This is a genomic window from Pseudomonadales bacterium, assembly GCA_024234215.1.
GTDB lineage: Bacteria > Pseudomonadota > Gammaproteobacteria > Pseudomonadales > UBA5862 > JACKOQ01.
The window spans coordinates 1-114,586 of record JACKOQ010000006.1; the positions used below are offsets into that span (position 1 = coordinate 1).

General features: G+C 62.7%; 111 protein-coding genes, 1 tRNA gene and 1 other RNA gene. 41 read left to right on the forward strand and 72 right to left on the reverse strand.

The annotated features are described in order from the left end of the window. The 8 genes from H7A13_10650 to H7A13_10685 all read right to left on the reverse strand — a co-directional run. On the reverse strand, positions 1-181 hold a 181-nt coding region (locus H7A13_10650), incomplete at its 3' end, for a hypothetical protein (protein MCP5333794.1). Between the two features lie 15 nt (positions 182-196). After that, entirely contained in the window at positions 197-1,135 is a 939-nt protein-coding gene (locus tag H7A13_10655; protein ID MCP5333795.1) for an AAA family ATPase, read from the reverse strand. Between the two features lie 145 nt (positions 1,136-1,280). Then, the gene (locus H7A13_10660; GenBank protein ID MCP5333796.1) at positions 1,281-2,126 is read right to left on the reverse strand and encodes an AAA family ATPase; all 846 of its coding nucleotides are present in this window, start codon (positions 2,124-2,126) and stop codon (positions 1,281-1,283) included. An 82-nt stretch (positions 2,127-2,208) separates the two neighbouring features. Next, the gene (locus H7A13_10665) at positions 2,209-3,945 is read right to left on the reverse strand and encodes a lipopolysaccharide biosynthesis protein (GenBank protein ID MCP5333797.1); all 1,737 of its coding nucleotides are present in this window, start codon (positions 3,943-3,945) and stop codon (positions 2,209-2,211) included. Between the two features lie 90 nt (positions 3,946-4,035). After that, positions 4,036-5,232, reverse strand: a complete 1,197-nt coding sequence (locus tag H7A13_10670) for a DUF560 domain-containing protein (protein ID MCP5333798.1) — start codon at positions 5,230-5,232, stop codon at positions 4,036-4,038. Further along, a complete protein-coding gene (locus H7A13_10675) occupies positions 5,229-5,741 on the reverse strand; it encodes a polysaccharide biosynthesis/export family protein (GenBank protein ID MCP5333799.1) in 513 nt (170 codons plus the stop codon). The genes H7A13_10670 and H7A13_10675 overlap by 4 nt, the downstream gene beginning before the upstream one ends. A 300-nt stretch (positions 5,742-6,041) precedes the next feature. After that, a complete protein-coding gene (locus H7A13_10680) occupies positions 6,042-6,428 on the reverse strand; it encodes a hypothetical protein (GenBank protein ID MCP5333800.1) in 387 nt (128 codons plus the stop codon). 117 nt (positions 6,429-6,545) lie between these two features. Then, positions 6,546-7,652, reverse strand: a complete 1,107-nt coding sequence (locus H7A13_10685) for a TIGR03790 family protein (protein ID MCP5333801.1) — start codon at positions 7,650-7,652, stop codon at positions 6,546-6,548. Positions 7,653-7,712: 60 nt separating this feature from the next. On the opposite strand from H7A13_10685, the gene H7A13_10690 reads away from it, so the two are divergent. Then, positions 7,713-8,618 carry an EboA domain-containing protein gene (locus H7A13_10690; protein MCP5333802.1) on the forward strand — a complete coding sequence of 302 codons (906 nt, stop codon included), beginning with the start codon at positions 7,713-7,715 and terminating at the stop codon, positions 8,616-8,618. Between the two features lie 7 nt (positions 8,619-8,625). Continuing rightward, entirely contained in the window at positions 8,626-9,822 is a 1,197-nt protein-coding gene (locus H7A13_10695; GenBank protein ID MCP5333803.1) for an MFS transporter, read from the forward strand. 8 nt (positions 9,823-9,830) lie between these two features. Here the strand turns inward: H7A13_10695 and parE are convergent, their stop codons facing one another. From parE to thiC, 5 genes are read right to left on the reverse strand one after another with little or no spacing between them, the layout of a single operon-like run. Then, entirely contained in the window at positions 9,831-11,717 is a 1,887-nt protein-coding gene (gene parE, locus H7A13_10700) for a DNA topoisomerase IV subunit B (protein MCP5333804.1), read from the reverse strand. A 33-nt stretch (positions 11,718-11,750) separates the two neighbouring features. Continuing rightward, on the reverse strand, positions 11,751-12,539 hold the full coding sequence (cpdA, locus tag H7A13_10705) for a 3',5'-cyclic-AMP phosphodiesterase (GenBank protein ID MCP5333805.1): 789 nt from the start codon (positions 12,537-12,539) through the stop codon (positions 11,751-11,753). Positions 12,540-12,542: 3 nt separating this feature from the next. After that, a complete protein-coding gene (locus H7A13_10710) occupies positions 12,543-13,055 on the reverse strand; it encodes a DUF1249 domain-containing protein (protein MCP5333806.1) in 513 nt (170 codons plus the stop codon). Further along, positions 13,007-13,675: an NUDIX domain-containing protein gene (locus H7A13_10715; GenBank protein MCP5333807.1), complete on the reverse strand. Its 669-nt coding sequence runs from the start codon at positions 13,673-13,675 to the stop codon at positions 13,007-13,009. The genes H7A13_10710 and H7A13_10715 overlap by 49 nt, the downstream gene beginning before the upstream one ends. Next, positions 13,672-15,546, reverse strand: a complete 1,875-nt coding sequence (thiC, locus tag H7A13_10720) for a phosphomethylpyrimidine synthase ThiC (protein ID MCP5333808.1) — start codon at positions 15,544-15,546, stop codon at positions 13,672-13,674. The genes H7A13_10715 and thiC overlap by 4 nt, the downstream gene beginning before the upstream one ends. A 145-nt stretch (positions 15,547-15,691) precedes the next feature. On the opposite strand from thiC, the gene H7A13_10725 reads away from it, so the two are divergent. Continuing rightward, positions 15,692-17,053 (forward strand): TolC family outer membrane protein, encoded by a 1,362-nt coding sequence (locus H7A13_10725; protein ID MCP5333809.1) that lies wholly within the window; start codon positions 15,692-15,694, stop codon positions 17,051-17,053. 10 nt (positions 17,054-17,063) lie between these two features. Here H7A13_10725 and waaA read toward each other — a convergent pair whose 3' ends face one another. Both waaA and hldE read right to left on the reverse strand, forming a co-directional pair. After that, a complete protein-coding gene (waaA, locus tag H7A13_10730; protein MCP5333810.1) occupies positions 17,064-18,338 on the reverse strand; it encodes a lipid IV(A) 3-deoxy-D-manno-octulosonic acid transferase in 1,275 nt (424 codons plus the stop codon). A gap of 44 nt (positions 18,339-18,382) precedes the next feature. After that, entirely contained in the window at positions 18,383-19,816 is a 1,434-nt protein-coding gene (hldE, locus tag H7A13_10735) for a bifunctional D-glycero-beta-D-manno-heptose-7-phosphate kinase/D-glycero-beta-D-manno-heptose 1-phosphate adenylyltransferase HldE (protein ID MCP5333811.1), read from the reverse strand. Between the two features lie 98 nt (positions 19,817-19,914). On the opposite strand from hldE, the gene H7A13_10740 reads away from it, so the two are divergent. Then, positions 19,915-20,535, forward strand: a complete 621-nt coding sequence (locus tag H7A13_10740) for a class I SAM-dependent methyltransferase (GenBank protein ID MCP5333812.1) — start codon at positions 19,915-19,917, stop codon at positions 20,533-20,535. On the opposite strand, the gene H7A13_10745 is transcribed toward H7A13_10740, so the two are convergent. Genes H7A13_10745 through H7A13_10755 form a run of 3 tightly spaced genes read right to left on the reverse strand, consistent with a single transcriptional unit; the run spans position 20,482 to position 23,558 of the window. Beyond that, on the reverse strand, positions 20,482-21,561 hold the full coding sequence (locus tag H7A13_10745; GenBank protein ID MCP5333813.1) for a prenyltransferase: 1,080 nt from the start codon (positions 21,559-21,561) through the stop codon (positions 20,482-20,484). The two genes, H7A13_10740 and H7A13_10745, sit on opposite strands and share 54 nt — an antisense overlap. A 4-nt stretch (positions 21,562-21,565) precedes the next feature. Continuing rightward, complete coding sequence (locus tag H7A13_10750) at positions 21,566-22,273, reverse strand: methyltransferase domain-containing protein (protein MCP5333814.1); 708 nt, start codon at positions 22,271-22,273, stop codon at positions 21,566-21,568. Further along, on the reverse strand, positions 22,260-23,558 hold the full coding sequence (locus tag H7A13_10755; GenBank protein ID MCP5333815.1) for a glycosyltransferase family 4 protein: 1,299 nt from the start codon (positions 23,556-23,558) through the stop codon (positions 22,260-22,262). The genes H7A13_10750 and H7A13_10755 overlap by 14 nt, the downstream gene beginning before the upstream one ends. Before the next feature lie 241 nt (positions 23,559-23,799). On the opposite strand from H7A13_10755, the gene H7A13_10760 reads away from it, so the two are divergent. Together H7A13_10760 and H7A13_10765 are read left to right on the forward strand one after the other, a co-directional pair. Then, entirely contained in the window at positions 23,800-24,135 is a 336-nt protein-coding gene (locus H7A13_10760) for a BON domain-containing protein (protein ID MCP5333816.1), read from the forward strand. A 53-nt stretch (positions 24,136-24,188) separates the two neighbouring features. Beyond that, positions 24,189-24,989: an SDR family oxidoreductase gene (locus tag H7A13_10765; protein ID MCP5333817.1), complete on the forward strand. Its 801-nt coding sequence runs from the start codon at positions 24,189-24,191 to the stop codon at positions 24,987-24,989. On the opposite strand, the gene H7A13_10770 is transcribed toward H7A13_10765, so the two are convergent. The 5 genes from H7A13_10770 to H7A13_10790 form a co-directional block, all read right to left on the reverse strand. Beyond that, a complete protein-coding gene (locus H7A13_10770; protein MCP5333818.1) occupies positions 24,974-26,311 on the reverse strand; it encodes a YihY/virulence factor BrkB family protein in 1,338 nt (445 codons plus the stop codon). The two genes, H7A13_10765 and H7A13_10770, sit on opposite strands and share 16 nt — an antisense overlap. A gap of 8 nt (positions 26,312-26,319) precedes the next feature. Beyond that, complete coding sequence (locus tag H7A13_10775; protein MCP5333819.1) at positions 26,320-26,910, reverse strand: 5-formyltetrahydrofolate cyclo-ligase; 591 nt, start codon at positions 26,908-26,910, stop codon at positions 26,320-26,322. A 5-nt stretch (positions 26,911-26,915) separates the two neighbouring features. Then, positions 26,916-27,096: non-coding RNA, 6S RNA (ssrS, locus tag H7A13_10780), on the reverse strand. A gap of 90 nt (positions 27,097-27,186) precedes the next feature. Continuing rightward, positions 27,187-27,492 (reverse strand): cell division protein ZapA, encoded by a 306-nt coding sequence (locus tag H7A13_10785; protein ID MCP5333820.1) that lies wholly within the window; start codon positions 27,490-27,492, stop codon positions 27,187-27,189. Positions 27,493-27,495: 3 nt separating this feature from the next. Next, positions 27,496-27,708 carry a TIGR02449 family protein gene (locus H7A13_10790; protein MCP5333821.1) on the reverse strand — a complete coding sequence of 71 codons (213 nt, stop codon included), beginning with the start codon at positions 27,706-27,708 and terminating at the stop codon, positions 27,496-27,498. A gap of 168 nt (positions 27,709-27,876) precedes the next feature. Here H7A13_10790 and H7A13_10795 point away from each other — a divergent pair, with 168 nt between their 5' ends. Beyond that, positions 27,877-28,398 carry a CreA family protein gene (locus H7A13_10795; protein ID MCP5333822.1) on the forward strand — a complete coding sequence of 174 codons (522 nt, stop codon included), beginning with the start codon at positions 27,877-27,879 and terminating at the stop codon, positions 28,396-28,398. Between the two features lie 8 nt (positions 28,399-28,406). On the opposite strand, the gene H7A13_10800 is transcribed toward H7A13_10795, so the two are convergent. The 10 genes from H7A13_10800 to queA all read right to left on the reverse strand — a co-directional run bounded on the left by H7A13_10800 (position 28,407) and on the right by queA (position 37,539). After that, positions 28,407-29,225 carry a metal ABC transporter permease gene (locus tag H7A13_10800; GenBank protein MCP5333823.1) on the reverse strand — a complete coding sequence of 273 codons (819 nt, stop codon included), beginning with the start codon at positions 29,223-29,225 and terminating at the stop codon, positions 28,407-28,409. Beyond that, a complete protein-coding gene (locus H7A13_10805) occupies positions 29,222-29,986 on the reverse strand; it encodes a metal ABC transporter ATP-binding protein (protein ID MCP5333824.1) in 765 nt (254 codons plus the stop codon). The genes H7A13_10800 and H7A13_10805 overlap by 4 nt, the downstream gene beginning before the upstream one ends. Further along, positions 29,983-30,864 carry a zinc ABC transporter substrate-binding protein gene (locus H7A13_10810; GenBank protein ID MCP5333825.1) on the reverse strand — a complete coding sequence of 294 codons (882 nt, stop codon included), beginning with the start codon at positions 30,862-30,864 and terminating at the stop codon, positions 29,983-29,985. Before H7A13_10810 ends, H7A13_10805 begins: the two co-directional genes overlap by 4 nt. Before the next feature lie 135 nt (positions 30,865-30,999). Next, entirely contained in the window at positions 31,000-31,584 is a 585-nt protein-coding gene (locus H7A13_10815) for a superoxide dismutase [Fe] (GenBank protein ID MCP5333826.1), read from the reverse strand. Between the two features lie 112 nt (positions 31,585-31,696). Then, complete coding sequence (locus H7A13_10820; protein MCP5333827.1) at positions 31,697-32,032, reverse strand: late competence development ComFB family protein; 336 nt, start codon at positions 32,030-32,032, stop codon at positions 31,697-31,699. Between the two features lie 92 nt (positions 32,033-32,124). Beyond that, positions 32,125-33,042 (reverse strand): protein translocase subunit SecF, encoded by a 918-nt coding sequence (gene secF, locus H7A13_10825; GenBank protein ID MCP5333828.1) that lies wholly within the window; start codon positions 33,040-33,042, stop codon positions 32,125-32,127. A gap of 19 nt (positions 33,043-33,061) precedes the next feature. Next, positions 33,062-34,909: a protein translocase subunit SecD gene (gene secD / locus H7A13_10830; GenBank protein MCP5333829.1), complete on the reverse strand. Its 1,848-nt coding sequence runs from the start codon at positions 34,907-34,909 to the stop codon at positions 33,062-33,064. Positions 34,910-34,983: 74 nt separating this feature from the next. Next, positions 34,984-35,316, reverse strand: a complete 333-nt coding sequence (gene yajC, locus H7A13_10835) for a preprotein translocase subunit YajC (protein ID MCP5333830.1) — start codon at positions 35,314-35,316, stop codon at positions 34,984-34,986. 49 nt (positions 35,317-35,365) lie between these two features. Next, positions 35,366-36,472 (reverse strand): tRNA guanosine(34) transglycosylase Tgt, encoded by a 1,107-nt coding sequence (gene tgt, locus H7A13_10840; GenBank protein MCP5333831.1) that lies wholly within the window; start codon positions 36,470-36,472, stop codon positions 35,366-35,368. Between the two features lie 8 nt (positions 36,473-36,480). Next, positions 36,481-37,539, reverse strand: coding sequence for a tRNA preQ1(34) S-adenosylmethionine ribosyltransferase-isomerase QueA (queA, locus tag H7A13_10845; protein ID MCP5333832.1), 1,059 nt, complete (start codon positions 37,537-37,539; stop codon positions 36,481-36,483). An 88-nt stretch (positions 37,540-37,627) separates the two neighbouring features. Here queA and H7A13_10850 point away from each other — a divergent pair. From H7A13_10850 to H7A13_10900, 11 genes are all read left to right on the forward strand, one after another. Beyond that, a tRNA-Leu gene (locus H7A13_10850) sits at positions 37,628-37,714 on the forward strand. A gap of 1,150 nt (positions 37,715-38,864) precedes the next feature. Continuing rightward, entirely contained in the window at positions 38,865-39,158 is a 294-nt protein-coding gene (locus H7A13_10855) for a phage integrase N-terminal SAM-like domain-containing protein (protein MCP5333833.1), read from the forward strand. Between the two features lie 191 nt (positions 39,159-39,349). Beyond that, the gene (locus tag H7A13_10860) at positions 39,350-40,768 is read left to right on the forward strand and encodes a DUF839 domain-containing protein (GenBank protein MCP5333834.1); all 1,419 of its coding nucleotides are present in this window, start codon (positions 39,350-39,352) and stop codon (positions 40,766-40,768) included. Positions 40,769-40,923: 155 nt separating this feature from the next. Continuing rightward, entirely contained in the window at positions 40,924-41,388 is a 465-nt protein-coding gene (locus H7A13_10865; GenBank protein MCP5333835.1) for a peroxiredoxin, read from the forward strand. A 138-nt stretch (positions 41,389-41,526) separates the two neighbouring features. Further along, positions 41,527-42,744, forward strand: coding sequence for an acyl-CoA dehydrogenase family protein (locus tag H7A13_10870; protein ID MCP5333836.1), 1,218 nt, complete (start codon positions 41,527-41,529; stop codon positions 42,742-42,744). 56 nt (positions 42,745-42,800) lie between these two features. Then, a complete protein-coding gene (locus tag H7A13_10875) occupies positions 42,801-43,958 on the forward strand; it encodes an acyl-CoA dehydrogenase family protein (GenBank protein MCP5333837.1) in 1,158 nt (385 codons plus the stop codon). 119 nt (positions 43,959-44,077) lie between these two features. After that, positions 44,078-44,614, forward strand: coding sequence for a formate dehydrogenase subunit gamma (locus H7A13_10880; protein MCP5333838.1), 537 nt, complete (start codon positions 44,078-44,080; stop codon positions 44,612-44,614). Further along, positions 44,611-46,167: a formate dehydrogenase gene (locus H7A13_10885; protein ID MCP5333839.1), complete on the forward strand. Its 1,557-nt coding sequence runs from the start codon at positions 44,611-44,613 to the stop codon at positions 46,165-46,167. The genes H7A13_10880 and H7A13_10885 overlap by 4 nt, the downstream gene beginning before the upstream one ends. Positions 46,168-46,174: 7 nt before the next feature. Beyond that, complete coding sequence (gene fdhF, locus H7A13_10890) at positions 46,175-48,964, forward strand: formate dehydrogenase subunit alpha (protein ID MCP5333840.1); 2,790 nt, start codon at positions 46,175-46,177, stop codon at positions 48,962-48,964. Continuing rightward, positions 48,964-49,821 (forward strand): formate dehydrogenase accessory sulfurtransferase FdhD, encoded by an 858-nt coding sequence (gene fdhD, locus H7A13_10895; protein ID MCP5333841.1) that lies wholly within the window; start codon positions 48,964-48,966, stop codon positions 49,819-49,821. Before fdhF ends, fdhD begins: the two co-directional genes overlap by 1 nt. Continuing rightward, positions 49,818-50,063, forward strand: coding sequence for a formate dehydrogenase subunit delta (locus tag H7A13_10900; GenBank protein MCP5333842.1), 246 nt, complete (start codon positions 49,818-49,820; stop codon positions 50,061-50,063). Before fdhD ends, H7A13_10900 begins: the two co-directional genes overlap by 4 nt. A gap of 6 nt (positions 50,064-50,069) precedes the next feature. Here the strand turns inward: H7A13_10900 and H7A13_10905 are convergent, their stop codons facing one another. Both H7A13_10905 and dusA read right to left on the reverse strand, forming a co-directional pair. Next, positions 50,070-50,537 carry a TerB family tellurite resistance protein gene (locus tag H7A13_10905; protein MCP5333843.1) on the reverse strand — a complete coding sequence of 156 codons (468 nt, stop codon included), beginning with the start codon at positions 50,535-50,537 and terminating at the stop codon, positions 50,070-50,072. 22 nt (positions 50,538-50,559) lie between these two features. Beyond that, complete coding sequence (gene dusA / locus H7A13_10910; protein ID MCP5333844.1) at positions 50,560-51,600, reverse strand: tRNA dihydrouridine(20/20a) synthase DusA; 1,041 nt, start codon at positions 51,598-51,600, stop codon at positions 50,560-50,562. Between the two features lie 177 nt (positions 51,601-51,777). On the opposite strand from dusA, the gene H7A13_10915 reads away from it, so the two are divergent. The 3 genes from H7A13_10915 to H7A13_10925 are packed head-to-tail and all read left to right on the forward strand — an operon-like array spanning position 51,778 to position 54,374. Then, positions 51,778-52,257, forward strand: coding sequence for a peroxiredoxin (locus H7A13_10915; GenBank protein MCP5333845.1), 480 nt, complete (start codon positions 51,778-51,780; stop codon positions 52,255-52,257). A gap of 49 nt (positions 52,258-52,306) precedes the next feature. After that, positions 52,307-53,065, forward strand: a complete 759-nt coding sequence (locus H7A13_10920) for a rhomboid family intramembrane serine protease (GenBank protein ID MCP5333846.1) — start codon at positions 52,307-52,309, stop codon at positions 53,063-53,065. A gap of 19 nt (positions 53,066-53,084) precedes the next feature. Then, positions 53,085-54,374 (forward strand): MFS transporter, encoded by a 1,290-nt coding sequence (locus H7A13_10925; protein ID MCP5333847.1) that lies wholly within the window; start codon positions 53,085-53,087, stop codon positions 54,372-54,374. Between the two features lie 21 nt (positions 54,375-54,395). On the opposite strand, the gene H7A13_10930 is transcribed toward H7A13_10925, so the two are convergent. The 4 genes from H7A13_10930 to rssA form a co-directional block, all read right to left on the reverse strand. Further along, positions 54,396-55,982: a peptide chain release factor 3 gene (locus tag H7A13_10930; GenBank protein ID MCP5333848.1), complete on the reverse strand. Its 1,587-nt coding sequence runs from the start codon at positions 55,980-55,982 to the stop codon at positions 54,396-54,398. 138 nt (positions 55,983-56,120) lie between these two features. Continuing rightward, complete coding sequence (locus H7A13_10935) at positions 56,121-57,827, reverse strand: Kef family K(+) transporter (protein MCP5333849.1); 1,707 nt, start codon at positions 57,825-57,827, stop codon at positions 56,121-56,123. 183 nt (positions 57,828-58,010) lie between these two features. Beyond that, positions 58,011-58,394, reverse strand: coding sequence for a cupin domain-containing protein (locus tag H7A13_10940; GenBank protein MCP5333850.1), 384 nt, complete (start codon positions 58,392-58,394; stop codon positions 58,011-58,013). Positions 58,395-58,413: 19 nt separating this feature from the next. Beyond that, entirely contained in the window at positions 58,414-59,370 is a 957-nt protein-coding gene (rssA, locus tag H7A13_10945; protein MCP5333851.1) for a patatin-like phospholipase RssA, read from the reverse strand. A 79-nt stretch (positions 59,371-59,449) separates the two neighbouring features. On the opposite strand from rssA, the gene H7A13_10950 reads away from it, so the two are divergent. Continuing rightward, a complete protein-coding gene (locus H7A13_10950; protein ID MCP5333852.1) occupies positions 59,450-60,535 on the forward strand; it encodes a lipid A deacylase LpxR family protein in 1,086 nt (361 codons plus the stop codon). Between the two features lie 14 nt (positions 60,536-60,549). Here the strand turns inward: H7A13_10950 and H7A13_10955 are convergent, their stop codons facing one another. Next, positions 60,550-61,653 carry an NADH:flavin oxidoreductase gene (locus H7A13_10955; protein MCP5333853.1) on the reverse strand — a complete coding sequence of 368 codons (1,104 nt, stop codon included), beginning with the start codon at positions 61,651-61,653 and terminating at the stop codon, positions 60,550-60,552. Positions 61,654-61,702: 49 nt separating this feature from the next. Further along, positions 61,703-62,731 (reverse strand): MBL fold metallo-hydrolase, encoded by a 1,029-nt coding sequence (locus tag H7A13_10960; protein MCP5333854.1) that lies wholly within the window; start codon positions 62,729-62,731, stop codon positions 61,703-61,705. Positions 62,732-62,932: 201 nt separating this feature from the next. Between H7A13_10960 and H7A13_10965 the strand changes: the two genes are divergently transcribed. Further along, on the forward strand, positions 62,933-63,598 hold the full coding sequence (locus tag H7A13_10965; protein ID MCP5333855.1) for a flagellar brake protein: 666 nt from the start codon (positions 62,933-62,935) through the stop codon (positions 63,596-63,598). A 26-nt stretch (positions 63,599-63,624) separates the two neighbouring features. Here H7A13_10965 and hemH read toward each other — a convergent pair whose 3' ends face one another. Further along, positions 63,625-64,644, reverse strand: coding sequence for a ferrochelatase (gene hemH / locus H7A13_10970; GenBank protein MCP5333856.1), 1,020 nt, complete (start codon positions 64,642-64,644; stop codon positions 63,625-63,627). A 49-nt stretch (positions 64,645-64,693) separates the two neighbouring features. Beyond that, positions 64,694-65,341 (reverse strand): adenylate kinase, encoded by a 648-nt coding sequence (adk, locus tag H7A13_10975; GenBank protein ID MCP5333857.1) that lies wholly within the window; start codon positions 65,339-65,341, stop codon positions 64,694-64,696. A 316-nt stretch (positions 65,342-65,657) separates the two neighbouring features. On the opposite strand from adk, the gene dnaE reads away from it, so the two are divergent. The 3 genes from dnaE to tilS all read left to right on the forward strand — a co-directional run bounded on the left by dnaE (position 65,658) and on the right by tilS (position 71,540). Then, positions 65,658-69,125 carry a DNA polymerase III subunit alpha gene (gene dnaE, locus H7A13_10980; GenBank protein MCP5333858.1) on the forward strand — a complete coding sequence of 1,156 codons (3,468 nt, stop codon included), beginning with the start codon at positions 65,658-65,660 and terminating at the stop codon, positions 69,123-69,125. A gap of 66 nt (positions 69,126-69,191) precedes the next feature. Then, the gene (locus H7A13_10985; protein ID MCP5333859.1) at positions 69,192-70,148 is read left to right on the forward strand and encodes an acetyl-CoA carboxylase carboxyltransferase subunit alpha; all 957 of its coding nucleotides are present in this window, start codon (positions 69,192-69,194) and stop codon (positions 70,146-70,148) included. A gap of 12 nt (positions 70,149-70,160) precedes the next feature. Further along, entirely contained in the window at positions 70,161-71,540 is a 1,380-nt protein-coding gene (gene tilS / locus H7A13_10990; GenBank protein ID MCP5333860.1) for a tRNA lysidine(34) synthetase TilS, read from the forward strand. 215 nt (positions 71,541-71,755) lie between these two features. Here the strand turns inward: tilS and H7A13_10995 are convergent, their stop codons facing one another. From H7A13_10995 to flhA, 13 genes are all read right to left on the reverse strand, one after another. After that, positions 71,756-72,160 (reverse strand): DUF2802 domain-containing protein, encoded by a 405-nt coding sequence (locus H7A13_10995; GenBank protein ID MCP5333861.1) that lies wholly within the window; start codon positions 72,158-72,160, stop codon positions 71,756-71,758. Between the two features lie 48 nt (positions 72,161-72,208). Beyond that, positions 72,209-72,688 carry a chemotaxis protein CheW gene (locus H7A13_11000; GenBank protein ID MCP5333862.1) on the reverse strand — a complete coding sequence of 160 codons (480 nt, stop codon included), beginning with the start codon at positions 72,686-72,688 and terminating at the stop codon, positions 72,209-72,211. Positions 72,689-72,773: 85 nt separating this feature from the next. Further along, on the reverse strand, positions 72,774-73,574 hold the full coding sequence (locus tag H7A13_11005; protein ID MCP5333863.1) for a ParA family protein: 801 nt from the start codon (positions 73,572-73,574) through the stop codon (positions 72,774-72,776). 40 nt (positions 73,575-73,614) lie between these two features. After that, complete coding sequence (gene motD, locus H7A13_11010; GenBank protein ID MCP5333864.1) at positions 73,615-74,535, reverse strand: flagellar motor protein MotD; 921 nt, start codon at positions 74,533-74,535, stop codon at positions 73,615-73,617. 8 nt (positions 74,536-74,543) lie between these two features. Beyond that, positions 74,544-75,284, reverse strand: coding sequence for a flagellar motor protein (locus H7A13_11015; GenBank protein MCP5333865.1), 741 nt, complete (start codon positions 75,282-75,284; stop codon positions 74,544-74,546). Beyond that, complete coding sequence (locus H7A13_11020) at positions 75,284-76,330, reverse strand: chemotaxis response regulator protein-glutamate methylesterase (protein MCP5333866.1); 1,047 nt, start codon at positions 76,328-76,330, stop codon at positions 75,284-75,286. Before H7A13_11020 ends, H7A13_11015 begins: the two co-directional genes overlap by 1 nt. A 109-nt stretch (positions 76,331-76,439) precedes the next feature. Beyond that, complete coding sequence (locus H7A13_11025) at positions 76,440-78,491, reverse strand: chemotaxis protein CheA (GenBank protein MCP5333867.1); 2,052 nt, start codon at positions 78,489-78,491, stop codon at positions 76,440-76,442. Between the two features lie 11 nt (positions 78,492-78,502). After that, entirely contained in the window at positions 78,503-79,279 is a 777-nt protein-coding gene (locus H7A13_11030) for a protein phosphatase CheZ (GenBank protein MCP5333868.1), read from the reverse strand. 33 nt (positions 79,280-79,312) lie between these two features. After that, entirely contained in the window at positions 79,313-79,699 is a 387-nt protein-coding gene (cheY, locus tag H7A13_11035) for a chemotaxis response regulator CheY (GenBank protein MCP5333869.1), read from the reverse strand. Between the two features lie 189 nt (positions 79,700-79,888). Further along, positions 79,889-80,623 carry an RNA polymerase sigma factor FliA gene (locus H7A13_11040; protein MCP5333870.1) on the reverse strand — a complete coding sequence of 245 codons (735 nt, stop codon included), beginning with the start codon at positions 80,621-80,623 and terminating at the stop codon, positions 79,889-79,891. 3 nt (positions 80,624-80,626) lie between these two features. Next, a complete protein-coding gene (locus H7A13_11045; GenBank protein MCP5333871.1) occupies positions 80,627-81,454 on the reverse strand; it encodes a MinD/ParA family protein in 828 nt (275 codons plus the stop codon). A gap of 46 nt (positions 81,455-81,500) precedes the next feature. Then, the gene (flhF, locus tag H7A13_11050) at positions 81,501-83,000 is read right to left on the reverse strand and encodes a flagellar biosynthesis protein FlhF (protein MCP5333872.1); all 1,500 of its coding nucleotides are present in this window, start codon (positions 82,998-83,000) and stop codon (positions 81,501-81,503) included. Positions 83,001-83,027: 27 nt separating this feature from the next. After that, on the reverse strand, positions 83,028-85,145 hold the full coding sequence (gene flhA / locus H7A13_11055; protein ID MCP5333873.1) for a flagellar biosynthesis protein FlhA: 2,118 nt from the start codon (positions 85,143-85,145) through the stop codon (positions 83,028-83,030). A gap of 229 nt (positions 85,146-85,374) precedes the next feature. On the opposite strand from flhA, the gene H7A13_11060 reads away from it, so the two are divergent. Genes H7A13_11060 through H7A13_11070 form a run of 3 tightly spaced genes read left to right on the forward strand, consistent with a single transcriptional unit; the run spans position 85,375 to position 88,484 of the window. Continuing rightward, positions 85,375-85,722, forward strand: a complete 348-nt coding sequence (locus H7A13_11060) for a hypothetical protein (GenBank protein ID MCP5333874.1) — start codon at positions 85,375-85,377, stop codon at positions 85,720-85,722. Continuing rightward, a complete protein-coding gene (locus H7A13_11065; protein MCP5333875.1) occupies positions 85,703-86,563 on the forward strand; it encodes an HDOD domain-containing protein in 861 nt (286 codons plus the stop codon). Before H7A13_11060 ends, H7A13_11065 begins: the two co-directional genes overlap by 20 nt. Next, positions 86,556-88,484 (forward strand): bifunctional diguanylate cyclase/phosphodiesterase, encoded by a 1,929-nt coding sequence (locus H7A13_11070; GenBank protein ID MCP5333876.1) that lies wholly within the window; start codon positions 86,556-86,558, stop codon positions 88,482-88,484. Before H7A13_11065 ends, H7A13_11070 begins: the two co-directional genes overlap by 8 nt. A gap of 15 nt (positions 88,485-88,499) precedes the next feature. Here the strand turns inward: H7A13_11070 and H7A13_11075 are convergent, their stop codons facing one another. From H7A13_11075 to orn, 4 genes are all read right to left on the reverse strand, one after another. After that, positions 88,500-89,897 (reverse strand): amino acid permease, encoded by a 1,398-nt coding sequence (locus H7A13_11075; GenBank protein MCP5333877.1) that lies wholly within the window; start codon positions 89,895-89,897, stop codon positions 88,500-88,502. A gap of 50 nt (positions 89,898-89,947) precedes the next feature. Beyond that, the gene (locus H7A13_11080; protein MCP5333878.1) at positions 89,948-90,241 is read right to left on the reverse strand and encodes a hypothetical protein; all 294 of its coding nucleotides are present in this window, start codon (positions 90,239-90,241) and stop codon (positions 89,948-89,950) included. Continuing rightward, positions 90,238-90,747: a hypothetical protein gene (locus H7A13_11085; GenBank protein MCP5333879.1), complete on the reverse strand. Its 510-nt coding sequence runs from the start codon at positions 90,745-90,747 to the stop codon at positions 90,238-90,240. The genes H7A13_11080 and H7A13_11085 overlap by 4 nt, the downstream gene beginning before the upstream one ends. A gap of 185 nt (positions 90,748-90,932) precedes the next feature. Next, the gene (gene orn / locus H7A13_11090) at positions 90,933-91,487 is read right to left on the reverse strand and encodes an oligoribonuclease (GenBank protein MCP5333880.1); all 555 of its coding nucleotides are present in this window, start codon (positions 91,485-91,487) and stop codon (positions 90,933-90,935) included. A 153-nt stretch (positions 91,488-91,640) separates the two neighbouring features. On the opposite strand from orn, the gene H7A13_11095 reads away from it, so the two are divergent. From H7A13_11095 to H7A13_11115, 5 genes are all read left to right on the forward strand, one after another. Beyond that, positions 91,641-91,829: a Trm112 family protein gene (locus H7A13_11095; protein ID MCP5333881.1), complete on the forward strand. Its 189-nt coding sequence runs from the start codon at positions 91,641-91,643 to the stop codon at positions 91,827-91,829. Positions 91,830-92,019: 190 nt separating this feature from the next. Beyond that, entirely contained in the window at positions 92,020-93,303 is a 1,284-nt protein-coding gene (locus H7A13_11100) for an MFS transporter (GenBank protein ID MCP5333882.1), read from the forward strand. A 122-nt stretch (positions 93,304-93,425) separates the two neighbouring features. Further along, positions 93,426-94,709, forward strand: a complete 1,284-nt coding sequence (locus tag H7A13_11105) for an MFS transporter (protein MCP5333883.1) — start codon at positions 93,426-93,428, stop codon at positions 94,707-94,709. 199 nt (positions 94,710-94,908) lie between these two features. Then, the gene (locus tag H7A13_11110) at positions 94,909-95,358 is read left to right on the forward strand and encodes a MaoC family dehydratase N-terminal domain-containing protein (GenBank protein MCP5333884.1); all 450 of its coding nucleotides are present in this window, start codon (positions 94,909-94,911) and stop codon (positions 95,356-95,358) included. Next, a complete protein-coding gene (locus tag H7A13_11115) occupies positions 95,351-95,773 on the forward strand; it encodes a dihydroxy-acid dehydratase (GenBank protein MCP5333885.1) in 423 nt (140 codons plus the stop codon). The genes H7A13_11110 and H7A13_11115 overlap by 8 nt, the downstream gene beginning before the upstream one ends. A gap of 98 nt (positions 95,774-95,871) precedes the next feature. On the opposite strand, the gene H7A13_11120 is transcribed toward H7A13_11115, so the two are convergent. The 4 genes from H7A13_11120 to rpe all read right to left on the reverse strand — a co-directional run bounded on the left by H7A13_11120 (position 95,872) and on the right by rpe (position 99,660). Next, positions 95,872-96,327 (reverse strand): flavodoxin family protein, encoded by a 456-nt coding sequence (locus tag H7A13_11120; protein ID MCP5333886.1) that lies wholly within the window; start codon positions 96,325-96,327, stop codon positions 95,872-95,874. A gap of 13 nt (positions 96,328-96,340) precedes the next feature. Further along, on the reverse strand, positions 96,341-97,825 hold the full coding sequence (locus tag H7A13_11125) for an anthranilate synthase component I (protein ID MCP5333887.1): 1,485 nt from the start codon (positions 97,823-97,825) through the stop codon (positions 96,341-96,343). A gap of 179 nt (positions 97,826-98,004) precedes the next feature. Then, positions 98,005-98,811 (reverse strand): NYN domain-containing protein, encoded by an 807-nt coding sequence (locus tag H7A13_11130; GenBank protein ID MCP5333888.1) that lies wholly within the window; start codon positions 98,809-98,811, stop codon positions 98,005-98,007. A gap of 57 nt (positions 98,812-98,868) precedes the next feature. Further along, complete coding sequence (gene rpe, locus H7A13_11135; GenBank protein MCP5333889.1) at positions 98,869-99,660, reverse strand: ribulose-phosphate 3-epimerase; 792 nt, start codon at positions 99,658-99,660, stop codon at positions 98,869-98,871. A gap of 59 nt (positions 99,661-99,719) precedes the next feature. On the opposite strand from rpe, the gene H7A13_11140 reads away from it, so the two are divergent. Beyond that, complete coding sequence (locus tag H7A13_11140) at positions 99,720-100,163, forward strand: hypothetical protein (GenBank protein MCP5333890.1); 444 nt, start codon at positions 99,720-99,722, stop codon at positions 100,161-100,163. Here H7A13_11140 and djlA read toward each other — a convergent pair. The 4 genes from djlA to H7A13_11160 form a co-directional block, all read right to left on the reverse strand. Then, positions 100,147-100,980 (reverse strand): co-chaperone DjlA, encoded by an 834-nt coding sequence (gene djlA, locus H7A13_11145; GenBank protein ID MCP5333891.1) that lies wholly within the window; start codon positions 100,978-100,980, stop codon positions 100,147-100,149. The two genes, H7A13_11140 and djlA, sit on opposite strands and share 17 nt — an antisense overlap. Then, positions 100,977-101,660, reverse strand: a complete 684-nt coding sequence (locus tag H7A13_11150) for a nucleotidyltransferase family protein (protein ID MCP5333892.1) — start codon at positions 101,658-101,660, stop codon at positions 100,977-100,979. The genes djlA and H7A13_11150 overlap by 4 nt, the downstream gene beginning before the upstream one ends. Before the next feature lie 72 nt (positions 101,661-101,732). Continuing rightward, entirely contained in the window at positions 101,733-102,500 is a 768-nt protein-coding gene (locus tag H7A13_11155; protein ID MCP5333893.1) for an enoyl-CoA hydratase/isomerase family protein, read from the reverse strand. Between the two features lie 47 nt (positions 102,501-102,547). Next, complete coding sequence (locus H7A13_11160; protein MCP5333894.1) at positions 102,548-103,654, reverse strand: phosphotransferase; 1,107 nt, start codon at positions 103,652-103,654, stop codon at positions 102,548-102,550. A gap of 114 nt (positions 103,655-103,768) precedes the next feature. Here H7A13_11160 and H7A13_11165 point away from each other — a divergent pair, with 114 nt between their 5' ends. From H7A13_11165 to H7A13_11190, 6 genes are all read left to right on the forward strand, one after another. Beyond that, complete coding sequence (locus H7A13_11165) at positions 103,769-106,129, forward strand: LPS-assembly protein LptD (protein MCP5333895.1); 2,361 nt, start codon at positions 103,769-103,771, stop codon at positions 106,127-106,129. Between the two features lie 143 nt (positions 106,130-106,272). After that, a complete protein-coding gene (locus tag H7A13_11170) occupies positions 106,273-107,514 on the forward strand; it encodes a peptidylprolyl isomerase (protein MCP5333896.1) in 1,242 nt (413 codons plus the stop codon). After that, positions 107,486-108,508 (forward strand): 4-hydroxythreonine-4-phosphate dehydrogenase PdxA, encoded by a 1,023-nt coding sequence (gene pdxA / locus H7A13_11175; protein ID MCP5333897.1) that lies wholly within the window; start codon positions 107,486-107,488, stop codon positions 108,506-108,508. The genes H7A13_11170 and pdxA overlap by 29 nt, the downstream gene beginning before the upstream one ends. Continuing rightward, positions 108,505-109,311, forward strand: coding sequence for a 16S rRNA (adenine(1518)-N(6)/adenine(1519)-N(6))-dimethyltransferase RsmA (rsmA, locus tag H7A13_11180; protein MCP5333898.1), 807 nt, complete (start codon positions 108,505-108,507; stop codon positions 109,309-109,311). The genes pdxA and rsmA overlap by 4 nt, the downstream gene beginning before the upstream one ends. A 7-nt stretch (positions 109,312-109,318) precedes the next feature. Continuing rightward, a complete protein-coding gene (apaG, locus tag H7A13_11185; GenBank protein MCP5333899.1) occupies positions 109,319-109,726 on the forward strand; it encodes a Co2+/Mg2+ efflux protein ApaG in 408 nt (135 codons plus the stop codon). Positions 109,727-109,753: 27 nt separating this feature from the next. Beyond that, positions 109,754-110,584 carry a symmetrical bis(5'-nucleosyl)-tetraphosphatase gene (locus tag H7A13_11190; GenBank protein ID MCP5333900.1) on the forward strand — a complete coding sequence of 277 codons (831 nt, stop codon included), beginning with the start codon at positions 109,754-109,756 and terminating at the stop codon, positions 110,582-110,584. A gap of 325 nt (positions 110,585-110,909) precedes the next feature. Here H7A13_11190 and H7A13_11195 read toward each other — a convergent pair whose 3' ends face one another. From H7A13_11195 to H7A13_11210, 4 genes are all read right to left on the reverse strand, one after another. Further along, entirely contained in the window at positions 110,910-111,359 is a 450-nt protein-coding gene (locus H7A13_11195; protein ID MCP5333901.1) for an OB-fold domain-containing protein, read from the reverse strand. Beyond that, the gene (locus H7A13_11200) at positions 111,359-112,540 is read right to left on the reverse strand and encodes an acetyl-CoA acetyltransferase (GenBank protein ID MCP5333902.1); all 1,182 of its coding nucleotides are present in this window, start codon (positions 112,538-112,540) and stop codon (positions 111,359-111,361) included. Before H7A13_11200 ends, H7A13_11195 begins: the two co-directional genes overlap by 1 nt. Positions 112,541-112,635: 95 nt before the next feature. After that, positions 112,636-113,064 carry an OB-fold domain-containing protein gene (locus H7A13_11205; protein MCP5333903.1) on the reverse strand — a complete coding sequence of 143 codons (429 nt, stop codon included), beginning with the start codon at positions 113,062-113,064 and terminating at the stop codon, positions 112,636-112,638. A 7-nt stretch (positions 113,065-113,071) separates the two neighbouring features. Further along, the gene (locus tag H7A13_11210) at positions 113,072-114,238 is read right to left on the reverse strand and encodes a transporter (GenBank protein ID MCP5333904.1); all 1,167 of its coding nucleotides are present in this window, start codon (positions 114,236-114,238) and stop codon (positions 113,072-113,074) included. Positions 114,239-114,586: the final 348 nt, after the last annotated feature.

Sequence of the window (114,586 nt, forward strand, 5' to 3'; positions counted from 1 at the left end):
AATTGCTCTGCGCCTTGAACAGCGGATAACCCCGATCCATGACGTAGCAGGTCTCCTTGACGGACGAACCTCCCACCTGCGGGTGCTGTACCAGGTAGTCGAACAGCGAGGTGGTGCCACATTTAGGCGCGCCGGCGATGATCAGATTGGGCAGCGGCGGCAAAGGTTCGACGGAGCTCATCAGTACTGCAACCTGTCAGGAATCGATCTTGCCGAACATGTCCCGCAAGCTCTGCTTGTCGAGCTTCGAGCGGATGACACGCCGGCTCGGGGCTTCATCCGCATCTGGCACCACATCGCCCAGCAGCGGCACCGGGTCGGTGAAGATGCCGGTGCGGGCCTTGTCGCCAATCACCTCTTCGAGCAGCTCTGCGTCGATCTGTTGCTGCTGTCCGGCATAGCCATAGACCAGCGCCATGTCGCAGAGGATGTTGATGCGCCGGGGAATGCCCTGGGTGTGACGGTGCAGCAGTTCGATCGCCTCGGGCGTGAACAGCGGCGCGTCGCGGCCGGCGATCTGCAGGCGGGTGGTGACGTAGTGGGCGGTCTCTTCGGCATCGAGCGGCAGCAGTTCGTAGTCGACGGCGACCCGCTGGGCGAACTGGCGCAGCTCCTGCCGCTTGAGCTTCTCTTTAAGCTCCGGCTGGCCGGAGAGGATCATCTGCAGCACCTGGTCCTTGTCGGCATTGATGTTCGACAGCATGCGCAGCTCTTCGAGAATGGCCAGGCTCAGGTTCTGTGCCTCGTCGATGATCAGCAGCGTGCGCCGCCCCTTGGCATATTCGGCAATCAGAAAGTCGGTGAAGATCCGGTAGAGGGTGACCTTGCTGCGGCTGTTGCCGTAGTCGAGCCCAAAGGCGTGCAGTATCCACTGCAGCAGTTGGCCGAATGATTCATGGGTGTTGGTGATCATGCCAACGGTGATGTCGCCGCTCAGCCGGTTGAGCAGGTGGCGAATCAGCGTGGTCTTGCCGCAGCCGACCTCGCCGGTGATGACGGCAAAGCCGGCCTGGTTCTCGATGGCATATTCGAGCAGGGTGAAGGCCATCTGATGCTTGCGGCCGAGATAGAGAAACGACGGATCGGGCAGGATCGAAAAGGGTTTCTCTTTCAGTCCGAAATGGGCTTCGTACATGGTGCTGATTCTGTTTGCGGCCCCGGCGCCTTGGCATCGAGGTACAGGGGTTTCGGGTCGACTTCAACTCAAACAGCAAACAGCCTGCCAGAAATGGCGCATCGCCCTGCTCAGGCGCCGCTGATGGCAGGCCGAATCGGGGCGGTCAACCATGGGCGTAGCCATATCCGCTGCCGTAGGCGGAGCTCTCTTCTCGCGATTTGTTGAGCACGACCCCACAGAGGTTGACGTTCTGCAGCAGCTCGTGCGAGCGCCGCAACTGCAGATCGGTGGTCGCGCCCTCTTCGACCACCAGCAGCGCGGCATCGACATAGGGCGAGAAGGCCAGCACATCGTCGAACTGCAACAGTGGCGGCAGATCGAAGATGATGATCCGGGCCGGGTAGCGGTTTTTGATCTCTTCGACCAGTTCGACCACCTGTGGCGACGAGAGCCGCTCGGATGAGGAGTCGGCCAGGGCTTCATGCCCCGGCAGCACCACCAGCCGCTCGATCGATGGGTTGAACAGCATCTCGCTGAGTGGCTGCCGATGCAGCAGATGGTCGCTGATGCCGGGCATCGGTGCATCGCTGAAAAAGCCGCCGATGGTCGGCCGGCGCAGGTCGAAATCGACCAGCAGCACGGTGTGGTTGACCTCGCGCGCCATGCTGATGGCCAGGTTGATGGCGGTGAGGGTCTTGCCATTGCCTTCGGTCGGACTGGTGACCATCAGCGTGCTCCAGCCGTTGTCGGTCATGCGCCGCAGCACCTGGGTGCGCAGCACCCGGTAGGCGTCGACCGCCGGGTGGGCCGGCAGATGGGCGACGATGCGCCGTTCGACCAGCCGGGCGGAGTCGAGCGGAATCACCCGGGTCTGGGTGTATTCGATCTCGTCCGGGGCCACCGCCACCGGCCGTGATGCATCAGAACGGGCCCGGGGCTGGCCACCACTGCTGCCTGCTCCGGCGCGCTCCTCACGGGCCCGCTCGAGCGCCTCTTTGATCCGTTCCATCTCTTTTACCTGAATAGAAGTTTGGACTGTCACACGGCAAGCCAGCCGGAATCGGCGGCTTCCCCTTCATGAACTCTCGCCGCTAGATCCCCAGCCGCCGCAGGACGCTGAACCAGATGATGTCGAGCGGCATGATGAAGAAATGAATCACCAGCACCAGCACCAGCGCCAGCACCAGCAGCATCACCAGAATCAATCGCCGCTGACGCCGCTGGCTGGCCTGATCGCGCTCGGTCAGGATGTAGGGAATGGTCGCCAGCGGCGAGATGCCCAGCACGTCGTTGACACTGGCGGCCCCGTACAGTGATTGATCAATGTTCTCGCGCATTGCCACAGTGCCGACGCCCGCCGCAGCGGCCAGCATCAGACCGAGAAACAGGATCGCCGGACGATTTGGACTCGCCGGATCTTCAGGCAGCGGCGGCGGCTCGACCAAGGTGAAGCGTTCGCCCTTCTGCTCTTTTTCAAGCGCTTCGGAAAGCTGCGCCTGGACCTGCTTGGCGCTGATGTCGGCGTGATTTTTACGGGCACTGTCAAGCTCGGCCAACAGCTTGCTGTATTGCTGTTGAACCTCAGGCATCTGCTTCATGCGCTGTTCGAGCTCGCCGATCTTGGCCTCGGCCTGCTTTTTCGAGAGTTGCAGCGACTTGAGCTCGCTCTCGGCGGCCTGCAACTGTGCCTGCATCTGGATGTAGACCGGGTTGTCCGGCTTGCTGGCCAGTGCCGCACGCTGGCTCTGCTGGCTGCTGGCGCGGCTCAGCGCACTCTCGGTCTCGGCAATCTGCCGCTCCAGCCGCTTCACATCGGGGTGGTCGGCCGAATAGCGCTCACGCAGACTCTGCAACTCCGCCTGCTGTTGCTGCTGGCGTGCAGCGAGCGATGCAGCAGTTTCGGTTGAGGCAACCTCCTTGCGCAGCGCCTCGATCTCTTTCTTCATCTTGATGATGTCGGGGTGGTCCGGCCCGTAACTGGCCGAACGGCTGACATATTCGGCTTCGAGCGACTTGAGCCGGCTCTCGTTGCCGAGAATCGGCTTGCCTTCGGTTGAGTAGAGCGTGCTGTTGGGGCTCAGTTGCGCCAGTTGGCCCTGCAGGGCGATGCGCCGGTCCTCCTGCACCCGAATGCGCTGATCGAATTCACTCAACTGCTGCTCCGCCCGCTGCATTGCCTGCTGGTTGATCTGCGCCAGTTCAGGCAGCACTTCGCCATACTTACCCTTGAAGCTGCTCAGCTCGTTCTCCAGCTGCGTCACCTGCGCCTGCCATTTTTCCGCTTCGGCGGCCAGAAAACGGGAAGCCTCACGGGTCTGCTGGGTGCGCTGCTTCAGGTTCTCGTTGAGAAACAGCGTGGCCAGTTCGTTGGCCACCCGCTGCGCCAGCTCTGGAGATTTGTTGGAGTAGGCCAATGTGAAGGCGATGGTGGCGGTGGTGGGCTTGCCGCTCTTGGGATCGACCACGTTGGCGCTGACCGGCGTCAGCAGAATGTCTTCACGCATCTGCTCGACCACGGTCGCCAGGGTGTCGCGCTGGCGTTCATCGGCATAGAGATTGTACTTCTGGATGATGCCGCCCAGATTGGCCGTGGTCATCACCTGCTGGCTGATGGCCTGCATCCGCTCGGCCGCGTAGCCGCCGACGGTCGACTTGACCATCTCGGCCGGAATCTCCTGCTGCTCGATCAGAATGGTGCCCGACGAGGTGTAGACCGATGGCAAGGCCAGGGTCACCAGCACCGCGATGACGAACACCACGCCGAACACCGACCACAACAAAACCCTGCGCCGGCGCAGGATGCGCAGATAGTCACTGATTCCAATCATCTGTTCCATGCAGGGTTTGCCTCGGTTCGGTAAGCGTTGTCTTCGATGTTCATTGCGGTGTTGCGATCACCCGGTCAGTCTCATTCCGGTTCAGAGCGGCTTGCCCTGCCCGCTGCTGCCCAGTGGGCTTGGCCAGAGATAGGAGATCGAAACAAAGAGTGCGTTGCTCTCGGCCTCGTCACCCTGGTCGAGAAATCTGTTCTGCCGGTAGCGGTAGTCGAACCGTGCGGTCCAGTTGCGCTCCACCCGCCACTCGATGCCGGGCGCCAGGGTGAGGTAGCGACGGTCATTGCTGCTCAGCGAAACAAGGTCATTGGTTTGCTGAATGTCGAGGTAGTTGGCATTGAAGATCAATCGCGTCCGCTCGTTCCACTCATAACTGGCCGTACCGCCCAGGCGGTCACGCTGAATCAGACTGCCGTCGCCACTTGGATCCGTCGAACGCCCCAAGTTTAAATTCAACCGCCAGCGCTGCCAGGATTTCTCCAGCGCCGCATCGAACTGGGTCCCGGAACTCTCATCCTCGGTCTGCAGACCGAAAAGGGTCCGCTCCGATTTGTCCTTGCGCGCTCCGACCGAGAGCGAACCGGTGAGACTGGGCGAGAAACGCTCCTGCCAACCGAAGCTGACACCCTGCCCACGCGAGATGAAGTCGAAATCGGTGGGGGTGTAGCGGGTGGCAAAGAGTGTACCGGTGAAGGAGCGGTCTTCGCTGACCCGGTATTGCAGCGCGGTCTGCGCCGTGACATAGCGGTAATCGGTCAGACTGCTGCCCACGCGGTCTTCATATTCGACTTCGGAGTAGCTGGCGCCAACCGACCCGACCCAGCGTTCAGCAAAGCTGTGCTCGAAACTGGGCTGCAACAGTTGCCGCGTCACCCGCAGATTGTCATCGACCCGCCCGGTGGTCTCCAGTTCGCTCTGCAGGGTGGTGTCACGGTGCAGGCTGGTCAGCAGCCCGAAACTGTTGCGTTCGCCCTTGTGATCGAGGTTGAGGTCGGCAAACAGGTTTTCGTTGTTCAAACCATCCTGCTGCTGATACTGGTTGGCCTCGGCCTTCAGCTTCAGTGCGGCACTTTCGGTTTCGGTGCGGTAACCGAACAGGCCATTGCCTTGCAGCGTGGTGACGAAATCTTCCTGCGGATCGCTGCTGCGCAGCCGGATGTTGTCATCGAACCCGGTGCGCAACCGCACGCTGGGCTCCTGGTACCAGCCACCCGCCGTGGCGGATCCCGCCGCCAGCAAGGCCCCCGCCGTCAGCAGGGTCGAAAATGTGGCTCGCCTCATGGCACCACGACCACATCACCGGCCTGCAGCAGGATGTTCTGCTGCAACTTCTTGCCCTGCTCCATCTCGGCGTAGTTGAAGCCGACGCTGGTCTGCTCGCCATTGACCCGCCGCAGCACCTGGATGTTCTTGGTGTCGGCAAAGGGGTTCATGCCGCCGGCCATGCTGAGCGCCTGCAACACGTCAACGGCACGGTTGACGGCAAATTCGCCCGGCCGGTTGACCTTGCCGATGACATAGACCTTGTTGCCGAGGTTCTGCTTGAGCGCCACCGTCACCACCGGGTCGGGAATGAATTTGGTGAGCCGTTTTTTGATCTCTTCGCTCACTGCCGGCACGGTCTGGCCGGCGGCACCGATCTCGCCCACCAGCGGAAAGCTCAGGCCGCCATCGGGCCGCACCAGTGCCTCGCGTTGCAACCCATCCTCACGCCAGACCGAGATCTCCAGCACGTCACCCGGCTGGATCAGGTAGGGATCGAGCGCCAGGACCAGCGTCGATGTCGACATCAGCACCACTGCAAGCAGCGCCTTCGCGAGGAGTTCGAATTTTTTTCCGACCTTCACCTTGTGCGCTCCGACTTGTTGTGTCACGAGAGTTCTTCCTTTTCATTCGCTGGGTTATATGAATTTTCGAGCATCTTCATCAGCATGCTCGAATGGTGCGATTATAGGATAAGGCACCAGAAATGCCAGCACACTGCCCCATGGCAGGGCGGTCGCGAATACTGCAGCAGAATGCTGGCAGTTTGATGACACTCTGCACAGCCATGCTGAGGCCGGGGTTTTATAAGCACATATCAGGCCAGTTCAGCCGAAAGAGTCCCGGTAGTGCCGGCCGATCTGCTGAACCCAGCGCTGGCCGACCGGACGACGGTCGAGCCAGCCGCCGATCAGCCACTGCCCGCAACGCTCAAGCAGATTGCCGCCATAGGTGATGATGGCGTGCCGTGGCGACACCACCACATCGATCCGGTCCACGGTCTTGAACACCCGTACCCCTGCTCCGCTCGGCAGCAGAATGGCATCCTGACGACCAAGAAATGCACCACCCGGTGGCAGTTCGAACACCTTGCCGTCCTCTTCGCCGAGCAGAAAAAGCGTTCTGGAGGAGTGGTTGAAAACATCAGCCGAACAACCCAGCGCCAGACCGAGCAGCAGCCCGCCCAGCCAGAGTCGAAATCTTTGCGCTTTCATCAACTTTCCCCACTCTCGACGCGGCCACGCAGGAACGGACAGCCCTGTGCAGCAGTATAGAAAAGGGCGACGAACTCCGTGTCGACAGCGCGACAGAGTGCGCAGCCGATCACATTTTCAGCGTTCACCAAAGGGGCGCGCCAGCGGCTCGCCGATGAAGAGCCCCTGCCCCGGGCTGGCCACGCTCTTCCAGTAGGCTTCGAGCAGGGTTTCACCACGCTGGTAATGGTCGATCAGCACCGCGGGCCTGGGGAATTTTTCGGGAAAGTTGCAGGGTTCGCTCACCGTGCCGTAGCTGCCGGTGGCCCCGGCGCTCAGCCAGGCCAGGGCCGGCATCTGCTTCTGGCCATCGAGCTGGCCGCCGGCGCTGGTCAGGTGGTCGCCGACCGCGCCGGGCAGAAAGCGGTTGCTGTCGAGTTGCCGCACCCAGGCCGTGCCGGTGAAGTAGAAGAGCACATCCTGCTCATGCTCGATCCAGTCGGCCTCGATGCGGCGCGGGCGGATCGGTGGCCGTGCCACCCGAAAGACCTCGCCATAGCCGAGGGCGCGCACGCTGCGCGCACGGTCGGCGGTGACCAGCAGGTAGGCACTGCCGGCAGGATGGCTGCCATCGGCGGCGATGCCGCGGTCGATCAGCCGCTTCACCTCCTCCAGATTGTTGCCGGCCAGCATCATGGCCGGACGCAGACCCAGTTGCCGGTGCGGATCGGTGACGGCGCTGTCGAAGTAGTCGAGCCGGCGGGTCGGCGCGCAGACCACCCCCTCGGGCGGACAGAAAGCCGCATCGAACCCGGCGGCCACGGCGGTGGTGATCGACATGCAGCCGACCCGGTAGGGACGGCTCCAGGTGATGGCATAGGCCTGAATGAAGTCGGGCGTGGCCCGCTCGATCTGGGCGCGAATGGCCGCAAAGGCCTCGGGCGAGAGCCGTGACTTTCCGGCCGGAAAGTTCAGGTGAATCAACTGTCTGGCCTCCAGCTTGCGCGCCTGCTGGTAATACTGCCCCACCTGCACGCTGAGCGGGTCGGCATCGTTCACCAGAATCGCCAGCGTCGTCCGATCGACCCCGCCCTGCGCCCACAGGCTGAGGCCGCAGCCCAGCGCCAGAAGCAGCACACCGAAAAGACGCGCATTCATCTGGAGTGTCGAGTTGCCATCGGTCAAACCCTCTTCGCCAATCGCTCTTATACTAGCCGCTGCTCGGCAACACGCAGACCCACCCATCTCTTTTGGCAGTGAAAACACCCCGATGAACGATCCGGAACTCCTCGAACAGCAGTCGTCATGCTGAATGAAGCGCAATACCGCACGCTGCGCCAAGCCTACAGCGAGTTTGCCACGCCGGCGCAACTGAACTGGCTGGAGCGTCATGAACGGCTGTTGCAGCAGGTGGAGCGGCAGCGTCTGTTCGCCAGCTCACTGGAGCTGTGCGAAGCGGCCTGGCGCGAGCTGGGCGACAGCGAGCCCGGTGCGGTCTATTCGCTGATCCTGCGCGAGCCCCGGCCGACCGAAATACGGCTGGGGCAGTGGTGCCGCGCCGATCTCGCCATTGCGCTGTTGCTGCTGCTCGGTGCGGAGCTGGCGGCGGCACCCCCTGCGCGCTGGTTGACCAAGCTGTTCGAGGCGGCTTCGGAGCCGGTGCGTGGCAGTGGCCTGCGGATGCTGATGCTGGTCGACCCGACCGGTAGCCTGGCGGCATGGAGCATCGATGCGGCACTGCCGGCCCGCTTTGCCCAGCGACAGGCGGCGCTGTTCCGTCACAACCCCTATCCGGCGCTGCATTTTCCTCAACCTGCCTTCAACCAGCTGGTGCTGGCGGCATTGAGTGCCGACGCCAACCTGCTCGATCTGCAGAATCTGGAGCTGCGGCTCGATGCGAGCCTGAGCCTGGCAGTGGTGGAGTGGCTGCAACAGCGGCGCGATGCCGGCGCCAGCCTGCCACCCTCGCTGTGGCTGGCGATTCGTCCGGCCGATCTCGATGCCGCCAGCAGCCGGCTGTTTCAGGCCGCGCTGGGCGACGGCGATGAAGCGCACCGCTTTCATGCCGCACTGGCGCTGAGCCGCAATGGCGAGGTGCCGGAGCCGCTGCTGCGGCTGGCGGCGCAGCGCGAGGATATCGAACCGGTCGCGGCCATCCGGCGCCTGCTGCGCAACCTGAGCCGGCTGGCCGGACCACGCAGCCAGAATTGACCTGCCGATGCACCACTCCCCTGCCCCCACCGTTACCCCGATTCCGCGCGGCGTCTGGCTGCTGGGACTGGTCAGTCTCTGCATGGACCTCTCTTCGGAGCTGATCCACAGCATCCTGCCGCTCTTCATCGTCACCACGCTCGGCGCGTCGCCGATGGTGCTGGGTCTGCTCGAAGGTCTGGCCGAGGCCACCGCCGCCCTGGTCAAGGCGGTCTCGGGCGGCCTGAGCGACTGGCTGGGACGACGCAAGCCGCTGGTGCTGCTCGGTTATGGACTCTCGGCGTTGACCAAACCGCTGTTTCCGCTGGCGGGCTCGATCGGCATGGTGTTCACCGCCCGGCTGCTCGACCGCGTCGGCAAGGGCATTCGCGGCGCGCCACGCGACGCCCTGCTGACCGATCTGACGCCGGCCACGCTGCGCGGCGCTGGCTTTGGTCTGCGGCAATCGCTCGACAGCATCGGCGCCCTGCTCGGTCCGCTGCTGGCGATGGGGCTGCTGGCCTGCTTCACCGACGATGTCAGACTGGTGCTGTGGGTCGCCGTGGTGCCGGCGCTGCTGGCGGTGCTGTTGCTGCTGGCGGTGAAGGAGCCGCCACAGCCTGCCAGCGCGCCAGAACCACCGGTGAAGGATACGGCACCGACCGGTCGCTGGCGTGCCCTGCCCACCGCCTTCTGGGCAGTGACCGGCTTTGCGCTGCTGCTGACGCTGGCCCGCTTCAGCGAGGCCTTTCTGCTGCTGCGCGGCAACAGCCTCGGACTGCCGATCGCCTGGGCACCGGCGGTGATGGTGGCGATGAACCTGGCCTATGTGCTCTCCAGCTACCCGGCCGGGCGGCTCTCGGACCGGATCGGCCGACGGCGGCTGGTGGCGATGGGTTGCCTGCTGCTGCTGGCCGCCGATGCCATGCTGGCGCTGGCCGACGGCTGGTGGCTGCTGTTTGGCGGCGCGCTGCTGTGGGGCATGCACATGGGACTGACCGAGGGGGTACTGTCGGCGATGGTGGCCGACACGGCGCCGGCCGCACTGCGCGGCACTGCCTTCGGGCTGTTCCGGCTGACCACCGGCATCGCGCTGCTGGCCGCCAGCCTGATCGCGGGCGCGCTCTGGGAGTGGGTCGGCCCGGCGGCCACCTTCATGGCTGGCGCGCTCTGCACCGCGCTGGCGCTGCTGGTGCTGCTGCGCCTCCGGGCCGGAGCAGGCTGACTGGCGCGTCAGACCAGCTCCGCGGTGCCACCATGCCGCTCGAGCCAGTGGCGGCGGTCCGACGCGCGCCGTTTGGCGAACAGCATGTCGAGCATCTCGTGTGCCGCCTGTTCGCCGTCGACACCGAGCCGCACCAGCCGCCGGGTGGCCGGTGCCATCGTGGTCTCGCGCAACTGCAGCGGATTCATCTCGCCCAACCCCTTGAAGCGCTGCACATTGGGCTTGCCGCGCCGCTTCTCGGCGCTCAGCCGGTCGAGAATGCCCATCTTTTCGGCCTCATCAAGGGCGTAGTAGACCTCCTTGCCGAGGTCGATGCGGTAGAGCGGCGGCATCGCCACATGGAGGTGTCCGGCACGCACCAGCGCCGGAAAGTGGCGCAGGAACAGCACGGTCAGCAGCGAGGCGATGTGGCGACCATCGGAGTCGGCATCGGCCAGGATGCAGACCTTGCCGTAGCGCAGTCCGCTCAGGTCGTCGGAGCCGGGGTCGATGCCGAGCGCCACGGCGATGTCATGCACCTCCTGCGAGGCGAGAATCTCGCTGCTGTCGACCTCCCAGGTGTTGAGAATCTTGCCGCGCAGCGGCATCACCGCCTGGAACTCCCGGTCGCGCGCCTGCTTCGCCGATCCGCCCGCCGAGTCACCCTCGACCAGAAACAGCTCGCCACGCCCCATCTCCTGGCTGCTGCAATCGGCCAGCTTGCCCGGCAGTGCCGGACCCTGGGTCACCCGCTTGCGCGCCACCTGCCGGCTGGCCTTCAGCCGCCGTTGCGCCTGGCTGATCGCCAGTTCGGCCAGCAGCTCGCCGACCTCGACATGCTGGTTGAGCCAGAGGCTGAAGGCATCCTTGCCGACACCGGAGATGAAGGCGACCGCTTCACGCGAGGAGAGCCGCTCCTTGGTCTGTCCCGAGAACTGCGGTTCACGAAGCCGCGCCGAGAGCAGATAGCTGGCCCGTTCGAACAGGTCATCGGTGGTCAGCTTGAGCCCGCGCGGCAGCAGGTTGCGGAATTCGCAGAACTCGCGCAGCGCCTCGGTCAGGCCGGCGCGCAGCCCGTTGACATGGGTGCCGCCCTGCGGCGTCGGAATCAGGTTGACATAGCTCTCGGCGATCGGCTCGCCCCCCTCCGGCAGCCAGAAGATCGCCCAGTCGACCTGCTCGTCGCGCCCTTCGAAGTGGCCGGTGAAGGGCTGTGGCGGCACGGCGGTCGCGCCCTGGGCACTCTCGAGCAGATAGTCGGCCAGACCGCTGGCATAGCACCATTCGATCTGCTCGCCCTCGGCACGCTCCTCGAAGCGCAATCTGAGGCCGGGACAGAGCACCGCCTTGGCCTTCAGCAGCTGCTTGAGCCGTGGCAGGGCCAGTCTGGGTGAATCGAAGAAGGCCGGATCGGGCAGAAACCGGACCCGGGTGCCGCTGACCCGCCGTGGCGCGCTGCCGACCTCGGTCAGCTCGGTCACCTTCTGTCCCGATTCGAAGCGCATCCGCCACAGCTTGCCGTCGCGCCGCACCTCCACCTCCAGCCAGAGCGACAGCGCATTGACCACCGAAACGCCGACGCCATGCAGACCGCCGGAGAAGCGGTACTGGTCGCCGGAGAACTTGCCGCCGGCATGGAGCCGGGTCAGGATCAGCTCGACCCCGCTCACCCCCTCGACCGGGTGCAGATCGACCGGCATGCCGCGCCCATCGTCATTCACCTCGATCGAGCCATCGGCATGCAGGATCAGCTCGATCAGGGTCGCATGGCCCGCCAGCGCCTCGTCGACGCTGTTGTCGACCACCTCCTGCACCAGATGGTTGGGGCGGCTGGTGTCGGTGTACATGCCCGGGCGCTTGCGCACCGGGTCGAGCCCGGTCAGCACTTCGATGGCGGCGGCGTTGTAGTCACTCATGATCGGATTCGGCCGTGGCAAAGAGAACGGTGATCAATATCCGGAACTGCTGTGGTCGGCGGTGAACAGGCCAGCGGCCACCCGTTCGATGCCGGTCTCGAACCGGCCATCGTCATGCAGTCGCAGCCAGCGCAGGCCGGGCGCCAGGCTGTCGATCGCAAAGTCGTCCGAGTCGGGCCGGAACTGCACGCAGGTCGAGGGCGCCGACAGCAGCCAGAGCGGACCGAACTGCCGGGCCTGCTGCTGATGGATGTGACCACACAGCAGCAGCCTGACCTGCGGATGGTCGGCCAGCAGCGCCAGCAGCCGTGCGCCGTTGTCGATGCCCTGGTCATCGAGCCAGGCGCAGCCGAGCGCGCAGGGCGGATGGTGCACCGCCAGCAGTGTCGGCCGCTGCGGTGCGCTGCACAACGACCGCTCGACGAAGTCGAACTCCGCTTCGGCCAGATGGCCCGCCACCGTCGCCGGCAGCGTCGAGTCGAGCAGCAGCAGCCGCCACGCCCCCAGATCGAGCGACTTCACCAGAGTGCCCGCCGGCGACAGCGCCGCCATCACGTCCGGCAGGTCGTGGTTGCCCGGCAGCCAGACAAAACGCTCGCCGCGACCCTGCACCTGTTCCAGAAAGCGGCGGTAGGCCGCGACGCTGCCATCCTGGCTGTTGTCACCGGTGGCCAGCAGCAGCGCCGGCCTCGGTCGCCCGTCGAGCAGTTGCAGCACCGCAGCCAGACTGGCGTCGGTGTTGATGCCCAGCAGCTCGGCCTCGCGGTCGGCAAAGAGGTGGCTGTCGCTGATCTGCACCAGCTCGACGAAGGTGTCACGCATCGCTCAACCTGCCGGCAGGAACGGCAGTTCGCAGGCGGTGGCCCGCCCCTGTTGCAGACAGAACCGCAGCCACTCACCCAGAAAAAAGTTCAGTTGCCACTTCTCGTCGACCTGATGCATCCGCCGGTTGGGGTAGTCGTGAACCGCCGCGACCGCCCGCTGGTCCATGCAGCGCACCACCTCGGCAAGGCCAGCATCGTGGTAGAGCGACAGCTCCATGCACCAGGGCGCCAGCCACGGCGGGCGCGGCTGGTCATGGTGAATGGTGACGAAGCTGGTGTAACGCGATGGATGGGTGATGACGAAGCGGACCAGCCGCTCCCGCAGCAGCAGCTCACGGTACGTCCGCTGGTGCAGCTCGGGCAGCAGCCTCAGCAGCCGCTGGTAGTTGCTGGCCGCCTGCGCCTGCTGCGCCACCAGATCGACCCGGTAGCGCCGCCTGCCAGCGACCGGCGCTGGTGTCGCGGTCAGCACTGCCACTGCGCACGCACCCGGGCATGGTTCAGTTGCAGCCATTGCAGCGCCACCAAGGTGGCGGCATTGCGGATCAGACCCTGCTCGACCCAGCCATAGGCGGTCTCGCGCGCGACTGCCCGCACCAGAATGTCTTCGGCTTCGTGGTCGACACCATGGATGCCGCCCGCCTGACTGCTGTCGACCCGGCCGCAGAACAGATGCAGCCGCTCGTCGCTGCCACCGGCACTGCTCAGGTAATCGGCGATCGGCAGCAGCTCGAACAGCGTCAGCCCGGCCTCTTCGTGCGCTTCGCGGTGGGCGGTCGCCTCGATTGGCTCATCCGGTTCGGTGATGCCGGCCACCAGTTCGATCAGCCAGGGCGATGCTGCCTGCCGGCGTCGCGCCGGTTCGACATCGTCGGCGAGCAGTGCCGGATCCAGCGCGCCGACCCGGAACTCCTCGATCAGCACCACTTCATCGCGCAGCGGATCATAGGGCAGCAGCGCCACCGCCGGCCGGCGCAGCAGCAGCTCGCGCCGCAGCGGCGGGCTCCAGCCGCCGCCGAACAACCGATGGCGCAACGTGAAGCGCTCGAGGCGAAAAAAGCCCTGATGCAGCAGCTCGCGCCCGAGCAGTTCGACATCATCATGCGAAAACTGCTGCAACACCCTCGACCTCAACCGGTGTTGCCGTAGAGTTCGCCGCCCTGGGCGCGGAATTCGCTGGCCTTCTCGGCCAGACCGCTGTCGATGGCCGCATCCGGACCATCGAGCCCGCGCTCGCGGGCATATTCGCGCACCTGCTGGGTGATCTGCATCGAGCAGAATTTGGGGCCGCACATCGAGCAGAAGTGGGCCACCTTGCCCGACTCCTTCGGCATGGTGGCGTCGTGGTAGGCACAGGCGGTGTCGGGGTCGAGCGCCAGCCTGAACTGGTCCTCCCAGCGGAATTCGAAGCGCGCCTTCGACAGCGTGTCATCCCACAGTTGTGCGCCGGGATGCCCCTTGGCCAGGTCGCCGGCATGGGCGGCGATCCGGTAGGCGATCAGCCCCTGCTTCACATCCTCGCGGTCGGGCAGGCCCAGATGCTCCTTTGGGGTGACATAGCAGAGCATCGCGCAGCCGAACCAGCCGATCATCGCCGCACCGATGCCCGAGGTGATGTGGTCGTAGCCGGGCGCGATGTCGGTGGTCAGCGGCCCCAGCGTGTAGAAGGGCGCCTCGTCGCAGCATTCGAGCTGCTTCTCCATGTTCTCCTTGATCAGTTGCATCGGTACATGGCCGGGCCCCTCGACCATGGTCTGCACGTCATGCCGCCAGGCGATGCGGGTCAGCTCGCCCAGAGTCTCGAGCTCGGCGAACTGGGCGGCGTCGTTGGCATCGGCGATGGAACCGGGACGCAGGCCATCGCCCAGCGAGAAGGAGACATCATAGGCCTTCATAATCTCGCAGATTTCATCGAAGTGGGTGTAGAGAAAGTTCTCCTGGTGGTGGGCGAGGCACCACTTGGCCATGATCGAACCGCCGCGCGAGACGATGCCGGTCAGCCGGTTGGCGGTCAGCGGCACATAGCGCAGCAGCACGCCGGCATGGATGGTGAAGTAGTCCACCCCCTGTTCGGCCTGCTCGATCAGCGTGTCGCGGAAGATCTCCCAACTCAGCTCCTCCGGCTTGCCGTCGACCTTCTCCAGTGCCTGGTAGATCGGCACCGTGCCGATCGGCACCGGCGAGTTGCGGATGATCCACTCGCGGGTCTCATGAATGTGCTTGCCGGTCGAGAGATCCATCACCGTGTCGGCACCCCAGCGGATCGCCCAGACCAGTTTGTCGACCTCCTCGGCGATCGAGGAGGTGACCGCCGAGTTGCCGATGTTGGCATTCACCTTGATCAGAAAGTTGCGGCCGATGACCATCGGCTCCAGTTCCGGATGGTTGATGTTGGCCGGAATGATCGCCCGCCCTCGGGCCACCTCCTGTCGCACGAACTCCGGCGTCACCTCGAGCGGCATCTCGGCGCCGAAGCTGCGGCCACGATGCTGCCGCTGCAACAGGCCCTGCTCGCGCGCCTGCTCCAGATAGAGATTCTCGCGCAGGGCAACGAACTCCATCTCGGGCGTGATGATGCCACGCCGCGCATGGCCGAGCTGGGTGACATTGCTGCCGGTTCGGGCACGGCGCGGCAGCGGTGGCTGCGGGAAGCGCAACTCCGCAGTCTTGAGGTCGTTCTGCCGTTGCCGGGCATAGCGTGAACTGAATGCGGCCAGTGGTTCGCTGTCGCCACGCGCGCTGATCCAGTCGGCCCGCAACGGCGGCAACCCGGCACCGAGATCGATCTGCTGCGTGGTGTCGGTGTAGGGTCCGGAGCTGTCATAGACCCGCAATGGCGGATTCGCCGTCGTGCCGGTGGGCGAAAGCGTGATCTCCCGACAGGGCACGCGCAGGTCGTCGCGGCTGCCGATCCGATATTGCTTGGTCGAGCCAACCAGCGGCCGGGTGCTCTGGGCGGGCAGGCGCATCGCGTCGGATGCCGGGATTTCTCGTGATGAGCTCATGGTCATGGTCCGGGGTCCTGGGCCGGTTACGCTATCCGATGATGCAATCGCTGTCGAGCCGCGCGATGGTCCGGTTTTTTTGATATGCTTAGCAAGCTAACGATCACACTGATAACTCCGATATCCAGCAAGGAAAAAAACAACCATGAAGGTGACGGCAAGAACCGCTCTGCCCACACTGCTGGGCTGCCTGTTGAGCCTCGGACTGCAGGCCGAGAACCTGGCCGAGGTCTATCAGAACGCCATCGACAACGACCACCGGCTGAAGGCGGCGCGCGCCACCTATCAGGCGCAGCATGAGATCGTCTTTCAGGCCCGTGGCGTGCTGGCACCCGACGTCCGGCTCGATGGCAGTGCCACCCGCTCCTATGTCGACAGCCAGGCCAGCGATTACAAGGTGCACATCAATGGCCATGGCTATGGCCTGAAGCTCAACCAGCCGGTGTTCAACCTGCAAGCCTGGTATGGCTACAAGCAGGCCCAGGCGATCGACCTGCGCGCCGCTGCCGACCTGTCGGCCGCCGAGCAGGATCTGATCATCCGCACCGCCGCCGGCTACTTCGACGTGCTGCGCGCCAGCGATGACCTGCGTTCGGCCCAGGCCGAGGAGACCGCAGTCAAGCGTCAGCTCGACCAGGTCAGCGAGCGTTTCAATGTGGGTGTGTCAGCGATCACCGATGTGCAGGAGGCGCAGGCGGCCTATGACCTCACCGTGGTCAACCGCATCAATGCCGAGAACCAGGTCGAGGTCTCCTTCCGGGTGCTCGAAGCCATCACCGGCGTGCGTTACAACCGCCTGTCGACGCTGAGCCCGACCTTCCCGATCGTCCGGCCCGAACCGGCACAGCCCGAACCCTGGATCGATCAGGTGCTGGCCAACAACTACGGGCTGAAGAGCCTCGAGCAGAGCGTCGAGGCCGCCAGGCAGAATGTCCAGGTCAAGCGCGCCGCCCACTATCCGACCGTTTCGCTGTTCGGCCGCTATCAGGATGACTACACCAACAATGCACCTGAACTGGTTGTGGGCACTCAAAGATTCCAGCTCAGGAACACCGATCAGGACACCTTCTCCTACGGCCTGGAACTGAAAATGCCGCTGTTCACCGGCGGGCTGATCTCCTCCCAGGCGCGGCAGGCTGCCTACGAGCATGAGGCCGCCAACGAAAACCTCGAAACCGTTCGCCGCAACCTGACCCAGACCACCCGCATCCTGCACAGCCAGTTGCTGACCGATGTCGAGCGGGTCAAGGCGCGTCAGCAGGCTGTCACCTCGAGCGAGAGTGCGCTGAAGGCAACCGAGGTGGGCTATGAAGTGGGTACGCGGAACATCGTCGAACTGCTGCAGTCGCAACGGATGCTCTACGCCACTCAGCGCGAATATGCCCGCTCACGCTATGACTACGTGGTCCGCTATCTGCAACTGAAGCAGGCGACCGCCCAGCTGGCGCCGACCGACCTGCTCGATCTCAACGCCTGGCTGCAAGCGCCCGGCAGCGTCAAGCCCTGATCAGCTTCGGTCACACCTGCGGCAGGTGGTGCTCCAGCAGCGCCAGCAGCCGCAGGGTGGCACCGCGGTTGCCCTCGACCACTGCACAGCCGGCGCCGCCCATCTGCGTGCGCCGCACCCTATCGGCCAACAGCAGCAGGAGCTGTTCAAGCAGCGCCTGCTGATCCTCGACCACCCGTGCGGCACCGGCCTGCAACAGCAAGGCCCTGGTCTCGTTGAAGTTGAACAGATGCGGACCACTCAACACCGGCCGACCGAGCGCGGCGGGCTCGAGCAGGTTGTGACCTCCCACCGGCACCAGACTGCCGCCGACGAAGGCCAGGTCGGCCAGCGCATACCACAGCTGCAACTCGCCCATGGTGTCGCCCAGCAGCAGCTGGGTGGCAGCGGTGACCCGCGCGCCGCTCGAGCGGCGACACTGCTTGAAGCCCATTTCATCGACCAGCCGGGCGACGGCATCGAAGCGCTGCGGATGGCGCGGCACCAGAATCAGCAGCGTATCGGGCAGTTTCTCCAGCAACTGGCGGTGCACGCTCAGCAGCAGCGGCTCCTCGCCCTCATGGGTGCTGCCGGCCACCCAGACCGGTCGTCCCCCCAGTGACCAGTGCACCCTGAGCCGTTCGGCCTCGCTCACCAGCCGCGGATCGACGGCATGGTCGAACTTGAGGTTGCCGGTCACCACCATCCGCTCGGCCGGCAGACCCAGCTCGACGAAGCGCTCACCATCCTGCCGATGCTGCGCCGCCACCAGTGTCATGCGCTGCATCATCGCGCGGCTCACTCCGCCGATGCGGGCATAGCCCTGCGCCGAGCGCTGCGAGAGCCGGCCGTTGGCAAGAATGGCCGGCACCTGCAACTGCTGCAGACGCGCCAGCAGATTGGGCCACAGCTCGGTCTCCATGAAGATCGCCAGCGCCGGGCGGGCACGACGCAGAAAGGGGTCAAGAAAGATCGGCAGGTCGTAGGGGAGATAACAGTGCTCGACACGATCGCCGAACAGAGTGCGCACCCGCGCCGATCCGGTGGCGGTGGTCGAGGTGATCAGCAACCGACCCTGCGGAAAGCGCTCGAGCAGCGCCTCGACCAGCGGCCGGGCCGCCATGGTTTCGCCAAAGGAGACCGCATGAATCCAGATGCAGGGCTGATCCACCTCGAGCGTGCAACGGCCAAACCGTTCGGCGATGCGCTGCCGGTAACCCGGCTCGGCCCGCGAACGCCAGAGCAGTCGCAGCAGCAGCGCCGGCAGCAGCAGCGCCAGCAGCAGCGTGTAGAGCCCACGCAGCAGCCGTTCGCTCAGGGTCGAGACCGGTTGCGGCAGTTCGGCATCGCTCACTCGGCACCTTGTCGCGCGGCCATCTTTTCGATCATCGCCGTGGTCGAGCAGGCTTCGACGTAGTCGAGCACCCGCACCTCGCCGCCCTGCGCGCGCACGAAGTCGGCGCCGGCAATCTGCTCCGGCCGGTAATCACCGCCCTTCACCAGCAGATCGGGCTTCAGCAACCGGATCAGCCGCTCCGGCGTCTCCTCGCTGAAGGCGACCACCCAGTCGACCGCGGCCAGCGCGCCGAGCACCGCCATCCGCTGTGACAGCGGGTTGATCGGCCGGCCTGTGCCCTTGAGTCGACGCACCGACTCATCGCTGTTGACCGCCACGATCAGACGATCCCCCAGCGCACGGGCCGCAGCGAGATAACTGACGTGACCGGTATGGAGCAGATCGAAACAGCCATTGGTGAAGACCACCCGCTCGCCACGCGCCTGCGCGGCTTCCACCATGGCCTGCAGGGCCGATTCGCTCATCACCCCGCGCGGTGGCGTCTCGGCCGCCGCGTCGGCCCGCAGCAGTTCATCGGCGCTGACGGTGGCGGTACCGAGTTTGCCGACCACCAGGCCGGCGGCACGGTTGGCCAGCACCATGGCCCGTTCGAGCGATTCGCCGCCGCCGAGCGCTGCCGCCAGCACCGCGATCACGGTGTCGCCGGCACCCGTGACATCGTAGACCTCCCGCGCCTGCGCCCTCAGGTTGATCGGATCGCCCTCCCGCGGTACCAGCAGCATTCCCTGCCCGCCACGGGTCACCAGCAGTGCGGTCAGATCGAGCCGCGCCGTCATCGCTCGCGCCTTGCCGATCAGCTCGGCTTCATCGGCGCAGCGCCCGGCCACCTGCTCGAACTCGGCCTGGTTGGGCGTCAGCAGGGTCGCACCACGGTAGCGGTCGAACTCACTCCCCTTGGGGTCGACCAGCACCGGCATCGCCACCGCCCGTGCCGCCTGGATCAGCGGTTGCGGATCGGCCAGCGTCCCCTTGGCATAGTCGGAGAGCAGCAGCACCTGACTGTGTTTGAGCGCCTCGTGCAGTGCCTGCGAAGAGAGCGCTGGCATCGGGTCGAAGCGCTCCTCGAAGTCGAGCCGCAGCAGCTGCTGGTTACGGCTGATCACTCGCAGCTTGGTGATGGTGGGGTGGGCAGCCGAATGCTGAAAGTGACAGCGCACGCCGGCATCGACCAGGATCTGCGTCAACCGCTCACCCATCTCATCGACGCCGACGACGCCGGCCAGCTCGACCGACACACCCAGCGCGGCGAGGTTGCGGGCGACATTGCCGGCACCGCCGGCGCGCTCCTCGATCCGGGTCACCCGCACCACCGGCACCGGCGCCTCGGGGGACACCCGCTGGGTGTCGCCATGCCAGTAGCGGTCGAGCATCAGATCACCCACCACCAGGGCGCGCACATGCTCGAACGGGGGCAGGGAGGCTCTCATGGAGTGGTCGGTCTCACGCAACATCGGTTGGAACGTCCTGGCATAGGCCCAAATGAGCCGCTGCCGTATTATAGGCGCTTTGGTTTTCGGGAATGGTTATGGAACAGGTTGAATTGCCGATCGACATCGACCAGGTCAAGGGCTTTCTGCACCCTGACGAAGGCGCAGCGCTCTACCGGCAGGCGTTGATCGCCAGCCGCCTTGGACCTTGCCTGGAGATCGGCAGCTACTGCGGAAAATCGACCCTCTACCTCGCCGCCGCCTGTCGTCAGACCGACGCGCTGCTCTATGCGATCGATCATCACGGCGGTTCGGAGGAGCATCAACTCGGCGAGGAGTACCACGATCCGGAGCTCTACGACCGCGAAGAGGCGGTGATGGACAGCTTCCGCACCTTTCGCCGCAACCTGCGCCGTGCCGGTCTCGACGCACAGGTGGTACCGATCGTCGCCCCCTCGGCACTGGCAGCTCGCCACTGGAACACGCCGCTCGGCATGGTCTTCATCGATGGTGGCCACAGCCTGGAAGCAGCGCTGACCGATTACCGCTGCTGGGCCGGCCACCTCGTGCCGGGCGGCATTCTCGCCATCCATGACATCTTTCCCGACCCGCGCGATGGCGGTCAGGCCCCCCATCAGATCTATCAGCTTGCGAGCGCCTCGGGGCTATTCGAACAGCTCCCGATGGCCCGCACTCTGGGGCTGCTGCGCCGCCTCTAGCAGATTGACCTCGGTGAAGAGCCGCGCGGCCGGGGTCGCCTCGGCCAGCGCATCGGCGGCCAGCAGCACCGCTCCGGCAGTCCAGGTGGGCTGTTCATCGGGCCAGAGCAGGTCGAGGCTGAACTGGTAGCCAGTCCAGTAGACGCCATTCTCGCAGCGGAACTGGTGCAGCCAGCTGAAGAGTTCGTTGGCCTTGTGCCGCTCGCCCGCCGCCAGCAGCGCCAGCGTCAGCTCGCAGGACTCCGCCACCGTCACCCAGGGTTCGTCGCTGACGCAGCGGCAACCGAGCTCATGTTCGACAAAGCTGCTCCAGCGCGTCTGCAACCGTTGCCGGGCAGCCGCACCGCGCTCCACGCCCCCCAGAATCGGATAGAACCAGTCCATCGAGTAGCGTGTCTTGCTCTGATCGAACCGCTCGGGGTGGTTGCGCAGCGCATCGCCCAGCCGTTCGCGCGCCAGTGACCACTGTGGCCTGGCATGGCCCAGCACCGTGGCGATGTTGAGGGCACACTCCAGGCTCTTGTGCACCGAACTGCAACCGGTGACCAGCGCCTGCGCACGGGGCACTCCTTCGGCATCAATCGCCCAGGGGATGGTGCCACGCCGGCACTGCAGGGCCACCACATGGTCGATGGCCCGCTCGACGGTGCGCCACATGCGGCGCAGAAAGCTCTCGTCGGTGGTGATCAGGTAGTGGTGCCAGACGCCGGTGGCCACATAGGCGGTGAAGTTGCTCTCCTTGCGCGCCTCGGCATCCAGCACCGGCTGGCCCTGCTCATAGCGTGCCCACCAACTGCCATCCTCCAGCTGCCACTGCCGCAGCCAGTCATAGGCCTGCTCCGCCTCCTCCAGATGGCCGGCAATGCTCAGCCCCATGGCGGCTTCGGTGTGATCCCAGGGGTCGAAATGGCCGCCGTGAAACCAGGGAATGGCGCCGTCGCTGCGTTGCACGTCGAGAATGTAATCGATTGACGGACGAAAATAGTCGAGCGGCAGAGCGCCTTTGGAGAGGTATAACTGGGTCACGATCTCATCCCTTCGTGAAGTACATGACGACGCTTTTTCCAATCAACGGGTTGAGCAGGCGCTCGGCGGTTTGGGTCAGCCAAGGCTTTTTCAGCAAATCCCACACCAACAGCTTGTGATACCACTTCACCAGCCAGGAGTGGTCACGTCTTGACCAGAGCAGGCATTGCAGCCACCAGTAGGGGCTGTGCAGCGCATGGGCATGGTGGCGGTCGTAGCAGCTGAATCCAAGCCGTTCGATGTCGGACTGGAGCGCTCCGGCATCAAAGATTCGCACATGCCCACCCTCGACCTCGTGGTAGGCATCGCTCAGCAGCCAGCAGATCTTCTCCGGCCAGAAACGCGGCACACTGGCGACAAAGGTGCCGCCCGGCCGCAGGACTCTGACGATCTCCGCCAGCGCGCCCCGATAGTCGGGAATGTGCTCCAGCACCTCGGAGCATACTACGGTATCGAAACTGCCATCGGCAAAAGGCAGCCGCAGCGCAGTGCCCTGCAGCAGCGCAAGGCGCTTGTTCGGGTTGTCCGGTTCGGCAAAGTCACGGAAACGGCTCTGGCTGGTCTGAAGATCGTTCCAGCCGAGGTCGACCCCCACCGCCAACACCTCGGCTGCCATGTAGAAGGAGATGACATGCCGCCCTTCGCCACAGCCGAGGTCGAGCACCCGGTCACCCGGTCGCAGCGCGAAACGGTCGAGGTCAACGGTCAGCATGGGTCAGCAGCGTCTGGTAGTAGTCGGTCATCTGCCGGGCAGTCACCTGCCAGCTGAACTGCTGCTCGATGCGCCGGCGGGCCGCCTCCCCCAACTCTTCGCGCCGTGCCGGATCCTCCAGCAATTCGGCAATGGCACTGGCGAGTGCGACGGCATCGCCCGGCGGCACCAGCACACCGGCATCTCCCACCACTTCGGGCAGCGCGCCGCCGGTGGTCGAGATCACCGGCACGCCGCAGGCCATCGCCTCACCGGCCGGCAGCCCAAAGCCTTCATACAGCGATGGCACCACCGCCAGCGTGGAGCGTGCATAGAGCTGCGCCACCTCTGCGGTCGAGAGCCCGCGCACGAAACGCACCCGGTCGGTCAGCCGCAGCCGCTCGATCAGCCGCTCGGTGTGACCGCCCGGCTTGGGTTGCCCCAGCACCACCAGCCGCAGGGCGGGGTAGTCCGGCACCAGCCTGGCAACCGCCTCCAGCAGGTGGTCGAGCCCCTTCAGCGGGGCATCGGCGCTGGCCGTCGCCATGATCTGGAAGCGTTCGCGCGGCAGTTCCGGATAGGGACGGAACTCATCGGTGTCGATGCCGTTGTAGACCAGATTGATCGACTCGATCGGCAAGTCGAAGGCAGTGGCAATGTCACGGCGGGAGCACTCCGAAACCGTCACCAGATGGTTCAGCTCCCGTGCCACCGCCTTCTGCATGGTCAAAAAGGAGTGCCAGCGCCGGATCAGCAGCCGATGCCAGCCGTTGCGGGCGCTGTCGAGGGCAATCTCCAGATCGCGGGTGATCGGGTGGTGGATGGTGGCGACGGTGGGAATGCCCCACTGCTGCAACTGCAACAATCCATGGCAGAGGCTCTGGTTGTCATGCACCAGATCATACTGCTGGCGGCGATCGCGAAAGTGGTGAACCAGGCGACGACCAAAGGTCTCCGGCTCGACGAAACCGCCGGTCAGCTTGCCCCAATATTCGAAACGGTTGATCGGATCGCGCAGCGCGCGCAGGCTGGCATGGGGAAAGAAGGAGGTCTGTGCAAAGAGGTCGAGACTGGGCAATTTGATCAGTCTGACCCGCGGATCGAGTTGCGGATAAGGGGGGCCGGAGATCACATCGACACTGTGACCGGCCTCGACCAGCGCCTTGCTGAGAAAGCGCAGATAGACCCCCTGCCCTCCGCAATAGGGGTGGCTGCGGTAGCCCAGCAGCGCGATGCGCAGCGGACGCTCGATGGCCATTGCATCGAGCGGTGGCCGTTGTTCAATCACTGCCGAAGCCAGCGCCATCAGGTATCCATACATCAATCAGGTCGAACTGCCACCCGGCATGGTCATCCCTCGCCGCATCAGGGCTGGTATGAAAAAACGTGCCAGAACCGGGCACTTGATCCGGTGAATTCTACTTGACTGATCAACAATCAGGCAAGAAACAAGCAGTTACGGCTTGGCAGCAGACCTTGATTTGACCTAGGATAGCGACCGTCGCCGCTGTGCGGTACTCCCTCCATTCCACTGAAAACGAGCCACCATGCAGACCCTGCGCAACCTACCGCTTCTGTTCCTTTCGCTCTGTGTCGTCCTGCTGCTGTCGCTGCAGGGTTGTACCGGCAACCGCTATGACCGCAGCACCGGAGAGCGGCTCGATGATGCGGTCATCACCACCCGGGTGAAGTCGAACATCATCGCCAACCCGCACCTGAAATTCTTCGACATCACCGTCGACACCTTCAGGGGCGTGGTGCAGTTGGGCGGCTTTGTCGACAACGAGAAGATGATTCGGTTGGCCGAGAAGGTGACCGCCGAGACTCCGGGCGTGGTCAAGGTGAACAACCGGATCGCCGTCAAGCCTGCCAACGGCCACTGAACCGGCACAGCGGTCAAGACCTCTCCGAAACAGCACCACACAGGGCCCGCCTCATGGATCTGGGCATTCGCAACCGGGTGGCGCTGGTCACCGGCAGCCACCGCGGCACTGGCCAGGTGATTGCGCAGCGGCTGGCCACCGAGGGGGTCAGGGTCCTGAGCCACGGTCCCACGGCCGACAGCGAACCCGCCGCGGGCTGCCTCGGCCATCTGTGGGGCGATCTGACCACCGACGAAGGTGCCGCTCAGGTGGTGACACAGGCCAGGGCGCTGTGCGGTGGAGTCGACATCCTGATCAACAACCTCGGCGCCGCCGAAGCGGGCCAGTGGGGCGAGTTGACCACCGCCGACTGGTTGGCGAGCTATCAGCTCAATGTGCTGTCGGCCAGCCGCATGATCGATGCCTGGCTGCCGGGCATGAAGCAGCAAGGCTGGGGCCGGATCCTGCAACTGGGCACCCTCGGCACCGACCGGCCTGGTGGCAGCATGCCGCACTACTACGCTGCCAAGGGGGCGCTGCTGACCCTCACGCTTGGTCTGGCCCAGAGCCTGCCGGCCAGCGGCATCACCGTCAACATCCTCTCGCCCGGACTGATTCTGACGCCGGAGGTCGAGGCCAGCTTCCGCCGCCGGGCCCAACGTCAGGGCTGGGACGGTGACTGGTCGCAGATCGAGGCGCGCAGCGTGCAGGAACGCCATCCCAACCTGATCGGCCGCATCGCCCGTCGTGACGAAGTGGCCGATCTGGCACTGTTCCTGGTCAGTGAGCGCGCCAGCTTCATCACCGGGCAGAACATCCGCATCGATGGCGGTGCGCTGCTTTGCAGTGCCGGCGCCACTCAGGGGCAGGTCTGACCTTCAGCTGTCGCCGCCAGCTCCGCAAGCGTCATGCGTCCCACTGCCCCCTGCTCGGCCTGCATCAGCCGCTGATGGAGCTGCTCGACAGCCGCCGGCAACGGTACGGTCGGCGTTGCTGACGGCTCACCCCCCTCGTCCAGAAGACGCAGCAGTGCCGCCAGCTCGATCTGCGCCGGTTCACACGCCAGCCGGCAGGCTTCGGGCGCGGTGGCCTGGCGTGTCAGCAGACCCGCGACCCCCAGCAGGTCGACCACCGCGCTGACACTCCAGATCGGTGTCTGCAACCGCTCGCTCAGTGACGCCAGCGTCACGCCCTCCTTCCGCTGCGCGCTGCACGCCAGCTGATGCATGATCGACAGGCCGAGCAGACGGGTCAGACTGCCGCCGACCCACAGCTCGTTGCGCTCGCTCTTCATCTGCGCCGGATTCTGCAGATAAAAGGCGACAGCGGCTCCAAGCAGCAGGATCAGCCAGCTCCAGAACAGCCACAACAGCAGCAGAATCAGCACCGCGAAGCCCGAATAGATCGCCTCGTAGTGGGCCGATGAGATCAAAAAGCCGGAGAAGATCCGTCCACACAGCTGCCACAGCAGGCTGGCCACCGTCGAACCGGTGAATGCCGCAGAGAGCCGGACCGAGGTGTTGGGCACCAGCAGATAGACAGCGCCGATCATCAGCGCCGCCAACAACACCGGCAGCAGCCAGGAGAGTTGCAGCAGCAGGCTGCTCACCGCCCCCAACGCCAGCAGATGGTGCATCAGGGTGCTGTTCATCACCACGGCGATCGCACCCATCAGCACGACCAGCAGCAGCGGACCCAGCAGCACCAGCAGCAGACAGTGGCCGATGAGCTGCAAAAAGGTGCGATGGCGCCGCACCCGCCAGATCAGATTGAGCGAACGTTCGACCTTGTAGATCAGTGTGACGGCGACATAGACCAGCAGGATCAGACCGATCGAACCGAGCGGCGCGATGTCGATGCGCTCGATGAAGTCGATGACGGTTCTGTTCACCGTCTCGCCCCGCTCACCGAGCGGCTGCAAAAACCCATGCAGCAGCGGCAGCAGTTGATCCGGCAATCCGAACAGCTTGATCACTGCGACGCCCAGCGCCATCAGCGGCACCAGTGACAACAGCGTGGTGTAGACCAGACTGGTGGCGTGCAGAGGAAGTGGACCGTAGAAAATGTCACGCAGCATGACGTAGAGCAGCCGTGTCGGCCACAGCAGTCGGCGCCGCCAGCCCGGCAGAGCGTCATCTTCGGCAAAGAGCCGCTTCTCGATCCGGCGCAACAGCAGAAAATCCATCTCGGTCCGCATCGGCCGGGTCACCTGCACCGGATCAGAATCAGCTCCCGGTCGGTCACCACCGCATCGAGCGGGACATCCCAGGTCGCCATCGGCAGTTGGGGCCGCTCCTGAAAATGGTGGGCAACGCCCACCAGCAACGGGCGCGATGGCCAGGGACGATCCAGCGCAAAGGTCCGGTCATAGTAGCCGCCCCCCATCCCCAACCGCGCTCCACTGCGGTCAAACGCCACCAGCGGCAGCAACACCAGATCGAGCGACCAGGCCGGCGTCAGCACCTGCCGGCGCAGATCGGGCTCCGCAATGGCATAACGGTTCAGAATCAGCCGCTCACCGGGCCGGTGCGGCGCAAACAGCAGACGGTTGTGGGCAAAGGGGTGCAGGATCGGCAGAAAACCCTGCGCACCACGGGCCTGGCCACGCAGCAGTGCACTGCTCGGATCGATCTCGCCATCGCTGGCCAGATAGTGACCGATGCGTCGGCTATGGAGAAAACTCAGCCAGCCGGCCAGATGGCGCGCGACCGAAGCGGCAGCCTGGCGCTGCGCGGAAGCAGAGAGGGCGCGACGCTGGCGACGCAGTTCGCGCCGCAGTGGCCGCAGATCACTCATGCAGGGAGCTCCCCGAGAACGCCGCTGTCGGTAGAGCCCTTGAACCAATAGAGTCCAAGGCGGCGGTCACTGAGGTGAATCAGGCTTTCCGACCAGCGGACATGCACACCATCACCTGCTGGCGACCTCCAGTTTTCAGAGAATCGGCTCGGGGACATACCCGACTGGCCAACGCCCCAGGGAGCTGGCTTGAGTATAGCAGCGTCAGCGCCAAAGCAGCATCTTTCGAGAATCGGAAAACCGGACGGGCATCTTCACACTGCACCGTGCGGCAACTCATTCGCCAGGCAGCAGCTGTGTCAGCGCCACATCGAGCTTGTCATGCAGATGTTGCCGGCCCTGCTCCAGCAGCAGGCGCTGCTGCTCGCTGCGCAGGTAGTCGTGGGCGATGTTCAGCGCCGCCATCACCGCGATGCGCTCCATGCCGATGATCGAACCGCTGCTGCGAATACCGCGCATCTTCTCATCGAGATAGCGGGCGGACTCCGCCAGCGCCGCGCGCTCCTCCACCGGACAGCTCACCTGAAACGATTTGTCCAGGATCTGGATGGTCAGCGTACAGCTTTCGCCCTTTTCAGCCATGACTCACTCCTGATCCAGCGCCTTGAGCCGTTTGATCATCTCGACCACCTGCTGCCGGGCATGGTGCTGCTGTTCGACCAGCCGCGTCCGCTCACCACGCCAGGTCGATTCACTGGCGCGCAGCCGGGCATTCTCCTTGCTCAACTGCTCGCAACGGCCGATCAGCAGGTCGATTTTGCGTTCAAGATCAGCAATGGCCGGGTCAAGGTGGTTCATGAGGCTCTTTCAGGGCGATGCAGAATCGATTCGATCAACTATAGAGCGCCGGGCACCATCGATCAATCGCTGCACGGCGATGGCGTCAACGATGCTGCTTGCCACCGCTTGCATCGTCCGCCGCGCAAAACTAAGCTCGCGCCACCGCTTCGACAGGTGGATGCTTCGATGAGAGAGCGCTTCGCATGGCTGCGCCTGGCAGCCCTTTTCGCCACCCTTGGCAGCAGCCTGCCACTGCTGGCCGATGATGGACTCCCGATCGGCGAGGTCAGTACGGTGTTCAAGTTCCTGACCCCGAATGACAAGATCAAGATCCATGCGTTCGAGGATCCCGCCGTGGAGGGGATCACCTGCTACATCAGCCGGGCGGTGACTGGCGGACTCAAGGGGGCGTTCGGCGTTGCCGAAGACACCTCCGATGCCAGCATCTCCTGCCATCAGACCGGCCCGATCCGCTTTCGAAGCGCGATCGCCGCCGGAAAAAATGGCGAGGAGGTGTTCAACGAGCGCCGTTCGCTGCTGTTCAAGGAGCTGCATGTCACCCGTTTTCATGACGCCCAGAGCAACACGCTGGTCTACATGACCTGGAGCGACCGGCTGATCGAGGGCTCGCCGCGCAATTCGATCTCGGCGGTGCCGCTGGCCGCCTGGAATGGTGTCGCCGCCCAGCCAGCGCGGTTCGATCGCTGACTTCGACCTCAGCGCCGCCGCCATGCCAGCGCAACCACCGAGATCAGATAGGTTGCACTGGCCAGCAGGATGATGGTCGCACCAGCCGGCAGATCAGGTCCGTAGGAGAGCGCCAGCCCGGCAAAGGTGAAGAGCATGCCCAACAGGGTGGCACCCACCATCATCCAGCCGAGCGTGCGCACATAGTGGCCACTGACGGCGGCGGGCAGCGTCAGCAGCGCAATCACCAGAATCAGCCCCACCATCTGGATCAGCACCACCACGGTCACCGCGATCAGCACCAGCAGCAGCGGGTAGTAGAACGCCACCCTGATGCCACGCAACCGGGCGAACTCCTCGTCAAAGACCACCGCAAGAAACTGCTTCTGGAACAGCAGCACCAGCAGCAGCACGATCAGGTCGAGCCAGGCCATTCGCCACAGCTCAGAACTCGGCACCAGCAGAATGTTGCCGAACAGGTAGCTCATCAGATCGACGTTGTAGCCGGGCGTGCGCGCCATCAGCAGGATGCCGACGGCCATCCCTGCTGCCCACAGTGCGCCGATCACGGTGTCCTCATGTTCGCGCCAATGCAGATTGACCCAACTGATCAACAGCGCCGCCAGCACCGCCGCGACCAGTGCGCCATCCATCGGGTCGCCACCGAAGAAGTAGGCAACCCCCATCCCGCCCAGCACCGAATGGGCAATACCGCCGGCCAGGTAACCGATGCGCTTGACCACCACATAGCTGCCAATCACGCCACAGGCCACGCTGGCCAGCAGGCCGGCGAACAGTGCCTGCCGCAGAAAGGGCTGGCTGGCCAGCGCCTGCAGAAAATCGCTCACCGCATCCCCTCGCCCGGCGTGTGGTGGGCATGTTCATGGTGGATCAGGTGCATCGGACGTCCATACATCTGCTCGATGTCACTGCTCTTGAGCTCAGTGGCCGGATGGCAGATCAGCGTGCGGTTGAGGCAGGCGACCCGGTTCACCTGCTGCGAGATGAAGCCGATGTCATGCGAGATCACCACGATGGCCATGCGCTGATTGAGCAGCCCCAGCAGGTCGAACAGCCCCTGTTCGCCCTGCTGGTCGATGTTGGCGGTCGGCTCATCCAGCAGCAGCAGCCTGGGTTCGGTCACCAGCGCACGCGCCACCAGCAGCCGCTGGAGCTGCCCGCCGGAGAGGTTGCCGATCGGACGGTTGGCCAGACCGCTGATGCCCACCTCGTCGAGGGCACGGGCGGTGGCCAGCCGATCGGCCCGGTTGAAACCGAACCAGCGCCGCGTCAGCCCCAGCCGACCCAGCATCACTGCCTGGGTGACGGTGATCGGAAAGTCGCGGTTGAACAGCGGATATTGCGGTACATAGCCGACCCAGCGGCGCGCTTCGCGTGGCGGGCGGCCGAAGAGCCGAATCGTGCCACCGTCGGGCTGCCGCAATCCCAGAATCAGCTTGAACAGGGTGCTCTTGCCACTGCCATTGGGGCCGATCAGCGCCAGAAACTCACGCGGCTCGACCCGCAGGTCGATCTGCTCCAACAACGGAACACCTCCATAGGAGAAGCGGAGCCGGTCGATCTCGAGCGGCAATCGTTCGGTATTCATGGTGTGGGGTCTGCCAGCAGGGCACCCAACTGGCGCAGCGTGGCCGGCACATCCTCGGCCAGGTGGTCCACCTTGACGACACGGGCACCGAGGCTGTCGGCCACCATTTCAGCCACCCGCCGATCGGTCTGCTGCTCGACCAGAATCACGCGCACACCGGCCTGCCGACCCGCTTCGATCACCTGGGCCAGCGAGCGGGCACCGGGAGACTTGCCCTCGCGCTCGATGGCAATCTGGCGCAGTCCATAGGCATCGGCAAAGTAGCCAAAGGCCGGATGGTAGACCATGAAACTGGCGCCACGCCGGGAGGCCAATTGTGCACTCAACTCGGCATCGAGGGCGGTCAGCTCCTGCTCCAGCCGGCCATAACCCTGCTGATAGTGCACAGCCGCGGCCGGATCGGCGGCCATCAGTGCATCGCGCATGTTGGCCGCTTGACGCAGCAACAGTCCGGGCGCCAGCCAGAGATGTGGATCGGCAAGTGCCTCTGACTGCCGTGAATCACCATGATGATGCCCATCCATCTGCAGCCGCTCGATGCCGGCGGCGACATCGACCACCTGCAACGCCGGATGGAGCCCACGCACCTTGGGCAGCCAGACACGCTCGAAGGGCAGGCCAAGCTGAAAGTAGAGCTGGCTGCTGTCCAGTTCGCTCATCAACCGCGGGGTTGGCTCGTAGGTCTCGACGCCCTGCCCCGGCGGCACCACCTGCAGCACTTTCACCCGCGAACCGGCCAGGCGTTCGAGCAAATACTTCTGCGGTGCGATGGCGACCGCCACCCGCAATTCAGCCACCGCGAACGAACTGGCCAGGAGCCACAAAAAAAACAGTGCAAAGCGGCGACCCATGCGTGGCCTTGACCCAAAAGTTTTCATTATATCCATTCACGAGATAAAGCCGTCGCCTTCGCCGATGGCGCACAGCGCATGCTCCTGAAAAAAATAAACCCCGACGGTCGCCGGGGTTTCATCGACAGCCGAACCGCACGGGCGCGGTCAGCGCAACGGGGGTCAGCCGAGATTCTGGTTGACGAACTCCCAGTTGACCAGCGACCAGAAGCCCTTCAGGTAATCGGGGCGGACGTTGCGATAGTCGATGTAGTAGGCATGTTCCCACAGATCGACCGTCAGCAGCGCGGTCAGGTTGGCATCGGTCAGCGGCGTGGCAGCGTTGCTGGTGTTGACGATGTCGAGTGATCCATCGGCCTTTTTGACCAGCCAGGTCCAGCTGGAACCGAAGTTGTTGACCGCCATGTCATTGAACTTGGCCTTGAAATCATCAAAGGAGCCGAACGCCTTGTTGATGGCCTCGGCAATCTTGCCGGTGGGCGCACCGCCACCTTTCGGGCTCAGGCTGTGCCAATAGAAGGTGTGGTTCCACACCTGCGCGGCATTGTTGAAGACACCGCCCGATGAACTCTTGATGATCTGTTCGAGCGTCTTGCCTTCGAACTCGGTGCCCTTGATCAGGCCGTTGAGCTTGTCGACATAGGTCTTGTGATGCTTGCCGTAGTGGAACTCCAGCGTCTCTTTGGAGATGTGCGGCTGCAGGGCATCCATCGCGTAGGGCAATTCTGGCAGGGTAAACTGGCTCATGCTGTGATTCTCCTTCGACTCACCAGTGGTTAATGGCCCAGCTATTGTATCAACTATCCCCCGCCATGGCGCCTGCCGATTCGATTGAGTGCCGCTGTCGCGCCAGCCCCCGTCAACCCAGTGCCTGCTGATAGCCACCGCTGGCCGAACGGCGCGAATTGGCGACATGCAGCGCGGCCTGGTTCACCGCCTGCGCCACCTTCTGCTCGAGTTCGGCGCGCTCCTGTGGCGAGAGGTAGAACAGAAAGTCCACCTCGTAGCGCAGATAGCGCGGCGGCAGGTGGTTGAGCGCGACACAGGCCACATCGGCCAGATAGTCGCTGTCGTTTTCGCTGCTGTTGAAGCCAAGGGTCTGCCGAATCTGTTCGACGACCAGCCGCTCGTAGACGTTGTGAACCGAGGCAAAGGGCGATTCTGCCGACACGGGACGGGGTGGTGCACGGAACATGGTGAGTTTTCTCCGGTGAACAGGACATTGATCCTCACCGAAGTGTAGGCCAGAAGCGCCACTTGCGCCCGGCGCCTCAAGGCGATGGCCGGTCACGGCCGGCCATCGTCCTTGGCCGCCTCCTTGACCTGAACCAGAAAATCCTCGCGGCTGATCCTGAGAAGCAGCAACAGGCTCGACGCGACATAGACCGAGGAGTAGGTGCCGAACCCCACACCGATCAGCAGTGCCTTGGAGAAGCCATGAATCGCATCCCCGCCCAGAAAGAACAGCGCCAGCACCGCCAGAATCACGGTCAGGGAGGTGAAGATGGTCCGGTCGAGCGTCTGGGTGATGGAGATGTTGATCACCCGATAAGAGCTCTCCTTGCGAATCTTGCGGAAGCATTCGCGAATCCGGTCACCGACCACGATGCTGTCATTCAGCGAGTAGCCGATGATCGCCAGCACTGCCGCCAGCACGGTGAGGTCGAACTCCCACTGGAAGAGCGCAAAGGCACCGAGGGTGACCACCACGTCATGGAACAGCGCCAGCACCGCACCAACCGCGAACTTCCACGGAAAGCGCCAGGCGACATAGAGCAGCACGGCGATCAGCGCGACAAAGACCGCCAGCAACCCTTTCTGCAACAGCTCATCGCCCACCTGTGAACCGACGAATTCAGCCCGCGTCAGAGTGACGCTGCCGCTGCGCTGCGGATCGAGCAGCTGCACGACCTCTTCACCCAGCCCGGCCTTGAACTCCCGGTGCAGCCGCACCAGCAGCTCATTCTGACTGCCGAAGTGCTGCACCACGGCATCGAGACCCGCACCATGCAGGGTGTCGCGCACCTGTTGCGGATCGGCGGGCTGGCTGAAGTGCAGCTCGATCAGTGAGCCACCCGAAAAGTCGAGCCCCAGATTGAAGCCACGCAGCGCAATCGCCAGCACCGCCACCACCATCAGAACGATGGAGAAGCCGCCGACCGGCTTGCGCCAGCCCATGAAGTCAATGATCTTTTCATCCGCCATCCGGCCGCTGCTCCTGGTATCAGATCAACAGTTTTTTCACTTTGCGCCCACCGTAGATCAGGTTGATCAGCGCCCGTGAACCGGTGACGGCCGTGAACATCGAGACGATGATGCCGATCGACAGGGTGATGGCAAAGCCCTTTACCGGTCCGGTGCCGATCAGATAGAGGATGAAGGTGGCGATCAGGGTGGTCAGGTTGGAGTCGAGAATGGTCAGAAAGGCCCGGTCGAAGCCGGCGCTGATCGCCGCCTGCGGTGACATGCCGTTCTTCAGCTCCTCGCGGATGCGGCCAAAGATCAACACGTTGGCATCGACCGCCATCCCCATCGCCAGCACGATGCCGGCAATGCCGGGCAGCGTGAGGGTCGCCGAGATCAGCGACATCACCGCCACCAGCAGCGCCAGGTTCACCATCAGGGCCACATTGGCGATCAGGCCGAACAGCTTGTAGACCAGCACCATGAACAGCATCACCAGAGCGATGCCGATCAGCGCCGACCGGGTGCCCAGACGGATGTTCTCCTGCCCCAGGCTCGGGCCGACGGTGCGCTCCTCGACAAAGACCATCGGCGCGGCCAATGCGCCGGCGCGCAGCAGCAGTGCCAGTTCGGCCGCCTCCTGCGGACTGTCGAGACCGGTGACCCGAAAGCTGTTGCCGAGCGGCGATTGAATGGTGGCCAGCGAAATGATCTTGCGTTCGTTGACCCGAACCGGCTCGCGCACCCGCTGCCCATCGCGTTCACGCTCGACCATGCGCACCTTCTGCTCGATGAAGAGCACGCCCAGACGGCGACCGACATTTTCGCGCGTCGCATCGAGCATGCGCTTGCCGCCACGGCTGTCGAGGTCGATGTTGACCTGCGGCCGGCCATTCTCGTCATAGGAGGATTGCGCATTGGAGACGCTGTCGCCGGTGGTGACCACATCGCGCTCCAGCCGCGCCTCGCCGAGCCGTTCGTCACGGAAAGCGAACTGCTCGCCCTTGGCCGGATCGCGCGCCTCCAGGCGGAACTCCAGGTTGGCGGTCTTGCCGAGGGTCCGCTTGGCCTGCGCGGTGTCCTGCACGCCGGGCAACTCCACCACGATGCGGTTGCTGCCTTGGCGCTGCACCAGCGGTTCGGCCACGCCCAGCTCATTCACCCGGTTGCGCAGCGTGGTGAGGTTCTGCTCCATCGCATAGTCGGCGATCTCCTTCACCTTGGCTTCGGTCAACCGCAGATCGAGAAAGAGCCGCTCCCCCTCGCCCCCTTCGGCCACCGCGAATTCACGGTACTGCCCGCGAACCCACTCCGCCGCCTTGGTGCGCTCCTCGGCCGTGTTGAAGTGCAGCCGCAACCGCCCATCCACCTGCGGCTCCAGCTGCCGGTAGCGCAGCTTCTCTTCGCGCAGCCGCTGGCGCAGTTCGGCCACATAGATCTCCTGCCGCTGCTTGATCGCCGCCTGGGTATCCACCTCCATCAAGAAGTGCACACCGCCACTGAGGTCGAGCCCCAGCTTCATCGCCTTGGCACCAATGGCCAGCAACCACTGCGGCGTGGTCGGCGCCAGGTTGAGGGCCACTACATGCCCCTCGCCCAGGCTCTGATCGATCACCGCCTTCGCCGGCAGTTGCTGGTCGCGCTGCTGCAGGCGGATCATCACACTGCCGTTGTCGAGCCGCTCGGCTGCCTGATGGCCAATGCCGGCCGCATCGAGTGCAGTGCCAAGCTGGGTGACCACCCCATCGGTCACCAGTTCGCCACTGCGCTCGCGCGAGATCTGGATGGCTGGCTGGTCAGGAAAGAAGTTCGGCGTGGCATAGATGAACCCATACAGGGTCACGGCCAGAATCAGCAGATTCTTCCAAAGCGGATAACGGTTCACCATGCCACCCTGTGCAGCTCGTCCGATCAGAATGCAGAAAGAAGGATAGAAGAGGGCCGAGCGGTCGCCTTCCGGACTCAGATCGCCTTCATCGTGCCCTTGGGCAGCGAGGCAGTGATGGCCTGGCGCTGGAACTTCAGTTCGATGTTGTCAGCCACCTGCAACACCACGAACCCCTCTTCGATCTTGGTGACCCGACCGATCAGCCCGCCGGTGGTGAGCACCTCATCGCCCTTGGCCAGCTCATCGATCAGCTTCTTGTGCTCCTTGGCCCGCTTGCTCTGTGGCCGCCAGATGATGAAGTAGAACAGCAACACGAAGCCGGCCAGCATGGCGATGTTGATCAGCTCCGCGCCAGGCGGCGGCGCGGCGGGTCCTTCTGCATGCGCCAAAGAAATGAGAGACAGCATTGATTGACAGACCTTTGATGAACAATAACAAGAGGTTGGATAAATTTTATTATCCGTTTTCGATGGCCTGCTGGCCATGAAAGTCGGCGACAAAGGCGGCTAATCTACCTTGTTCGATGGCGGTGCGCAAACCAGCCATCAGCGCCTGATAGTAGTGCAGGTTGTGCAATGTATTGAGCGTCGCACCGAGCATCTCGCCACATTTGTCCAGATGGTGCAGGTAGGCACGGCTGAAGTGGCGACAGGTGTAACAACCGCACTGGGGATCAAGCGGCGCCGTGTCATGCCGATAGCGGGCATTGCGAATCCGCACCTTGCCCTGACTGGTGAAGAGGTGACCATTGCGACCATTGCGGGTCGGCAACACGCAGTCGAACATGTCGATGCCCTGGCAGACGGCATGGACCAGATCCTCGGGCGTGCCGACACCCATCAGATAGCGGGGCCGATCGGCCGGCAACTCGGCGGCGCAGTGCGCCAGCGTCTGATACATCTCCGCCTTGGGCTCACCAACCGACAGGCCACCGATCGCATAGCCGTCAAAACCGATCTCGACCAGCCCGGCCAGCGACTGCGTGCGCAGCGCGTGGTACATCCCCCCCTGCACGATGCCGAACAGCGCCGCCGGATTGTCGTCATGGGCCTGCCTGCTGCGCGCGGCCCAGCGCAGCGACAGCTCCATCGACTCACGCGCCTGCTCGAAGGTGGCCGGATAGGGTGTGCACTCGTCAAAGATCATGACGATGTCCGCACCCAGTTCGCGCTGCACCTGCATCGACCGCTCGGGCGACAGAAAGACCTCGGCACCATCGACCGGTGAACGAAAGCGCACACCCGCCTCAGTGATGCGCCGCATCTGTCCCAGGCTGAACACCTGAAAACCGCCCGAATCGGTCAGGATCGGCCGCGGCCAGCCGATGAACTCATGCAGATCGCCATGGGCGCGCACCACCTCGGTGCCAGGACGCAGCATCAGATGAAAGGTGTTGCCGAGGATGATCTCGGCGCCCAGCGCCTCCAGATCACGCGGCATCATCCCCTTGACCGACCCATAGGTGCCGACCGGCATGAAGGCGGGCGTCTGCACCATCCCGCGCGGAAAGCGCAACCGCCCCCGCCGCGCCGCGCCGTCACTGGCCAGCAGCTCGAACTGCATGAAGCTGCTCACGAAGCGGCTCCGGCGCGCGGCCAGGGCAACTGCCCATGCTCGATCAACATCGCATCTCCATAGCTGAAAAAGTGATAACCCATCTCGACCGCGACCCGGTAGGCCTCCATCGTCTGCCGATGGCCGGCAAAGGCCGCCACCAGCATCAGCAGCGTCGACTCGGGCAGATGAAAGTTGGTGATCAGCGCATCCACCACCCGAAAGGGCGCGCCGGGGTGGATGAAAATCTGCGTCTCGCCACTGAAGGGCTGCAAGAGCCCACCCTGCGCCGCGCTCTCCAGTGCGCGCACGCTGGTGGTGCCGACCGCCACCACCCGCCCGCCACGCTGTCGGGTGCGCGCCACCTGCTCGACCAGTTCCGGCGACACCTCGATCGACTCGCTGTGCATGCGATGCTGATCGAGCGCATCGACCCGCACCGGCTGAAAGGTCCCCGCCCCCACATGCAGGGTCACGGTGCCCCAATCGATGCCGGCCTCGGCCAGCGCGCTCAACAGCGGCTGATCGAAGTGCAACCCGGCGGTCGGCGCCGCCACCGAACCCTCCTGCCGGGCATAGAGGGTCTGATAGCGCTCGCGATCGAGCGGCTCGGCCGCGCGCGCCATGTAGGGCGGCAGCGGCACCTCGCCATGCCGCGCCAGCAGCTCGGCAAAGCTGATGGCGCCATCGAGCTCGATTCGATGGAGATCCGCTTGCCGGTCGATCAACTGCGCCTCGATCCCTTCAGGCAGCAGAATCACTCCACCGGGCCGCAGCGGCTTGCTGGCCCGCAGATGGCACAATGCCTGTCGCGGCGACAACATCCGCTCCACCAGCAGCTCCACCCGGCCGCCACTCGGCTTTCGGCCATAAAGACGCGCCGGAATCACCCGGCTGTCATTCGCCACCAGCAGATCACCCGGGCGCAGCAGCGCGACCAGATCGGCAAAACGGTGATGACTGAGCGCACCGCTGTCGGCCTGCAACCGCAGCAGACGGCTGCCGCTGCGCGATGGCGCCGGATAGCGGGCAATCAGTTCGGCGGGCAGATGGTAGTGAAAATCGCTGCGTCGCATGGCGGGCCGATCGAAAAATGGCGCAGACTAATGCAAAAGTGCAGGTGACTCCAGAACGGCGCCTGCTATAATCGGCGCCGCTCAGATGGCCGAGATGGCGGAACAGGTAGACGCGCCAGACTCAAACTCTGGTGGTGGCAACACCGTGTCGGTTCGATTCCGACTCTCGGCACCAGACATCCTTTCGCTCCAGTGCGAATCATTCCACAAGCCCGGGGAATTGGGGACAGACCACGGTTTCTGGTTTCTGCTCCGCTTTGGCAGAAAACCGTAACGGGAAACCGTGGTCTGTCCCCAATTCTTCAAGCATCGTCAACCGCTGCGACCGATCACCCGCTGCACTTGCGCCAGCAATCCTTTGGGAATTGAGGGAATTGGCGGAATTGGCGGAATTGGGGACAGACCACGGTTTTACTGCTCAGATTCCTTCCCGGTCAGCGCTGAAAAACAGAAAAGCCGTGGTCTTCAATTCTCTCAATTCTCGAATTCGGCACCGCCATGCTGGGCTTTGCGCGAAGGTCCGGACTGGACGAATAATGGGTTGGGTTTATGGTGTCCATAGGAGACGAACAAAGCTCCCGTTCCAGTCGCCGAGCGCCACGAGTAGTAAAGAATGCGGCAGAAAAAATGAATCTACGACGGCAGACGAATGCCTTCCATAACTGACGTCGCGAATCGAATTCGGAAGTGTTCGTTTCCAGAAGACCGTTTCGGACCGCACCTTCCCGTCTGTGAAATCCTGTTAGTCCTCGCAGAACAATGACGATCCCTTACGTCCAACCGCGTGCCTTATCGATGCCATCACCGTCTTGCGTTTTACGGGAACAAGCGATTCAGCTGTATCAGATGACAGTGAGCACGTGTAGGTAGCGGAAATCTTCGACCAGGACGCGTCGCTTGTATGGAGCCCGCACGCTCACGTTGAATCGGCGCGTGACAAGCAAACACCAGATATTTGGAGCTTTGTGCCGCCTTGCTCGCCAGAAGGAAGTAGCTGGCCTCATAGGCCGGTCGCAAGCGCTGTTCCATGTATAGCGTCGACGTAGATGTGCAAGCATCATGGGTGCTTGAACTCGAACGTGCATGATTGGATCCAGCGAACTGCATTGCAACAGCCTCGGTGAAGGTGAACACCGATGCCAAAAGCGACAAGAACGCAACATGGTCGCGACGAAAATGCGTTATCGTTTGGCCGGGCGGCATGTAGATCCCTCACGATTTCTTGCAGGCCCTAACTATAAATGGACACCCCAAAAGGTGGCTTGTTTTACACCTTACGGGTGTCTAATACCTTGCCGGGCAACGCTACACCGAGGTTAAGCGTCATGTCAAACGTGGTAGTACACCCCAAAACGATTGTCGACCACGCCTCCGGCGGGGAATCCAAGCCGAAGCTGCTGGATGAGGTACGCGCCCACATCCAGCGGTTGAACTACAGCATCCGCACCGAGGATGCGTACGTCGATTGGGTACGCCGGTTCGTGCTGTTTCACGACAAACGCCACCCGCGGGAGATGGGTGCAGCCGAGAAGAATTGGAAGAATTTGGGACAGACTGAGCTATCCCCAATTCCCCTACTTTTATCGACAGTGAGCAGTGGAGCACTGCGGCCACGGTGAAAATTCATCCTCCCGTCAACCGGGCGTCACAATTGCCGTCTACCGTGCGTCCGTGAAGGGAGAACAGCCAGCTTCGATCCGCCATCGAGTGGTCTCTTCTCTTCCGCAACGAATGGGTTCGGCCGTCGGCCGGATGCCATTCATCCTGATGGCCCATAACCATTCGACGAACACGCACAGGAGAATCCGTCATGCCAACGCGCACCAGACTTTCGCTTGCCATCGCTCTGGCCCTCGCCAGCCAGTATGCCGCAGCCGCTTCCACCCAATTCGACAACTTCACGCCGCTGGCTGCCTCCAGCCCGGCCAACCCCACCGGCTCACCGCTGGAGACCACCACTCCGCTGACCCTCTCCAGCCCAAAATTCAAACAACAGGTGATCGCCCAGCGCAACACCCAGACCGGCCTTGGCCAGTTCAACAGCGGCGCCTGGGACATGATCACCACCAATGAAACCGGCCCGGATGCCGGCCGCTACCTGTTCACCGTATTCGAAAGCGGCCAGTCGGGCGTGCAGCGCACCGACACCTGGAACAACAATGCCACCCAGACCCTCTGGCGCAGCCCGGCGGCCGGCGGCCATGTCGCTTTTGATGCCTCCTACTGGACACCCTGGGGTTCGTTCATCACCGCCGAGGAGAGCTGGACCACCGCGCCCGGCGGCGCCACCACCAGCCCCTATGGCCGTCTTTATGAGATGACCAATCCGCTCAGCAGCAACATCACGCCGAACTTCGTGCACCGCAACGTGATTCCCCGCACTTCGCATGAAGGCATCCAGTTCGACCAGGCGAACCATATGTACTTCATCGATGAGCTGAATGGCGGCAATGTCTATCGCTACAGCTCAGCGGCGGGTGCCGGTTCCAGCTACTTCGATGCCGGCAAGACTTCGGTACTGCGCATCGGTGATGGCAACACCCCCAATGCCACCGGTGCGTTCAGCTGGGTCGACATCACCGATGCCAGCGGCAACGGCCTGGCCGGCACCCTGACCATCACCGACCCCAACGGTGTCGTTTCGCTCGACGCGCGCAACACCACCGACCTGGCTGCCTTCAAGGGCACCGACTATCAGCGTCCGGAAGATCTGCAGATCAAGCGGGCGGCCAACGGCGATGAGCTGCTGTTCATGACCACCACCACCACCAACGAAGTCTATACGGTCAACCTGACCTCGGGCATGGTCTCGGTCTTTGCCGATCGCAACACCATCAACCTGCATGACAATCTGGCGGTGGGCTCTCCTGACTTCACCAGTCCCGACAACCTGGCGATGGATGCCGCCGGCAACATCTACATCATCGAGGACCAACCCGGCGGCATGGCCGACATCTGGTTTGCCAAGGACACCAACCACGATGGCGACCTGAATGATGCAGGCGAAGGCTTGGCGCTCTGGGCGTCGATGAACACCAACGGCGCCGAACCGACCGGCCTCTACTTCGATCCGTTCAACCCGAACCGTGCCTGGCTCAACATCCAGCATCCGGCGAGCGGCAACGATGTGATGGTCGAGCTGACCGCGGTACCGCTGCCTGCCGCACTGCCGCTGTCGCTGTCGGCACTGGCAGCGCTCGGTCTGGTGGCACGTCGCCGCACGGCCTGATCGACTGACAGCCGGCAGCACTGCTGCCCTGGGACCCCCGCTCCATGGCGGGGGTCTTTTTTCTGAAAGCCCCTGCTCCCATTCCTCGACCTGCTGTGTTCAACTTGCCATGTCCTACCCTGTTGAACTCTTTGCACACCGGAGCAGAAGCCAAGATGAGTCAGCTCGAAATCGGCACGGTCATTCCCCCGTTCAGCGTCCAGTCCACAGCCGGAGAGATCACGCCACGGATGCTGCATGGCCGGCAGTGGGTGCTCTACTTCTATCCGAAGGATGCCACCCCCGGCTGCACCAGCGAGGGACAGGATTTCCGCGACCTCCATCCAGAGTTCCGCGCCTGCAACACCGAACTGTTCGGTGTCTCGCGCGATTCGCTCGCCAGCCATGAACGATTCCGGCAGACGCAGGGGTTCCCGTTCGCGTTGATCAGCGACAGCGACGAAACCCTCTGCCGGCTGTTCGATGTGATTCAGGAAAAGAACATGTATGGCCGCAAGGTGTTCGGCATCGAACGCTCCACCTTCCTGATCGATGCCGAGGGTCGGCTGGCACGCATCTGGCGCAAGGTGAAGGTCAAGGGCCATGCCGCCGAGGTGCTCGCCGCCTGCGGCGGCCGATGAGCGCCTGCTGCGCCGGCCGGGTCAAGAGTGATATATTCGCGCGCGGCGTCCAGACGCTGAACAGAAGATAAAAACACCACACCAAGCACGCCAGGGCCGGCATCCACAACCGGCAGGTGCTCGACAAGGAGAACCATGATGTCAACCGAATCGGCCGAGTTGCGCGAATTCCGCGCCCAAGTCCACAACTGGCTCAAGAGCAACCGGCCACCCAAGCCGAGCTTCCCGCTGCCGCAATCCTTCACCGAAGTGGGCAACAACGATCAGTTCGAATACCTGCGCGACTGGCAGCAGAAGGTCTATGAGGCGGGCTACCTCGGCATGGCCTGGCCCAAGCAGTACGGCGGTGGCGGCATGCCGCAGGCCTATCAGGACATCGTCACCGAAGAGATGTACCGGCTGCGCACGCCACTGATGGTCAATGCAGTGGGGCTGTCATGGGCCGGCCCGACCATTCTCAAGCATGGCACCGAGGCGCAGAAGAAGAAGTACATCCGGCCGATTCTGGAGGCCAGCGAAATCTGGTGTCAGGGTTTCTCCGAGCCCGACCACGGCTCCGACCTCGGCAATGTGCAGACCCGTGCCGTGCGCGACGAGGCCAGCGGCGACTACATCATCAATGGCCGCAAGATCTGGACCACGCTGGGTGAGCAGGCCAAGCACATCATTCTGCTGGCGCGCACCAACCCCAATGCGCCGAACAAGTATGCCGGCCTCAGCTTCTTTCTGGCGCCGATGGATGTTCCCGGCGTCGAGGTGCTGCCGATCAAGAAGATCACCCATGAGTACGGCTTCAACGAGACCGTCTTCACCGACGTGCGCATCCCGGCCGAGAGCATGATGGGCAACGAGGGCGAGGGCTGGTTCATCGCCATGACGGTGCTGACCTTCGAGCGCGGCGTGACCGGCGGTCAGGCCGGCGGCAACATGATGGAGATCAAGAACGTGCATGACATCCATGCACTGGGCCGCGGGCTGTTCCGCGATGGCAAGCTGGCACTGCAAGACCCGTCGCTGCGGGCCGAGCTGATCGATCTCTACATCACCGAGCGGGCGCACAAGCTGAACAAGCTCCGTGAGGATTTCCCGGTACTGCAAACGCCAGAGCGGACCGGCGGGCTTGGCCTCGGCAACAAGCTGGTGATGTCGGAAGATCGCCACCAGATGGCGCAGTTCGCGGTGCGCATGCTGGGCAACCAGACGCTGCTCTACGCCGATGATCCCGATGTGACGGCCGATGGCCTGTGGCAGCATGCCCGGCTGGCCGCCTTCGCCGGTTCGATTGGCGGCGGCACCACCGAAGTGCAGCGCAACATCATCGCCGAGCGGGTGCTTCGCCTGCCCAAATCGCGCTGAGCGCGGCCACACTGCCACCCGTGCGTTGATACCTCATTGATAAAAAGGTCAAGGACATGAATCTTTCCGAAACAGAACTGAATTTCCAATGCAGCGAAGAGCTGGGGATGCTGACCGACGCCGCCACCAGCTACCTGCGCGAGAACTCCACCATCGCCGACGCCCGCCGTCTGGCCGAGACCGACAGCGGCTACTCTCCCGAGCAGTGGCAGACGCTGGCCGAGATGGGCTGGCTGGGGCTGGCCACGCCCGAAGAGTTCGGCGGCAGCGGCCTGGGCTATGTCGAGCTGACCAAGATCAGCGAGCTGATGGGCCGTTACCTCTTCTCCTCCCCGTTCCTGGCCACCACGCTGGCCAGCCAGGCGCTGATCGCCAGCCATGATGAAGACAAGAAGATGCAGTGGCTGCCAGAGCTCAGCAGTGGCAGCAGCATTGCCACGCTGGCACTGATGGAGCAGAACAACTCCTGGGAGCTGGGCGACATCACCTGCACCGCCGACAGCAGTGGCGACGGCTACCGCCTCGACGGCATCAAGCAGTTCGTCCTCGACGGCCAGAATGCCGACCTGATGCTGGTGACCGCACTGCTGAAGGGTCGACCGGCGCTGTTCCTGCTGACCCCTGATCTGGTGAAAAAGCTCGTTCAGCGTCCGGAACAGTTGACCCACCACGCCCGCCGCAGCAGCCGCTTCAGGTTCGGTGGCCTGCAACTGCCGAAATCGGCCCTGCTGGCCGAGGGGGACGAAGCCAGGCGGATTCTCGGCCATGTTCACTCGCTGGCCTGGCTGCTGCTGGCCGCCGACCATGCCGGCACCGCCAACGGCGCCATCGAGCTGACCGCCGAATACCTGCGGGTGCGCAAGCAGTTCGGCAAATACATCGGCACTTACCAGGCGCTCTCTCACCCGCTGGTCAACGCGGCGATGCTGACCGAAGACACCCTCTCGCTCGCCTACCATGGTGCTGCACTGTTCGATGGCACCCTGGGTGGGCAGTCGGAGATCTCCGCCCGCATGGCCAAGGTGCGCGGTGGCGAGGCCAGCACGCTGGCCGGCTCACGGGCGATCCAGTCGCATGGCGGCATGGGCTTCACCTGGGAGTGTCACGCCCACCTCTACTTCAAGCGTGGACAGTGGAACGAGTACAGCTTTGGCGATGGCGGCCACCAGAAACGTCATCTTGCCGATCTGATCATCGGTGACCTGCCGCACTGATCTGGCCCTCCATGGCTGGGCCGGAGCGTTCCGGTTCAGCCATGGAGCCGATGTTCGAGCTTGGCAGCTCGATTGCTTCATGAAGAGAGGAATGACCGGGATTTTCAAGGGCAACCCGCATGAAACCGTCACCACGGCTGATTCCTCTGCATTCCGATTCTGGCACTGATCTTTCCCCTGACGAACAGGCCGCAGTCACGGTGGCCCTCGACGGCCAGTGCGACCAATCGGCGCTGCTGCCGATCCTCCACGCAGTGCAGGATGCGCTCGGTTATGTGCCCAGCGCCGCCGTCCCGCTGATCGCCCACCAGCTCAACCTCTCCCGCGCCGAAGTGCATGGCGTGGTCAGCTTTTATCACTGGTTTCGCCAGCAGCCACCGGGCCAGCATGTGCTCCACCTCTGCCGCGCCGAGGCGTGTCAGACGGTGGGCGGCCGCGCACTCGAAGCCCATGTCATGCGCACCCTCGCCGTCGAGTTCGGCCAGACCAGCGCCGACGGCGCAGTCACGCTGGAGCCGGTCTACTGCCTGGGCAACTGCGCGCTGGGCCCCTCACTGATGGTCGATGGCACACTGCATGGCCGCGTGACGGCCAGCCGCTTCGATCAACTGCTGCGCCAGCTGCGCGACGACGCCGACGAGGCCGCAGCACCATGACTGTCCGGCTCTATCTGCCCGGTGATGCCTCGGCACTCTCGGTCGGCGCCGAGCAGACCGCCCAGGCGCTCATCGCCGAGGCGCGACAGCGTGGCAGCGAGATCGAACTGATCCGCAACGGCTCGCGCGGCCTGTTCTGGCTGGAGCCGCTGCTCGAGGTGGTCACGCCCGGCGGGCGGCTCGCCTATGGCCCGGTGACGGCCGAGGATGTCGCGGGACTGTTCGATGCCGGCCTGCTGCAGGGCGGCCACCATCCGCTGGCCTTGGGGCCGACCGAAGAGATTCCCTGGCTGAAGCGGCAGCGGCGGCTCACCTGTGCCCGCATCGGTCTGATCGATCCAGCCAGCCTCAGCGATTTTGTCTCCCATGGCGGTTACCGGGGTCTGCAACAGGCTTTTGCGATCGGCCCCGAAGAGACACTGAAAACCGTCGCCGACTCCGGTCTGCGCGGCCGTGGCGGCGCGGCCTTTGCCACCGGCCGCAAGTGGCGGACCGTGGCCGAAACGCCGGCCACCCAGAAATACATCGTCTGCAATGCCGACGAAGGCGACTCCGGCACCTTTGCCGACCGCCTGCTGCTGGAGGGTGATCCCTTCGCGCTGATCGAAGGCATGACCATCGCCGGTTTCGCCACTGGCGCAACCGAAGGCTACATCTATCTGCGCTGCGAATACCCGCACGCCGCCCGTGCGCTGCGCAAGGCGATCGCCACCGCGCGCAGCGAGGGCCATCTGGGCGAGAACATCCTCGGCAGCGGCCACCACTTCGACCTGCAACTGCGTCTCGGTGCCGGTGCCTACATCTGCGGCGAAGAGAGCGCACTGCTCGAGAGCCTGGAGGGACGCCGCGGTCAGGTGCGCTTTCGCCCGCCGCTGCCGGCAGTCAAGGGACTGTTTGGTGCACCCACCGTCGTCAACAACGTCATCACCCTCACCTCGGTGCCGACCATTCTTGCCGAGGGTGCCGACAGCTACCGCGCCCTCGGCAGCGGCCAGTCGCGTGGCACGCTGCCGATTCAACTGGGCGGCAACATTCGTCATGGGGGACTGATCGAACTGCCCTTCGGCGTGACCCTGAACGAGCTGCTCCACGACCATGGCGGCGGCAGCGCCAGTGGTCGGCCGATCCGCGCGGTGCAGGTGGGTGGCCCGTTGGGCGCCTACCATCCGGTCAGCCAGTTCGACACCGCCATCGACTACGAAGCCTTCGCGGCGATCGGCGGCATGCTCGGCCATGGCGGCATCGTGGTGTTCGATGACAGCGTCGACCTGGCCGAACAGGCGCGTCATGCCATGGCGTTCTGCGCCCATGAGTCCTGTGGCAAGTGCACGCCCTGCCGCATCGGTTCGACCCGTGGCGTCGAGGTGATCGACCGCCTGCGTGCCGGGCAGGAGCCGCTGGCGCAGCAGGCACTGCTGCGCGACCTCTGCCACACCCTGACCCACGCTTCGCTCTGTGGCCTCGGCAGCCTCACCCCCTATCCGGTGCTGAGTGCCCTCGACCACTTTCCCGAAGATTTCCAACCGCGACCGGTTGGCTCCACTGTGCAGTGAGGTCGCCATGCGTTCGATCGCCGAAACCGACCTGGGAACCCCCGCCAGCCCTTCGACCGAACAGATCAGCCTGACCATCGATGGCCAGCCGGTGACCGTTCCGGCCGGCAGCTCGGTGCTGCGCGCCGCCGCCAGCCTCGGCACGCAAATCCCCCGGCTCTGCGCCACCGATCAACTGGAGCCCTTCGGCTCGTGCCGGCTCTGTCTGGTGCAGATCGATGGCATGAAGGGCTATCCCGCCTCCTGCACCACCCAGGTGGCCGAAGGGATGCAGGTGACCAGCCAGAGTGCCGAACTGGCCCGACTGCGGCGCGGGGTGATGGAGCTCTACATCTCCGATCATCCGCTCGACTGCCTCACCTGCCCGGCCAACGGCCACTGCGAACTGCAACAGATGGCCGGTGCGGTGGGTCTGCGCGAGGTGCGCTATGGCCATGACGGCGCCAACCATCTCGCTCTGGCCAAGGATGAGAGCAACCCCTACTTCAGCTTTGATCCGGCCAAGTGCATCCTCTGTTCACGCTGCGTGCGTGCCTGCGATGAACAGCAGGGCACATTGGCACTGACCATCGACGGCCGCGGTTTCGACGCCAAGGTGGTGGCCAGTCAGAAGGCCACCTTTCTCGATTCGGAGTGTGTTTCCTGCGGTGCCTGTGTGCAGGCCTGCCCGACCGCGACCCTGAGCGAAAAATCGCTGATCGAGCTGGGACAGGCCGAACACAGCGTCGTCACCACCTGTGCCTACTGCGGCGTGGGCTGTTCGTTCCGTGCCGAGATGCGTGGCGAGACGGTGGTGCGCATGGTGCCGGACAGCCGGGGCGCCGCCAACCATGGCCACGCCTGCGTCAAGGGCCGCTTCGCCATCGGTTACGCCACCCACCCCGACCGCATCACCCGGCCGCTGCTGCGCGAGAAAATCAGCGACCCGTGGCGCGAAGTGAGCTGGGAAGAGGCGATTGCCGAGGCCGCCGCCCGCTTTCGTTCGATCCAGGCCCGCCATGGCCGCGATGCCATCGGCGGCATCACCTCGTCGCGCTGCAGCAATGAAGAGACCTATCTGGTGCAGAAGCTGGTGCGGGCCGGTTTCGGCAACAACAACGTCGACACCTGTGCCCGGGTCTGCCACGCGCCGACCGGTTACGGGCTCAAGCAGACACTGGGAGAATCGGCCGGCACCCAGAACTTCGATTCGGTGATGCAGGCCGACGTGATTCTGATCATCGGCGCCAACCCGACCGATGGCCATCCGGTCTTCGCCTCGCAACTGAAGCGGCGGCTGCGCCAAGGCGCCCGACTGATTGTGGCCGATCCGCGCCGGATCGATCTGGTGCGCTCGCCGCACATCGAGGCCGCCTGGCATCTGCAACTGCGCCCCGGCACCAATGTCGCGCTGATCAACGCACTGGCCCATGTCATCGTCACCGAATCACTGGTCGACGAGGCCTTTGTGCAACAGCGTTGTGACATGCAGTCATTCGAGCGCTGGCGCCGGTTCGTCGCCGACGATCGGCACTCGCCTGAAGCCACCGAATCGATCACCGGCGTGCCGGCTGCCAGCCTGCGCGCCGCTGCGCGGCTCTATGCCAGCGGTGGCAACAGCGCCATCTACTACGGGCTGGGGGTGACCGAGCACAGCCAGGGCTCGACGATGGTGATGGGCATTGCCAATCTGGCGATGGCCGCCGGACAGCTCGGCCGTGCCGGGGTCGGCGTCAACCCGCTGCGGGGACAGAACAACGTCCAGGGCGCCTGTGACATGGGCTCCTTTCCGCATGAGTTTCCGGGCTATCGCCATGTCTCCGATGCGCAGACACGCCAGGCATTCGAAAGTGCCTGGGGCGTGCCGCTGCAAGGCGAACCCGGATTGCGCCTGCCCAACATGTTCGAGGCGGCCATCGATGGCGAATTCTTCGGCCTCTACATCCAGGGCGAGGACATCGCCCAGTCGGAACCCGACAGCCAGCGTGTTGCCAATGCGTTGCGCGCGATGGAGTGCGTCGTGGTGCAGGATCTGTTTCTGAACCAGACCAGCCAGTTCGCCCACATCTTTCTGCCCGGTTCGTCGTTCCTCGAAAAGGAGGGCACCTTCACCAATGCCGAGCGGCGCATCTCGCGGGTGCGCCAGGTGATGCGGCCCAGGGCCGGCCATGCCGACTGGCAGATCACCCAGATGCTGTCGAATGCACTCGGCCATTCGATGCACTACGGCCATCCGTCCGAGATCATGGCCGAAATCGCCAGTCTGACCCCGAGTTTTTCCGGCGTCAGCTATGAAAAACTCGACCGTCTGGGCAGCATCCAGTGGCCCTGTGACGCCCGCCATCCCGATGGAACAGTGGTGATGCACAGCGAAACATTCACCCGTGGCCTCGGGCAGTTCATGGTCACCGAGTATGTGCCGACCGAGGAGCGGGTCAATGCCGAATATCCGCTGATTCTGACCACCGGCCGCATCCTGTCGCAGTACAACGTCGGCACCCAGACCCGCCGCACCGCCAACCTGCTCTGGCATGACCAGGATCTCGTCGAGATCCATCCGCACGATGCCGAAGAGCGCGGCATCGGCGCGAACGACTGGGTGCGGCTGCAGAGCCGCTCCGGCGCCACGCTGATGCGCGTTCAGATCACCGACCGGGTGCCACCCGGCGTGGTCTACACCACCTTTCACTTTCCCGAGTCGGGCGCCAACATCCTCACCACCGAGAACTCCGACTGGGCCACCAACTGTCCGGAATACAAGGTGACGGCCGTGCAGCTGACCCGCGTCAAGCCGCCAGCCCAGGCGGTGCCGCAGTGATGGAGAGCTCGACTCCACCCGCCGGCACCGCTGCGGTCACGGTGACCACCGTGCAGGATGGCCGGATCAGCCGTGCAGCCGATCTGCTCGCCACCGAGGTGCCGGTGGCGCTCCACTGCAATGGCTCTCCTTTCGTGGTGATGATGGCGACACCACACCAGCTCGACGACTTCGCCCACGGCTTTTCGGTCAGCGAAGGGTTGGTCGACTCGATCGACGAGATCACTGCCTGCGCAGTCCGTCCCATCGAACCCGGACGCCCGCTGGCCGGCTTCGAGATCGCCCTGCAAATTCCACCGGCACGCCATGCCGCGCTGCTGAAGCGGCAGCGCAACCTGCTCGGTCGCAGCAGTTGCGGGCTCTGCGGCACCGCCACCATCGAGGCCGCCATGCACTCACCGCGGCCAGTGACCAGCTCCATGACGCTGCCGACCGGTGCCATCGACCGGGCGCTTGCGGCGCTCGCGCATCATCAACCGCTGAACCAGCTGACCGGCGCGTTGCATGGCGCCGCCTGGTGCACGATCACCGGCGAAATCACTGCCCTGCACGAGGATGTCGGCCGCCACAATGCGCTCGACAAGCTGATTGGCCAGCGACTGCGCGCACGGGATGATTTCGCCGCCGGCTTCGCGCTGATCACCAGCCGTGCCAGCTATGAGATGGTGCAGAAGTCTGCCAGCGTCGGAATTGCCGTTCTGGTCGCCGTCTCGGCACCCACCCTGGCAGCGGTTGAACTCGCCACAGCCTGCAACATCACGCTGGTCGGCTTTGCCCGTGGCAACCGCCATCTGATCTACAGCCATCCGCAGCGGTTGCTGGCCAGCGCGGACTCCGGGCGGGTGGCCGCACGATGAGTGGGCAGCAGCTGGTAGAGATGGCCAATGACATCGCCACCTTCTTTGCGGCCGAGCCCGATCCGGCCGTGGCCACACTGGGCATCGAGAGCCACCTGCGCAAGTTCTGGTCGCCACGGATGCGCACGAAGCTGATCGAACAGTGGCGGCGCGATGACAGCGCACTGACGCCACTGGCCGCAGCAGCGGTGGCACGGCTGGCGCAGACCGAGCAGATCGACGAGGATCAGCCGCAGCAGTAGAGATCCCTACCCGATCGAGCCTGCGCCCCGCTGCTGCACATGCAGTTTGGCGCCGATGAAGTCGCGGTGTGAGACGTAGAGCAATTCGGCCACCTTGCGGATCAGATGCTCCTCGTAGCGGTCGAGGCGGTTGTCGGCCAGCGCGATGCGCCACATCGCCTCGATCAGTGCCACCCGCTGGGGGTAGCTGTAGTGGTCACGAATCAGGTCGGTGAACTGGAACAGCGAGGTGGCCTCGCGCTGCGCCTGCTCCGCCAGTTCCAGCAAGGTCTCGACCTCCTCCGGTGCAAGCTGCTGATGTTGCTGCAGCAGCGTCAGCAGCGCTTCGCGCTCACGCGGATCGAAGGCATGGTCGGCACGCATCACCTCGACCAGCAGTGCCGCGGTGGCCAGCCGCAGCGCATGGCTGGCGTCACCCTGGTCCGCAGCGGGCTGACACATCCGCTCAAAGAACTCTCTGATCGCAAGCAGCATGGTGGTGCTCCGGTGGGTCGATTCAGGCGGCGTGCAGCAGCGCTACCGCCTCATGCAGCAACCGGACGTCGTGCCGTCGCCGTGGCCCCTGTTCGCTCAGATGGCGGCGGAAGTGGCGCGCGCCGGGTTGGCCCTGAAACAGGCCCAGCAGATGGCGGGTCATCGCATGCAGCGGCACCCCCAGCGTCAACTGCTGTTCGATGTAGGGATGCAGCCGCTGCAGAATCTCCAGACGACTGGCCGGCTCGCCGGCCTGTTGGTAGATCCGCTGCTCGGCCTCCAGCAGGATGGCCGGATTGTGGTAGGCCTCGCGACCGATCATGCAGCCATCGACGAAGGCGAGCTGCTCGCTCACCTGATCGAGCGTTTTCAACCCTCCATTCAGGATGATCTCGAGCTGGGGAAAGTGCTGCTTGAGCCGATGGACCCGCGGGTAGTCGAGTGGCGGAATCTCGCGGTTCTCCTTTGGACTCAGCCCCTTCAGCCAGGCCTTGCGGGCATGAACGGTGATGCTGCCGACCCCGGTGCGGGCGATGGTCTCGACAAAGCGGCACAGCAGCTCGAAGGAGTCGGCCTCATCGACGCCGATGCGGATCTTGGCGGTGACCGGAACCTGCACCGCTTCGGCCATCGCCCGCAGGCACTCCTCGACCAGTGTCGGCTCCTTCATCAGACAGGCGCCGAACCGGCCCGCCTGCACCCGGTCGCTGGGGCAGCCGAGGTTGAGGTTGATCTCGTCATGGCCCCACTGCTCGCCGATGCGCGCTGCTGCTGCCAGCTCCCGCGGATCACTGCCACCCAGCTGCAACGCCAGCGGATGTTCGGCGGCATCATGGTCGAGAAACCGGGCGGGGTCGCCATGGCAGAGCGCCGCACTGGTGATCATCTCGGTGTAGAGCAGCAGCCGTGGCGAGAACAGCCGCAGAAAGAAGCGGGCATGGCGGTCGGTGCAACCCATCATCGGCGCGATGCTGAGGCGACGATCGAGCCTCACGGGCAGAACAGCAGTGGTCAAGGGCAATTTCCGGGTTGAACAGAGGGCATGATTATAGCTGCATGACATCGCCACGGTGGTGAAACAGGTCGGCTCCGCACTGGTTTCTTGAAATCAACCATTTGTTTTGAATGGTATTTTGGCAGCGACAGAGGTGACAAGGGCAAGTCGTGCATGGTATTGATAGCCACGGCGCGCTCTGCGTGCAGTCAGGATTTTCGTTCATTCACCTCAGGAGCAACTCCAATGACACTCAAAGCGGGCGATTCCATTCCTGCGGCCACCCTCGCCACCATGACCGAGGCCGGCCCCAAGCCACTCACCACCGATGAGATCTTCAAGGGCAAGAAGGTGGTGCTGTTCGCGGTGCCGGGCGCCTTCACCCCGCTCTGCAGCGGTCAGCACCTGCCCGGCTATGTCAAACTCGCCAAGGAGATCAAGGCCAAGGGGGTCGACACCATTGCCTGCGTCTCGGTCAACGATGTCTTCGTGATGGGTGCCTGGGGCAAGTCACAGGGTGCCGACGAGATTCTGCTGCTGGCCGATGGCAATGCCGCTTTCACCAAGGCAATGGGGCTGGAGCTCGACGGTACACCGATGAACCTCGGCATCCGCTCGCAGCGCTATGCGATGATCGTCGACGATGGCGTGATCAAGACGTTGCAGGTCGAGGAGGGGCGCAACTTCGCCGTCAGCAACGCAGAGTCGATGCTGGCACTGCTGTAACCCGGCCCCCGATGGCGGGCCCTGCCCGCCATCAGCCTGACCCACGCGCATGTTCCCGCTCTACGATGAAAACCCTTCGGTCCGGCTGCCGCTGACCACGCTTGCACTGATCATCGGCAATGGCCTGGTCTGGCTGCTGTTGCAGCAACTCGGCAGCAGCGAGGGGCTGGCGCGCTCGATCTGCCAGCATGGCCTGATTGCGGGCGAACTGCTGCAGCGGGTGCCGCCCGGCAGCAGCTTTGCGCTCGATGCGCAGTTCCGCTGCGTGCTCGATGGCTCCGGCGGCTGGCTCACGCTGTTCAGTTCGATGTTCATGCATGGCGGCTGGATGCACCTGATCGGCAACATGTGGTTTCTGTGGGTTTTTGGCGACAATGTCGAAGATGCGATGGGCCACAGCCGCTTTCTGCTCTTCTATCTGCTGTGCGGTCTGGCCGCTGCTGCGGCGCAGATCGCCACCAATCCGGCCAGCACCGTGCCGATGGTGGGTGCATCGGGCGCGATTGGCGGCGTCATGGGCGCCTATGCCCGGCTCTATCCCAGAGCGCGCATCCAGATGCTGGTGATTCTCGGCTTCTATGTCACCCGGGTCGCGGTGCCGGCACTCTTCATGCTGGGCTACTGGCTGCTGCTGCAACTGCTGGGCGCCCTGCCGGCACTCGGCCGCCTGGGGGGCGGGGTGGCCTTCTGGGCCCACATTGGCGGCTTCGCGGCCGGCGTGGTGCTGGCCGGGCCGCTGACGCGCGCTGACTACCTGCAACAGCATCTGCGCCAACCGCCACGCCGCGGCGCGCGCTACCGCTTTTAGCCGCCACGGAAACCCGCTCATGTCCCTGTTGCACGCCACATCGCGCTGGCTGCGCTCACCCGTGGTGGCCTGGGCACTCTATGACTGGGCCAACTCGGCCTTCGCGCTGGTGGTGCTGACCACCTTCTTTCCGCTCTTCTTCAAGACCCACTGGAATGCCGGTGTGCCGGCCGAACTGAGCACCTTTCGCCTCGGCCTCACCAACAGCCTGACCATCGCGCTGGTGGTGGTCAGCGCGCCACTGCTGGGTGCACTGGCCGACACCGGCAGCGGCAAGAAGCCGCTGCTGACGCTCTTTCTGCTGATCGGTCTGATTGGCACGCTGGGGTTGTGGTGGTTCGACAGCGGTCCTTGGTGGGTGGCCGCACTGCTGTTCGGACTGGCTTACCTCGGCTTTGCCACCAGCAATGTCTTCTATGACGCGCTGCTGATCGATGTGTCGCCCCCCGATCGGCTGGAGTGGAACTCGGCGCTTGGTTTCAGCCTCGGCTACATCGGCAGCAGCCTGCTGTTCATGTTCGACCTGCTGCTGATCCAGGATCCGCAGCGCTTCGGGCTCGACAGCCAGTCCGAGGCGATTCGCTTCGGCTTTCTGTCGGTGGCGCTGTGGTGGGGCCTCTTCTCGCTTCCGCTGCTGTGGCGCGTGCATGAGCACCCGCTGCCAGCCCGTGCCGCCGGCCCGCGCATCCGCCAGAGCCTGCAAGCGCTGCGTGCGACCGTGCGGCTGCTGTTCAGGGAACGCACCATCGGCCTGTTTCTGCTGGCCTACTGGCTCTACATCGATGGCGTCGACACCGTCATCGCCATGGCGGTCGACTATGGCCTGGCGATCGGGCTCGAGGCCAGCGACCTGCTGCAGGCGATTCTGCTGACCCAACTGGTCGGTTTTCCTGCGGCACTGCTGTTCGGCTGGCTGGCCACGCGCAGTGGCATCCGGCCCGCGCTCTACATCGGGCTCGCGGTCTACATGCTGGTGACGCTGGGTGGCGCCTGGCTCAACAGTGCATGGCAGTTCTACCTGCTGGCGGTCACCATCGGTCTGGTGCAGGGCGGTGTGCAGTCACTGAGCCGGGCCTACTTCGCCAGAGTGATTCCAGCCGAGCGTTCCGGTGAGCTGTTTGGCTTCTACAACATGATCGGCAAGTTCGCGGCGGTGCTGGGACCACTGCTGGTCGGACTGACGAGCTGGCTGAGCGGCAGCAACCGGCTGGGGCTGCTGTCACTGCTGCTGCTGTTCGGCAGCGGCCTCTGGCTGCTGACGCGGTTGCCGGTATTGCCGCCCCCCTCCGGCACCCTCTCGAACGATTAGCAGCCGCGCCAGCGGGCGGTCTCAATGCTCGCGGGTGGCGCGGAACTCGATCTTGGGCCAGCGCTCGCGCATCAGCTCCAGGTTGACCCGGCTCGGCGCCAGATAGGTGAGATGGCCGCCGCCATCGATGGCCAGCTGATCGGCCGCCTTGCGGCGGAACTCATCGAGGTGACGCTCGTCGGCGCAACTGATCCAGCGCGCGCTGTGGATGTTGACCGGTTCGTGGATGCAGTCGACGCCATACTCCTCGCGCAGCCGATAGGCCGCCACATCGAATTGCAGGCTGCCGACCGCACCCAGGATCAGATCATTGCTGTTGAGCGGCATGAAGAGCTGGGTGGCGCCCTCCTCCGACAGCTGGGTCAACCCCTTCTGCAACTGCTTCAGTCGCAGCGGATCGCGCAGCCGCACCCGCATGAACAGCTCCGGAGCGAAGTGGGGGATGCCAGTGAACTGCAGCGGCTCGCCGGTGGTGAAGGTGTCACCGATCTGGATGGTGCCATGGTTGTGCAGACCGATGATGTCGCCGGCATAGGCCTCTTCGGTCTGGCTGCGCTCGCCGGCCATGAAGGTGAGCGCATCGGCCACCCGCACCTCCTTGCCCAGACGGCTGTGGTAGAGCTTCATCCCCGGCTGATAGCGGCCGGAACAGATGCGCATGAAGGCGATGCGGTCGCGGTGACGCGGATCCATGTTCGCCTGAATCTTGAAGACGAAACCGCTGAAATTGGGCTCCGCCACCTCGACCAGCCGCTCCCTGGCCGCACGGGGTCGCGGCGGCGGCGCCTGCTCGATGAAGTCATTGAGCATCTCGCGCACACCGAAATTGCCCAGCGCGGTGCCAAAGTAGACCGGCGTCAGCTTGCCGGCCAGAAAGCGCTCGCGGTCGAACGGGTGGCTGGCGCCGCGCACCAGTTCGATCTGCTCCTTCAGCTCGGCCATCTCGTCGGCCAGCTCGGCTTGCGCCTGCGGCGAGTCGATGCCGACGATCAGCCGCTCATCGGCAATCGTGTGGCCCATGCCGGGCGTGTAGAGGTAGATCAGATCGCGTTCGAGGTGGTAGACCCCGCGAAAATGGCGGCCCATGCCGATCGGCCAGGTGATCGGGGCACATTCGATGCCGAGCACCTGTTCGATCTCATCCAGCAGTTCGATCGGCTCACGGATGTCACGGTCGAGCTTGTTGATGAACGAGAAGATCGGCGTGTCGCGCAGCCGGCACACCTCGAGCAGCTTGATGGTGCGTGCCTCCACCCCCTTGGCGCCATCGATCACCATCAACGCCGAATCGACCGCCGTCAGGGTGCGGTAGGTGTCCTCGGAGAAGTCGGCGTGGCCCGGGGTGTCGAGCAGGTTGATCACCCGCTCATGGTAGGGGAACTGCATCACCGAGGTGGTGACGGAGATGCCGCGCTCCTTCTCCATCTCCATCCAGTCGGAGGTGGCATGCCGCCCCGACTTCTTGCCCTTGACGGTGCCGGCCATCTGGATGGCATTGCCGAACAGCAGCAGTTTTTCGGTGATGGTGGTCTTGCCGGCATCCGGGTGCGAGATGATGGCGAAGGTGCGTCGACGCGAGATTTCCTGCAACACTGCGCTATTGGACATCAGGTCGGGGTTTCACTTTTGCAGATCGGACCGATCGGGGGCGGCATTCTCGCTGATCACAGGGTTGCGGACAACGCTGCGTGTTGGCCCAGTGGCTTTGGACATGCAGCGAGCTTCAGTATTGGCCGACGTCCCGGTTCAACCACCATTTTGTGGCGTAAAACGTGCCAGAACATGCCCGGCAATGCCTTTGGCAAGCTCTTCCTCGCCAAAGAAAACAGCACCAACGCCCTCTTTTCGCAGCATCATCGACTCCTCGTCGCTGTGGGTGCGCAAAACGATTTCAATGGCCGGATTGATGGCATGCGCCGTATCGGCCATCTGACGCAGGTTGAGCGGATCCGGGGTCGCCACCACCAGCATGACCGCTTCTGCGATATGTGCCTGGATCAGCACCGCCGGATCAGCGGCATTGCCTGAAATCGCCACGACCCCCTGTGTACGCAGTTTTTCCACCAGTTCACGATTCTGTTCGACCACCACGTAGGGAATGCCGCATGCTTCCAGTACATTGGCAATCCGCCTGCCAACCCGGCCATAACCGACCAGAACCACCTGCCCTGTCAGATGGCCCTGTTCAGTGTCTGGCGGCAGTTCGGCACTGGGGTCGATGCGTCGTTCCAGCTTTCGAGCAAGCACCGAACGCAGGAGAATCCAGTTCCGCATTGGCTCGACCAAGGCGAACAGAAGCGGATTCAAAGCGATGGAGATGAGTGCACCGGCCAGCACCAGACTCATGCCTTCGGCTGGCAGCAGCCCCAGCGACAGACCCAGTCCCGCCAGAATGAAGGAGAATTCGCCAATCTGCGCAAGACTGGCCGAAACAGTCAGCGCAGTGTTCAGCGGATAGCGAAATGCCAGCACGATGGCCAAAGCCGCAATCGATTTACCGACCATGATGATGGCCACGACACCCAGAACGTGTGCCGGTTGCTGCAGCAGGATCGAGGGTTCGAACAGCATGCCCACCGAAACGAAGAAGAGCACGGAAAACGCATCGCGCAGCGGCAGGGACTCCTGTGCCGCACGATGGCTGAACTCCGACTCGCGCATGACCATGCCGGCGAAAAAGGCACCCAGGGCAAATGAGACACTGAACAGCGCAGCCGCCCCGTAGGCAATGCCAATGGCGGTGGCGATGATCGACAGCGTGAACAGTTCACGTGAACCGGTGCGGGAAATCTGCCACAACATCCAGGGCAGTGCCCGCCGGCCAACGATCAGCATCAGCGCCAGAAAACCTCCTACCTGCAACAACGTTTCACCGATGGTGATCCACAAAGGATGGGGTGATGCAACTCGAACGACCGACGCCTCCCCTATGACACCGGCCAGGGGTGGCAACAAGACCAGGACCAGTACAGTGACGAGGTCTTCCACGACCAGCCAGCCCACGGCAATTCGACCATCCATGCTTTCCAGCACACCACGGGCCTCCAGCGCCTTGAGCAGAACGACCGTGCTTGCACAGGACAATGAGAGACCAAAAATCAGACCAGCTCCCCAGTTCCATCCCCACCACCAGGTCACGGCGATGCCGAGAATGGTGGCCAGACTCATCTGCGCGATGGCACCGGGCACAGCGATCGACTTGACCGCCAGCAGATCCTTGAACGAAAAATGCAGACCGACACCGAACATCAGCAGCATGACCCCGATTTCGGAAAGCTGGGAAGCCAGGTGCACATCGGCAACAAACCCAGGGGTGGCCGGCCCGATGAGGATACCTGCCAGCAGATAGCCAACCAGGGCAGGCACTTTGATCCGCTCAGCAAGAAAGCCCAGAATGAGTGCAACGCCAAAACCTGCTGCAAGTGTGGTGATCAGGGGAATGTTGTGCTCCATTCGTGCGTTTGTCTCATTTCAGATCGAAGGCAGGGCCCGGTGGATCGAAGCAGGCTCCCGCTTTAGGGGGTTGGAGAAGAGACACCACCTTGGATGCGCCGATTCAAAGACCATTTTTCAGGTTGTGCAAGGTCGGGATGGTGCCCGGGTTGCCAGGATCGAAGAGGCGTCATGAAGCAAAATTCAACCGGCTGTCTGCAGTGGCGACACCAGCAACTCGGTCTCTTCATGGCTGTAGGGCGGTACGCAGAGACAGAGCAGCACCAGCTCGACCTCGCCCGGATTGGTCAACGCATGGGGCACGCCTGCCGGAATGGCGACGGTGTCACCCGGTGTCAGTGCCAGCCGCTGCTCGCCCAACTGCATGAGGCCGGCCCCCTCGGTCACATGGTAGATCTCCTCGCTGCGCAGATGGCGGTGCAGCAGCGTCGACCCACCCGGCGGCAGCCGCGCCTCGGCCAGGCTCTGCCCCTGGTTGCCATGCACATCGGGATGCATCAGTTCACGAATGGTGGAGCCATCCTTGGTGACGTAGGGGATGGCGTCGATCCAGCGGGTTCGATTCATGGCGGCTCCAGTGGAATGGTCAGGATGGGTGGCCAAAGCCGGCCAGCGTCTCACGCAGCTCCGGCAACAGGCGGGCAACGCAGGCGCGGCCGATCTCGATCGCCTCGCTGGCACGGTAAAACTCCAGAATGCCGATCTCGCCAAGCCAGGGGGTCATGACCACCTCGGGCGGATCGCCCGCCATGCGGCTGCGAAAGATGCGCTCCTGCATGATGTTGAGCGAGATGGCAAGGGTCTCGAACAATCCCGGCATGGCTGGCCTGTCGACCTCGGCTGGCTGTGGAAACAGCAGCGCAGCCCGTTCGCGCAGCGTGCGCGACAGTGTGTCGAGCAGACTGGTGGAATCGCTCTGCGTCACCTCCCCAGCGGCGGAGGGCGACCACAGCCCGACCTGTCTGCGCCGCAGCAGTCCTTCGTTCAGACCCACCGCGATCACCACATCGGCGCGCAACACCCGGCAGAGCGAGACCGGCACCGGATTGACCATTCCACCATCGACCAGCCACTCGCCATGGCGATGCCAGGGCGGAAAGAGCCCTGGCAGGGCGATCGATGCCCAGACCGCCTCCAGCAGGGAGCCGTGCTGCAACCAGATCTCCTGCCCATTCATCAGGTTGGTGGCGACGCTGGCAAAACGCTTCTCCAACGTTTCGATGGCGGTCTGTTCGTCGGCCACATGGTGGATCAGTGCATCACGCAGCCGCGCAGAATCGGCCACCCCGTTCAGCGACCACTTCAATTCGAAAAAGCGTGCCACATCCCAGCGTGACAGCGAGGTGACCCACTGCTTCAGATCATCCAGTCGGCCATTGACATAGGCGGCCCCCACCAGCGCGCCGATCGAGCAGCCGGCCACCACTTCGGGCACAATGCCGGCCTCCTCCAGCGCCTCGATGACGCCGATATGAGCCCAACCACGGGCGGCACCGGCTCCCAGGGCCAGACCCAGCCGTGGCCTGGTGGACGAATTGAACATGGCAACCTTTTACAATTGTCGGAAAATGGCGCGGCAGACAACGATCGAGCAGCGGCACCCACCGGCAGGAGTGACAGAGATGGGCAGCAGTCGAAACCTTGAACCCTTCACCGGCCGCACGGGCCGACGGCTGCGACTGGCAACCTTCGCGCTGCTGCTGGCCACGGCAGCTTTGGCCGCCGAACCCGGCAGAGCCACCCCGGAGCCCTGGACAGTCAACTTTTATCTTGAGAACGATCTTTTCGTCAACACCGACAACGACTACACCAATGGCCTGCGCCTGTCGTTCATCTCACCCGATCTCGACAACTACCTGGATGATCCGACCCTGCCGCAGTGGGTCAGGGAGATCAACCGTCAACTGGCCTTCATGCATGGCTCGCTGCATGGCGTCGACCGCAATCTGGTGCTCGCGATCGGTCAGGCCATCTACACCCCTGCCGACCCGGTACCCGCCGGGCTGATCGTCGACGACCGCCCCTATGCCGGCTGGCTCTATGGCATGGTCGGCTATCAGACCAAGAAGCGCGACCGGCTCGATTCACTGGAACTGCACCTCGGCGTCGTCGGCCCCGCATCGCAGGCCGAGGCGGCGCAGGATCTGATCCACGGTCTGCGCCACATCGAGAAGTTCAACGGCTGGCACAATCAGCTCGACAACGAACCCGGGCTGATCGCACTGTACGAGCACAAGGACCGGCTGTTCAGACACCGTCTGCGCGACGGCTTCGGTGGTGACCTGATCGCCCATGGCGGCATCGCGCTCGGCAACGTCGCCAGCTACCTCAACCTGGGGGGCACATTGCGCCTTGGCCACAACGTGCCGGATGACTTCGGCAGTTCACCGATTCGCCCGGGTGGCGACAACAGCGCACCGGGCAGCAGCGCCCGACGCTATCTGAACAGCGACCACGCCTGGGGCAGCCACCTGTTCGCTTCGGTGGATGGGCGACTGGTCGGCCGCGACATCTTTCTGGATGGCAACACCTTTGAGGAGAGTCACCATGTGCACAAGGAGCGCTTCACCGGCGATCTTTCGGTCGGTGCCGTGTTTCACTTCCAGCGTTATCGAGTGGTCTTCTCGCGCGTCTTCACGGCTCAAGAGTTCGAAGAGCAGAGGCGCAGCCACTCCTTTGGCTCGCTGATGCTCTCCTATTTTCTGTAACCCGTCCCTCGCCTTCAGCTCAGCGTCGCCAAGGCCGCCGGGTTGAAGGGCTGGAACTGGTCGACCTCGCCGCGGTGCAGCTTGCGCGCCCAGTTCGGGTCGAGCAGCAGTGCCCGGCCAACCGCCACCAGATCGAATTCGCCGTGCTGCATCCGCTCCAGCAACTGGTCGATGCCAGCCGTACCAGCACCCTTGCCCATGAACGAGGCGATGAAGTCGTCATCGAGCCCCACGCTGCCGACGGTGATGGTCGGCTTGCCGGTCAGCTTTTTGGTCCAGCCGGCCAGGTTGAGCTCGGAGCCTTCGAACTCCGGCTGCCAGAAGCGGCGGGTACTGGCATGGAAGATGTCGACACCGGCCCGCGCCAGTGGCGTCAGAAACTGCTCCAGCTCCTCGGGCGTGTGCGCCAGTTTGGCCTCGTAATCCTGCTGCTTCCATTGCGAGAAGCGCAGGATGATCGGCAGATCGGGCCCCACCGCGGTACGGCAGGCCTCGATGATCTCCACCGCGAAACGGGTGCGTTTCAGCAGGCTGCCGCCGTAGGCATCGTCGCGCTGATTGGTCCCTTCCCAGAAGAACTGATCGATCAGATAGCCATGCGCGCCATGCAGTTCGATGGCATCGAAACCGAGTCGCCGGGCATGGCCCGCCGCCGTGGCAAACTGTCGGACCACCTGCTCGATCTGTGCGATGCTCATCGGCTGCGCAACCGGCTTGCCCGGTCCAGCCAGACCAGACGGCGAGAGCACCGGCGCATCCGGCTGCGGGCCGGTGCCGGCCTTGCGTGCAACCCCCTGATGCCACAGTTGCGGCGCGATCTTGCCACCGGCCGCATGGACCGCCTCGACCACCTTGCGCCAGCCGACCAGTGACGCCTCTTTGCAGAACGAAGGAATTTTGGGGTCATTGCTGGCACTGGCGTAATCGACCGTGGTGCCCTCGGTGATGATCAGCCCCACCTCGGCCTCGGCCCGGCGGCGGTAATAGCCCACCACCTCGTCGGTCGGTACGCCATCAGGCGAGTGGCTGCGGGTCATCGGCGCCATGACGATGCGGTTGGGGAGCTTCAGCGCCTTGAAGCTGAAGGGTGCAAACAGCAGATCATTCACTGGATTCATCGATCAGCTCCTTCATTCATTCTCGAAGTGGTGTGAAACCGTCGCCGCTTCAGCACGCCTGGTAGCGGTAGATGCCCTCGTCATCAATGGACCGCCTGATCTGCCCACGGTAGAGCAGGTAGTGCAGGTGGGCCAGCGTCTCGCCCAGTGCCAGCATCACATCGAAGCCGGAGAGTTCACGGTGGGCGAACATCGCCTGGGTCGCCACCATCGCGGTCTGCGGCGTCCGGCAGGTGTCGAGCATCAACTGGCAGCGCTCCTGGTGGTGCAGCTTCAACTGGGTCAGCCGGAACTGGATCTGCCGATAGGGCAGTTCATGCGCCGGCAGGATCAGACAGTCAGCGGGCAGTGCGTAGAACTGTTCGATCGATTCGAGGTAGAGCCCCAGCGGATCGCCGTGCGGCTCATCGGCCGAGACACCGATGGTGGGGGTGATGTAGGGCAGCACCTGGTCTCCGCCCACCATCAGATTCAGCTCCGGGCAGTGGTAGCAGGCATGTTCCGGCGAATGGCCACGACCGATGCAGACCACCCAGGTGCGTCCGCCGATCTCGATTCGATCGCCGCCGCGAACCCGCCGGTAACTCGGCGGCAGCGGGCCGACCATGTTCTGAAAGTAACCCTGCATCCGCCCCATCTTGCGCAGCCGGCTCACCGGAAAGCCGAGCCGCTCGAAATGTCTGGCCATCGCCGGCCGCGATGCGCCACCGGCACGCAGTTCGCCGATGTTGGCCTGCTGCCACTCTGCCTGCGTCATCCACAGCTCCACACCCCAGCGTTCGCACAACCAGCCGGAGGCGCCGATGTGATCAGGGTGGCAATGGGTCGCGAAGATGCGGGTGATCGGCCGGCCGCCAAGATGGTCATTGAAAATCTGCTCCCAGAAACCCTGGGTCTTGGCATCATTGATGCCGGTGTCGATGATCGCGAAACCCTCGCCATCCTCGACCAGCCAGAGATTGATGTGGGTCAGGCTGAACGGCAGCGGCATCCGCAACCAGTGGACACCCTCCGCCACCTGGCGCAGCGTTCCGCCTTGCGGTCCATCCTGGTAGGGAAAATTGAGATCGCCCTGCATTGATCGAGTTGCCTCCATGTCGAGTGGCTCGCTGCCGCCACGGCAGCAAAAAAGAGCACCGAAGTTACCACAGATCAGATTGGGCCGCCCGCTGAAGGTCGTTTTTTGTTCCGGGGCATCGGAGCGCGGCCACCGCCCTGAGCAACCACTGCTACACTTTCAAACATACCGTTTCGGTCGGACCATTCTGTTTGCCACACCATGTCATTGAACGATCTCCATCTGGCGCCAGGCATCGCACTGCAACTGCAGGTTCAACATCAGGAGGATGAACGTCTGGCCTCTCGCGTCATCGGCTATCTGACGGGCAAGTCCATACTGGTGACCACCCCCAAGGTGGCGGGCAGCTTCATGCCAGCCCGGGTCGGCTGGCCGGTCACCGTGCGCTACTTTGCGCACAACAACATCTACGCCTTCTCCACCCAGATCTGCCACATCTGCACCTACCCCTTTCCCTATCTGCACCTGAGTTACCCGGCCGATGTCGCCATCGAAAAGGTGCGCTCGGCCCTGCGCGCCCCCTGCGATCTGATGGCGACAGTGATCACCAATCTGGGAGAAGCAGACGAAGCGCGATTGCCGGCACACATTCTGGACATCAGTACCCGCGGAATGCGGCTGGAGACGACGCCCAACGCCTTGCAGGTGGGACAGCCGATACACATCGAAATGGAGCTGCAGATCGACGAGCACCGCTATGCGATGGCACCGGCCGGCACCATTCGCTCGATGAACGAATCAGGCAAGAGCACTCCAACTGCTGACGCTGAACGCAAAATCGGCTACGGCATCGAACTCGACACCTTGAGCCGAAACAATTATCTGGCCATCTACAGCTTCGTCCACGCCTGTCTGGCCATTGCCTGACCCCAGAGCAGCGCCCATCGGCCGCCTCAGCGTGCCACCGGCAGATGGCATGAGATCAGCTCGACCAGCAGCTCGACCTGAGAATCACCGGCGTTGAGCGCCGGAACGTAGTGGAACCGCTCGCCACCCTGCGAAAGAAAAAGCTGCCGATATTCATGGTCGATCTCATCGAGCGTCTCCAGACAGTCGAGCGAGAATGACGGCGAAATCACCTGCAGGTGCCGGACACCCTCTGCGGCCAGCGCCTTCACTGCTTCATCCATGTAGGGTTGCAGCCACTGCGCCGGCCCGAAGCGTGACTGGAACGCCACCTGCCACTGCCCCAGCTCCAGTCCCAGCGCCTGCGCCACTGCTTCAGCCGTTCGGTGACAGTGCCGTGCGTAAGGATCACCCTGGTCAACATTGGCCTGCGGAATGCCATGAAAGGAGAACAGCAGCCGCTCGGGTGTGCCGAACTGCTGCTGCGCTGTCCGCACCGATTGCGCCAGCGCCTCGATGTAGCGCGGATGGTCATGGTAATCCTTGACCAGGGTCAGACCGGGCAGATCCCGGCGCTGCCGCATCCAGCGTGACACCGCATCGAACACCGCCGCGGTGGTGGTGGCGGAATATTGCGGATAGAGCGGAATGACGATGACCTCATCACTGCCGGCTGCCATCAGTGCATCGAGCTGATCGGCAATCGCAGGCGCACCATAGGTCACTGCCGCACGCACCTCGATCCGATCTCCTCCGCTGCTCCCTGCATGAAACCGGGCCGTAACGGCCTCTCGCAACCGCTCGAGATGGACTTGCAGCGGCGCACCCTCGGCCATCCAGATGCGCTGATAGAGCCTGGCCACCCTGGGCGCGCGAAACGGCAGAATGAACAGATTGAGCAACGGCCACCACAGTGGTCGAGGAATCTCGACCACCCGCCGATCGCCCAGGAACGGGCGCAGAAAGCGGCGCACAGCAGCGGCATCGGGCGCGGCTGGCGAACCGAGATTGACCAGCAGAACGCCATATCGACGTGGTAATTGCGCCACTGAGGTTGGCTGCGGCATGGGAACAGAAGCAGTCGAACGCGATAATCAGCCGTGCAGGCGGACCACCTCAGCCGAGCGAACTCAGAATCGCCGCACGCACCTGGTCGACCTCACCCATGCCGTCGATGGTGTGATAGCGCAGCGAGGCGGATTGGGCCGCCCGTGTCCGATAGAAATCGACCAGTGGCCGGGTCTGCTCGTGGTAGATCTTCAGTCGATTGCGGATGGTCTCTTCCTTGTCATCATCGCGCTGGATCAACGGCTCACCGGTCACATCATCGAGGCCTTCGCGTTGCGGCCGGTTGAACAGCACATGGTAGACGCGGCCCGATTGCGCATGCACACGACGGCCACTGATGCGCCGCACGATCTCCTCGTCGTCGGCTGCGATCTCGACCACATGGTCGATCTGCACGCCGGCATCGACCATCGCATTGGCTTGGGGAATGGTGCGCGGAAAGCCATCAAACAGAAAGCCCTTCTGGCAATCTGGCTGTTCGATGCGCTCCTTCACCAGCGCAATGATGATCTCATCGGTGACCAGGGCGCCCGAATCCATCACCGCCTTGACCTGCTGCCCCAAGGGCGTGCCGGCCTTCACCGCCGCACGCAGCATGTCACCGGTCGAGATTTGTGGAATCGAGAAATGCTCGCAGATGAAACGGGCCTGAGTCCCCTTGCCCGCGCCCGGAGGACCCAACAGGATCAAACGCATGCCCATGCTCCAGAAGTTATTGATGAATTGGCCATTCGTCATGGAACGGGGGATTTTATCGCATCACCGGGGGGATTGATATTGAAAGCGACCGGGAGCCCACAGCTGCACTTCTGACCGCCAGCCATCGAGATCCTGTCACTGGTCGAGGATGCCGTGATCGGAGAAAATCAGCCCAGGTCGCGCTACACACTGCGCCTTGCGCCAAAGCAAACCCGCTGCCCACCCTCCACGAGATCCAACCGGTGACTCCAGGCTGTTTTTGTTCCTCTGCTGTCTCGCCTTGCCGGCACGACACAACCGCGCGGTTCACGGCATGAGCAGCACTGCTCCGGGCTTCGTCCATCTGCATCTGCACTCCGAGTATTCGCTGGTCGATGGCCTGATCGCCATCGATGCCTTGGTCGAACGGACGCGCGAGCTGGCGATGCCGGCCGTGGCCATCACCGACATCAGCAATCTGTTCGCGCTGGTGAAGTTCTATCGGGCAGCCCGTTCCGCCGGCATCAAACCGATCGTCGGCGCGCAACTGCTGGTCGAAAACCCGGAACAGCCCGGGCAGTTCGCGCCGCTGCTGTTGCTGGTGCGTGACCAGACCGGCTACCGCAACCTGACCACGCTGATCTCACGTGGCTATCTGGAAAACCGCCATCAGGGGCGCGCGCTGGTCAGGCAGGAGTGGGTCATGGAGGCCGCGCCCGGGCTGATCGCCCTGTCGGGTGGCCGTGATGGCGAGATTGGCCGGCTGCTGCTGAACGACCGGCCGGAACAGGCCGAAGCACGACTGAAGGCGTGGCAACAGGCCTTTGCTGACCGCTTCTATCTTGAGCTGACCCGCACCGGTCGAACGGATGAGGAGCTCTATCTGCAACGGGCGGTGGCGCTGGCGCAGCGGCTCGCCTGCCCGGTGGTGGCAACCAACGCGGTCTGCTTTCTCGACCGGGACGATTTCGAGGCCCATGAGGCGCGGGTCTGCATTCAGGAGGGGCGCACGCTCGACGATCCGCGCCGCCCCCGGCTCTACAGCGAGGCGCAGTACCTGCGCAGCCCACAGGAGATGGCCGAGCTGTTCCACGACCTGCCCGAGGCGCTGGAGAACAGCGTCGAGATCGCCCGCCGCTGCACGCTCGAGTTGCAGTTGGGCAAGAACTTTCTGCCGGACTATCCAGTGCCGACCGACGAAAGCGAAGAGGCCTTCTTTCGCCGGCTGGCCCATGAGGGGCTGATGCAGCGGTTCGCCCAGCAGTCGATCGATGATGAAGAAAAGCGCAAGAGCTATCTGCAACGCCTTGAATTTGAGCTGGATGTGATCGTGCAGATGGGTTTTTCCGGCTACTTTCTGATCGTGATGGATTTCATCCGCTGGGCGCGCGACAACGGCGTGCCGGTCGGCCCCGGCCGCGGCTCGGGCGCCGGTTCGATCGTCGCCTATGCATTGCGGATCACCGACCTCGACCCGATCGGCTACGAGCTGCTGTTCGAGCGCTTTCTGAATCCGGAGCGGGTGTCGATGCCCGATTTCGACATCGATTTCTGCATGGATGGCCGCGACCGGGTGATCCACTATGTCTCCGAACGCTACGGCCGCGAGGCGGTCTCGCAGATCATCACCTTCGGTACCATGGCGGCCAAGGCGGTGGTGCGTGATGTCGCCCGGGTGCAGGGCAAGCCCTACAGCCTGGGTGATCGCATCTCCAAGCTGATCCCGTTCGAGGTCGGCATGACGCTGGAGAAGGCGCTGAAACAGGAGCCGGCGCTGAAGGAGTTGATGGCGCAGAACGACGAGGTGGCCGAGATCATCGAGATGTCGTTCAAGCTCGAAGGCATCACCCGCAATGTCGGCAAACATGCCGGCGGCGTGGTGATCGCGCCAGGCCGGCTGACCGACTTCACGCCGCTCTATGTCGATGAGTCGGGCGGCAGCCTGGTGACCCAGTTCGACAAGGATGATGTCGAGGCGGCGGGTCTGGTCAAGTTCGACTTTCTCGGTCTGCGCACGCTGACCATCATCGACTGGGCAGTGAAGGCGATCAATCAGGCTCGCGCCAGTCAGGGCCAACCGCCGATCGCGATCGAAAGTCTGCCGCTCGACGACTCGGAGGTGTTCCGCTACCTGCAAGGTGGCGAGACCACGGCGGTGTTCCAGCTCGAATCGCGCGGCATGAAGGAGCTGATCCGCCGCCTGCTGCCCAACTGCTTCGAGGACATCATCGCGCTGGTTGCGCTCTACCGGCCCGGACCGCTGCAATCGGGCATGGTCGATGACTTCATCAATCGCAAGCATGGCCGGGCCGCCGTGCGCTACCTGCATCCAACCCTGGCGCCGATTCTCGCCAACACCTATGGGGTGATCCTCTATCAGGAGCAGGTGATGCAGATCGCCCAGGTGCTGGCCGGCTATACCCTGGGCAGCGCCGACATGCTGCGGCGGGCGATGGGCAAGAAGAAGGCCGAAGAGATGGCCGATCAGCGCAAGAGCTTCACTGCCGGGGCCAGCCAGCGTGGCGTGCCGCCGGCGGTGGCTGAGGAGATCTTCGACCTGATGGAGAAGTTCGCCGGCTATGGTTTCAACAAGTCGCACTCGGCCGCCTACGCGCTGATCTCCTACCAGACCGCCTGGCTCAAGCACCACTACCCGGCCTTCTTCATGGCTGCCGTGCTGTCAGCGGACATGCAGCACACCGACAAGGTGGTGCTGCTGGTGGAGGAGTGCCGCAAGATGGGGCTGCGGGTGTCACCACCCAACGTCAACCGCGGCGAATTCCGCTTCAGTGTCGATGTCGAGGAGGGGTCGATCATCTACGGGCTCGGCGCCATCAAGGGGCTGGGCGAGGGGCCGATCGACGCATTGAACAGTGCCCGCCGCAGCGGCGGCCGCTTCATCGACCTGTTCGACTTCTGCCGCCGCTGCGACAGCCACAAGCTCAACAAGCGAGCGCTCGAAGCGCTGATCAAATCGGGCGCCATGGATGAGCTGGGCAGCGACCGCGCCACCCTGCTCGCCACCCTGCCCAATGCCCTGCAGGCGGCCGAGCAGAGCGCCGCCAACAGTGCCAGCGGCACCCGCGATCTGTTCGGCGAACTGCTGCCGGGCAGCCTGATCAGCAGTCAACCGGTCATGCAGGTCAGCGCGCAGCGCTGGAGCCTGCGCGAGCAGTTGCAGGCCGAGAAGGAGACCCTCGGCCTCTATCTTTCCGGCCATCCGATCGAACAGTACCGTGACGAACTGCGGGCGATGAAGGTGACCCAGATCGCCGACCTGCAACCCGACAACGGTCCGCAGCTCTTCGCCGGACTGCTGCTGGGTGTGCGCACGCTGCGCAGCAAGCGCGGCGACACCATGGCCTTTCTGACACTGGATGACCGCACCGCCCGCATCGAGATCTCGCTCTTTGCCGATGACTATCAGCAGCAGCGCGACAAACTGATCAAGGATGAGATTCTGCTGATCGAGGCCAGCGTCAGCCTCGATGAGTACAACAGCAGCCTGAAGGCGCGCGCCAAGAGCCTCAGCACCCTCGACGAGGCACGAACACGCCTGGTTCGCCAGCTCGAACTCGATCTGCGGGGCGATGCGTTGCCGAACGACTTCGACCGCCAGTTCGCCGAACTGCTCGCCCCCTACCGCGGCGACGGCTGCCCGGTGCTGCTCAACTACCGCGGCGATGCAGTGGGTGGGCGCATCCATCTGGGCGCTGCCTGGCGGGTGCGTCCGACCGATCAGCTGCTCGAACGGCTGCGCGGCCAGTTCGGCATCGATCGGGTCAGAATGAGTTATCATTGAGCCCTTTTTGCGGACCTTCGGCGCTCTTGCCTGCCGACCGCATCAACCCTTCGGAACCGCCGGAACATGCACCTCAACCACCTCGATTTCGAACAGCCCATCGCCGAATTGCGCGCCAAGATCGAAGAGCTGCGCATGGTCGGCAGCGACAACGAGCTCAACATCAGCGACGAGATCGCCAAGCTCGAAGAGAAGAGCCGCAAGCTGACCGAATCGATCTTTGGCAACCTCTCGGCCTGGCAGATCGTGCAGATCTCGCGCCATCCACTGCGACCCTACGCCCTCGACTACATCAACCGCATCTTTGACGAATTCGATGAGCTGCATGGCGACCGCCACTTTCGCGACGACCCCTCGATCATCGGCGGTCTGGCGCGGCTGGATGGCGAACCGGTGATGGTGATCGCCCACGAAAAGGGCCGCGGCACCAAAGAGAAGATCCTGCGCAACTTCGGCATGCCGCAGCCCGAGGGCTACCGCAAGGCGTGCCGGCTGATGGAGCTGGCCGAACGCTTTTCGATTCCGATCATCACACTGATCGACACCCCCGGCGCCTACCCGGGCATCGAGTCTGAAGAGCGCGGACAGAGCGAGGCAATCGCCCGCAACCTGGCAGTGATGTCACGGCTGAAGACGCCGATTCTGGCCACCGTGATCGGCGAAGGGGGCTCGGGTGGCGCGCTGGCGCTCGGTGTCTGCGACCATCTGATGATGCTGCAATATGCCACCTACTCAGTCATCTCGCCCGAAGGCTGCTCGACCATTCTGTGGAAAAGCAACGAAAAGGCCGCCGAAGCGGCCGAACTGATGGCGATGATTGCGCCACGACTGAAAGAGCTGGGTCTGGTCGACCAGGTCATTCCCGAACCACTGGGCGGTGCCCACCGCGACTATGACGCCACCGCCGCCGCGATGAAGCATGCGCTGATCGAACGGCTCGCCGAGTTCAAACGTCATTCAGCCGAGGAGCTGGTCGAACGCCGCTACCGCCGCTACCTCTCCTACGGCCACTATGTGAACTGAGGCCAGCCGGCAGTGAGCGGCTCCTCGGTCGTCACCGCCCTCTCCCGCCATCTGGCGGCCGAACCCGCCCCGGCACGCTGGGTGGTCGCCTTCAGTGGCGGACTCGACTCGATGGTGCTGCTCCACGCCACCGTCCACTGTCTGGCACAGCGCCGGCTGCATGCCCTGCCCACGCAACCGCTGCATGCACTGCATGTCCAGCACGATCTGCACCCCGAGGCGGCCACTTGGGCCAGCCATTGTCGAGCGCTGGCACAACAGCTCGAGGTGCCCTTTCACCTGCGCTGCGTCGCGGTGGACAGATCAGGTGGCCGCGGCGTCGAAGCCGCCGCGCGCGAGGTGCGCTACCGCGCCTTCAGCGACTTCCTGCTGCCCGGCGACCAACTGCTGATGGCCCACCACCAGGATGACCAGATCGAAACCCTGCTGCTGCGACTGCTGCGCGGCAGTGGTCCGGCCGGAGTGTCCGGCATTCCTGCCCAGCGTCCACTCGGTCACGCCAGCCTGTCCCGCCCGCTGCTCGCCCTGCCCCGCGCGCAACTGCGCGCCTATGCCGATGCGGTCCAGCTGACCTGGATCGAAGATCCCTCCAACATCGACCCCGCATTCGACCGCAACTACCTGCGCCACACGCTGCGGCCTGCCATCGCCGCCCGCTGGCCCAACCATGCCCGGACCCTGCTGCGAAGTGCCGCGCTGGCCGCCGAAAGCGCACAACTGCTGCAACAACTGGCCGCGATCGACTTCTCAAATGCACCCCAACACCGTCTCGATCGTCTGCACATCCCCTCACTGCAACAGCTCGACGATGCGCGCCAGCGCAACCTGCTGCGCCACTGGCTGGGGCTGAATGGATTGCCGCTGCCCGACCACAACCGCCTGCAACGCATCCTGGACGAAGTGATGCCCGCCGCCGCCGACCGCCAGCCGCTGGTGAACTGGCCAGGGGTCGAAGTGCGCCGCTACCGTGATTTTCTCTACGCGATGCCGCCCCTGCCGCCGCCGGCCAGCACAATGGAACTGGAGTGGGATCTGAGCACAGCATTCCTGCAACTGCCCGACGGCAGCCGGCTCTGGCAGCAGTGGCAGGATGCAGGCGGCGTGGCACTGCGCCCCGGCATCCCCATCACCCTTCGCTTTCGGCACAGTGGTGACCCCACGCAGCAGGCTGACCGGCATCGCCTCAAGAGGCTGCTGCAACAGGCAGGGGTGCCTCCTTGGCTGCGCAGCCATATTCCGTTGATCTATCAGGACGACAGCCTGGTCGTCATTCCCGGCGTTGCCATCATGCCGGGCTGGCGCAGTGCAGCCGGAGCGGGTGGCCTGCACTTTCGCTGGCAACCGGCCGGCAGCCATGTGCTGCCTGCGTTCGCTGATTCCAGCGGACCGTGAAACGACAGCGATCATACGGTCAGATCGATTTCCGAAAGTTCCGACAGGGGCCCGCTTTTCAAACCCTCCGAACCACACCTCTCACAAGTGCTCCTTCTCAAAGTAACACCTGAGCAGAAAATCACCGGGTCATCGAAGAGGCGCAACGGGTGAAAACGCTGGAATAAAAAACACCGGCCATGGGCCGGTGTTGAATCAAGAAGGACTCCGTGAGGTCAATGAAGCCTGGCGTCAGCGCGCGCGGCGTGAAGTGCCTCGATCAGTTTGGCTTCCACCTTGGACAAACCGAAGTTATTCATCAGCTCAGCAGCCGTTGCGCCCATTTCCGCCACTTGGGCTGCCTGCAGATAGAGATTCTCGGCGCCACTCTTCGACTCAAGTTCATCATGCAGCATCCTGAGCTCTTTGACATTGCGTTCGATCAGATGCAGATTTCTCCCAAAACCAAAACTGCTCTGCTCAATGAGCGCTACAGTTTGAGCAAGCACTTTCAGATCCGATGTGATTTTTTTCTCAAACCTGCTGAATTGCATCCTGGCAAGCAGACAGGAGGCCAGGAGCGTTGAAAAAAACAGCAACAGCGCCGGCCACGACTGCTCAAGTGTCAACAGATCCGTCATGGCGATCTCCTCAATATCTCAACCGCCCCATTCGACGGCAACAACAGATCAGACCTTTTCCACCTCGAGCCACTCGTCTTCATTGAGAAGCTGATCGAGATCGACAAGAATATAGAGCTCATCATTCTTGCTGCAGACACCTTGAATGAATTTTGCATTGTCCATGCTTCCCACATTCGGCGCCGTTTCGATCTCTGACTGACGTATGTAGACCACCTCGGAAACACTGTCGACCAGAATGCCGATGATCTTCTGGCTGGTCTCGACGATCACAATTCGTGTATTGCTGGTGATCTCATCTTCTTTCAATCCGAAACGTGCCCGGGTATCAATGACCGTCACGATCTTTCCGCGCAGATTTATTATTCCAAGAACATAGGATGGTGCGCCAGGAACAGGGGCAATTTCAGTGTATCTCAGCACCTCCTGAACCTTCATCACATCGATGCAATAGGTCTCGCCATCCAGCTTGAAGCTGACCCATTGTATGACCTGGTCATAGGCGTTCTGTGCTGCAGCTGTATTCATCCGGGTATCCTCTATTCAATTTTTCATTCGACATGGATGGAACGGAAAAATTCCGCGTCCGGCTTTCTCAAAATATAGATCAACTTCAAGCCATCTCCAGTGCATTGCTCTCGACATCAGATCGGTGTGGATTTTTCAGCTCATGCCACAGGGCTTCATAGGCCTTGGCGCCGCGGCTCGATGGAAAAGCATTCGCAAGCGGTCGGCCCAGCAGGCTTGCTTCGCGAAACTTGGTGTCAACTGGAATTGAGCCGGACCAGATGTTCCTTCGATAATTGTCACGAAGTGCCTGCAAGCTGCGCAATGAGGCTTGGGTTCGACGATCGACCATTGTCGGAACGATCGTGTAGTCCAGCGGTTTTTTGCGGATCCGCGCCATCATCTCCAGCGAGCCGATCATTCGTTCGAGCCCCTTCAATGCAAGATATTCGGTCTGCACCGGAACCAGCAATTTATCGCACGCCGCCAGTGCATTGATCATCAGAATGCCCAGTGCCGGCGGTGTGTCGATGAAAATGTAGTCAAAATGGCTTCTCAATCCCTTCAACGCGCTGGAAATGACAAAACCCATGCCCTTCTGATCGAAAAGCTGCTTTTCAACTGTTGCAATGGCCGGCGACGATGGCAGCAGAACGAGGTTTTTCTCCTCCAGAGGAATCAGCATGTCAACGGCATCGATATTGCCGCCCGGAACAGGAAAAAGATGATAGCTGGTCGCATCGAGCAGTTCGGGTGTGAAACCAAAATAGCAGGTCAATGAACACTGCGGATCGATGTCGACCATCAACACTCTGGAACCATTTTTTGCCAGCAGGCCCGCCAGCGTGACCACGGATGTGGTCTTGCCAACACCACCCTTCTGATTCGCACTCGCGATGATCTCCATGACCGCTCTCCAAAAATGAAAACCTGTACCGACAAGGTCGTTAGTTCGAGTTTCCTGAGGCCGACACGGCAGGGTTTCTACCGATGACCTCTGGTCGCTGGACAGTTTCGCTCTTCTCACTGCCATCCAGCTTCATCACATCCCTGGACTGACCAGGAGAATCGACTGACAGATCAAGTTGTTTGCGCACCTGACGATCCGCTGAAATCACCAGCACCACCCGACGATTCCTGGCGCGCCCTTCACTGCTGCGGTTGTCGCCGACGGGTTGATACTCACCATACCCCACTGCTGCCATTCGCCTGGGATCGACACCATATTTCGTCAAAATCGTGACGATTCTGGCAGCCCGTGCCGCCGACAATTCCCAATTCGACGGAAATCTGGCGGTGTTGATCGGCAGATCATCGGTGAAACCCTCCACGCGGATCGCGTTGCCATATTCTCCCAATATCTGTGCCAACTTGAGGAAAATCGTGTTGGCCTCACCAATGGGCTCCGCTTCACCACTCTCGAACAGAATGTTCGAGTTGATCTCGATCTCAAGCCATCTGCCGTTTCCGGAAATGGTCAGAAGGTTTTCACCAATCAACTCTCCAAGTTTGACTTCCAGCTCTTTTTTGATCCCTTCCAGCTCCTCTTCGGCCTCATCGCCCTGCGCCTGCTCAATCTGATTGCCCGGGGAAAGTTTATGACCCTCCACCATCGAGGCCGGTTGCTCCCGGTTCAGCTCTCCAATCTGAATCGGTTTCAACGAAGTGGGTGGCACCGGAAATTGCACAGACCGCGTTCTGAATTCCTCGGTCATCGCTTCGGAGAGAACCTTCATCTTGCCCTCATTGACCGAAGAGACCGCATACATCACCACGAAGAATGCAAACAGCAGGGTAATGAAGTCAGCATAAGAGACCAGCCACCGTTCGTGGTTTTCATGTTCATGCTCGACATGACGCTTGGCCATCAGATTTCCTAGCTTAGATAGCCGGACAACTTGAGTTCGATGATGCGCGGATTTTCACCTTCGGCAATCGACAGCAACCCTTCGATCATCACTTCGTAGTAACGGCTTTGCGACTGGACCACGCTCTTCAATTTGTTTCCGACCGGAAGAAATATGAGGTTGGCCAGTGCCACCCCATAAATGGTGGCAACGAAGGCCACGGCAATGCCTGGACCCAATGCGCTTGGATCGGCCAGGTTGCCCATCACGTGGATCAGACCCAATACTGCACCAATGATCCCGACCGTTGGCGTGTAGCCCCCCAAGCCTTCATAGATCTTTGCCGAGGCCAGATCGCGCACTTCGATCTGATGCAGCTCAACCTCAAGAATCTCCCTGATGTCATCAGGTTCACCGCCATCGACCACGAGTTGCAGTCCCTTTTTCGCAAAGGGGTGTGGCTCATCCTCGGCAATGGCCTCCAGACCAAGCAGCCCCTCCTTTCGCGCAATCTGGCTCCATTCGATGATTTTCTGGATTGCCTCGTCGATGCGGACCGGAGGTGGCATGAAGACCCACGCCATCATCTTCAGTCCACGCAGAAACGTTGGCATCGGTGTTTGCAGCATGACAGCACCGAAGGCGCCACTGGCCACGATGATGATCGCCGGCAGGTTGAGCAGTGCACTGATGTGGCCGCCTTCGAGAAGGTTGCCGCCAATGATTCCGCCAAAACCGACGATGAGGCCGAGAATGCTCAGAATATCCATCAACACACCTCGGCAACGAGATGTTCGGACAACTCTGCAAGCGAGTAGACGTGATCGACGAGATTGGCCTTGCTGACCGCCATCGGCATGCCATAGATCACGCTACTGGCCTGATCCTGCGCCCACAGACGTGAATGGCTCTCTTTCAGCTGTTTTGCGCCCAGCAGTCCATCCTGACCCATTCCAGTCAAGACGACTCCCAGAACCGAGCCGGGAAAGGCCTGTGCGGCAGTCGAAAAGGCATGGTCAACCGATGGAGAGTAAATGTCATTCCGGCCTGGTTCGTTCAGATGGATACAGCCACCCTGCTGACCGGAGATGCTCAATATTTTGTTGCCCGGTGCCAGCAGCACCTCTCCAGAGCGCAATAGATCGCCTTCAGCGGCCTCCTTGACCTTGAGCTTTGAACTCTGGTTGAGCCGCTCCGCGAAAATTCCGGTAAATGTCTGCGGCATGTGGATGGCGACCACAATCGGCGCTGAAAAAGTCGCCGGCAGCTCCTGCAGGATTTTCTGAACCGCAACGGGACCACCGGTGGATGCGCCAATCACCACCAGACGTATTCTTTTCGTCGCGCTTCGCGCGGTAACTGGTCTTGCACTCCTTGTACCCACTCCATGGGCAAGGGCAGTGCGCCTCGCTCTGAAATTGCTGCTGGCCAGACCTTTGACGCGGCTGATCAAATCAGCGCGCTGCGCGCCATCCCGGCCGGCCAGCGCGATGGAATCCTTCGCGATGAAATCGACCGCGCCGGCCTCCAGTGAATCCAGCGTGACCTGCGTGCCTTCGGAGGTCATGCTGGAGAGCATCAGGATCGGCGTCGGACGCCGCTCCATGATTCCACGAACCGCCTGGATGCCGTCCATCATCGGCATCGCGTAATCCATGGTGACCAGATCAGGCGAAAATTCGATGGTCTTGTCGATCGCCTCCTGTCCATTCATGGCGGTGTCGACCACTTCGATCTCCGGATCGCTGCTCAATATTTCACACAGCCTGCGACAGAAAAATCGTGAGTCATCAACAACCAGAACTCGAATCGACATGACATCCTGCCCTTGCGGAATTCTCAACATGCACGCTCTGGGTTCATATCAGAAAGAATCCATTTGCGCAGCACAAGGATTCCGAACTGAATGATTCCAGACATGGAAATCAGGCATACTTCTTCAGGATTCCAGGAATATCCAGAATCAGGGCAATTCGACCATCTCCGGTAATGGTCGCTCCGGCCACACCCTGTGTGCCCACCAACATCGCACCCAATGATTTTATGACCACCTCCTCTTGACCAAGAAGCTGATCGACGACAAGCCCGATTCGCTGATTTCCAACAGTGACGATCACGACATGTGCATTCTCGACATTCCGTGTCTCTCCAGGGTTCTTGCACAGCCAGCGACCGAGATGAAAAAGCGGCAATGGCTTGTTTCTGACCAGAATGATCTCCTGACCATTCACGACATTGGTGTCGCTGAGATCGAGCATGAAAATCTCGTTGACATTGGCCAGTGGGAAGGCAAAGGCCTGATCCCCCAGCATCACCATCAGCGTCGGCATGATGGCCAATGTCAGGGGAACCTTGATGTCTATTTTCGTTCCACGACCCAACTCAGAGGTGATGAAAACCGAGCCATTCAATTGGCCAATCCGGGTCTTGACCACATCCATGCCAACGCCACGGCCAGAGATGTCAGAGATCTCACTCTTCGTTGAAAAACCCGGCGCGAAGATCAGATCGAAACATTCCGTGTCCGAAAGTCTTTCGGCCGCATCCTTGTCAAGCACACCACGCGCGACCGCGATGGCGCGCAATTTGTTGGGGTCCATGCCGCGGCCATCGTCGGTGATTGACAGGATGATATGGTCGCCCTCCTGCACTGCAGAAAGAACGATGCGACCCGCTCTGGATTTGCCCGACTCAACCCGCTCATCAGGCATCTCGATGCCATGATCAACCGAGTTTCTGACCATGTGAATCAATGGATCGGCCAGTGCCTCGACCAGGTTTTTATCCAGATCGGTCTCTTCGCCGATCATCTCCAGATTGATCTCTTTGCCCAGCGAACGCGCCAGATCCCTGACCACCCGCGGAAAGCGTCCGAACACCTTCTTGATCGGCTGCATTCGGGTCTTCATCACCGCATTCTGCAAATCCGCGGTCACCACATCCAGATGGGTGACGACCTTGCTCAACTCCTCATCATGGCTGTCGACACCGAGACGGACCAGGCGGTTTCTGACCAGCACCAGTTCGCCGACCATGTTCATGATGTCGTCGAGCCGATGCGTGTCGACCCGAACGGTGTTCTCGGCAGCGGCCGCCGGTGTCTCTTTTGCACTGGCGGCACTGACCGGCTCTGCCTTTTTCAGAATGCCAGAAGATGAAGATGATTCGAGGGCGGAAACCGGCGTCGAAACGACATCATTGTGCCGGGTTTTGCCGGACTTTTGCTCGAAAGTCGGACCTTTGCCCTTTCCATACAGGCCATCCAGCACCGCTTCGAACTCATCATCATTGATCAGATCACTGCCAGCCGCTTTGTTGTCGATTTTCACCCCGTCCGTTTTGATGGCCGGGACACCGCCATGTTTTCCCTTGCCATGCAACTGATCGAGCAGCATCTCGAACTCATCGTCGGTGATCTCATCACGCTCTGCTGCAGACAGACCTTGGGCGGCTGGTGCTTCGGCTTCATCCAGCATCTCGCGCAGCGCTTGCTCGACCACGTCATTGGCGCAACCAGCCACTTTTTTCTGCGGTACCGCAGCTGCCGGTCTGGCAGTTTCAACCTCCTTTTTGGGCGCCACGCACTCCTGTTCACCCTCAACCAGACGTTTGATTCGTGCCAGAAGTCCAGAATTGGCGGCAGCAAGCTCTTCGCGCTGCTGCAACTGCTGGTACATGACATTGATTGAATCAAGACCTTGCAAAGTCAGATCCATCAATTCGCCGGTGATTCTGCATTGTCCTTTGCGCAATGCATCGAACAGGTTTTCGGTAACGTGGCAGATCTCTACCAATGGTTTCAGACCAAGAAAGCCCGCACCGCCCTTCACGGTGTGAAAACCACGAAAAATCGAGTTCAGCAGATCAATGTTGTCGGCATCACGCTCAAGCGCCACCAGTTGCTCCGAGAGCTGCTCAAGAATTTCTCCAGCCTCCAGCAGAAAATCCTGCAAAATTTCTTCATCTTCATGGTTCATGATGCTGCCCCTCAGAATCCAAGGCTGGAGAGAAGATCGTCGACCTCATCCTGTCCGGAAACCACGGTCACATTTTTTTCTCCATGGACATTGGGTCCGGCCAGGGCGACTTTCTGAGGCTCGACACTGTCGCCTGTCTCAGCATTGATTCCGGCAATTTTCTCTACGCTGCTGGCCATTCTGACCAGTTCCACCAGACTGTTTTCGACCTCCTTGACCAGCGTGATGACCCGCTTGATCACCTGTCCGGTCAAATCCTGATAGCCCTGCGCCATCAGAATGTCGTTGAGCGAATTCTGCATCCGCTCTGCTCTGACTTCGGTGCCGTCGAGGTAGTCACCCACGCGCTGGTAAAGATTCCTGAACTCCTCGGGAGTCAGCTCCCTTCTTTTGAATCGCTTCCAATCTTCATTCAGGTCCTTTGAGGTAGAACGTATTTCATCCGCGATCGGCACCGCTTCATCGACTTTGTCCATCGTCAGATTGGCCGCGTCATCGGTCATTTTGATGACATAGCCAAGCCGGTCCGATGCATCCGAGATCTTCGAGATTTCCTCTTGGGCCTCTTCACCGATACCGGCGTCGATGTGAAAATCCATCAATGCATCGTGCAGGCCACGGGTGAGTTTTCCCACCTCTTCATAGAGCTTTCTCTCCCGCGCGGCATAGATGTCACCCAGCAACTTATGCGTGTCATAGAGATTGCCGCTTTCAAGGTTTTCAACCAAAGAACGTGCCTTGTCCACCAGATGCTCCATGGTTTCGTCACGCTCGATGTGCTGTTCCATCTGAATCATTGTATTAGCCTCCCATCTTCGTGATCAGGCCGCGATTCGTTCGAAAATCTTCTCGATTTTCTCTTTGAGCGTGGCTGCCGTGAACGGTTTGACCACGTAACCGCTGACCCCCGCCTGGGCGGCCTCGATGATCTGCTCACGCTTCGCCTCCGCCGTCACCATCAGGATCGGCAGATTCTTCAGCCGCTCGTCGGCACGTACCGCTTTGAGCAAATCAAGACCGGTCATGCCTGGCATGTTCCAGTCGGTCACCAGAAAGTCGTAGTTGCCCTTTTGCAGCATCGGCAGACCGGTCAGGCCATCATCGGCCTCATCGGTATTGGTGAAACCGAGATCCCGCAACAGGTTCTTGATGATGCGTCGCATCGTCGAGAAGTCGTCGACGATGAGAATTTTCATGTTCTTGTCCAAGGAAACCTCCACTCGCTGCAATCCGAACATCAGGCGTCATACCCACTTCCACAAGTCTAGACGGGGATGGCGAGCTGGCCAGTTTTTTACCCGGATAAATGCATCTGACAGGCAGAAGCACGCACGATGGCCAAGCCACCGACAGAGACGCCGACGGCCGGGAAGGTATTTATCCTTTGAAACAGCAGGTTAGCTTGATCGCCAGCTCGACAGACGCGCCCGCAGCCGCAGTGCGGCCTGGCTGATGATCTGGCTGATGCGCGACTCGGTGACGCCCAGCACCGCCGCGATCTCCTTGAGGTTCAGCTCTTCGTCGTAGTAGAGCGACAGCACCAGCTGCTCGCGCTGCGGCAACTGGCCGATGGCACTGCCCAGCGCGGCGATGAAGTGCTCGCGCTCGATCTGTTGCTGTGGTCCGGCATGAGATCCGGGTAGATCGAACTCATCACCCTCATCCTCTTCGGCCTCGGGCAGCAGCTCCTCGAAACTTTGCAGCTTGGCGAAAGCCTGGTCCTGCAGCATGGTGTGGTAACTGGCAAGGTCCACACCCAGTTCCGCGGCGATTTCACTCTCTCTGGCCTCTCTGCCAAGGCGATTTTCCAGCAGCTGGATCGCCTCGCTGATGGCACGTGCGTTGCGGTGCACCGAGCGTGGCGTCCAGTCGCCCTTGCGCACCTCGTCGATCATCGCGCCACGGATGCGAATGCCGGCATAGGTTTCGAAGCTGGCGCCCTTGCCGGCATCGAACTTCTGCGCTGCCTCGATCAACGCCACCATGCCCGCCTGCACCAGATCCTCGATCTGTATCGTCGGTGGCAGGCGACACAACAGGTGATAGGCAATGCGTTTGACCAGTTCGCTGTGGCGCGTCACCAGTTCACTGGTCGTGCAGCGCGACGCCTCGGCGTAGAGCGTGTGGCGCACGGTTCAGCCAGTCGCCCGCAGCGGCGCCAGCAGCCGCTCGACGAAGAACTGCAAATGGCCGCTGGGTGTTTTCGGAACCGGCCAGGCGATCACTTTTTTGGCCAGCTCCTGAAAGGCCTTGGAGGCCATGGCGCCAGGATAGAGCTCATAGAGTGCGCGCTGGCGCTTGACCGCCTTGCGCAGAAAGTCATCGTAGGGAATGAAGCCGCACAATTGCAGGGAGGCATCCAGAAAGCGGTCGGTCGCCTTGGTCAACTTGGCGAAAATCTGGCTCGCCTCCTGCGGCGATTTGACCATGTTGGGCAGAATACGGAAGCGGCTGAGACCATGGTCACGGTTGAGCACCTTGATCAGGCCATAGGCATCGGCGATCGAGGTGGGCTCATCACAGACCACCACCAGCACCTCCTGACTCGCCCGCACGAAGCTGACCACGCTGTCGGAGATGCCGGCGGCGGTGTCGATGACCATCAGGTCAAGCTCGTCATCCAGTTCGCTGAAGGCGTGGATCAGACCAAGATGTTCGCGCGGATCGAGCCCGACCATCTTCTGCGTGCCGGATGAGGCCGGAAAGATCCTGATGCCGTTCGGACCATCGAGCATCACCTCCTTGAGTCCGCATTCACCATTGATGACGTTGGCGAGGTTCTTTTTCGGCGTCAGTCCCAGCAGGATGTCCACGTTGGCCAGCCCGAGGTCGGCATCGAGCAGTGCAACCCTGCGACCGAGATCCGCCAGCGCCAGACTCAGGTTGACCGAGACATTGGTCTTGCCGACGCCGCCCTTGCCACCAGTCACGGCAATGACCTGTACCGGGTGAAAACTGTTCATCCTGCGAAATGCTCCTGACAAAGTGGTGAGTCGGGCATGGCACCGCTCAGGCCGGCACGGCAAGCGTGCTCTCCTGAGAGGCGGGAGATGCCCAGATCAAATCCTGTTTCATGCCGTTCTGTTCGGTTTCCATCAGGTCGACGGCCTGGCTGACCAGTTCCAATGCACTCGGCAGTCTGATGTCATCGGGAATCGATTGGCCATCGGTGACATAGGCGATCGAAAACTGCCGTTCGATCACCACCTCCAGCGCCTCGCCCAGGCTGCACGCTTCATCGAGTTTGGTCAGCATCACCCCGGCCAGATCGATGGCGCCGTAGTGCCTGACGGTCCGCTCCAGCACCGAACGCTGACTGGTGCAGGGCAGCAACAGATAGCTGTCGATGGGGGTTCTGGCACTCGACAGCGTGGCAAGCTGGCTGGCGAACTGCTCGGAGGCAGGATGCAGACCAGCGGTGTCGATCAGAATCAGCCGGCGGTCACGCAGGCTGTGCAGCACGGTGTCGAGATCACGGCGCTCATCGACCACCTTCACCGGGATGTCGAGGATTCGCCCAAAGATGCGCAGTTGTTCATGAGCGGCGACACGGTGGCAGTCGGTGGTGACCAGTGCGACCTGATCGGCCCCATGCCTGAGTACATGACGTGCCGCCAACTTGCCCACCGTGGTGGTTTTGCCGGCACCGGTCGGACCAATCAGCGCGATCACGCCACCCTGCATGGCGCGGTCTTCGCCGACGACCGGAATTCGGGCAACCAGTTCCCCCAGCACTTCACGCCAGACCAGCTCCGACTCAGCCGACACGTCGGCGTCAAACCGATCGAGCAGTCTGGCAGCGAGCCTTGCTGACAGACCAAGACGTTGCAGTCTCTCCTCGAGCGTGCGGCGCCACGGGGATGGCGGAATGGATTCGCCCTGCGCATGCAGCGGTGCCGCAGCGGGCGCAACGATCCGTCTGCTCAACAACTCACGCACCCCCTGCAACTCGTTGCGCAACTGCTCCAGTTCATGCCGTTCGGCCCACTGCGTCGAGACCGTTGCGTGCGCTCCATTCTCCGCAGCACCCTTTGGCAGTTCAGCAGACTTGGGCGTTGCGATCGGCTGCTGCGTGGGAGGTTGCTCGTTCTGTGGTCTCGCCTGCTGGAACTCCTTGGTCAACATTGATGCCACTTTCTCACCCAGACGGAACTGACCCGTTCTGGGGAAGCGGATCGCGCTCGGCACTCTGCTCTGGCCGACGGCTGCGCTCGCTGTTCCTTGAGCTGTATCGGTGGTGGCGCTGGCAGGGACAAAGGATGCCATCGCTGTGGCAGTCCCAGTGGCAGGTTCGGCTGGCTGTTGCACTGGCGCCGCAGCCATCGTCGGCGCCGCCAGCGGAGCATCGCCTTGGGGTTGCATCGGCAGCGGGTAATCCGCTGTACAGAGAATTTCGACGCCATTGGCCAGGGTGCGGTTGGCCAGGATCACCGCATCCGGTCCCAAGGCTTCACGCGCCTGTTGCAGGGCAGTGCGGCTATCGGGCGCAACAAAACGTCTTATCTGCATGACATTGATCCAGCTTCAGACAACCCATCAGTGACGACCTACGGTCGCGACCACCATGATCTGCTTGTTTTCAGGCACTTCCTGGTACGACAGCACCGACATCGACACGCCACCGTAACGGACGAAGCGTGCCAGCACTGGCCGCAGCGGTGCGGACACCAGCAGCACCGCACTCTGGCCGTCCATCTCCTGACGCGCGGCGGCTTCGCGCAGCATCCGCTGCATCCGCTCCGCCAGGCTCGGCTCGATCACCATCCCCTCTTCCGGCGGATTTCCGGCGTCGCGCGCCTGTTTATATGAAGAAAGCAACATCTGTTCCAATTGCGGTTCAAGGGTAATGACCGGAATCTCACCGCCATTGCCGACCAATCCCTGAACGATCATGCGCGACAGCGCAATGCGCACCGCGGCGGTCAGCACGGTCGGATCCTGACTCGGTGGTGTCACGGAGGTGATGGCTTCGGCGATGGTCCGCAGGTCGCGGATCGACACCCGCTCGCGCAGCAGGTTTTGCAATATCTTCAGCAGCAGACTGAGGCTGATGCGGTTGGGAATCAGCTCCTCGGCCAGTTTGGGTGAAGACTTGATCAGAAGATCGACCATCTTCTGCACCTCTTCATGTCCGAGCAGGTCGACCGCATGCTCCAGCAGAATCTGGTTGAGATGGGTCGCCACCACGGTGCTGCCATCCACCACGGTATAGCCCAGCGACTGCGCCCGCTCACGCTGGCCGGGATCGATCCAGACCGCCGGCAGGCCGAAGGCCGGATCCTGGGTCTCGATGCCCGGCAGGGTGCCGAACACCTTGCCCGGGTTGATCGCCAGCTCCCGCCCCATCTCGATCCGTCCCTCCGCCACTGCCACCCCCATCAGAATGATGCGGTAGTGGTTCGGCGGCAGCTCCAGGTTGTCGCGGATGTGCACCGATGGAATCAGGAATCCAAGATCCTGCGACAGCTTCTTGCGTATGCCCTTGATGCGCGCCAGCAATTCACCGCCCTGGGTGCTGTCGACCAGCGGAATCAGCCGATAGCCCACCTCGAGGCCGGTCACATCGACTGGCGTCACATCGTCCCAACCGAGCTCCCGCACTTCGGGCGTCACTGCAACCACTGGCGCCTCATCGGTCACCGGTGCCAACAGCGCGCGCTGTTTTTTCTGCTCCAACCAATAACCCAGCGCGCCGGTCGCCGCCGCCAGCACACCGAAAATCAGATGGGGCATGCCCGGAATCGCCCCGATCACCCCCATCACCGCCGCGGTCACCAGCAGAATTCTTGGGGAGCTGAACATCTGCGCGACGATCTGTTCGCTCATGTCACTCATGCTCTCGACCCGCGTCACCATGATCGCGGCAGCAATCGAGAGCATCAGCGAGGGCAACTGCGCCACCAGACCATCACCGATGGTCAGCAATGAGTAGCGGCTCATCGCCTCGGCAAAGCCGAGATCATGCTGCAACATGCCGATGCCAAGACCACCCAGAAGGTTGATCACCAGAATCAGCAGCCCGGCGATCGCATCGCCGCGGATGAACTTGCTGGCGCCATCCATCGCCCCGTAGAAATCGGCCTCCTGTGCGACCTCCCGCCGCCGTTGCTGGGCCTCATCCTGCGTCAACATGCCGGCATTGAGGTCGGCATCGATCGCCATCTGCTTGCCCGGCATGGCATCGAGGGTGAAACGGGCACTCACCTCGGAGATGCGCCCCGCACCCTTGGTCACCACGGCAAAGTTGATGATCATCAGAATGGCAAAGACCACCAACCCCACCGCATAGTTGCCACCGATCACCACCTCGCCGAAGGCCTCGATCACCTTGCCGGCCGCATCACCGCCCTCATGGCCATGCAGCAGCACCACCCGTGTCGAGGCGACATTGAGCGCCAGCCGGAACAGGGTGGTGATCAGCAGCACCGTGGGAAAAACCGCGAAATCGAGCGGCTTTCTGGCGTAGACACAGACCAGCAGCACCGCGATCGACAGCGTGATGTTGAAGGTGAAGAAGAGGTCGAGCAACGCCGCCGGCAGCGGCAGCACCATCATGCCCAGCAGCGCCAGCAGAATCAGCGGAATGCCGAGGCTGCCCTGCAGCAGACGCCGCCAGGCAATGGGTGCCGGGCCCGCATCAAGTCGAGTGTTCATCCGGTTTGTCTCTGTTCAGCAGCGGTGAGGCATCACGGTTTTTTGACGCCGAAATGCCGTTCACCCCTGTTCAGCAAGATGTGTTCCCGCTTTTTCAGCAGGACATTCATCGCATCGAACCAAAGTCGACCGAACCTGAAACGACTGAATTCTGTACCATAGAAAATTATTGACTATGCTATTTCTCAAAGAGGGTCAGCGACTCCAGTCACAAACAGCGCCAACACCGATGCAGTCTCTATCGATCCAGCACGCGCAACCCGGCATGCGCATCATCAACGACATCAAGGATGGCAACGGACGCATCCTGCTGCCCGCCGACTGCACCCTGGATGAGCGCAAACTCAAGGCGCTGCGCAGTTGGGGCATCACCGAGGTGGTGGTGGATGGTGCAGAGGCGCTGCGGCCCGGCAAGGTGGAACTCCCTGAGGCACAGAGCCTGCAGGTGGAAGCCATCGTCTGCGAACGCTTTCGCCACAACGATCCAGCGGATCCGGCCGTTGAAGAGATGAAACGGCTGGTCTTCAACCGGGTGGCCAAACAGTTGGGATATCTGCATGGCACCGCTCAGCGCTGAATCGATTGCGGCCAACACCACCACCGTGGCGTCGCTGCCCGAACTGCATCAGCAGTTGGAAGCCGCCATTCTCTCGCCTGCCAGCACACTGGATGACCTGGCGCGGATCATCGGCAACGAACCTGGCCTCGCCGCCAGGCTGCTCAAACTGGCCAACAGCGCGCTCTATCGACACAGCGGCCCGATCGAAACCATCACCCGGGCCTTGACGCTGATCGGCACCCGACAACTGCAGGAGCTGGCGCTGGCCACGCTGGTGATCGAACGCTTCCGGCTGCTGGAGACCCCGCAGCTCAGCATGCGTGAATTCTGGCGCAATGCGCTGGCCACCGCGATCGCCGCGCGGGTCATCGCCATCCATCTGCGCGAACGCGACAGCGAGCGGTTCTTTCTTGCCGGACTGTTCCACAAGATCGGCCGCCTGGTGCTCTTTACCGACCATCCCGAACTGGCCACACAGTCTCTGATCCAGGCGCAGCAAGCCGGTCTGCTGCTGAGCGATGCCGAGGAGCAGCTGCTGGGCTTTCACCATGCCGAAATCGGCCATGCACTGCTCAAGCAGTGGAACCTCCCGGCCCTGCACTGCGAAGGCGTGCGCCACCACATCGCCCCCTCGATCGCGCCCACCACCAGTGTGGTGGCCTGCATCGTCCACCTGGCCAACTGGCTGGCGGATGGTGCCGCGTTCGGCCATGCCGGCGACCATTTTGCGCCACGGCTCGACCCCGGTGCACTGCGGACACTTGGTCTGTGTGCAGCGACACTGGAGAGCCTGCTGAATGAACTCGAGCGACAGTACCAGGATGTCGAACCACTGCTGCTGGGCGAAACCGATGGCTGAGCCCAACACACTACTCGAGCTGCCGGCTGGCAAGCTGCAGGAGCGCGTCGATTTTCTCGAAGAGCTCAACCGCTGGTATGCGAACGAGTTGGACATTCTCTCTTCGATCGCCGTGGTCTATCAGCACTGCCTTCCGCATGGCAACAGTGAACGGATACTGGGAGCCACTCTCCCTTTTTTGCAGCGTATTGCTCCGTTCAATGCCATCGGTTTTGCACTGACCGACGAAGAGGGCCTCAACTTCAATCTGCGTGGCGTCGGCAGCGGCAGCTTCGATGTCACCCTGCCCCGACTGCTTGATCAGTTGATCGACAATGGCCAGTTTGGCTGGGCGGTCAAGCAGCAGTTGCCCACCCTCTACAAGCAGAAGGAGCAGTTCAACGTCCTGGCCTGTCCGATCGCCGTGCCCAACCAGACGCTCGGCATGATGATCGCCACCTTCGAGGATGAACGCGCCCTGCCGCCTCGGGCACAGCGGCTGCTGATGGCCGTGCTCCAGCATTGTGCCTATGCGCTGCACAATGTGCGGCTCTATCACCAAGTTGAGCGCCAGAACCACTATCTCGAAAAGCTCATCACGGAGCGCAACGACCAGCTCGAACATGCCAGCACATACGATGCCCTGACCGATCTGCCAACCCGGGAGCATTTTCAGGAGGAGGTGCGCCGCGAAATCCAGCGCGCCCAGCGCGACGGCTCCAGCATGGCGCTGATTCTGCTCGACATCGACTTTTTCAAACGGATCAACGAAAGCCTCGGCCATGCCGTGGGTGACCTGATTCTCAAGCGGGTGGCACAGCGTCTGGCCAGCAATGTCCGTGAATATGACCCCCTCTCGCGCCTGGTGCAAAGCAGCGACATCTCCCACGTTGGCCGCTTCGGCGGCGACGAGTTTTGCGTCCTGTTGAGTGGACAGAATGCCCAGAGCCAGATCAACGCCATCATCGAGCGCATCAGCAGGGCGTTGAGCGAGCCGTTCAAGGTGGCACAGCATGAACTGCTGCTCGCCTTCAGTGCCGGCGTCGCCTGCTATCCCGACCATGCCGCGGAGCCCGAAAAGCTGCTGCAACTTGCCGAAATCGCCCTGCATCAGGCCAAGCAACGGGGACGCAATCGCCACCTGCTCTATCAGCCCAGCATGGGACAGGAGTCACTGCATCAGTTGGCCCTCGGCAACAAGCTGCGCCATGCGCTGGTCAATGGCCAGTTCCAGCTTCACTACCAGCCGCAGATCGACATCCGTGAACATCAGGTGATCGGCATCGAGGCGCTGCTGCGCTGGCAGGATGAGAGCGGCGACTGGATCCCTCCCAACCACTTCATCCCGCTGGCCGAGGAGAGCGGCATGATCACGCCGATCGGCGCCTGGGTGATCGAAGAGGTGTGCCGACTGCAAAGCCAGTTGCAAAAACAGGGCTACAGCATCCCGGTGGCCATCAACATCTCGGCCCACCAGTTCACCCATGCCACCTTCCTCGACTCACTGCTCGAAACGATGCGGCGCCATCAGGTACCCGCCGAGTTGATCGAACTGGAGTTGACCGAGCGGGCCATCATGCAGGATGTCCAGGAGACCATCGATCGGCTCCAGGCGATTCATCGGCAGGGCATCAAGATCTCGATCGATGACTTTGGCACCGGCTACTCATCGCTCAGCTATCTGAAGCGCTTCCCGATCGACATCCTGAAAATCGACCGCTCCTTCATCCAGGATGTCGACAGCAACCCCGAAGACGCCGCCATCGTCAACACCATCATCGCCCTCGGCAAGAGCCTCAATCTGCAACTGATTGCCGAAGGGGTCGAACGGGCCGAACAGGTCCGATTTCTGCGCGAACAGGGCTGTTACGGCATCCAGGGTTATTTCTACAGCCGTCCCCTGTCCGAGGCTGATCTGCTGCGCTACCTCGAGCTGGGTTGACAGGCATGACCGCGGTCAGTCGTTGGCGGCTGCCCTGCCCAGCGTGCTGTGGCGAACCGAATAGCAGAAGTAGAGCACCATGCCGATCGCCATCCAGACCACGAAACGCAGCAGCGTCACCGCATCCAGACTGGCAATCAGATAGCCGCAGAACAGAATCGCCAGAATCGGCGTCCACGGCATAAAGGGTGTACGGAAGGGTCTTTTCAGCTCCGGTTGGGTGCGTCGCAGCACGATCACACCGATCGACACCAGCATGAAGGCCGCCAGGGTCCCGACATTGACCAACTCGGCCACTGCACCGATCGGCAGCAACCCGGCCACCAGCGCGACGACCACGCCCGTGGCAATGATGGTGGTGACCGGTGTGCGGGTGCGCGGATGAACCCGGGAAAAAGCCGCCGGCAGCAGCCCATCACGCGACATGGCAAAGAAGATGCGGCTCTGGCCATAAAGCAGCACCAACAGCACCGATGAGAGCCCGGCAATCGCCCCGACGCTCACCAGTCCGGCAGCGGCCGGGCTGCCGATCAGCTCCAGCGCATGGGCCACCGGATGGCTGACGTTGAGCTGACTGTAGTGAACTGCGCCGGTCAGCACCATCGCCACGGCGATATAGATCACCGTGCAGAACAGCAGCGACCCGAGAATGCCTAGCGGCAGATCCCGCTGCGGATTGCGCGCCTCCTCGGCCGCAGTCGAGACCGCATCAAAGCCGATGTAGGCAAAGAAGATCAGCGCCGCCCCCCCCATCACCCCCTGCCAGCCGAACGGAAAGAACGGCTGCCAGTTCCCGACCTGCACCTTGGGGGCCGCCACCAGCAGAAACAGGCCGATCACGGCCAGCTTGACCAGCACCACCACATTGTTGACCCGGCTGCTCTGCCGCACGCCCGCCGCCAGCAGCAGCGTCACCAGCATGATCACCCCTGCCGCCGGCAGGTTGATCCAGCCACCTTCGTGCGGTGCCTTGGTCAGCAACTCCGGCAGATCGAGTCCCATCGCGGTCGACAGCTGCAAAAAGTAGCCCGACCAGCCGATGGCCACCGCCGCCGAGGCCACGCCATACTCCAGAATCAGATCCCAGCCGATGATCCAGGCAATGAATTCGCCCATGGTCACATAGGAGTAGGTATAGGCACTGCCCGACACCGGCACCGTCGAGGCCAGTTCGGCATAGACCAGCGCGGCAAAAAAGCAGGCCAATCCGGCCACGACGAATGAGAGCGACAACGCCGGTCCTGCCTTGGTCGCTGCAGCAATGCCGGTCAACACGAAGATGCCGGCACCGATGACCGCACCAATGCCCAGAAAGATCAGGTCGAACCGACCCAGCGCACGGTGCAGCCCATTCTCTTCACTGAGCGCGAGCGCCTGGCTGATCGATTTGCGTCGCAACAGAGCTGTCAGCATGAGGATAAAACCCTATCTTGTTGTTATTTATGCTGAAGCATCATAGCGTCTTAACTGGACGCTGGCCATGAGCCGTTCCGTTGTATCAGCAGAATCTCTTCGGTCGGCTTGAGCACCGCCCACTCATCATGCGAATAAAGCTTGAGATGACTGATGTGCAGGCTGCCGTTCGCGAGCCCCTGTTTCAGCAGTGAGAGAACATGACGCTGCCGTTCCGACTGCCCTCGGCCAGCAAACTTCTGACTCACCACTCGCAGAACGGTCGCTCCTCTTTTGATCTCCACATCGATCACTGCATCGGGCAGATCCTCAATGATGCAGTGCTCGATCTGTTGCGGCGTCATGGAATCACCACCTCCTCGGCACGGCAACGCTGTTCGATCCAGCGCGACAGCGTGCCATCCTCGATCGCACGCGCGATGGCCGCATAACCACCCACGAGGTTCCCATCCAGAAACAGTTGCGGGTAGCCAGACAGGCCAGAAAACTCCTGCAACAACTCATCAATCAACGGCTGTGCCAGCACATCGACGAAGGCAAACGGCAGTTGTGCGTGGCGCAGCAGCGCCACGACGCGGGCAGAACGCGCACAGCGCGGTTGATCGGGCTTGCCCTTCATGTACAGCAGCAGCGCGAAGTGCCGCAGTTGCGCCCGGATCAGGGACAGGGTCTCGGCACGCCGCACCTCCTGCAATGCCGCAGGCAATGCAGTCAGCGATGGAACTCCCGACCCCGCTGCACAGCAGTCGCAGAACAACGCAGGATCGGCCCCTCCAGAAACGAAATCCGGCGCCCACCGTGACCCGGCAAGCCAACGGGTCATGGCGGGAGGTGCAGTGATCGTACTCATCCTCGATCTCCGTTTCTTCCAGTCTCAACGGTGACAGGCAATCCTCCTGCCAACTGGAAAAATCGGAAAAAACGGTGATCGAGCGTGCAAAACGATCGAAAGTCGAGCTCGGACCCGCCCTTTGCGCCAAGGTCGAGCCTCCGTCCGCTCCAAAAAAGAGCGCAGAAGGCCCGACTCAGCGCAGACTACCCGTCCTCATTCATGCGAAAGAACTGCGCCCGGTAGTGGCTGAGTTCGGCGATCGACTCCTTGACATCATCCATGGCGACATGGGTGGCCCGCTTGTTCAGGCCATTCAGCAACTCCGGACGCCAGCGCCGCGCCAGCTCCTTGATGGTGCTGACATCGAGGTTCCGGTAGTGAAAGAACCGCTCCAGCCGTGGCATGTGTCGGGCCAGAAAGCGGCGATCCTGACAGATGCTGTTCCCGCACATCGGTGAGCGCCGTGGCTCGATATAGCGGCCGAGAAAATCGAGTGTGATGCGCTCGGCATCCTGCTCGTCGACACCACTGGTTCGGACCCGGTCGATCAACCCGGAGACGCCATGGTGGTGCTGGTTCCACTCATCCATTGCCGCCAGCACCTCATCGGACTGGTGAATCGCCATCACCGGACCTTCGGCAACCACATTGAGATCGGCATCGGTGATCAGGGTGGCGATCTCGATGATGCGGTCCCGGTCGGGATCGAGCCCGGTCATCTCCAGATCGATCCAGATCAGGTGGTCGGCACGGCTCATGGCGGTTTCTCAAGGTGACGGAACGGTCATTGTAGCGACAATGCCAAGAGCACGGCATCGACTGCGCAAAACCACGCTTCTGAAGGATGATGCCCAGTCGTGCGCATTGCTATAATCCCGCCGCCCTACCTTTCATCTTTCACGAGCCCCTTCATGCTGGACCCCAAACTTCTGCAGATTCTGGTCTGCCCCGTCACCAAGGCACCGCTGGTCTATCACAAGGAGCGCAACGAGTTGCTGTGCAAAGCCAGCGGTCTCGCCTACCCCATCCGCGATGACATTCCGATCATGCTCGAGTCCGAAGCCCGCCTGTTGACCGAGGAAGAAAAAAAGCAGTTGTGACGGCCGCAGCGGATGGCTCCTCGACACCATCGGGCGCCTGCATCGAAACCGGCATGAAAAAACTTTCATGTGCTGTTTTTTCGTTCAATAATGCAAACCGTCAAGGGTTGCGGCATTCGATGCCGCGCAACGCAGCTTGACGACACACTTTCCAGAACATTCTTTGAAAACAATAAAAACAGGCAGACCCATGCGCAAAAAAAATGACGGGATGTTCTATGGATGGGTTCTTCTGGCCGTGATCAGCCTCTGCTATTTCCTCGGGGTCGGGCTGTGCATGTACGGCCTCAGCGTCGTGCTGCCGCTGATGATCGAGGAGTTCGGCTGGAGTCGAGGTCAGGCCTCGGTGGGATTCTCTCTGCTGCTGCTGGTGTGGGGCGTCAGTGCTCCGCTGGTGTCGATCTTCATCCGCCGATTCAGCACACGAAAGACCTATCTGACGGGCGGCATCCTGATCGTCTGCGGCGCTCTGCTGATCTACCAGACATCCTCTCTGTACATTTTCTATCTGGGTACCGGCTTCTTCATCGCCATCGGTCTCTCCATGACCAGCGTGCTGCCTGGAAGCAATCTGCTGGTGACCTGGTTCGTGCAGCGCCGCGCACTGGCGATGGGGCTGTTCATGGCCAATGGTGGACTGGGAGGCTTCGTGGCCTCACCCATGGTCGCGGCACTGGTGGAGCAGACCGGCAACTGGCGGATCGTCTGGCTGCTGATGGCTGTCTGCGGCCTGCTGGTCGGCCTCCTCGGCTTTTGGGCCATTCGAGAACGGCCTGAGGAGATTGGCCAGCATCCAGACGGTGTCAAGAACCCCGCTGAGGCGCATGTCACCGCAACCTCGACCAATGCCGTGTTCAAGACCAGTGAAAACTGGACCCTGCGCGAAGCGCTGCGCACCCGTTTTTTCTGGCTCACCGTTCTGGTGGCCTGTGCGGCCACCACTGCTTCGGCAACCATCAACGCCCATCTGATTCTGCATCTGTCCGACATCGGTGTCTCATCGCTGGTTGCTGCGAGCAGTCTGGGGATGGTCGCCATCCTCAACTCGACAGGACGCATTCTCAGCGGCGGCATTGGCGACCGCATCGATCCAAGGTGGATTCTGGCCGCAGGCATGGTGTTCCAGGCGATCGGGTTTCTCCTGCTCAATTTCGCCACCTCCCAGCCGCTGGTCTATCTGTTCACGGTGCTGTTCGGGATGGGTATCGGTGTCTACCTGATCGCGCTGACGGCGCTGACCGCCAACTATTTCGGCGCGCTCAACTTTTCCGCCATCGCTGCGATACAGGCGCTCTCCTACACGCTGGTTGCCGCATCCGGACCCATCGCCGCAGGAGCCATCTTCGACCGCACCGGCAGTTATCAGACGGTGTTCATCTCTCTGGCCGCATTGACTGCACTCTGCGCGCTCTGCGTCGGCTGGATGAAACCACCGGTTCGATCAACACCCTCCATTGAAACTGCGGGAAATTGAAGCCTTCGCAAGCCTCCACCATCCGGACCGTTTTCCATTGCAGCGTCGATGTGCTTTTCATGGCAGTTCTGTTCATGAACGGATAGATTCACCCTCCCGCACCATCCTGTCCGAGCCCACCCATGCAGCCTCTGCCTGAAAATCCTGCCGACCCTTCGGCAAAGCCTCCATTTCACGGCTGGCGGATGGTGGCCATCGCCTTCTTTACCGACTTCATTTCGGTCGGCTTTTTTTTCTACTCCTACGGCATCTTCTTTCTTGCACTGAGCAAGGAGTTCGGCGGCAGTCACCTGGATGTGTCGCTCGGTTTCATGATCAGCAATGTCAGCGGCGCCCTGATGGCGCCCTTTCTCGGACGGGCGCTCGACCGCTACCCCACCCGCTGGATCATGCTGCTCGGCGCGACGGTACTGGCACTGGGTTATGGATTGCTCTCGACCATCTCGGCACTGTGGCAGTTCTATCTGATTCTCGCCACCTGCAATGCCTTTGGTGGTGCGGCCATGGGCGGGCAGGCCTCTTCCAAACTGGTTGCGGCCTGGTTCATCCGCAAGCGTGGTCTGGCGCTGGGCATCGCCACCATGGGCATCTCCGCCTCGGGCCTGGTGATGCCAACACTCTCCGCCTGGCTGATCGACCATATCGGCTGGCGCGGTGGCTACCTAGTCTACTGCATTGTAGCCCTGCTTTGCGTGGCACCAGTGGTGGCACTGCTGGTCAGATCCAACCCGGAAGAGCTTGGCCAACGGCCTGACGGTGCCACCGATGCACAGCACCGCGCCTTTCTGGGTGGCGCTGAAGCCGAATGGAGCACGGCTGCCATTCTGCGATCGAGCAATTTCTGGTTCATTGCGCTGACCTTCGCGTTGCTGGTCGGGGTGTTTCAGGCCATTCTGATCCACATGGTGCCGCAATTGACCAGCCAGGGGCTTTCGACCACCCAGGCCGCCATGATCCTCTCGGTCTCGGCAGGCATTGGCGTGATCGGCAAGGTGGTGTTCGGCTGGCTGACCGACCACAATGAGCCGAAGTTCGCGGTCTGGCTCTGCATCATCACGCAACTGCTTGGCGCGATCCTGCTGATGCTCTGCAGCAGTTACCTCTGGCTGTTGCTGGGTGGCGCCTTGTTCGGTTTCGGCATGGGCGGTGTCGTGCCACTGCAAAGTTCCACCACCGGACAGATCTTCGGTCGCCTGTCGTTCGGCCGAGTTTCGGGTCTGATCCGACCGGCAATGATTCCGCTGCAGATGTGCGCGGTCCCGCTGGCCGGCTGGATCTATGATCAAACCGGCAGCTACCGCATCTCCTACCTGATCATGATCCTGGCACTGCTGATCGCTGCCATCACCATCGCCCTGGTCAAGGTGCCTGCACGCGAACCCGATGTCGCGGCAGCCATCGAGTGACACCGGGTCATGGGGCAATTGACTCGGGCGAAGCGCCGATGATACTTTTGCGGCTCCTCGTCGAGGCCACGCACCAGCAACTTGCCGTCAGGCAGTGTTCACTTCTGGTGGCCAGAAATGCTTGGTGCGGAACAACAGCACATCGCCACCCGGCGATGCGATAACAACAGCATCTGTCAAACAAGGAGAACGGACGCTTATGGCTACGATCAATCCTCCGGGATTTCCGATCGAGCGTGGCAAGATCCATGAATTTGCCAACTCGCTTCAAGACGACAACCCCATGTATCACGACGAGGTCGCAGCCAAGGCAGCCGGTCTGCCTTCAGTCCCGGCCCCTCCGACCTACACCGCCACCTCCGCCCATTTTTCCAGCGGCGATGATGGCAGCGCGATCAAAAGTCTGGGTCTTGACCTGCGCTTCGTGCTCCACGGTGGCCAGGAGTTCGAGTTCGTCCGACCAGTCTTTGCCGGCGATGTGCTGACGATGCGCACCGGTGAAGTCAAATCCTTCGTCAAGGAAGGCAAGCGCGGCGGCCAGATGAAAATCTTCGACATGTTCAGCGAATATGTCGATCAGAACGGCAACGTCGTGATCAAGGTCAAGAACACCGTATTGCAGACTGGAGGAGTGGTCAAAGATGGCTGATTCAGCATTCGACAAAATCAAGGAAGGTGACGAATACAGCTTCGTCGTCAAGAATTTCAACCGCACCCAGTTCGTCAAGTACGCCGGCGCCGGTGGCGACTTCAACCCGATCCACCATGATCAGACCTTCGCCGAATCCGCCGGCCTGCCGACGGTCTTTGGCATGGGGATGCTCACCTCGGGCATGCTGGCACGGGTGCTGACCGACTGGTTCGGCGCCACCTCGGTGAAGAAGTACGGTTTTCGCTTCAAGACCCGCCTGTGGCCGGGCGATGATGTCACCTTCAAGGGTGTGGCCACCAAGGTCTACAGCGAAGGCGGCATCAAGCATGTCGATCTCGACCTCACCGCTGTCAATCAGAAAGGTGAAGTGCTGATCGAGAGCAACGCCACCTGCCGTCCCTGGAAGCCCTGACCGACTCCTGCCACTGCGGGCTTTGGCCCGCAGTGGACCCCTCCCCTTCCCGCCTGCTTTTTCTTCTGCCTGGATCTCTCCCCACCGCGGCACAACCGTCAGTAAATGCCGATATCCAGTCCGGCCGCCATCGTCATTCCCAACTCATGCGCCTGTGCCAGGCATGACGCCGAGACCGCACCTCGGCAGATCAGCGGTTCGAGAACCGGCTTGAGCGCATAGCCGCGGGCAATGCGCTCGATCTGGCCCACTGCACCGGTGCCATCGTTTTCGCAGCTGATGAAGAGCGCATAGGGCTTTGCGGTCACCCGATCCTGCGCCGGATAGTAGGTTCGATCGAAAAAATCCTTCAGCCCGCCCGACATGTAGCCGAAATTTTCCGGCGTCCCCAGCAGCAGGCCATCACACCAGAGCAGCTCATCCAGTCCCGCATCGGTCGCACGCAGCAGCCGGCTCTCCACCTCCTCCACCGCCAGCGCACCGCGGTAGACCGACTGCGCCAGTTGCAGGGTGTTGCCACTCTGGCTGTGAAACAGGATCAGCAGCTTGGCCATGGCGAAGACTCCGCTATGGGACGTGGTCGAGTCCGGCCTGCACCTGCTCGGCGGCACGCAGCAGCGCGCGCGCCTTGTTTTCGGTCTCCTGCCACTCGCTCTCTGGCACCGAATCCGCCACGATGCCGGCCGCGGCCTGCACGTAGAGCATGCCCTGCTTGACGATGCCGGTGCGGATGGCGATGGCCAGGTCCATCTCGCCCGAGAAGCTCAGATAACCACAGGCACCACCATAGAGCCCACGCTTGATCGGCTCCAGTTCGTCGATGATCTCCATCGCCCGCACCTTGGGTGCACCAGTCAGGGTGCCGGCCGGAAAGGTCGCCCGCAACACATCGAGGTTGCTGGTTCCCGGTTTCAGCACCCCCTCGACATTGGAGACGATGTGCATGACGTGGGAGTAGCGCTCGATCACCATCTGGTCGGTGACCTTGACGCTGCCGGTCTCGGCGATGCGACCGATGTCATTGCGCGCCAGATCGATCAGCATCACATGTTCGGCACGCTCCTTCGGATCGCTCAGCAGCTCCTCGGCGTTGTGGCGATCCTGCTGGGGGTCGGCACCGCGCGGCCGGGTGCCGGCCAGCGGGCGGATGGTCACCTTGGTCGTGCCCGAACCGCTCGACTCCTGCCGCACCAGAATCTCCGGAGAGGCGCCCACCACCTGAAAATCGCCGAAATCGTAGTAGTACATGTAGGGCGACGGGTTCAGCGAGCGCAACGCGCGATAGAGGGTCAGCGGTGAGTCACTGAAGGGTTGCTTGATCCGCTGGCCGATCTGCACCTGCATCATGTCGCCGGCGGCGATGTACTCCTTGGCACGCAGCACCGCCGCCAGATAGTCCTCCTTGCGAAAATCACGCTGCGGCAGGGTCGCCGGGCTCGGTCGACTCTGCGGAAGGGTCAGCGGACCGCGCAGCAGTTCGAGCAGTTGCTGCAGCCGTGCCTGACCCTGGGCATAGGCAGCGGGCAACGCTGGATCGACGTAGACGATCAGATAGATCTTGCTGGCCAGATTGTCGATCACCGCCAACTCTTCGCTCTGCAGCAGCAGGATGTCGGGCATGCCGATTTCGTCGGGATGGTCGAAACCGGCCAGCTTCGATTCGATGTAACGGATGGTGTCATAACCAAAATAGCCCGCCAGACCACCACAGAAGCGCGGAAAGCCGACCGGCACATGGACCTTGCAGCGCGCCTGATACTGCTCGAGAAAATCGAGCGGGTTGCCCTCGTGGCGCTCGATGACCGCGCCATGGCTGACCACCTCGGTGATCGATTCACGCACCCGAAGCAAGGTGTGGGCCGGCAGGCCGATGAAGGAGTAGCGGCCAAAGCGTTCGCCGCCCACCACCGACTCCAGCAGAAAACTGTTGGGCGCATCGGCCAGCTTGAGATAGATCGACAGCGGTGTATCGAGGTCGGCAAAGGTCTCCAGCGTCAGCGGCAGCCGGTTGTAACCTTCGGCGGCAAGGCGGTTGAACTCGGTTTCGGTCAAAGAGATCATGAAAACTCCATGGCAACGGGCGCAACAGACAGACTCATCGGCAGGCACTCAACGGCGGATGCCACGCCATCGCGATTGATAAGGAATTTTGATGATGGCCTGCATGACGCTGCGGTTCATCTGACTGTGACCGGTCTTCCGGGCCGATTGGGAGCATGGCGGCTCATGCACTACTTCGCCCGCAGATAGAGCACCTTCTGACTCGAACCCGCCGCCTGCCGCTCTTCGGTCACGAACAGATCGGTTCGGGCCCGGACCAGATCGGAAAGCTTGCGGTAGCCATAGAGCCTGGCGTCGAAATCGGGTTGCAACTTGGTCAGATAACTGCCAAAGGTGCCCACCTGCGCCCAGCCGGCATCGTCGATCGACTGATCGAGCGCGGTCAGCACGAATTCGGTCGGAAACTCCAGCTTCGGTTCGTTCGTCTCGGCCAGAGTCTGTGCCGGAGCCGATTTTTTCCGACGCGCCGTCCGCGTGGCGGCGGCTGCCGGCTTGGCTGTCATCGCCGGACGCAGCACCTCGGTGAAGATGAACTTGTGGCAGGCGTTGCGGAACGCCTCTGGCGTCTTCTTCTCGCCAAACCCCAGCACCGTGAGCCCCTCTTCACGCAGCCGCATCGCCAGACCGGTGAAGTCACTGTCGCTGGTGATCAGGCAAAAGCCATCGAACTTGCGGGTATAGAGCAGATCCATCGCATCGATGATCAGCGTGCTGTCGGTGGCGTTCTTGCCGGTGGTGTAGGCAAACTGCTGCACCGGTTTGATCGCATAGCGCTGCAGCACCTTTTTCCACGAAGCACTGGTGGGCGAGGTGAAGTCGCCGTAGATGCGCTTGACCGTCGCCTCGCCAAAACGGGCGATCTCGGCCAGCAGCGCCTCGATGACGGCAGCCTGGGCATTGTCGGCATCGATCAGCACCGCCAACCGCAGCGTCGGCTCATCGGCATCGATTTTTGGGTCGGGTCGTACCTGAATCATGCTCAATTCACCTTACGGGCAGTGGTCAAACTGTTGCGACCGTTTCGCATGGCACTCTCAAGCCGGATTGCGTTCGACCCGCGCCAACTCGGCGCGCATGGCCGCAACGGTCGCACGATAGTCATCGCTGCCGAAGAGTGCAGAACCGGCCACGAAGGTGTCGGCACCCGCTTCGGCCACGGCGCGGATGTTGTGCAGGCCAATGCCGCCATCGATCTCGAGCCGAACTGGATTGGGCGCGGCATCGAGCCGCCGGCGCGCCTGCTCGATCTTGGCCAGGGTGCCGGGAATGAATTTCTGCCCACCAAACCCGGGGTTGACCGACATCAGCAGCACCAGCGACAGCTTGTCGAGCAGGTGGTCGAGATGGTTCAGCGGGGTGGCCGGATTGAACACCAGCCCTGCCGCGCAACCGCCATCGATGATCAGTTGCAGCGACCGGTCGATGTGCTCGCTCGCCTCGGGGTGAAAGGTGATCAGGCTGGCGCCAGCCTCGATGAAGTCACCGATGATGCGATCGACCGGCTTGACCATCAGATGCACATCGATCGGCGCGGTGATGCCATAGCCGCGCAGCGCCTTCACCACCGAAGGGCCAAAGGTGAGATTGGGAACGTAGTGGTTGTCCATCACATCGAAATGCACCCAGTCGGTGCCGGCCGCAAGCATCGCGGCCACGTCGTCACCGAGACGGGCCAGGTCGGCCGAGAGAATGGACGGTGCAAGCAGAAATTCCACGGCAGTTCCCGAAAAAATGGCCCATTCTACCGGCACCCAGTCTGTTTGTCCTGACCTTCTCCTGCGGCAAAATTGTACAAACAAGGATCGATCTGGATATTGTGTGATCATTAACGCTGTGCTTTGATTGGCGTGACACAGCGTGCACTCGGTATTGAACAGGGTGGAGCATGACAACAACACCTTTCGAAGAGCGGCGCCGGAACCGACCATGGATCAACCTGCGTCATCTGGGCATCGCCGGCCGAAGACGCACGGCGCCACAGCCGCGACTGGCACGCAACCGCTACGTTGACCTGTACGAGCCGGTCTATCTGTTGATCGCGGTGCTGCTGATCATCGCAGCAGCTGGCGATGCCTTGATGACGCTGCGCCTGATCGAGCATGGCGCACAGGAGTTGAACTGGCTGATGGCATTCTGGCTGGTCAACGACCCCGACTATTTCGTGCAGTCAAAGCTGCTGATCACCGCGCTGTCGGTGATCTTTCTGACCATCCACAAGAACTTCGTTCTGTTCGGCCGGATTCCGGTCAGCACGCTGCTGCGGACCGCCTGTGGCGGTTACCTCACGCTGCTCGGTTACGAAGCGGCGCTGCTCACTCTGATTGCCTGAACAGCCGGGCAGCACGAATCAGTTCGTAGGCACTCCTGATCTCATGGGTCTGCTGGCCAGCGGCCTGTATCTGCTCCGCTGAAGCACCACCCGCCTGCAAACGGTCGGGGTGATGCTGACTCAGTTTGCGGCGATAAGCGAGCTTGACCTCTTCATCGCTGGCGTTTCTGTTCACCTGCAGCAGCTGATAGGCCTGCATCAGCACCGAGGCTGGGGTGGTGGCCGGCTCCGCCGGGCGTGACTGCTGGCGACGCAGACGTGATTCGATGCGCCGCAGTGTCTCGGGAGCGATCTCGATCCGCACGGCAATGCGCTCGATCAACGCCCGCTCACCCGCACACAGCGCTCCATCACTCAGCGCCAACCCGATCAACATGCCCAGCCACTGCTCGGCCAGTTTCGGCTGGTGGCACAGCGTGTCGGCGAGTCTGTCCAGTTGTCGATCGATCTCGGCAGGCGTGGCACCCTTGCCCTGTCTGAACAGTTCGATCAGTTCGGCACGGTCACGCCCCTGCGTCACCATGCGGTCGATCAGACGGCTGGTGACGGCAATCTCGGCCTCATTGACCCGCCCGTCGATCTTGGCCAGATGGCCCATCAGCATGAACAGCGGCCGCAGTGCGGCCACGGTCTTTTGCGCGGATGTGTCAGCGCGGGCAAGCCCGCCCAGGCGCTGATCGAGCAGATGGCCGGCCAGCAGACCCAGCACCAGCCCGCTCCAGCGGAGCGAATCGGGCGCCCAGATCAGGCCGGTCAGCGCCCCAAGCAACTTGCCGATCCAGGGCGGCTGGGACGCGACGATGGAAAATCGCTTCACGCCACCCCTCCGGCCAGTTCACGCTCTGCCCGTTGCAGCCGCTCCGGCGTGCCGACATCGATCCAGCGTCCAGGATGCAATTCACCACTGACCCGATCGCTCTGCATGGCGGCGATCAGCAGCGGTGCCAGCGGAAAAACGCCGGGATGGCATCCCGCAAAGAGCTGCGGTGACAGCAGGGCGATGCCGCTGTAGGTGAGCCGGCGCGCGCCGGGCATCGCCTGGCTCCGCACCGCTGCGCTGGGCGACAGATAGAAGTCACCTTCGCGATGGTGGTCAGGATTTTCGACCAGCAGCAGATGGGCCAGTTTTCCCGGTGGCAGCCTGAGTCGGGCGAAGTCGAAGTCGGTCAGTACATCGCCATTGACGATCAGAAAGGGAGCGTCGTCCAGCAGCGGCAGCGCCTGCAGGATGCCACCGCCGGTTTCGAGCGGTTCGTCGGGCTCCTGCGAATAGTGCAGCCGCACGCCGTGGCGTTGACCGTCTCCCAGCGCATCGATGATCTGCTGCCCAAGATGGGCGCAGTTGATCACGATGTCACGGACTCCAGAACGCCTCAACGCCTCGATATGGTGGAGAATCAGCGGCTTGCCGCCCACCGGCAGCAGCGCCTTGGGGGTGTGCAGCGTGAGTGGACGCATCCGCGTGCCCTTCCCTGCCGCCAGAATCATCGCTTTCATCGCCGTCGCGGCACCCGCCAGCAAAAGAGTACTGAATCACTGATCTTTGCAGTGTAGCAATTCAAACAGCACTCAGCCTTGCCAGTTGGGTGCCCGCCTTTCGGCAAAGGCGCGCGCCCCTTCGACCATGTCGGGGCTGTTGAGCATGGCCGTCACCATCGGGTAGCTGGCCGCCATCGCCTCGCGCAGGGGCAGATCAAGACCCGACATCGCCAACTGTTTGGTCGCACGCACCGCCAATGGGGCGCAGGCCGCAATCTCGGCGGCCCAACGCTGTGCGGTGGCCATCAGTTCCGCAGCCGGCACCACTTCGTTGACGAAACCCAGTTCATGCGCTTCGGCTGCGCTCACCTTGCGTCCATTGAGCAGCATGCCCATCGCCTGCTTGAGGCCGATCTGCCGCGCCAGACGATGCACGCCACCCGCCAGGGCGGCCACGCCGACCCGCGGTTCCGAAAGCGCAAAGATCGCATGTTCGGCAGCGATGACAATGTCGCAGGCCAGCGCCATCTCCAGACCGCCGCCATAGGCCCCGCCATTGACCGCGGCGATCACCGGCTTGCTGTTGTCGAAGCGGTGGGTGAGTCCGGCAAATCCGGACGGCGGCAGCCGCAGCGGTTCGCCCTTGGCGACATTCTTCAGATTCATGCCGGCACAGAAGGCACGCTCTCCGGCACCGGTGATGACCGCGACCCACCATTGCGGGTTGCGCTCGAACTCATCGAACAGCTCATGCAAGGCCAGGCAAGCCGCACTGTCGAGCGAGTTGGAGATCTCCGGCTGTTGCAGGGTCACCGTGATCACGTGGCCATCGACCGCCAGGCTGTAGTACTCAGACATGCAATATCCTCCATGAATAAATATTTTTATCTTTATGAAAAATCAGATCATTCTATTTTCTCGTCAACCACTGCCTGAACCGCAACGGCATCGAGTCGGGGATGGGTGGCCATCCGCGGCAGCAGGCGCTCGCGAAACCACTGTGCAAAGGGCTGCAACGGGCCATGGGGGGCACAGCCTGCCAACAGATGTCGCGCCACGCGCGGCAGATCGGCCAGGTAGCCCTCTTTGCCGTCGCGCAGAAACAGCCGGCTGAAGATGCCCAGCACCTTCAGGTGGCGCTGCACGCCGATCCAGTCGAACCAGTGCAGAAACTGCTCCGGCGAAACTTCCGACAGCAGGGCCGCGTTCTGAGCCAGCCGATGGTATTGAGTCACCCAGCGACTGACCTGCTGAGGTGGCCAGAACAGATAGCAATCCTTCAGCAGCGACACCAGATCGTAGGTGATCGGCCCGATCACCGCATCCTGAAAGTCGATCACGCCGACCATGCCATCAGCGCACAGCAGCAGGTTGCGCGAATGGTAGTCGCGGTGTACCGGACACTGCGGCTGCGCAAGCGCCAATTCGATCAATTCGTCATAAAGCTGATGCAGCATCCGTTGCTCCGACTGCGTCAGCTCGACCCCCAGCAACTCGGCGATGAACCACTGATCGAACAGCCGCAGTTCGCTGTGCAGCAGCGTTCGATCATAGGGCGGCAGCTTGCAGCCAGGCAACTCGGACACCGATTGCAGCCGCAGCAGCGGTTGAAAAGCGGCCTGATAGAGCTGATCGACCCGCTGCGGATCGGCAGCGGTCAACTCACCCAGATAGAGTCGATCACCCAGATCATCCAGCAATAAAAAACCCTGATCGAGGTCGGCCGCCAGCACCCGTGGCACCCGGATGCCGAGCTGTGCCAAACCACCCGCCACGGCGATGAAGGGACGCACATCCTCCTTGGCGGGGGGAGCATCCATCAGCACCCAGCTCTGCCGTTCCCGCTGAAGTCGAAAATAGCGGCGGAAACTGGCATCCCCGGCCAGCTTCGCGAAGCGCCAGCCATCGGCCGGATCGGCGCTCAAACCGGGGTTCTCTGCTAGAATGGCCGCGGCCCAGTTTCGCAGTTGCAGGGCGCGCGCATCTCTTGTCGTGGTGATAGAAAGGTCCATGCCCGGTCCGATGTTCAAAGTGCTCCATTATCTGCCCTTCACCCTGCTGCCACCAGAGCATGCAGGAGTCGGCGCGCCATCTGCCCGCCTCGGTCGTCTGAAGCGGGGTCATGGATGAAACATCCGTTGCCACGGAGCCTCTTCCTGTTTCTTGTCCTGCTGCACACTGCCCCCGGTCAGGCCGAATCGACTCACCAGAGCGCGGCAGCGCTCGACTGGCATCCGCGCGAGGCGCTGCCGGCCGAGATGCAGGCCAGGATACCTGTGACCTGCCCCGGCCTTTACATCGACCCGATGGCCAACGTCGAACTGACCGCACCGGCCAACCCGGAGGGCGCGGCCGCCGATTCAGTCAACATCCAAGCCAGTTATGTCGAGTCGCTGCTGGCCGAAACCTTCAGCCTCGATGGCGATGTGGTGCTGGAGGATTCGCCCTGGCGCATGACCGCCAAGCGCGGCAACATTGATTTACCGCAGGGCAAATGGTCGCTGCAGGAGGAGGTCGAACTGCGCGGCAAGGGGCTGCTGCTGCGCGGCGCCAAGGCCGACTACGACCGCTCCGGCAACACCGCCAGAATGAGTGACGGTCAGTTCGTGCTGCACGAGCGCGAACTGCATGGCAATGCCAGACAGATCTCCGTCAACCGTGACAGCGGCATCATCACGCTGAAACAGGCTGCCCTGACCGGTTGCCCACCTGGCGACGACAGTTGGTGGCTGCGCAGCGATTACATCCGGCTCGACCCCAAGAGCGGTTTCGGCAGCACCCGCAACGCCCGCATCGATCTGGCCGGCATTCCGACGCTGCACGTCCCCTATTTTTACTTCCCGATCGATGACCGTCGCCACAGCGGTTTTCTGATTCCCAGCCTTGGCAACGACCTTACCAACGGCCTGGAAGCGACCTTCCCTTACTACTTCAACCTGGCCCCCAACTACGACTACACCCTGACGCCCAGGTTGATGAGCAAGCGTGGCACGCTGCTCGGTAACGAGTTTCGCTACCTCACCGAACAGAGCCGTGGCGACACCCGGCTCAGCCTGCTGCCGGATGACCTGCTTGGGGCGACATCGAACCCGGAGCGCTCGCAGCGCTGGCTCTATGGCATCGACCACCGCACCTTCACTCCCTCGGGCTGGGATCTGTCGCTCGATCTGAACCGGGCCAGCGACCGTGACTATTTTGTCGACCTGGGCGGAAAGGGACTCGACAGCCACTCGCTGACCAACCTGCGGCAGGCCGCCGAAGCGCAGTACCGCTTCGATGACCTGCGGCTGAGCGGGCTGTTGCAGAGCTTTCAGAGCCTGGACGCAGCGCAAATCTCGCCCTACCGCACCCTGCCGAGCCTGACGCTCGACTATCAACCGCTGATCGGACAGTTTCTGGTCGGTTCGCTCTACAGCAACTTCTCCTATTTCGACCGCGACACCGGCGGACTCACCGGCCTGGATGCGCTGACCGGCGGACGACTCTCGCTCGATCTGGCGCTGCAACGCCCGTGGCGCGACAACTTCGCCTTTGTGATTCCGAGCGTGAAGCTGCGCCATCGCCAGTATCAACTGACCGATCCGCTGGCCAGTGGCAGCGACCAGCCCGAACTGAATGCGCTGAGCATGGCGCTCGACAGCGGCCTGGTGTTCGAGCGCCCCACCCAGTGGCGTGGCGCGGCCGCCACCCAGACGCTGGAGCCGCGCCTCTATCTGCTCTCGACCAGCACCAGCAGTGCGCAGCGCGACTTTCCGCTGTTCGACACCACTGAACGGCCACTCACCTACACCACGCTGTTCAGCGACAACCGTTTTGTCGGCGGCGACCGCATCAGCGATGGCCGCCAGGCCAACCTGGCCGTCAGCACCCGCATGCTCGAAAACGACGGCCAGGAGGCATGGCGGCTCAGTCTGGGACAGATCTTCTACCTGAAGGACCGCGAAGTGACCCTGCAAGGTCCACCCGGCAGCAGTGAGACCGATGGTCAGTCGGCCTACCTCGGCGAACTGGCAGTGCAGCTGAACGACCAATCCAGTCTGCTCACCAGCCTCACCGCCGACAATGGCCTCGACCGGATCGACGAGGCGCTGGTTCACCTGCACTATGCCGCCGACCGGCAGCGCCTGGGCAACCTCGGCTACCGATTGAGCCATGACGCCGCGGGCAATGTGATCAAGCAGAGTGACCTCTCCTTCCTCTACCCGGTCGGCGACCGGGTTCGCCTGCTTGGCCGCTGGCGCGCCGACATTGCCTCAGGCAGTTCGCTCGAGGAGATCCTCGGCGCCGAATATGAGGCCTGCTGCTGGAAATTACGTCTGGTCAATCGTCGCTGGCGCCGCGAGGTGATTGCCCTCGGCGACACCCGCATGGAGTCGACCATCGAACTGCAACTGATCCTCAAGGGTCTGTTCGGTCTCGGCAACCGCCTCGACGAACTGCTCGGCAGCAGCATCCAGGGCTACCCCGGCCGTGATGAGCGATTCTGAACCTCTGACTTTCACCTTTCTGTCGCGGACACCATCGATCCATGCTTGACCACCATTTTACCCGCCTCCTTCTCTCCCCCCTCCGTCTGGCCAGCGCGACCGGCCGATGGCTCCTCCCCCTGACCCTGTCGCTGGCCTCCCTGGTGTCGCCTGCGCTGCAGGCAGCACAGCAGCAGTGGCTCGATACCACCGTCGCCATCGTCGAGAACGATGTCATTCTGGCCAGCCAGATCAACCGCCGGATCGATCAGGTGGCGGCCAATCTGCGCGCCAAGGGCAGTACGCCACCGCCCCGCGAACAGCTCTACAAGCCGGTGCTCGAACAGTTGATTCTCGAAAGCCTGCAACTGCAGATGGCCGACCGCGCCTCGATCCGGATCGATGACAACAGCCTGAATCAGACCATCGACACCATCGCCAAACAGAATGGCATGGACCTCGACACCCTGCAGAAGACCCTGGAGGCCGAGGGCACCCCTTTTCCGGTATTTCGAGAACGCATTCGCCGCGAGATGCGCATCTCGCGGCTGCGGCAGGGCATCATCGGCAGCGGCATTCAGATCAGCGACCGCGAGGTGACGGAGTTCCTCAACTCGCAAGAGGGCAAGGCACAGCGCCCGACCGAGTTCCATCTGGCGCACATTCTGATTGCGCTGCCCGAAAACGCCCTGCCCGAAACCGTCGAAGCAGCCAGGCATCAAGCTGACGAGGTCGCCGCACAGCTCAAGCAGGGCAGCAGTTTCGACCAGTTGGCGCTGACCCAGTCGAACGCCTCGACCGCGCTCGAAGGCGGCGATCTGGGCTGGAGGCGCGAAGCCGAACTGCCCTCGCTGTTCAGCGGCCTGGTCTCCAGCATGCAGTTGGGCGAGGTCCGGGGCCCGATCCGAAGCCCCAGCGGTTTTCACTTCATCAAGCTGCTCGACAAGCGCGGGGAACCGCTGAAGCAGGCGTTGCAGCTGCATGTCCGTCACATTCTGATCGCCCCCAACGAGATTCGCGACCCGCAGCAGAGCCAGCAGCTCGCCAACGAGATCGTACAGCGGCTGCAACGGGGCGAGGCCTTTGATGAACTGGCACGCACCTACTCCGATGACCCCGGCTCGAGCCACGCCGGCGGCGACCTCGGCTGGAGCGACCCCGAACGGTTCGCACCCGAATTCCAGGCCGCCATCGCCGAACTGCCCGATGGCGTGGTCAGCAAACCCTTCCGCACCCGCTTCGGCTGGCATGTCGCCCGCGTGGAGGGACGTCGCTCGACCGACATCTCGCATGAATATCAGCTCAACCAGGCGCGCGAACTGCTGTTCAGACGCAAATTCGACGAAGAGCTGGGCAACTGGCTGCGCAAGATTCGTGATGAAGCCTATGTCGAATTTCTCCAGTAATCCCCAGCCCGCAGCGCCGATTGCGCTGACCTGCGGCGAGCCGGCCGGCATCGGCCCCGACCTCGCCGTCATGGTGGCGCAGCGCCCGACACTGCCGCCGCTGGTGGCGATTGCCGACCCGGAACTGCTGTCAAGCCGCGCCCGGCTGCTGGGGCTGCCGCTGCAGCTCAAGCCGTGGCAGACAGGCCTCGATGCCGGCCAGCACACGGCGGGAGAGCTGTGGGTGACACCGCTGCCACTGAAGCGCCCGGCGCGTCCCGGTCAGCTCGACCCGCTCAACAGCGACTATGTGCTCCAGAGCCTGCGCGACGCCGCCGAGGGGGCACTGAGCGGTCGCTTTGCCGCACTGGTGACCGCACCAGTGCAGAAGAGCGTGATCAATGACGCTGGACACCCCTTCAGTGGCCACACCGAATTCTTTGCCGAACTGGCCGGCGTCGAGCGGGTGGTGATGATGCTCGCCTGCCCACAGCTGCGGGTGGCGCTGGTCACCACCCACCTGCCGCTGTGCGCGGTGCCGGCTGCGATCACCGCGACCGTGCTCGACAGCACGCTGCGGATCGTTGATGCCGAGCTGCGCCGCAAGTTCGGCATCAACGATCCCCGACTGCTGGTCGCCGGCCTCAACCCCCATGCCGGCGAAGGGGGTCACCTGGGCCGCGAGGAGATCGAGGTGATCACCCCGGTGCTCGAACGACTGCGTGGCGAGGGAATGCGTCTCGAAGGCCCACTGCCGGCCGACACCCTCTTCACTCCGCCCTACCTCGCCCGTGCCGACGCGGTGGTGGCGATGTACCACGACCAGGGATTGCCGGTGCTGAAGGCGCTGGGGTTTGGCGAAGCGGTCAACATCACCTTGGGCCTGCCCTTCATCCGCACCTCGGTCGACCATGGCACGGCACTCGACTTGGCCGGCACCGGCCGGGCCCGGGTCGACAGCCTGCTGGCCGCCATCGACTGTGCCAGACAACTGACCGGCACCGCACGACCGTGAGCAACGGACACCGGCCCCGCAAGCGCTTTGGTCAGCATTTTCTGCATGACCGCGCGACGCTGGCGCAAATCCACAGCAGCGTTGCGCCCACCCCGGCCGACCACCTGGTGGAGATCGGGCCCGGCACCGGCGCCCTCACCGAGCTGTTCGCCCCCGCCGCCCGCCGGCTTGATCTGATCGAGATCGACCGCGACCTGGTGCTGATGTTGCAGCGGAAGTTCGCCGCCCTGCCTCAGCTGCGGCTCCATCAGGCCGATGCCCTGCGGTTCGACTTCACCAGACTGGTCATCGATCGACCACTGCGCATCATCGGCAACCTGCCCTACAACATCTCCACGCCGCTGCTCTTTCACCTGATCGAACAGGCCGCATCGATTCAGGACATGCACTTTCTGCTGCAGAAAGAGGTGGTCGACCGGCTCGCCGCCGCGCCAGCCAGTGCCGACTATGGCCGCTTGAGCGTGATGGTGCAGTACCACTGCCTGATCGAACCACTGTTCGACGTGCCGCCCGAAGCCTTTTCGCCACCCCCGCGGGTCGATTCACGCGTGGTGCGCATCACTCCGCTGCGGCAGCGGCCGGTACAGGCCCGCGATGAGCGACGACTCGCCGAGGTGGTGCGCGTGGCCTTCACCCAGCGCCGCAAGAAGATCAGGAATGCGCTAGAATCGCTGATCGATGGCAACCGTCTGCAACAGATCGGCATCGACCCCGCGCTGCGACCCGATCAGCTCGATCTGCTCGACTTCGTGGCCATCAGTGACTTTCTGACCCCTCAGGACGACAGCGCGCGTGACCAGTGATGCCCAAATGAGATCGACCGATACCATCCCCGAGCCGATCGATGACCGCTACCACATCCGCACCGCAGTGCAGACCCGTTATCTGCCCGAGCAGTCCGAACCCGAGCGCAACCGCTTCGTCTTCGCCTACACCATCACCCTCACCAATGAGGGCAGCATCGGCGCACAACTGATCAGCCGCCACTGGATCATCACCGACGGCGAAGCCCAAGTGCAGGAGGTGAAAGGCGAAGGGGTGGTCGGTGAACAGCCCCATCTGTCACCGGGCAAGAGCTACCGCTACAGCAGTGGCACCATTCTCGGCACCGAAGTCGGCACCATGCAGGGCAGCTACCAGATGGTGAGCGACGACGGTACCCGGTTCGATGCCCTCATCGCCCCGTTCACGCTGGCGCGGCCACACGCGCTGCACTGATCCAGCGCCTCGACGGTGAACTGAACAGTGGCCACCTACGCCGTCGGCGACATCCAGGGTTGCTACGACCCACTCAACCGCCTGCTCGACGCCTGCCACTTCGACCCGGCGGCCGATCAACTCTGGGTGGTGGGCGACATGGTCAACCGCGGTCCCGACTCGCTGGCCACCCTGCGCCTGCTCCAGTCGCTCGACCGCTGCGTGGTGGCCGTGCTGGGCAACCATGACCTGCACCTGCTCGCGGTGGCGCTCGATAACCCGCCCCAGCAGAGCAACCCGACCCTGAAGCAACTGCTCGAAGCCAAGGACCGTGCGCCCCTGCTCGACTGGCTGCGCCAGCGTCCTTTCCTGCACGAGGCGCTGATCGAGACCGAATCCGGTCCTGAGCAAATGGTGATGACCCATGCCGGCATCCCGCCGATCTGGAGCCTCACCGAAGCCAGATCACATGCCCAGGAGGCAGCAGAACTGCTGCGCGGCAAAAACCATCCGCGCTATCTGCGCGGCATGTATGGCAACAAACCCGACCGCTGGAGCCCGCAACTGACCGGCATCGCCCGCTTTCGCGCCATCACCAACTACTTCACCCGCATGCGCTTCTGCGCCGCCGATGGCCGCCTCGAACTGACCGTCAAGGAGAGCAGCGCCGCCGCCCCGCGCGGTTTCGCCCCCTGGTTCACGCTGCCGATGCGACATGATGAGCCGCCCTACACACTGCTGTTCGGCCACTGGGCCGCCCTCGACGGCCACACCGGCCGCAACGACCGGCTGGCGCTCGACACCGGCTGCGTCTGGGGCCGGCGCATGACGATGCTGCGGCTCGAAGACCGCCACCCGTTCACGGTCGCCTGCCGCTGACGGCCAGCGTCGCTTGCCACACGCGGGCGTGACCGCGTCCCGGCGCCATCACACGGCGGCGCGTGATTCCATTGGTCCTGGTGGCCCAAAAGATCGATCCCTGTCGAGCGATTTCGCAACAGCCGTGACACTGAAAAAAGATTCCAGAGCATGGGCGCCCTGAAAGGCCTGGATTGACGAAAGTCGGCGGGGTATGTCTCGCGCCGGCCGCGAATGTTCAGGATGACCGCGGCCGGGCAAAGCGTGTCGTGTGTCTGCGAACAGGAGCGGCCTGATCGGCCGAAGCAGGCTGACGGGCCAGCGACCCGTCAGCCCAAGGCGGGGATTACACCAACTTCCACTGCACCAGTGTGAAGGGATTTTTGGGGTCTTCGTTGTGCTCTTCATAGACTGCTTCGACGGCACTGCCGATGATCACCTCCTGCCGTCCATCGCCCAGCAGGTTGCCGACCATGCGGACATTGCCGGCCTGCGGCAGTTCGATCAGCACCACCAGATAGGGGCCACGCTCCTTCAGCACCGGGTGCACCGGGTGCCAGATGCGCTCGTAGCTGTAGATGCGGCCCGTGCCGGCCACTTCGGCCCAGCCGAGGTCGAAGGAGTGGCAGTGGTTGCAGATCTGTTCCGGTCCCCACTGGTACTGCTTGCACTGGTTGCAGCGCTGCACCATCAGCTTGTGGGCACGGGTGCCTTCCCAATAGGGCTTGTCGAGGCCATCGTTGGCGGGCGCGGGAGCCGGAAGACCAACAGGCAGATAATAGGCGTTCGCGCTCATCAGAGAACCTCCTCGGTGCCGTAGATACAGGTGCTGACCGGTGAAACCATCGGACCGGCGGCCGCCAGTGCTACCTTGGCGTTGGCCACCTGGTTGGTGGATTGACCGCGCAACTGGCGGATCGCCTCGATCTGCAGACCCAACCCATGCATGTAGCACTCGGCCAGGTTGCCGCCGCTGGTGTTGAGCGGCAGCTTGCCACCGACCACCAGGTTCTCCAGCTTGAAGAACTCATTGGCCTCTTCGGGGGTGCAGAGGTTGTGCTCGATCATCGTCATCAGCACGCCGCCGGTGAAGTTCTCGTAGATCTGCGCGACGTCGACATCCTTGGCAGTGACGCCGGCCATCTCGTACATGCGGGCCGTCAACTGGGTGAAGTTCGACGAACCGTAATCACCGGCGTTGTGGACCGGGGCGCCGGCACGGTGGCCGGAACCCTGGGCCGCGCCCAGCAGATAGACCGGCTTCTGCTTCATGTCGCGGGCCCGCTCGGGCGAGGTGAGGATGATCGCCGCGGCGCCATCGTTCTCCATGCAGCAGTCATAGAGGTGGAAGTAGGGCTCGACGATCCAGCGCGACTGGTCATACTTCTCTTCGGTCAGCGGCTTGCCATACATGATGGCGCGCGGGTTGTTCTGCGCATGGTGGTAGGAGGCCATCGAGATGGCACGCAATGTGTTGGGTCCGATCTTGTGGTCATGCATGAAGCGCACGACCTTCATCGCGAACGACTGGGCCGGCGACATCAGACCATAGGGCGCGGTGTAGGCGCGCTCACCCTGGGCGTAGGCTGCCGTCGAGCCCTGGCCAAAGCGGCCGAACTGGCCCTGGGCCAGTGCACGGTAGGCCACCACCACATCGGCATAGCCGGCATGGATGGCCGCCGCCGCGTTGGAGATCGCACCGGCCGCGCCGCCGCCACCGCCACCCCACTGCATCACCGACAGTCGCATCGTCGGAATGCCGAGCGCCGCCGACAGCCGGGTCGGGTCATTGCGGTCGTCACTGAAGGAGCAGAAGCCATCGATCTGCTTCGGGGAGATTCCCGCATCCTCACAGGCCTTGAGAATGGCCTGCAAACCCAGTTTGAATTCGGCATCAGGGGATTCACCGCGCTTGTAGTAGGTGGTTTCACCCACCCCCACCACGGCGACCTGGCCACGAATGGAGCCTTTGCTCATGGTCGATCGATCCTCATGTCATGGTGTGAAGGCAGCCCGGGCATGGACCATCCTGTCGACGGCCCATGCCCGGACACTCGATTCACGCAGCCGTTCTACTGGCCGGCGCTGGCCGGCCGAAAGAGCGGTACAGTGAAATTCTCGGTCACCTGCTCGAAGCAGACCTCGAGCGGCATGTCGAGCCGCATCTGATCAACCGGTAGATCACGCAGGCCGCTGACCATGCGCACCCCCTCTTCCAGTTCGACCACGATGGCGGCGTAGGGCGCCTCGCCGGCAAAGCCGGGATGCAGCACCATGTGGCTGATGGTCCAGGAGAAGAGCTTGCCGCGGCCGCTCGACACCGCCCAATGCCAGTGGGGCGAGCCGCAGCCGGCGCATTGGTGGCGGGGCAGATGGCGCCAGCGGCCGCAGTCGTCGCAGCGCTGGAAGTGCAGGAAGCCGCTTTTGCACAGCTCCCAGAATTCACGGTTGAGCGGTTCGGTGGGGTTGGCCACCGGCTTGGGAATCTGATCGAATTTCATGGCTGTTTCACCTGCGCAGAATCGTGATGCTGCCGTCACCCAGATCGCCCCAGCCCGTCACCAGACCGATTTCGGCATCCTTGACCTGGGCGGCACCGCCATCGCCACGCAACTGGCGCACCGCCTCGACGACATGGTTGAGCCCCCAGACATGGGCCTGGCTCAGCAGGCCACCATGGGTGTTGAGTGGGTAGCGTCCACCCAGCTCGATCTGACCATCCTTGAGCCAGTCATGGGCACCACCCGGCGCGAAGTAACCCATGGCCTCGAGTTGCAGCAACACGACATAGGTGAAGCAGTCATACACCTGCAGAAAATCGACATCCTGCGGCTTGATGCCGGCCATCTCGAAGGCCTTGGGCGCAGCGAAGCTGAGGCCGATGCGGAAGAAATCGGGCCGCGACGGGATGTCATCGGCCGGATAGGGGTGACCCTCGGCCGCACCCATGATGTAGACCGGCCGATGGCGCATGTCTTTGGCCATGTCGGCACGGCTCACCACCACGGCACAGGCGCCATCGGTCTCGAGACAGCAGTCGAACAGCCTGAAGGGCTCCGAGATCCAGCGGGCAGAGAGATACTGCTCCATCGACAGCGCCTGTTCGCGCATGAACGCACGCGGGTTGAGCTGGGCATGCTTGCGACAGGCCAGCGCGATGTGGCCAGTCGCCTCGTCCGGTGTGTTGTGGAGCAGCTTGTGGCGGGTGGCGATCCAGGCGTACATCTGCACCGGTGCGGTGACGCCGTAAGGCAGATAGAAATCCTTCATCGTCTTCGCCAGCACGGTGATCTCGGCCGAGCGCCCCGGCGGGCGCCCCGGCTTCGGCCGCATCGCGGTGTAACCATTCCAGCCCAGCGGCACCAGCACATGCTTGGCCAGCCCGGCATGAATCGCAGCGGCGGCATGGCCCAGCGCCGCGTTGGGGCTGGCACCGCCCATGTTGATCGTCGAGGCATAGCGCAGGTCGGGCACGCCGAGGTTGGCGGCCAGCTCTTCGACGGTGGTGTAGGCCGGCGGCGCGATGATGCCATCGATCTGCTGCGGTTTGAGGCCGGCATCGGCAATCGCGGTGCGCGATGCATCGAGCATCATCTCGATTTCGCTGCGGTCGGAACCCTTGACGTAATCGGTCTCACCGATGCCGACGACGGCAGAGCGGTCGGTAAAGCTCATGCGAACTCCCTGTCGTTGTTATTGTGTCCGCTGCCCTGTGCGCGGTGGCCCGCAAGCCTGCCAGAGCAACGCAAATCCATCCGAAGTAAACACGCAAAGGGGAAAGCAAGTCAATACGGCCTCCCTCCCCCCGCAGCCGGCCGATGCGCGGCAAGCCGGGCGGAAACGGTCACTTTCGCGGCATGGGTCACGGCACGCGGGACGCTTGTCGGCAGTTCGACTGGCGGCTTGCGTGAAACCGTCTAGGCTTGACTACAGAGCATGAGCGCGATCCGTTCCCATCCAGATTCGCGGATCGAACTTGGCTCGAATCGCTCTGTCTCATGATCGTCGGTGTCGTCACAGGGC

Bases quoted from the DNA above. Each gene is read 5' to 3' on its own strand.
- H7A13_10885 (MCP5333839.1), top strand. From the start codon at position 44,611: ATGACTGTCCGGCTCTATCTGCCCGGTGATGCCTCGGCACTCTCGGTC.
- H7A13_10740 (MCP5333812.1), top strand. From the start codon at position 19,915: ATGGAACAGGTTGAATTGCCGATCGACATCGACCAGGTCAAGGGCTTT.
- H7A13_11045 (MCP5333871.1), bottom strand. From the start codon at position 81,454: ATGAACAGTTTTCACCCGGTACAGGTCATTGCCGTGACTGGTGGCAAG.
- H7A13_10865 (MCP5333835.1), top strand. From the start codon at position 40,924: ATGAGTCAGCTCGAAATCGGCACGGTCATTCCCCCGTTCAGCGTCCAG.
- hemH (MCP5333856.1), bottom strand. From the start codon at position 64,644: ATGCCGCAGCCAACCTCAGTGGCGCAATTACCACGTCGATATGGCGTT.
- H7A13_11165 (MCP5333895.1), top strand. From the start codon at position 103,769: ATGAAACATCCGTTGCCACGGAGCCTCTTCCTGTTTCTTGTCCTGCTG.
- parE (MCP5333804.1), bottom strand. From the start codon at position 11,717: ATGAGTGACTACAACGCCGCCGCCATCGAAGTGCTGACCGGGCTCGAC.
- H7A13_10870 (MCP5333836.1), top strand. From the start codon at position 41,527: ATGTCAACCGAATCGGCCGAGTTGCGCGAATTCCGCGCCCAAGTCCAC.
- H7A13_11205 (MCP5333903.1), bottom strand. From the start codon at position 113,064: ATGAAATTCGATCAGATTCCCAAGCCGGTGGCCAACCCCACCGAACCG.
- cpdA (MCP5333805.1), bottom strand. From the start codon at position 12,539: ATGCGTGACACCTTCGTCGAGCTGGTGCAGATCAGCGACAGCCACCTC.
- secD (MCP5333829.1), bottom strand. From the start codon at position 34,909: ATGGTGAACCGTTATCCGCTTTGGAAGAATCTGCTGATTCTGGCCGTG.
- H7A13_11155 (MCP5333893.1), bottom strand. From the start codon at position 102,500: ATGTCTGAGTACTACAGCCTGGCGGTCGATGGCCACGTGATCACGGTG.
- H7A13_10790 (MCP5333821.1), bottom strand. From the start codon at position 27,708: ATGAACCACCTTGACCCGGCCATTGCTGATCTTGAACGCAAAATCGAC.
- H7A13_10710 (MCP5333806.1), bottom strand. From the start codon at position 13,055: ATGGCTGCAACTGAACCATGCCCGGGTGCGTGCGCAGTGGCAGTGCTG.
- fdhF (MCP5333840.1), top strand. From the start codon at position 46,175: ATGCGTTCGATCGCCGAAACCGACCTGGGAACCCCCGCCAGCCCTTCG.
- H7A13_11150 (MCP5333892.1), bottom strand. From the start codon at position 101,660: ATGAAAGCGATGATTCTGGCGGCAGGGAAGGGCACGCGGATGCGTCCA.
- H7A13_10880 (MCP5333838.1), top strand. From the start codon at position 44,078: ATGAAACCGTCACCACGGCTGATTCCTCTGCATTCCGATTCTGGCACT.
- H7A13_10785 (MCP5333820.1), bottom strand. From the start codon at position 27,492: ATGGCTGAAAAGGGCGAAAGCTGTACGCTGACCATCCAGATCCTGGAC.
- H7A13_11110 (MCP5333884.1), top strand. From the start codon at position 94,909: ATGGCTACGATCAATCCTCCGGGATTTCCGATCGAGCGTGGCAAGATC.
- secF (MCP5333828.1), bottom strand. From the start codon at position 33,042: ATGGCGGATGAAAAGATCATTGACTTCATGGGCTGGCGCAAGCCGGTC.
- flhA (MCP5333873.1), bottom strand. From the start codon at position 85,145: ATGAACACTCGACTTGATGCGGGCCCGGCACCCATTGCCTGGCGGCGT.
- H7A13_11025 (MCP5333867.1), bottom strand. From the start codon at position 78,491: ATGAACCATGAAGATGAAGAAATTTTGCAGGATTTTCTGCTGGAGGCT.
- H7A13_10965 (MCP5333855.1), top strand. From the start codon at position 62,933: ATGTCATTGAACGATCTCCATCTGGCGCCAGGCATCGCACTGCAACTG.
- hldE (MCP5333811.1), bottom strand. From the start codon at position 19,816: ATGAGAGCCTCCCTGCCCCCGTTCGAGCATGTGCGCGCCCTGGTGGTG.
- fdhD (MCP5333841.1), top strand. From the start codon at position 48,964: ATGGAGAGCTCGACTCCACCCGCCGGCACCGCTGCGGTCACGGTGACC.
- H7A13_11140 (MCP5333890.1), top strand. From the start codon at position 99,720: ATGACAACAACACCTTTCGAAGAGCGGCGCCGGAACCGACCATGGATC.
- H7A13_10750 (MCP5333814.1), bottom strand. From the start codon at position 22,273: ATGCTGACCGTTGACCTCGACCGTTTCGCGCTGCGACCGGGTGACCGG.
- H7A13_11200 (MCP5333902.1), bottom strand. From the start codon at position 112,540: ATGAGCAAAGGCTCCATTCGTGGCCAGGTCGCCGTGGTGGGGGTGGGT.
- pdxA (MCP5333897.1), top strand. From the start codon at position 107,486: ATGAAGCCTATGTCGAATTTCTCCAGTAATCCCCAGCCCGCAGCGCCG.
- H7A13_10925 (MCP5333847.1), top strand. From the start codon at position 53,085: ATGTCCCTGTTGCACGCCACATCGCGCTGGCTGCGCTCACCCGTGGTG.
- H7A13_11195 (MCP5333901.1), bottom strand. From the start codon at position 111,359: ATGAGCGCGAACGCCTATTATCTGCCTGTTGGTCTTCCGGCTCCCGCG.
- H7A13_10655 (MCP5333795.1), bottom strand. From the start codon at position 1,135: ATGTACGAAGCCCATTTCGGACTGAAAGAGAAACCCTTTTCGATCCTG.
- dnaE (MCP5333858.1), top strand. From the start codon at position 65,658: ATGAGCAGCACTGCTCCGGGCTTCGTCCATCTGCATCTGCACTCCGAG.
- H7A13_10755 (MCP5333815.1), bottom strand. From the start codon at position 23,558: ATGGCGCTGGCTTCGGCAGTGATTGAACAACGGCCACCGCTCGATGCA.
- queA (MCP5333832.1), bottom strand. From the start codon at position 37,539: ATGCGACGCAGCGATTTTCACTACCATCTGCCCGCCGAACTGATTGCC.
- H7A13_10765 (MCP5333817.1), top strand. From the start codon at position 24,189: ATGGATCTGGGCATTCGCAACCGGGTGGCGCTGGTCACCGGCAGCCAC.
- H7A13_10665 (MCP5333797.1), bottom strand. From the start codon at position 3,945: ATGATTGGAATCAGTGACTATCTGCGCATCCTGCGCCGGCGCAGGGTT.
- H7A13_10820 (MCP5333827.1), bottom strand. From the start codon at position 32,032: ATGTTCCGTGCACCACCCCGTCCCGTGTCGGCAGAATCGCCCTTTGCC.
- flhF (MCP5333872.1), bottom strand. From the start codon at position 83,000: ATGCAGATAAGACGTTTTGTTGCGCCCGATAGCCGCACTGCCCTGCAA.
- H7A13_11085 (MCP5333879.1), bottom strand. From the start codon at position 90,747: ATGAGTACGATCACTGCACCTCCCGCCATGACCCGTTGGCTTGCCGGG.
- H7A13_10675 (MCP5333799.1), bottom strand. From the start codon at position 5,741: ATGTCGACATCGACGCTGGTCCTGGCGCTCGATCCCTACCTGATCCAG.
- H7A13_10950 (MCP5333852.1), top strand. From the start codon at position 59,450: ATGGGCAGCAGTCGAAACCTTGAACCCTTCACCGGCCGCACGGGCCGA.
- apaG (MCP5333899.1), top strand. From the start codon at position 109,319: ATGAGATCGACCGATACCATCCCCGAGCCGATCGATGACCGCTACCAC.
- H7A13_10900 (MCP5333842.1), top strand. From the start codon at position 49,818: ATGAGTGGGCAGCAGCTGGTAGAGATGGCCAATGACATCGCCACCTTC.
- dusA (MCP5333844.1), bottom strand. From the start codon at position 51,600: ATGTCATGCAGCTATAATCATGCCCTCTGTTCAACCCGGAAATTGCCC.
- H7A13_11080 (MCP5333878.1), bottom strand. From the start codon at position 90,241: ATGACGCCGCAACAGATCGAGCACTGCATCATTGAGGATCTGCCCGAT.
- H7A13_10935 (MCP5333849.1), bottom strand. From the start codon at position 57,827: ATGGAGCACAACATTCCCCTGATCACCACACTTGCAGCAGGTTTTGGC.
- thiC (MCP5333808.1), bottom strand. From the start codon at position 15,546: ATGAGCTCATCACGAGAAATCCCGGCATCCGACGCGATGCGCCTGCCC.
- H7A13_11210 (MCP5333904.1), bottom strand. From the start codon at position 114,238: ATGAGCTTTACCGACCGCTCTGCCGTCGTCGGCATCGGTGAGACCGAT.
- H7A13_11015 (MCP5333865.1), bottom strand. From the start codon at position 75,284: ATGGATATTCTGAGCATTCTCGGCCTCATCGTCGGTTTTGGCGGAATC.
- H7A13_11070 (MCP5333876.1), top strand. From the start codon at position 86,556: ATGGCTGAGCCCAACACACTACTCGAGCTGCCGGCTGGCAAGCTGCAG.
- H7A13_10920 (MCP5333846.1), top strand. From the start codon at position 52,307: ATGTTCCCGCTCTACGATGAAAACCCTTCGGTCCGGCTGCCGCTGACC.
- H7A13_10810 (MCP5333825.1), bottom strand. From the start codon at position 30,864: ATGAAAACTTTTGGGTCAAGGCCACGCATGGGTCGCCGCTTTGCACTG.
- H7A13_11005 (MCP5333863.1), bottom strand. From the start codon at position 73,574: ATGGAGATCATCGCGAGTGCGAATCAGAAGGGTGGTGTTGGCAAGACC.
- H7A13_11115 (MCP5333885.1), top strand. From the start codon at position 95,351: ATGGCTGATTCAGCATTCGACAAAATCAAGGAAGGTGACGAATACAGC.
- H7A13_10905 (MCP5333843.1), bottom strand. From the start codon at position 50,537: ATGCTGCTTGCGATCAGAGAGTTCTTTGAGCGGATGTGTCAGCCCGCT.
- H7A13_10725 (MCP5333809.1), top strand. From the start codon at position 15,692: ATGAAGGTGACGGCAAGAACCGCTCTGCCCACACTGCTGGGCTGCCTG.
- H7A13_10685 (MCP5333801.1), bottom strand. From the start codon at position 7,652: ATGGGTGGGTCTGCGTGTTGCCGAGCAGCGGCTAGTATAAGAGCGATT.
- H7A13_11120 (MCP5333886.1), bottom strand. From the start codon at position 96,327: ATGGCCAAGCTGCTGATCCTGTTTCACAGCCAGAGTGGCAACACCCTG.
- H7A13_10940 (MCP5333850.1), bottom strand. From the start codon at position 58,394: ATGAATCGAACCCGCTGGATCGACGCCATCCCCTACGTCACCAAGGAT.
- H7A13_10660 (MCP5333796.1), bottom strand. From the start codon at position 2,126: ATGGAACGGATCAAAGAGGCGCTCGAGCGGGCCCGTGAGGAGCGCGCC.
- H7A13_10775 (MCP5333819.1), bottom strand. From the start codon at position 26,910: ATGAGTGATCTGCGGCCACTGCGGCGCGAACTGCGTCGCCAGCGTCGC.
- rssA (MCP5333851.1), bottom strand. From the start codon at position 59,370: ATGTTCAATTCGTCCACCAGGCCACGGCTGGGTCTGGCCCTGGGAGCC.
- adk (MCP5333857.1), bottom strand. From the start codon at position 65,341: ATGCGTTTGATCCTGTTGGGTCCTCCGGGCGCGGGCAAGGGGACTCAG.
- H7A13_10995 (MCP5333861.1), bottom strand. From the start codon at position 72,160: ATGACGGATCTGTTGACACTTGAGCAGTCGTGGCCGGCGCTGTTGCTG.
- H7A13_10805 (MCP5333824.1), bottom strand. From the start codon at position 29,986: ATGAATACCGAACGATTGCCGCTCGAGATCGACCGGCTCCGCTTCTCC.
- H7A13_11100 (MCP5333882.1), top strand. From the start codon at position 92,020: ATGCGCAAAAAAAATGACGGGATGTTCTATGGATGGGTTCTTCTGGCC.
- H7A13_10760 (MCP5333816.1), top strand. From the start codon at position 23,800: ATGCAGACCCTGCGCAACCTACCGCTTCTGTTCCTTTCGCTCTGTGTC.
- H7A13_11130 (MCP5333888.1), bottom strand. From the start codon at position 98,811: ATGATTCAGGTACGACCCGACCCAAAAATCGATGCCGATGAGCCGACG.
- H7A13_11060 (MCP5333874.1), top strand. From the start codon at position 85,375: ATGCAGTCTCTATCGATCCAGCACGCGCAACCCGGCATGCGCATCATC.
- H7A13_11075 (MCP5333877.1), bottom strand. From the start codon at position 89,897: ATGCTGACAGCTCTGTTGCGACGCAAATCGATCAGCCAGGCGCTCGCG.
- H7A13_11020 (MCP5333866.1), bottom strand. From the start codon at position 76,330: ATGTCGATTCGAGTTCTGGTTGTTGATGACTCACGATTTTTCTGTCGC.
- H7A13_10815 (MCP5333826.1), bottom strand. From the start codon at position 31,584: ATGAGCCAGTTTACCCTGCCAGAATTGCCCTACGCGATGGATGCCCTG.
- H7A13_10670 (MCP5333798.1), bottom strand. From the start codon at position 5,232: ATGAGGCGAGCCACATTTTCGACCCTGCTGACGGCGGGGGCCTTGCTG.
- H7A13_11105 (MCP5333883.1), top strand. From the start codon at position 93,426: ATGCAGCCTCTGCCTGAAAATCCTGCCGACCCTTCGGCAAAGCCTCCA.
- H7A13_10770 (MCP5333818.1), bottom strand. From the start codon at position 26,311: ATGCGGACCGAGATGGATTTTCTGCTGTTGCGCCGGATCGAGAAGCGG.
- motD (MCP5333864.1), bottom strand. From the start codon at position 74,535: ATGGCCAAGCGTCATGTCGAGCATGAACATGAAAACCACGAACGGTGG.
- yajC (MCP5333830.1), bottom strand. From the start codon at position 35,316: ATGCTGTCTCTCATTTCTTTGGCGCATGCAGAAGGACCCGCCGCGCCG.
- H7A13_10985 (MCP5333859.1), top strand. From the start codon at position 69,192: ATGCACCTCAACCACCTCGATTTCGAACAGCCCATCGCCGAATTGCGC.
- H7A13_10930 (MCP5333848.1), bottom strand. From the start codon at position 55,982: ATGTCCAATAGCGCAGTGTTGCAGGAAATCTCGCGTCGACGCACCTTC.
- H7A13_10955 (MCP5333853.1), bottom strand. From the start codon at position 61,653: ATGAATCCAGTGAATGATCTGCTGTTTGCACCCTTCAGCTTCAAGGCG.
- H7A13_11160 (MCP5333894.1), bottom strand. From the start codon at position 103,654: ATGGACCTTTCTATCACCACGACAAGAGATGCGCGCGCCCTGCAACTG.
- rpe (MCP5333889.1), bottom strand. From the start codon at position 99,660: ATGATCACACAATATCCAGATCGATCCTTGTTTGTACAATTTTGCCGC.
- H7A13_11095 (MCP5333881.1), top strand. From the start codon at position 91,641: ATGCTGGACCCCAAACTTCTGCAGATTCTGGTCTGCCCCGTCACCAAG.
- H7A13_10690 (MCP5333802.1), top strand. From the start codon at position 7,713: ATGCTGAATGAAGCGCAATACCGCACGCTGCGCCAAGCCTACAGCGAG.
- H7A13_10695 (MCP5333803.1), top strand. From the start codon at position 8,626: ATGCACCACTCCCCTGCCCCCACCGTTACCCCGATTCCGCGCGGCGTC.
- H7A13_10960 (MCP5333854.1), bottom strand. From the start codon at position 62,731: ATGCAGGGCGATCTCAATTTTCCCTACCAGGATGGACCGCAAGGCGGA.
- H7A13_10855 (MCP5333833.1), top strand. From the start codon at position 38,865: ATGTCAAACGTGGTAGTACACCCCAAAACGATTGTCGACCACGCCTCC.
- H7A13_10860 (MCP5333834.1), top strand. From the start codon at position 39,350: ATGCCAACGCGCACCAGACTTTCGCTTGCCATCGCTCTGGCCCTCGCC.
- tgt (MCP5333831.1), bottom strand. From the start codon at position 36,472: ATGCAGTTCGAGCTGCTGGCCAGTGACGGCGCGGCGCGGCGGGGGCGG.
- orn (MCP5333880.1), bottom strand. From the start codon at position 91,487: ATGAGCCGTGCCGACCACCTGATCTGGATCGATCTGGAGATGACCGGG.
- H7A13_10680 (MCP5333800.1), bottom strand. From the start codon at position 6,428: ATGAAAGCGCAAAGATTTCGACTCTGGCTGGGCGGGCTGCTGCTCGGT.
- H7A13_11000 (MCP5333862.1), bottom strand. From the start codon at position 72,688: ATGAATACAGCTGCAGCACAGAACGCCTATGACCAGGTCATACAATGG.
- H7A13_10915 (MCP5333845.1), top strand. From the start codon at position 51,778: ATGACACTCAAAGCGGGCGATTCCATTCCTGCGGCCACCCTCGCCACC.
- H7A13_10795 (MCP5333822.1), top strand. From the start codon at position 27,877: ATGAGAGAGCGCTTCGCATGGCTGCGCCTGGCAGCCCTTTTCGCCACC.
- H7A13_11030 (MCP5333868.1), bottom strand. From the start codon at position 79,279: ATGGAACAGCACATCGAGCGTGACGAAACCATGGAGCATCTGGTGGAC.
- H7A13_11065 (MCP5333875.1), top strand. From the start codon at position 85,703: ATGGCACCGCTCAGCGCTGAATCGATTGCGGCCAACACCACCACCGTG.
- H7A13_10875 (MCP5333837.1), top strand. From the start codon at position 42,801: ATGAATCTTTCCGAAACAGAACTGAATTTCCAATGCAGCGAAGAGCTG.